The organism is Paenibacillus turicensis, from assembly GCF_050461185.1.
GTDB lineage: Bacteria > Bacillota > Bacilli > Paenibacillales > Paenibacillaceae > Fontibacillus > Fontibacillus turicensis_A.
Genome location: NZ_JBCMOR010000015.1, coordinates 173,014 through 288,356, shown reverse-complemented (window position 1 = coordinate 288,356; position 115,343 = coordinate 173,014). Strand labels below are relative to the sequence as shown.

General features: G+C 39.4%; 97 protein-coding genes, 1 tRNA gene and 3 pseudogenes (2 of these 101 only partly in view). 76 read left to right on the top strand and 25 right to left on the bottom strand.

Going from position 1 to position 115,343, the window contains the following annotated elements; genetic code table 11:
• Positions 1-481: the 3' portion of a DeoR/GlpR family DNA-binding transcription regulator gene (locus tag ABE099_RS18765; protein WP_430032777.1), read on the top strand. Its footprint begins 296 nt before the window's first position; the window shows 481 of its 777 coding nt (coding positions 297-777); the start codon falls outside the window, past its left edge; it ends in the stop codon at positions 479-481.
• A gap of 134 nt (positions 482-615) precedes the next feature.
• Here the strand turns inward: ABE099_RS18765 and ABE099_RS18760 are convergent, their stop codons facing one another.
• From ABE099_RS18760 to gntK, 9 genes are all read right to left on the bottom strand, one after another.
• Positions 616-2,592 (bottom strand): DUF2264 domain-containing protein, encoded by a 1,977-nt coding sequence (locus ABE099_RS18760; protein WP_430032775.1) that lies wholly within the window; start codon positions 2,590-2,592, stop codon positions 616-618.
• Entirely contained in the window at positions 2,585-3,763 is a 1,179-nt protein-coding gene (locus ABE099_RS18755; RefSeq protein WP_430032828.1) for a glycoside hydrolase family 88 protein, read from the bottom strand. The genes ABE099_RS18760 and ABE099_RS18755 overlap by 8 nt, the downstream gene beginning before the upstream one ends.
• Before the next feature lie 183 nt (positions 3,764-3,946).
• Positions 3,947-5,857, bottom strand: coding sequence for a DNA topoisomerase (ATP-hydrolyzing) subunit B (gene gyrB / locus ABE099_RS18750; RefSeq protein ID WP_430032772.1), 1,911 nt, complete (start codon positions 5,855-5,857; stop codon positions 3,947-3,949).
• 50 nt (positions 5,858-5,907) lie between these two features.
• The gene (gene remB, locus ABE099_RS18745) at positions 5,908-6,156 is read right to left on the bottom strand and encodes an extracellular matrix regulator RemB (protein ID WP_210089853.1); all 249 of its coding nucleotides are present in this window, start codon (positions 6,154-6,156) and stop codon (positions 5,908-5,910) included.
• Between the two features lie 15 nt (positions 6,157-6,171).
• Entirely contained in the window at positions 6,172-7,284 is a 1,113-nt protein-coding gene (gene recF, locus ABE099_RS18740; protein ID WP_430032770.1) for a DNA replication/repair protein RecF, read from the bottom strand.
• A 48-nt stretch (positions 7,285-7,332) separates the two neighbouring features.
• On the bottom strand, positions 7,333-7,551 hold the full coding sequence (yaaA, locus tag ABE099_RS18735) for a S4 domain-containing protein YaaA (protein WP_430032767.1): 219 nt from the start codon (positions 7,549-7,551) through the stop codon (positions 7,333-7,335).
• A 17-nt stretch (positions 7,552-7,568) separates the two neighbouring features.
• Complete coding sequence (gene dnaN / locus ABE099_RS18730; protein WP_210089856.1) at positions 7,569-8,708, bottom strand: DNA polymerase III subunit beta; 1,140 nt, start codon at positions 8,706-8,708, stop codon at positions 7,569-7,571.
• A gap of 516 nt (positions 8,709-9,224) precedes the next feature.
• Positions 9,225-10,571, bottom strand: coding sequence for a chromosomal replication initiator protein DnaA (gene dnaA, locus ABE099_RS18725; RefSeq protein WP_210089857.1), 1,347 nt, complete (start codon positions 10,569-10,571; stop codon positions 9,225-9,227).
• A gap of 449 nt (positions 10,572-11,020) precedes the next feature.
• Positions 11,021-12,547: a gluconokinase gene (gene gntK, locus ABE099_RS18720; RefSeq protein ID WP_430032825.1), complete on the bottom strand. Its 1,527-nt coding sequence runs from the start codon at positions 12,545-12,547 to the stop codon at positions 11,021-11,023.
• A gap of 287 nt (positions 12,548-12,834) precedes the next feature.
• Between gntK and rpmH the strand changes: the two genes are divergently transcribed.
• The 12 genes from rpmH (at position 12,835) to ABE099_RS18660 (ending at position 24,768) form a co-directional block, all read left to right on the top strand.
• A complete protein-coding gene (rpmH, locus tag ABE099_RS18715; protein ID WP_019914530.1) occupies positions 12,835-12,969 on the top strand; it encodes a 50S ribosomal protein L34 in 135 nt (44 codons plus the stop codon).
• A gap of 266 nt (positions 12,970-13,235) precedes the next feature.
• On the top strand, positions 13,236-13,577 hold the full coding sequence (rnpA, locus tag ABE099_RS18710) for a ribonuclease P protein component (RefSeq protein WP_210089859.1): 342 nt from the start codon (positions 13,236-13,238) through the stop codon (positions 13,575-13,577).
• Between the two features lie 84 nt (positions 13,578-13,661).
• Entirely contained in the window at positions 13,662-14,546 is an 885-nt protein-coding gene (locus tag ABE099_RS18705) for a YidC/Oxa1 family membrane protein insertase (protein WP_430032762.1), read from the top strand.
• The gene (gene jag, locus ABE099_RS18700; RefSeq protein ID WP_430032823.1) at positions 14,546-15,253 is read left to right on the top strand and encodes an RNA-binding cell elongation regulator Jag/EloR; all 708 of its coding nucleotides are present in this window, start codon (positions 14,546-14,548) and stop codon (positions 15,251-15,253) included. Before ABE099_RS18705 ends, jag begins: the two co-directional genes overlap by 1 nt.
• 363 nt (positions 15,254-15,616) lie before the next feature.
• On the top strand, positions 15,617-16,996 hold the full coding sequence (gene mnmE, locus ABE099_RS18695; protein WP_430032760.1) for a tRNA uridine-5-carboxymethylaminomethyl(34) synthesis GTPase MnmE: 1,380 nt from the start codon (positions 15,617-15,619) through the stop codon (positions 16,994-16,996).
• A 79-nt stretch (positions 16,997-17,075) separates the two neighbouring features.
• Complete coding sequence (mnmG, locus tag ABE099_RS18690) at positions 17,076-18,962, top strand: tRNA uridine-5-carboxymethylaminomethyl(34) synthesis enzyme MnmG (protein WP_430032758.1); 1,887 nt, start codon at positions 17,076-17,078, stop codon at positions 18,960-18,962.
• Positions 18,963-18,977: 15 nt separating this feature from the next.
• Positions 18,978-19,691 carry a 16S rRNA (guanine(527)-N(7))-methyltransferase RsmG gene (rsmG, locus tag ABE099_RS18685; protein WP_430032821.1) on the top strand — a complete coding sequence of 238 codons (714 nt, stop codon included), beginning with the start codon at positions 18,978-18,980 and terminating at the stop codon, positions 19,689-19,691.
• A gap of 439 nt (positions 19,692-20,130) precedes the next feature.
• On the top strand, positions 20,131-20,955 hold the full coding sequence (gene noc / locus ABE099_RS18680) for a nucleoid occlusion protein (RefSeq protein WP_430032756.1): 825 nt from the start codon (positions 20,131-20,133) through the stop codon (positions 20,953-20,955).
• 317 nt (positions 20,956-21,272) lie between these two features.
• Entirely contained in the window at positions 21,273-22,034 is a 762-nt protein-coding gene (locus ABE099_RS18675; protein ID WP_430032754.1) for a ParA family protein, read from the top strand.
• Entirely contained in the window at positions 22,027-22,869 is an 843-nt protein-coding gene (locus ABE099_RS18670) for a ParB/RepB/Spo0J family partition protein (RefSeq protein ID WP_430032752.1), read from the top strand. The genes ABE099_RS18675 and ABE099_RS18670 overlap by 8 nt, the downstream gene beginning before the upstream one ends.
• Positions 22,870-22,996: 127 nt before the next feature.
• The gene (locus tag ABE099_RS18665) at positions 22,997-24,142 is read left to right on the top strand and encodes an aminotransferase class V-fold PLP-dependent enzyme (protein ID WP_430032750.1); all 1,146 of its coding nucleotides are present in this window, start codon (positions 22,997-22,999) and stop codon (positions 24,140-24,142) included.
• 122 nt (positions 24,143-24,264) lie between these two features.
• Positions 24,265-24,768, top strand: coding sequence for a DUF4446 family protein (locus tag ABE099_RS18660; RefSeq protein WP_430032748.1), 504 nt, complete (start codon positions 24,265-24,267; stop codon positions 24,766-24,768).
• Between the two features lie 11 nt (positions 24,769-24,779).
• Here the strand turns inward: ABE099_RS18660 and yyaC are convergent, their stop codons facing one another.
• Positions 24,780-25,379, bottom strand: coding sequence for a spore protease YyaC (gene yyaC / locus ABE099_RS18655; RefSeq protein WP_430032746.1), 600 nt, complete (start codon positions 25,377-25,379; stop codon positions 24,780-24,782).
• 111 nt (positions 25,380-25,490) lie between these two features.
• Between yyaC and ABE099_RS18650 the strand changes: the two genes are divergently transcribed.
• The 4 genes from ABE099_RS18650 to ABE099_RS18635 all read left to right on the top strand — a co-directional run bounded on the left by ABE099_RS18650 (position 25,491) and on the right by ABE099_RS18635 (position 27,182).
• Entirely contained in the window at positions 25,491-25,739 is a 249-nt protein-coding gene (locus tag ABE099_RS18650) for a DUF3343 domain-containing protein (protein WP_430032819.1), read from the top strand.
• A gap of 85 nt (positions 25,740-25,824) precedes the next feature.
• Positions 25,825-26,694, top strand: a complete 870-nt coding sequence (locus ABE099_RS18645) for a mechanosensitive ion channel family protein (protein WP_430032744.1) — start codon at positions 25,825-25,827, stop codon at positions 26,692-26,694.
• Positions 26,695-26,797: 103 nt separating this feature from the next.
• Positions 26,798-27,007 (top strand): DUF951 domain-containing protein, encoded by a 210-nt coding sequence (locus ABE099_RS18640; RefSeq protein WP_430032818.1) that lies wholly within the window; start codon positions 26,798-26,800, stop codon positions 27,005-27,007.
• A gap of 84 nt (positions 27,008-27,091) precedes the next feature.
• Positions 27,092-27,182, top strand: a tRNA-Ser gene (locus tag ABE099_RS18635).
• A gap of 778 nt (positions 27,183-27,960) precedes the next feature.
• On the opposite strand, the gene ABE099_RS18630 is transcribed toward ABE099_RS18635, so the two are convergent.
• The gene (locus ABE099_RS18630; protein WP_430032742.1) at positions 27,961-28,158 is read right to left on the bottom strand and encodes a YjzC family protein; all 198 of its coding nucleotides are present in this window, start codon (positions 28,156-28,158) and stop codon (positions 27,961-27,963) included.
• Positions 28,159-28,510: 352 nt separating this feature from the next.
• Here ABE099_RS18630 and rpsF point away from each other — a divergent pair, with 352 nt between their 5' ends.
• The 23 genes and pseudogenes from rpsF (at position 28,511) to ABE099_RS18515 (ending at position 53,337) form a co-directional block, all read left to right on the top strand.
• The gene (gene rpsF / locus ABE099_RS18625) at positions 28,511-28,795 is read left to right on the top strand and encodes a 30S ribosomal protein S6 (protein ID WP_210089872.1); all 285 of its coding nucleotides are present in this window, start codon (positions 28,511-28,513) and stop codon (positions 28,793-28,795) included.
• 39 nt (positions 28,796-28,834) lie between these two features.
• Positions 28,835-29,311, top strand: coding sequence for a single-stranded DNA-binding protein (ssb, locus tag ABE099_RS18620; RefSeq protein WP_430032740.1), 477 nt, complete (start codon positions 28,835-28,837; stop codon positions 29,309-29,311).
• Between the two features lie 21 nt (positions 29,312-29,332).
• Positions 29,333-29,602, top strand: a complete 270-nt coding sequence (gene rpsR / locus ABE099_RS18615) for a 30S ribosomal protein S18 (RefSeq protein WP_210089874.1) — start codon at positions 29,333-29,335, stop codon at positions 29,600-29,602.
• A gap of 701 nt (positions 29,603-30,303) precedes the next feature.
• Positions 30,304-32,042: pseudogene (locus ABE099_RS18610) on the top strand (ABC transporter substrate-binding protein).
• A 69-nt stretch (positions 32,043-32,111) separates the two neighbouring features.
• Positions 32,112-33,074, top strand: coding sequence for an ABC transporter permease (locus tag ABE099_RS18605; RefSeq protein WP_430032738.1), 963 nt, complete (start codon positions 32,112-32,114; stop codon positions 33,072-33,074).
• Between the two features lie 12 nt (positions 33,075-33,086).
• Entirely contained in the window at positions 33,087-34,010 is a 924-nt protein-coding gene (gene opp4C / locus ABE099_RS18600) for an oligopeptide ABC transporter permease (protein ID WP_430032735.1), read from the top strand.
• A 33-nt stretch (positions 34,011-34,043) separates the two neighbouring features.
• Entirely contained in the window at positions 34,044-35,033 is a 990-nt protein-coding gene (locus ABE099_RS18595) for an ABC transporter ATP-binding protein (RefSeq protein ID WP_430032733.1), read from the top strand.
• Complete coding sequence (locus ABE099_RS18590; protein WP_430032731.1) at positions 35,030-35,995, top strand: ABC transporter ATP-binding protein; 966 nt, start codon at positions 35,030-35,032, stop codon at positions 35,993-35,995. Before ABE099_RS18595 ends, ABE099_RS18590 begins: the two co-directional genes overlap by 4 nt.
• Positions 35,996-36,279: 284 nt before the next feature.
• Positions 36,280-37,398 carry an LCP family protein gene (locus ABE099_RS18585; protein WP_430032729.1) on the top strand — a complete coding sequence of 373 codons (1,119 nt, stop codon included), beginning with the start codon at positions 36,280-36,282 and terminating at the stop codon, positions 37,396-37,398.
• A gap of 103 nt (positions 37,399-37,501) precedes the next feature.
• Positions 37,502-37,927, top strand: coding sequence for a CBS domain-containing protein (locus tag ABE099_RS18580; protein WP_430032727.1), 426 nt, complete (start codon positions 37,502-37,504; stop codon positions 37,925-37,927).
• A gap of 96 nt (positions 37,928-38,023) precedes the next feature.
• Positions 38,024-38,326 carry a MazG-like family protein gene (locus ABE099_RS18575; RefSeq protein WP_210089881.1) on the top strand — a complete coding sequence of 101 codons (303 nt, stop codon included), beginning with the start codon at positions 38,024-38,026 and terminating at the stop codon, positions 38,324-38,326.
• A gap of 5 nt (positions 38,327-38,331) precedes the next feature.
• Complete coding sequence (locus ABE099_RS18570; protein ID WP_210089882.1) at positions 38,332-39,279, top strand: DUF2232 domain-containing protein; 948 nt, start codon at positions 38,332-38,334, stop codon at positions 39,277-39,279.
• A gap of 11 nt (positions 39,280-39,290) precedes the next feature.
• A complete protein-coding gene (locus tag ABE099_RS18565) occupies positions 39,291-41,270 on the top strand; it encodes a DHH family phosphoesterase (RefSeq protein WP_430032724.1) in 1,980 nt (659 codons plus the stop codon).
• Entirely contained in the window at positions 41,267-41,710 is a 444-nt protein-coding gene (rplI, locus tag ABE099_RS18560) for a 50S ribosomal protein L9 (RefSeq protein ID WP_210089884.1), read from the top strand. Before ABE099_RS18565 ends, rplI begins: the two co-directional genes overlap by 4 nt.
• A gap of 1 nt (position 41,711) precedes the next feature.
• Positions 41,712-43,073: a replicative DNA helicase gene (gene dnaB, locus ABE099_RS18555; protein WP_430032722.1), complete on the top strand. Its 1,362-nt coding sequence runs from the start codon at positions 41,712-41,714 to the stop codon at positions 43,071-43,073.
• Between the two features lie 469 nt (positions 43,074-43,542).
• Positions 43,543-44,829 (top strand): adenylosuccinate synthase, encoded by a 1,287-nt coding sequence (locus tag ABE099_RS18550; RefSeq protein WP_430032720.1) that lies wholly within the window; start codon positions 43,543-43,545, stop codon positions 44,827-44,829.
• A 200-nt stretch (positions 44,830-45,029) separates the two neighbouring features.
• Positions 45,030-45,605, top strand: coding sequence for a hypothetical protein (locus ABE099_RS18545; RefSeq protein WP_430032718.1), 576 nt, complete (start codon positions 45,030-45,032; stop codon positions 45,603-45,605).
• A 655-nt stretch (positions 45,606-46,260) separates the two neighbouring features.
• A complete protein-coding gene (locus ABE099_RS18540) occupies positions 46,261-47,718 on the top strand; it encodes a peptidoglycan DD-metalloendopeptidase family protein (protein WP_430032716.1) in 1,458 nt (485 codons plus the stop codon).
• A 136-nt stretch (positions 47,719-47,854) separates the two neighbouring features.
• Positions 47,855-48,565 carry a response regulator YycF gene (yycF, locus tag ABE099_RS18535; RefSeq protein ID WP_210089890.1) on the top strand — a complete coding sequence of 237 codons (711 nt, stop codon included), beginning with the start codon at positions 47,855-47,857 and terminating at the stop codon, positions 48,563-48,565.
• A gap of 2 nt (positions 48,566-48,567) precedes the next feature.
• Complete coding sequence (gene walK / locus ABE099_RS18530; RefSeq protein ID WP_430032714.1) at positions 48,568-50,397, top strand: cell wall metabolism sensor histidine kinase WalK; 1,830 nt, start codon at positions 48,568-48,570, stop codon at positions 50,395-50,397.
• A complete protein-coding gene (locus ABE099_RS18525) occupies positions 50,394-51,692 on the top strand; it encodes a YycH family regulatory protein (protein WP_430032711.1) in 1,299 nt (432 codons plus the stop codon). Before walK ends, ABE099_RS18525 begins: the two co-directional genes overlap by 4 nt.
• Before the next feature lie 80 nt (positions 51,693-51,772).
• Positions 51,773-52,522: a two-component system regulatory protein YycI gene (yycI, locus tag ABE099_RS18520; RefSeq protein ID WP_430032709.1), complete on the top strand. Its 750-nt coding sequence runs from the start codon at positions 51,773-51,775 to the stop codon at positions 52,520-52,522.
• 8 nt (positions 52,523-52,530) lie between these two features.
• Positions 52,531-53,337, top strand: coding sequence for an MBL fold metallo-hydrolase (locus ABE099_RS18515; RefSeq protein ID WP_430032706.1), 807 nt, complete (start codon positions 52,531-52,533; stop codon positions 53,335-53,337).
• Here ABE099_RS18515 and ABE099_RS18510 read toward each other — a convergent pair.
• Positions 53,306-53,515, bottom strand: coding sequence for a hypothetical protein (locus ABE099_RS18510; RefSeq protein ID WP_430032704.1), 210 nt, complete (start codon positions 53,513-53,515; stop codon positions 53,306-53,308). The two genes, ABE099_RS18515 and ABE099_RS18510, sit on opposite strands and share 32 nt — an antisense overlap.
• A gap of 348 nt (positions 53,516-53,863) precedes the next feature.
• Between ABE099_RS18510 and ABE099_RS18505 the strand changes: the two genes are divergently transcribed.
• The 3 genes from ABE099_RS18505 (at position 53,864) to ABE099_RS18495 (ending at position 56,766) form a co-directional block, all read left to right on the top strand.
• Entirely contained in the window at positions 53,864-55,114 is a 1,251-nt protein-coding gene (locus ABE099_RS18505; protein WP_430032816.1) for a S1C family serine protease, read from the top strand.
• Positions 55,115-55,263: 149 nt separating this feature from the next.
• Complete coding sequence (locus ABE099_RS18500) at positions 55,264-55,431, top strand: CxxH/CxxC protein (RefSeq protein ID WP_210089896.1); 168 nt, start codon at positions 55,264-55,266, stop codon at positions 55,429-55,431.
• A gap of 393 nt (positions 55,432-55,824) precedes the next feature.
• On the top strand, positions 55,825-56,766 hold the full coding sequence (locus ABE099_RS18495) for an SMI1/KNR4 family protein (RefSeq protein WP_430032702.1): 942 nt from the start codon (positions 55,825-55,827) through the stop codon (positions 56,764-56,766).
• A 128-nt stretch (positions 56,767-56,894) separates the two neighbouring features.
• Here ABE099_RS18495 and ABE099_RS18490 read toward each other — a convergent pair whose 3' ends face one another.
• On the bottom strand, positions 56,895-58,214 hold the full coding sequence (locus ABE099_RS18490) for an MFS transporter (protein ID WP_430032700.1): 1,320 nt from the start codon (positions 58,212-58,214) through the stop codon (positions 56,895-56,897).
• A gap of 254 nt (positions 58,215-58,468) precedes the next feature.
• On the opposite strand from ABE099_RS18490, the gene rlmH reads away from it, so the two are divergent.
• The 6 genes from rlmH to ABE099_RS18460 all read left to right on the top strand — a co-directional run bounded on the left by rlmH (position 58,469) and on the right by ABE099_RS18460 (position 71,044).
• Positions 58,469-58,948 (top strand): 23S rRNA (pseudouridine(1915)-N(3))-methyltransferase RlmH, encoded by a 480-nt coding sequence (gene rlmH / locus ABE099_RS18485; protein WP_430032698.1) that lies wholly within the window; start codon positions 58,469-58,471, stop codon positions 58,946-58,948.
• A 268-nt stretch (positions 58,949-59,216) separates the two neighbouring features.
• Positions 59,217-60,173, top strand: coding sequence for an AAA family ATPase (locus ABE099_RS18480; protein WP_430032696.1), 957 nt, complete (start codon positions 59,217-59,219; stop codon positions 60,171-60,173).
• Between the two features lie 13 nt (positions 60,174-60,186).
• On the top strand, positions 60,187-62,670 hold the full coding sequence (locus ABE099_RS18475) for a S8 family peptidase (protein ID WP_430032693.1): 2,484 nt from the start codon (positions 60,187-60,189) through the stop codon (positions 62,668-62,670).
• 627 nt (positions 62,671-63,297) lie between these two features.
• Entirely contained in the window at positions 63,298-63,441 is a 144-nt protein-coding gene (locus tag ABE099_RS18470; protein ID WP_430032691.1) for a hypothetical protein, read from the top strand.
• 675 nt (positions 63,442-64,116) lie between these two features.
• On the top strand, positions 64,117-70,245 hold the full coding sequence (locus ABE099_RS18465) for a DUF7601 domain-containing protein (protein ID WP_430032689.1): 6,129 nt from the start codon (positions 64,117-64,119) through the stop codon (positions 70,243-70,245).
• A gap of 19 nt (positions 70,246-70,264) precedes the next feature.
• Positions 70,265-71,044, top strand: a complete 780-nt coding sequence (locus ABE099_RS18460) for a class B sortase (RefSeq protein ID WP_430032687.1) — start codon at positions 70,265-70,267, stop codon at positions 71,042-71,044.
• Between the two features lie 94 nt (positions 71,045-71,138).
• Here the strand turns inward: ABE099_RS18460 and ABE099_RS18455 are convergent, their stop codons facing one another.
• Complete coding sequence (locus ABE099_RS18455) at positions 71,139-72,101, bottom strand: aldo/keto reductase (RefSeq protein ID WP_430032686.1); 963 nt, start codon at positions 72,099-72,101, stop codon at positions 71,139-71,141.
• An 821-nt stretch (positions 72,102-72,922) separates the two neighbouring features.
• Here ABE099_RS18455 and ABE099_RS18450 point away from each other — a divergent pair.
• Positions 72,923-73,582 (top strand): hypothetical protein, encoded by a 660-nt coding sequence (locus ABE099_RS18450; protein WP_430032684.1) that lies wholly within the window; start codon positions 72,923-72,925, stop codon positions 73,580-73,582.
• 59 nt (positions 73,583-73,641) lie between these two features.
• Here ABE099_RS18450 and ABE099_RS18445 read toward each other — a convergent pair whose 3' ends face one another.
• A complete protein-coding gene (locus tag ABE099_RS18445; protein WP_430032682.1) occupies positions 73,642-75,690 on the bottom strand; it encodes a right-handed parallel beta-helix repeat-containing protein in 2,049 nt (682 codons plus the stop codon).
• Between the two features lie 173 nt (positions 75,691-75,863).
• On the opposite strand from ABE099_RS18445, the gene ABE099_RS18440 reads away from it, so the two are divergent.
• Entirely contained in the window at positions 75,864-76,466 is a 603-nt protein-coding gene (locus tag ABE099_RS18440; RefSeq protein WP_430032680.1) for a class I SAM-dependent methyltransferase, read from the top strand.
• Between the two features lie 15 nt (positions 76,467-76,481).
• Here the strand turns inward: ABE099_RS18440 and ABE099_RS18435 are convergent, their stop codons facing one another.
• The 3 genes from ABE099_RS18435 to ABE099_RS18425 all read right to left on the bottom strand — a co-directional run bounded on the left by ABE099_RS18435 (position 76,482) and on the right by ABE099_RS18425 (position 79,079).
• Complete coding sequence (locus ABE099_RS18435; protein WP_430032678.1) at positions 76,482-77,489, bottom strand: serine hydrolase domain-containing protein; 1,008 nt, start codon at positions 77,487-77,489, stop codon at positions 76,482-76,484.
• A 35-nt stretch (positions 77,490-77,524) separates the two neighbouring features.
• Entirely contained in the window at positions 77,525-78,154 is a 630-nt protein-coding gene (locus tag ABE099_RS18430) for a hypothetical protein (protein WP_430032675.1), read from the bottom strand.
• A gap of 169 nt (positions 78,155-78,323) precedes the next feature.
• A complete protein-coding gene (locus tag ABE099_RS18425; RefSeq protein ID WP_430032673.1) occupies positions 78,324-79,079 on the bottom strand; it encodes a class I SAM-dependent methyltransferase in 756 nt (251 codons plus the stop codon).
• A gap of 392 nt (positions 79,080-79,471) precedes the next feature.
• Between ABE099_RS18425 and ABE099_RS18420 the strand changes: the two genes are divergently transcribed.
• The 5 genes from ABE099_RS18420 to ABE099_RS18400 all read left to right on the top strand — a co-directional run bounded on the left by ABE099_RS18420 (position 79,472) and on the right by ABE099_RS18400 (position 85,360).
• Positions 79,472-79,849 (top strand): DUF2834 domain-containing protein, encoded by a 378-nt coding sequence (locus ABE099_RS18420; RefSeq protein ID WP_430032672.1) that lies wholly within the window; start codon positions 79,472-79,474, stop codon positions 79,847-79,849.
• 58 nt (positions 79,850-79,907) lie between these two features.
• The gene (locus ABE099_RS18415) at positions 79,908-81,464 is read left to right on the top strand and encodes a tetratricopeptide repeat protein (RefSeq protein WP_430032670.1); all 1,557 of its coding nucleotides are present in this window, start codon (positions 79,908-79,910) and stop codon (positions 81,462-81,464) included.
• Positions 81,465-81,662: 198 nt separating this feature from the next.
• Positions 81,663-82,751: a 5-methyltetrahydropteroyltriglutamate--homocysteine S-methyltransferase gene (locus ABE099_RS18410; protein ID WP_430032667.1), complete on the top strand. Its 1,089-nt coding sequence runs from the start codon at positions 81,663-81,665 to the stop codon at positions 82,749-82,751.
• Positions 82,752-82,999: 248 nt separating this feature from the next.
• Positions 83,000-84,490: an aldehyde dehydrogenase family protein gene (locus ABE099_RS18405; RefSeq protein ID WP_430032665.1), complete on the top strand. Its 1,491-nt coding sequence runs from the start codon at positions 83,000-83,002 to the stop codon at positions 84,488-84,490.
• Positions 84,491-84,853: 363 nt separating this feature from the next.
• Positions 84,854-85,360, top strand: a complete 507-nt coding sequence (locus tag ABE099_RS18400) for a phosphotransferase-like protein (RefSeq protein WP_430032662.1) — start codon at positions 84,854-84,856, stop codon at positions 85,358-85,360.
• 85 nt (positions 85,361-85,445) lie between these two features.
• Here the strand turns inward: ABE099_RS18400 and ABE099_RS18395 are convergent, their stop codons facing one another.
• Entirely contained in the window at positions 85,446-86,660 is a 1,215-nt protein-coding gene (locus tag ABE099_RS18395; protein ID WP_430032660.1) for an S-layer homology domain-containing protein, read from the bottom strand.
• A 295-nt stretch (positions 86,661-86,955) separates the two neighbouring features.
• Between ABE099_RS18395 and greA the strand changes: the two genes are divergently transcribed.
• Positions 86,956-87,432, top strand: a complete 477-nt coding sequence (gene greA / locus ABE099_RS18390) for a transcription elongation factor GreA (RefSeq protein WP_430032658.1) — start codon at positions 86,956-86,958, stop codon at positions 87,430-87,432.
• 252 nt (positions 87,433-87,684) lie between these two features.
• Positions 87,685-89,424, top strand: a complete 1,740-nt coding sequence (locus ABE099_RS18385) for an ABC-F family ATP-binding cassette domain-containing protein (protein ID WP_430032655.1) — start codon at positions 87,685-87,687, stop codon at positions 89,422-89,424.
• A 50-nt stretch (positions 89,425-89,474) separates the two neighbouring features.
• On the opposite strand, the gene ABE099_RS18380 is transcribed toward ABE099_RS18385, so the two are convergent.
• Positions 89,475-90,464 (bottom strand): hypothetical protein, encoded by a 990-nt coding sequence (locus ABE099_RS18380; protein WP_430032653.1) that lies wholly within the window; start codon positions 90,462-90,464, stop codon positions 89,475-89,477.
• A gap of 500 nt (positions 90,465-90,964) precedes the next feature.
• On the opposite strand from ABE099_RS18380, the gene ABE099_RS18375 reads away from it, so the two are divergent.
• The 11 genes from ABE099_RS18375 (at position 90,965) to ABE099_RS18325 (ending at position 102,073) form a co-directional block, all read left to right on the top strand.
• On the top strand, positions 90,965-91,372 hold the full coding sequence (locus ABE099_RS18375; protein WP_430032651.1) for a GNAT family N-acetyltransferase: 408 nt from the start codon (positions 90,965-90,967) through the stop codon (positions 91,370-91,372).
• A gap of 194 nt (positions 91,373-91,566) precedes the next feature.
• Positions 91,567-93,231 (top strand): AraC family transcriptional regulator, encoded by a 1,665-nt coding sequence (locus tag ABE099_RS18370; protein ID WP_430032649.1) that lies wholly within the window; start codon positions 91,567-91,569, stop codon positions 93,229-93,231.
• Between the two features lie 108 nt (positions 93,232-93,339).
• Positions 93,340-94,317: an ABC transporter substrate-binding protein gene (locus tag ABE099_RS18365; protein ID WP_430032647.1), complete on the top strand. Its 978-nt coding sequence runs from the start codon at positions 93,340-93,342 to the stop codon at positions 94,315-94,317.
• Positions 94,318-95,355 (top strand): NAD(P)/FAD-dependent oxidoreductase, encoded by a 1,038-nt coding sequence (locus ABE099_RS18360; RefSeq protein ID WP_430032645.1) that lies wholly within the window; start codon positions 94,318-94,320, stop codon positions 95,353-95,355.
• Between the two features lie 105 nt (positions 95,356-95,460).
• Positions 95,461-96,459, top strand: a complete 999-nt coding sequence (locus ABE099_RS18355) for a phosphotransferase enzyme family protein (RefSeq protein ID WP_430032643.1) — start codon at positions 95,461-95,463, stop codon at positions 96,457-96,459.
• A 166-nt stretch (positions 96,460-96,625) separates the two neighbouring features.
• Positions 96,626-97,519: an AraC family transcriptional regulator gene (locus ABE099_RS18350; protein WP_430032641.1), complete on the top strand. Its 894-nt coding sequence runs from the start codon at positions 96,626-96,628 to the stop codon at positions 97,517-97,519.
• Between the two features lie 197 nt (positions 97,520-97,716).
• Positions 97,717-98,832, top strand: coding sequence for a DUF4037 domain-containing protein (locus tag ABE099_RS18345; protein ID WP_430032640.1), 1,116 nt, complete (start codon positions 97,717-97,719; stop codon positions 98,830-98,832).
• Between the two features lie 241 nt (positions 98,833-99,073).
• Entirely contained in the window at positions 99,074-99,619 is a 546-nt protein-coding gene (locus ABE099_RS18340) for a 50S ribosomal protein L25 (protein WP_430032638.1), read from the top strand.
• Between the two features lie 143 nt (positions 99,620-99,762).
• Positions 99,763-100,305, top strand: a complete 543-nt coding sequence (locus ABE099_RS18335; RefSeq protein ID WP_430032636.1) for a hypothetical protein — start codon at positions 99,763-99,765, stop codon at positions 100,303-100,305.
• A gap of 19 nt (positions 100,306-100,324) precedes the next feature.
• On the top strand, positions 100,325-100,561 hold the full coding sequence (locus tag ABE099_RS18330; protein ID WP_430032635.1) for a DUF6953 family protein: 237 nt from the start codon (positions 100,325-100,327) through the stop codon (positions 100,559-100,561).
• Positions 100,562-100,624: 63 nt separating this feature from the next.
• A complete protein-coding gene (locus ABE099_RS18325; RefSeq protein ID WP_430032633.1) occupies positions 100,625-102,073 on the top strand; it encodes a DEAD/DEAH box helicase in 1,449 nt (482 codons plus the stop codon).
• Between the two features lie 140 nt (positions 102,074-102,213).
• Here ABE099_RS18325 and ABE099_RS18320 read toward each other — a convergent pair whose 3' ends face one another.
• From ABE099_RS18320 to ABE099_RS18310, 3 genes and pseudogenes are all read right to left on the bottom strand, one after another.
• Positions 102,214-102,711, bottom strand: a complete 498-nt coding sequence (locus ABE099_RS18320) for a DinB family protein (protein ID WP_430032631.1) — start codon at positions 102,709-102,711, stop codon at positions 102,214-102,216.
• A gap of 107 nt (positions 102,712-102,818) precedes the next feature.
• Positions 102,819-103,169 (bottom strand): annotated as a pseudogene (locus ABE099_RS18315) (VOC family protein); the annotation flags it as partial.
• A gap of 66 nt (positions 103,170-103,235) precedes the next feature.
• A pseudogene (locus ABE099_RS18310) lies at positions 103,236-103,577 on the bottom strand (MerR family transcriptional regulator); the annotation flags it as partial.
• Between the two features lie 137 nt (positions 103,578-103,714).
• Between ABE099_RS18310 and ABE099_RS18305 the strand changes: the two are divergent.
• From ABE099_RS18305 to ABE099_RS18285, 5 genes are all read left to right on the top strand, one after another.
• Positions 103,715-104,473 (top strand): SDR family NAD(P)-dependent oxidoreductase, encoded by a 759-nt coding sequence (locus ABE099_RS18305; RefSeq protein WP_430032629.1) that lies wholly within the window; start codon positions 103,715-103,717, stop codon positions 104,471-104,473.
• 50 nt (positions 104,474-104,523) lie between these two features.
• On the top strand, positions 104,524-105,222 hold the full coding sequence (locus tag ABE099_RS18300) for a response regulator transcription factor (RefSeq protein ID WP_430032627.1): 699 nt from the start codon (positions 104,524-104,526) through the stop codon (positions 105,220-105,222).
• A 17-nt stretch (positions 105,223-105,239) separates the two neighbouring features.
• Complete coding sequence (locus tag ABE099_RS18295) at positions 105,240-106,616, top strand: sensor histidine kinase (RefSeq protein WP_430032625.1); 1,377 nt, start codon at positions 105,240-105,242, stop codon at positions 106,614-106,616.
• Positions 106,617-106,714: 98 nt separating this feature from the next.
• Positions 106,715-107,389, top strand: a complete 675-nt coding sequence (locus ABE099_RS18290) for a hypothetical protein (protein ID WP_430032623.1) — start codon at positions 106,715-106,717, stop codon at positions 107,387-107,389.
• A 215-nt stretch (positions 107,390-107,604) separates the two neighbouring features.
• Positions 107,605-108,807, top strand: coding sequence for an amidohydrolase family protein (locus ABE099_RS18285; RefSeq protein WP_430032621.1), 1,203 nt, complete (start codon positions 107,605-107,607; stop codon positions 108,805-108,807).
• A gap of 128 nt (positions 108,808-108,935) precedes the next feature.
• Here ABE099_RS18285 and ABE099_RS18280 read toward each other — a convergent pair whose 3' ends face one another.
• Together ABE099_RS18280 and ABE099_RS18275 are read right to left on the bottom strand one after the other, a co-directional pair.
• On the bottom strand, positions 108,936-110,420 hold the full coding sequence (locus ABE099_RS18280; RefSeq protein WP_430032619.1) for a hypothetical protein: 1,485 nt from the start codon (positions 110,418-110,420) through the stop codon (positions 108,936-108,938).
• Positions 110,421-110,439: 19 nt separating this feature from the next.
• A complete protein-coding gene (locus tag ABE099_RS18275) occupies positions 110,440-110,970 on the bottom strand; it encodes a sigma-70 family RNA polymerase sigma factor (protein ID WP_430032617.1) in 531 nt (176 codons plus the stop codon).
• Positions 110,971-111,155: 185 nt separating this feature from the next.
• Here ABE099_RS18275 and ABE099_RS18270 point away from each other — a divergent pair, with 185 nt between their 5' ends.
• Both ABE099_RS18270 and ABE099_RS18265 read left to right on the top strand, forming a co-directional pair.
• Positions 111,156-113,651, top strand: a complete 2,496-nt coding sequence (locus ABE099_RS18270) for a GH39 family glycosyl hydrolase (RefSeq protein WP_430032615.1) — start codon at positions 111,156-111,158, stop codon at positions 113,649-113,651.
• Between the two features lie 272 nt (positions 113,652-113,923).
• Positions 113,924-115,343 carry the 5' portion of a beta-glucosidase gene (locus ABE099_RS18265; protein WP_430032613.1) on the top strand. It continues 623 nt past the right edge of the window, so 1,420 of the gene's 2,043 nt are visible here — the first part of the coding sequence; the start codon lies at positions 113,924-113,926; its stop codon lies beyond the right edge, outside the window.

The following is a 115,343-nucleotide window of genomic DNA, read 5'->3' as shown; positions in this document are numbered from 1 at the left end:
AGACGGTGGAAGTACAACACTTGAGATTGCCAAGCTATTAGACAATATTGAATTAACCGTAGTCACCAATGATGTTCATATTATAAGCCAATTAGCACAAAAGGATCAAATTCGGCTCGTTGTACCAGGCGGTTCTCGTGTACGTAACATGTTAATCGGTCCTGAAGCGGTGACCTATATTCAGAATCTTAATATTCAAAAAACATTTATATCTGCAACCGCAATTCACCCTGAGCATGGCCTGTCCATATACACTGGAGACCTTATTCCCTATAAACAAGCACTCATAACAACCGCTAGACAAGTATATACCGTTATTGATCATCATAAATTCGGATCTACTGCACTACGAACGTTTGCTGCTTTGGATGAAATTGACCTTATTTTAACCGATGGGGGTTTATCTGCTGTAAATGCTGAACCGTTTATCAAAACAGGAACAAAGCTAGAGATTGGCTTAAATACGAAGCTAAAATCTTAATTTAGCCCTACCAAACCTAAGTTAAAGCCTGAGCAATTAGACCTTATTTATTTTAAATGCTATAGCATCAGGCTTTAACTTTCCCTCTTATTTTTAAATAGAGCCTACACATTCACACTAATCTATAACTCATTCTAAAGCTCAATCGTGTATTGTTCACCTTCATGCGTCTTAATCGTAATATGTTTATCGTTGATGATGACATTTAACTCATTTAATTGCTTGCAGCTGCTCCAAATGTCCTCGCTTTGGCTAAAATTTCGGCTATCTCCAACGATCGCTGAAGCAAACCAGTGTATTCCTGGCTCAAGTGTTGCTGTTAACGTAGGGATTACGGTTCTTGGATGAAGCAAATTCGTATTTGCTTGTGCATGTACAAGTTCAGTAGAGTCGTAACCAAGTAAATTTAATACACCACTACTTCCTGAAGCGCTTGATACAACAAGCATATGGATATCTTCCTCATGCAAATGAGATAACAGTGGCACAGCTAAACACTGTGCGATAGCTCCTTTAATACCTTTATCTCCTTTATTCACTTTAAGCCACTTTTTCCCTTTACCTCCTTCTATGTTTGTTATCTCAAAGGGCTGCTCAATCGGAAAAGCATATCCACCTTCAGCTACATCTAGACTTCGCTCATTTTCAATGCGATGAATGCGAATATGCCAAGGTAAACCCGCGATCACCCATGTCTGTATTTCAACATTACGCCACGGCTGCCATTTTGAAAATAATACATTATCTTTAATCATCGATTGCTCATTTTTTCTTCGCACTCTATAAAGTCGTTCACCTTGCTCAGACAAAGCTAACATCCCATCATAGGCACCTTGCGCTAACCCCCATTCTCCACGTGGAACACTAAAGCCAAATGCAGTAGAATAGACAAATTTTTCGTATTTAGCTGATGTATGAGTATGCTCATTCGTAGCGTGATGCCCACTGTTAAAGGCTACCACATGCCCTGTATCGAGATCTGAACATATTACTAAATGTGGTTGTTGCTGCACAACATAGGGTTGTGATGGGGGTAAAGGTAACTCCTCAGCTTGCCAAAACGGATGGGAAGCGGGTAACGCTGCAATTAAAAAGGTTTTTAATGCCCAATATGGAGAGCCAGGCGAGTTATAATTTTCCGCCATAACTAAATTGGGATAACGATAACCTACAGTTAAAATACCTTGATGATCAAAAATAGGCTGCTGGAACCACCAACGTAAATTACGCAATACAATCCCTTTTACAACACCCCAAGGCAACACCTCTACCTCTGCAAATGCAAGGGCACTCCAAAATGCAGATTGTGAAAAGCGGTAGCTTAAGCTACGGCCATAAGGCAAAGCCTCTCCTTGTGGTGTAAACCAAGCTATGAACTGCTGAGAAAATTCAGCCGCTCGTGCCTTCCATCTCTCAGTTCGTTCTGGATCCTCCTCCCCCATCAGCTTGACGTATAAGAGCGCATAATATTGAATCGCAAACGGAACATAATAATCGCTATGGCCTTCGGGTCCATCACTATACCAGCCGTCACCCAAATAAAAATCGTCTAGCCGCTCCAAATTACGATGTAACTGACTTTGATCATAAGGTAAGCCTCGCTTAGAAAAGCCGATGTTCACTAACACATTAAAAAATAACCAGTTGCAGTCATAACAAGGATGTGAATTAATTTGATTAAGCCAATGATATAAATTTTGTTGCTGCTCCTGTGTTAGAGGCTCCCAGATCGCTTCAGGAATGAGCGCAAGGGCAAAGCCAAACACCGCCATCTCAACAAGCCTCTGATCATAATCGCCCACTTCGCCGAAATATTCCTCATGTCTTGGATTCGTGCCATTAATGATGCCTTGTAAGGTTGTTTCCCATAATGGATGATTGATATCTGCTCCACCTGCAAGGAAAGGAACAAGTCCCCACATCACTCTAGAAAAGCCTTCAATCCCAGCTATGTTGGAGCCATAACCGACACCAGTCACACCTAGCTCTAATCTTGCTTTTCCGGCAGAATAATACGGCTGCAACGGTGTGATTAATTGCGTAACCGCTTTCATGATGTCTTGCTTGTCAACCAAAGGATTATTTTTAAGCTCAGCTAAGTAATTACTCATCTTCCTCCCCCCCGACCGTTTTCTCCCAAAAGATCACTGGATAATCATGATGTAATCGATAAAGTGTCTCCACATAAAAATAATCGCCATATATTAAGGGTACATCGATATTTCGGTTTTCAGGATAATGACTAGTGCCATGAAGTAGAAGGCCTTCCTCCTGAGGTAAATGCCAAGAGCCATAATGAGCATATAACGATTCAGTAATTACAACGCCAGATTGCCAATAACTGAAGGATTCTAAGGGATTCACTAACTGACTTAACAATATTAAGCCACTTGCCGCACAAGAAGCTGCTGACGTATCCTTAAGCCATCTCAAATCTTCAGGTACACGAAAATCGAAGCAAGGGACATGATCCTCTGGCAATTGGGACAAAAAGTAATGTGCAGCTTGCTTCGCTTTATCTAAATAAATTTGCTTACCTGTATGCTGAAAAGCTAACGCCAATCCATAAATTGCCCATGCACTACCTCGTGACCAAGCAGACTCAGGGCCATAACCTTGACCCCCTAAAACCTCTAACTTCTCGCCAGTTTCAGGATCAAATACGACAACATGGTTAACCGAGCCATCGGGACGGATAAAATACTCTACAACCGTATCCATATGAGCCTCAGCAATATGACGATATCTTGGATCATTTGTAACTTCACTTGCCCAGAACAAAAGAGGAACGTTCATACAGCAATCAATAATTGCCCAACCTGCATTTTCATTTCCTTCATACCATGGATTCCATGCCCGAATATAATTTCCTTTTATATTAAAACGTGCTGCCAAATAGTTTGCCGCCTTTAATGCTCTACGTTTGGATTGTAAATCCCCTGTACGCTTATACGAAGCAACACTTGTTAAAATCCACATAAACCCGAGGTCATGATCAAGCTTATCGTAACCATCTAACACTTCATCGAGTACCTTTTCACATTGCTCTGCAATGTCTTGTAATTGATCTCCATCTCCATCACCATCTTCATGATCGGAAAACAGCCACAACATCCCAGGCCAAAACCCCGCTGTCCACCATGAAGGAGCCTCTAAAATATAGGTACCCTCTTGACTTGCATGCGGAAATCTAGCACCGATACGCTTAGCATTTTGGAACGTTTTTTGAAAGGCAAGCTCCCACGCTTTAGGAACCCAATCTAATCTGAGGTCAGTCAATATGATCCCTACCTTTACAAATCATTTAGTAAACGTTTACATTACAATTTTACTCTCTTTGTATAGCTAGTAGCAACGATTAAAAATTTATAGATATAAAAATAGCATGTGTACAAAAAAATACCGCCATCAAAATGGCGGTATTTCTATAGCCTACTCCTTAAGTAGCTTGGTAAATTGATTATATTAAATGTCTAAGTTCTTTACATACTCAGCATGTTCATGAATAAAGTCACGACGTGGCTCAACATTATCGCCCATCAGCGTGTCAAATATCGCATCTGCTTGCATCGCATCTGAAATCGATACCTGTTGCATAGTCCGGCTTTCAGGGTCCATCGTTGTTTCCCATAGCTGACCTGCGTTCATTTCACCAAGACCTTTATAACGCTGAATGTTGAATTTAGCATTTTCACCAAACTCAGCAATAATTTCATCGCGCTCTCTCTCAGAACCTGCGTAACGAATCGTTTTGTTACGTTCGATCTTAAACAAAGGTGGTTGGGCAATGTACACATAACCTGCCTCGATAATTTTACGCATATACCGGAAAAAGAACGTCAGTAATAGTGTACGAATATGCGCACCATCCACATCGGCATCTGTCATTAAGATGACTTTATGATAACGCGCCTTCTCTATATCAAAATCCTCACCAATACCTGTACCAAGTGCAGTAATAATGGCACGAATTTCAGCATTACCTAAAATACGATCAAGGCGAGCCTTCTCAACGTTAAGGATTTTACCACGAAGCGGTAGGATCGCTTGGAAATGACGATCACGTCCTTGCTTCGCTGATCCACCAGCGGAATCACCTTCGACAATATACAGCTCACTAATTGATGCGTCCTTAGACGAGCAGTCTGCTAGCTTCCCTGGCAGAGAGCTAACCTCCAAGGCACTTTTACGTCTTGTAAGTTCACGCGCCTTACGCGCCGCCTCACGCGCTCTGGAGGCCTGCAAGCCCTTTTCTAAAATTTTGCGAGAAACCGCAGGGTTTTCCTCCATAAATTCTTGGAGCTTTTCGGCAAACAAAGATTCAACAATACCACGAACCTCACTATTGCCTAGCTTTGTTTTAGTCTGACCTTCAAATTGTGGTTCAGGAATTTTGACAGAAATAATCGCTGTTAAACCTTCACGCACATCATCACCGGTCAAATTAGAGTCATTATCTTTAATTAGCCCATTTTTGCGAGCGTAATCGTTAATAATACGTGTTAATGCACTCTTGAAGCCAGATTCGTGAGTACCACCCTCATGGGTATTGATATTATTTGCAAAAGAAAAAATATTTTCAGAATAGCTATCGTTGTATTGCAACGCAATCTCAACCTGAATCATTTCACGTTGACCTTCAACATAAATCGGGAATTCATGCATCACTTCACGGTTTTGATTCAAATATTTGACGTATTCAATAATCCCACCTTCATAGTGGAACGAATCGTTAGCGCCTGTGCGTTCGTCTGTAATCGTAATATTAATTCCTTTGTTAAGGAACGCTAGTTCACGAATACGTGTCAACAAAATGCTATAGTCAAACACAGTTGTTTCTGTAAAAATTTCTGGATCGGGATGGAACGTCGTTTTTGTTCCTGTTCCTTCGGTATTACCGATAATTCTTATATCATATTGTGGAACACCACGATTGTATTCTTGTTGATAAATGTGGCCATCACGACGCACCTCAACAACAACCTTTTCTGACAAAGCGTTTACAACAGACACCCCTACGCCATGCAAACCACCAGAAACCTTATATCCACCGCCACCAAATTTACCACCTGCGTGTAATACGGTCATTACGACCTCAAGTGAAGATTTTTTCAGCTTAGGATGCTCACCAACTGGAATTCCCCGTCCATTATCAATGACGGTCACACTGTTATCTTCATGAACGATAACATCAATGGTATCCGCATAACCAGCTAACGCTTCGTCAATACTGTTGTCTACAACTTCCCATACTAGATGATGTAGACCTCTAGCGCTAGTTGAACCAATATACATCCCTGGACGTTTCCGAACAGCTTCAAGGCCTTCCAGTACCTGTATCTGGCTCTCATCATACGATTGTTCGTTCATCGACATGCCTTCACCTACTTCTATAGATTCCATTCCCTCATGATAGATCAGGGAGGTTACACCACAAAAATAATGTTAGCCTTCTTTTTGAGCGTTGCAGAGGAGATCGGAGAGTAATATACCTTGTCCTTCGTCACAACGATAGACTTAGGTGCTTCCTCACCAATGCGTACGACGATCTTTTGTTCTAGCGCTTGGCTAATAAACTGTTTAGAAATCTTCGAGGATTTCTCGATAGACACGTCAAAAATCGCAATCAATTCTGAAGAGAAAATAACCTTTTCCCCACCTAAATGAATGTACATCCTGCTCTCCCGCCCTTATAAGCTTACTTGTCCTTCTTGGACATGAAAAATGATGGCGTCCTTTAGCCGGCTTTGGTTAATACTCTCGATGCCTGTCGCTGTTATGAACGTCTGTACTTTACTTTGAAAGGTCTCAATTAACTGGGTTTGACGGTCTTGATCAAGCTCTGACAAAACATCGTCCAGCAATAAAATTGGATATTCTCCTATTTCCTCGTTGATTAACTCGATTTCTGCAAGCTTAAGAGAAAGTGCTGTAGTACGTTGTTGCCCTTGAGATCCGTATACCTGAGCTTCATTTCCGTTAATATAAAATGACACATCATCACGATGTGGCCCAGATAACGTGAGTCCACGTCTAATCTCCTGATCTTTCATCTGTGATAACTTTATCATAAATTGGCGTAATAAGACAGCTTCATCTTCTTCCTCTGCTTCACCAAACGTAGGAAGATAGGACAACTTCAGCTGTTCTTGCCCACCTGTAATTCCATGATGGATGTGCTCAGCCCATTTTTGCAGCTTCTTTATGAATTGTTTCCTTTTTATAACAATTTTAACACCATGCTCTGCTAATTGTTCATTCCATATTTCAAGCATGGTTGTCATATCAGAAGAAGCACCCCAGGATTGCTTTAGCAGGTTATTTCTTTGAACGAGTATTTTCTGATATTGCTGGAGGTGGTACAGGTAGCTAGGCTGTACTTGTCCAATCTCCATATCCAAAAATCGTCTTCTAACGCCAGGCGAACCTTTTACAATTTCCAGATCCTCAGGTGCAAACATCACTACGTTCAAGCACCCAATAAAGTTGCTTAGCTTTCGCTGCTCCATCCCGTTTATTTTCGCTCTTTTCCCTTGTCCAGATAAACGCAGCTCTAAACCTACATTCCCTAACCTTTTATCTACCTCAGCAGTAATGAGTGCATGGTCTTGTCCAAATGCAATCAGTTCTTTATCTTTGGAGGTTCGGTGTGATTTAGTTAATGCGAGCACAAACAATGCTTCTAGTAGATTTGTTTTTCCTTGCGCATTACGCCCAAGAATCAGGTTTACATTTCCAAAGGCATTCATAGAGAGCTTCTCATAATTACGGTAATGGCTTAAATGCATATTTTTGATATACATGGGTTCACCTTTGCCCCCTTAGCCTGTTGCCACAGTCACTCACAACGGTTACTGCGCTGAAGCAACCTGAAAAGCACCATTGCCTTCTACTTCAACCATATCACCAGCATATAGCTTTCGTCCACGACGGTCCTCATTTTCACCATTTACTTTGACAGCCTGATCCTGTAATAATGCCTTTGCCATCCCACCAGTTGGGACACAGTCTGCAAGCTTAAGAAATTGATCAAGCTTAATATAGGGTGTTGAAATCGTAATTGTTTTCATGTGCATGAGCTTCCTCTCTAGTTACTTGTGCGATAAGGCAAAATTAAATACAAACTTTGGCTATCATCCATCGGCTTAATAATGATTGGGCTCATTGCCCCTGTGAAGCCAATATGAAGCTGCTCGCTTTCTACCACTTTGAGAATATCCAGCATATAACGAGAGTTAAAAGATATTTTTAATGGATCGCCTGAAAATTGAGATACAGCTAGCTGCTCAGTTACTTTACCAAGCTCAGAGGAGCTGGAGGAAATTTCGATACTTCCATCCTCTAACGTTTGAAGGCGAACGATATTTGTTTTTTCTTCTCTTGAAAGTAAATACGCACGGTCAATCGATTCACTTAGCTGTTTTGTATCAAGAACAAGTTCTGTTTTGAACGTAGTTGGAATAATTTTAGAGGTGTCTGGATAGGTACCATCTAAAATTCTGGAATAAAATAATACACGATCAATTTTGAACAATACTTGGTTATCTGCAACAACAATATCAACGACTGTATTTTGATCAGGAATAATTTTGCTTAATTCATTCAGTGTTTTTCCTGAAATAACGATGTTGCTAAAACGCACATCCTCACTTTGCAAGGCAATAGCTCGACTTGCTAAACGATGTCGGTCTGTAGCTACAAATTTAAATTGGCCTTCACTTAGATTCCATAATACCCCTGTCAAAATAGGAGAGGTTTCGTTAGAGGAGATGGAGAAGGTAGTCCCTTTGATCATATTTTTAAGTAGATCTCCTGGCATAGAGATCATTTGATCCTCTTCAATCGCTGGTAAAATTGGGTATTCCTCTGGATCAAGACCTACGATGACAATTTCTGTAGATCCGGAGCGAATTAAAGTTTGGAAGCCTTCTTGAACTTCCATTTCGATTTCTTGAGAAGGAAGCTTTTTAATAATTTCCACAAAAAACTTAGCTGGTAATACTACGCTGCCAGCACGTTCGACTTTAACAATTTGCTTATTGTTATCTTCAACAGGAATAAATGCTTGAATAGATACATCTGTATCACTTGCAGTTAAGGTCATCCCTTGAAAGTTAACGTCTAATTTAATACCAGTCAAAATAGGGATGGTGGTTCTGCTTGAGATTGCTTTGGATACATGTTGAATTGATTCATTAAGCTCATTTTTTAAAATACGGATTTTCATACCTTCCACTCCTAAAAATTTAATTTATAATTCACAATAACTTTTTCGCATATATAAATGATTATCCACATACAATAAATCATAAAAAATGAAGTTTAGTGATCCAACTTCATTATCCACATGTTTATAACTTTAATTTAAAAGTAAAATTGCTCCACTATCTATTTCGGCTAAAAAAGCTCGTATTTTTACAGTAAATAAAACCGGTATTCTCCCCTTATTATTTTCAATACATAAATGCAATATAACCTTATCAATCCTAAATCTTCCCCTAGATTAAAAAAACACATTAAAAACTGGCAGAAATTAAAGAGAGATCTCCTTATTACCGAAGCTACTGCCATTGGGGAATGTGTTGTGGGATGGATCATGGAAATGTTGGCTTTATGATGAAGATAATATCTTTTAAAAGATAGAAGTAGTAGTAGGGGCACTGAATATGTGGATAACAACCAAAAATAGATGAAATGAAGCCTATTCACATGTTGATAGAATGTGCATAGGCTTACACCTTATTCAGGATGAATTTTTAATTTTCTCACTAATCGTATTAATGACTTTATATAAATCTGGATCATCCTTTATCATCTGCGTAATTTTCTCATGAGCATGAATAACGGTAGTATGATCGCGTCCACCAAAGGCATCGCCGATTTTTGGCAATGAAAAGTCAGTTAATTCCCTGGAAATATACATCGCAATTTGTCTTGGGAAAGCAATCGCCTTTGTACGTTTCCTCGCTTTGAAATCCTCCAGCTTGAGATTGTAATACTCGCCAACCTTCTGCTGAATATCCTGAATCGTAATCATTTTAGGACGACTGGATGGGATGATATCCTTTAGTGCCTCGGCGGCCAAATGAGTGGTCACATCCTGATTAATTAAGGAGGAGTAGGCTACAACTCGAATGAGAGCACCCTCTAGCTCACGAATGTTGGAATCAATCTGATTCGCAATGTACATCATGGCTTCATTTGGTATATCTAGGTTCTCAGCCTTCGCTTTTTTACGTAAAATTGCAATTCTTGTCTCTAAATCTGGTGGCTGAATATCTGTAATAAGTCCCCATTCAAAGCGTGATCTAAGCCGTTCCTCAAGGGTTGGAATTTCCTTAGGCGGTCTATCACTCGAAATAATAATTTGCTTACGTTCTTCATGCAACGCATTAAAAGTATGGAAAAATTCCTCTTGTGTTGATTCTTTTCCAGCCAAAAATTGAATATCATCAATAAGAAGAATGTCGATATTACGATATTTGTTACGGAAGCTCTCAGCTCGGTTATCCCGAATAGAATTAATAAATTCATTTGTAAACTTTTCCGAGGAAATATAGACAACCTTGCTGCTTGGACTATGCTCCAAAATATAATGTCCAATGGCATGCATTAAGTGTGTTTTCCCAAGCCCAACTCCACCATATAAAAACAAAGGATTGTAAGCTCTAGCAGGTGCTTCAGCAACAGCTAAAGAAGCGGCATGTGCAAAGCGATTGCCGGAACCAATGACAAACGTATCGAATGTATATTTGGGATTTAGCATATGGGAAACGTTTTCTTCGATTTGGACTGGTGCAGGGGGTTCCTTCTGCATTTGAATCTGCTCAGGTGGTTCAGCTTCCTCTATTACGAAGGATACATTAACTTGTTTGTCCAAATATTCGTAAACTGTAGTTGCAACAAGCTTAGTATAGCGGCTTTCAAGCCATTCTACAGCAAAGGTGGTAGGTGCTGAGATCACGATGGCATGATCGGTGAGCGAAACAATCTTCGTTGCCTTAAACCACGTGTCAAAGCTTGGTTTGCTTAATTTTGTATTAATGATAGATAAAATATGCTGCCATATTTCAGAGGTATGGCTGTCCACAGACTGTCACTCCTTTTAAATCTTCCAATTGTGGCTTGAGCCATGCAGAAAGAGTCGAAAAACATAAATAAATGGGACAGGTATCCCCAATAATAAGTTAAATAGAATTATTATAAACAGGTATAATTGAAAATTGTTCACAATCTTATCCACAGGCTGTGTATAATTATATTTATAGATTAACATATACACAACAAAAGCATTATTATCATAGCAAAATAAACCCCATATTTCAACGTACTCTTAGAAATTATCCACAAATTCAATAACTTGTGTATAATTATCATCAACACCACTACATATTGTTTATAAAATGTTAAAAGTTCGACAGAAAGATTAAAAATGATAAAAAAATATACACAGTTTATTGACGTAATTTACGAGAATACGCCTCAAAAATCTGTGTATAACTTATTTGGCTGTTTTTTATTAAACCTTGTTATGTTTTGTTAGCTGGAAGTAAATTTCCGTTGAAATTGGGAGATCGCTTCATATTCTGGACCTAGTTTGCTGGAAATCGATAAAAATATCGGTAATAGTTGTTTGTAAATTTGGGCTGATTCTGGATTTGGATCATATTGCTGTGATTGTTCGGTAATTAATGTAGCCTCCTGTAAATTTTCAATAAAACCTAAGGCGTATAAACCTAAAATACATGCACCTACACAAGAGCTTTCATGATGAGCAGGAATGGAGACAGGCTGATCAAAAATATCTGCAAGCATTTGGCGCCATAAAGAGGAAGAGGCGAACCCACCTGTTGCCTTAATGATGGCAGGTGTGCCAATTTGTTCTTCAATCGCTAACATGACGGAATATAAATTAAAAATTACGCCTTCCATTGCAGCTCTAAGCATATGTTCCTTATGATGATGTAAGCTAAGCCCAAAAAACGATCCCCGTGCATTGCTGTTCCATAAAGGGGCTCTTTCTCCTGCTAAATAGGGGTGAAAAAGTAAGCCCTCTGACCCTGCAGGTACTTGCGAGCAAATTTGGGAGATCAAATCATAAGGATCAATGCCTAATCTTTTAGCTGTTTCAACCTCCGCGCCAGCTAATTCATCTCTCATCCAGCGAAGAATGTGTCCTCCATTGTTGACAGGGCCACCAATGACATAATGCTTATCGGTTAAGATATAACAAAAGGTCCGCCCTTTTTTATCAAGAACAGGCTGATCAACCACGGTACGAATGGCACCACTTGTCCCGATTGTCACAGCGACTTCACCAGGTGACATGGCATTTAAACCTAAATTAGATAAAACCCCATCATTTGCACCAATGACAAAAATCGTTTCTGGCGTAAGTCCCATTAAATTTGCGTATTGAAGCGCTGCACCTTTTTTATAGTAGGTTGTAGGTACAATCTTGGACAATTTGCTTTCATTAATTTCCGTTGCTGCAAGTGCTGCTGTATCCCATTTTAATTGCTGTAAATTCATGAGTCCTGTGCAGGAGGCGATGGAGTAGTCTACCTCGTAGGATGAAAATAATTTTGCCCAAATGTACTCTTTAATCGAAATAAATTTATAAGCTGTATTAAAAATAGTTGGTCGTTCAGCACGAAGCCACATTAATTTGCTCAGTGGCGCCATAGGATGGATGGGTGTTCCAGTCCGTAAATAAAGCTCATGTCCATTTCTCTCAAGCAACTGCTTCGTATAGGGTTCACTGCGATTATCTGCCCATGTAAGGGCATTCATTAATGGGTTTCCGTTTGAATCAATCGGAATGATACTATGCATCGCTGCACTAAAGGAGACAAATTTAATTTGCGTGGGTGAGCTGACGTGTTCCCGCATGAGCTCAGATGTTGTTGCTAATACAGCCTGAAAAATTTCATCAGGATCTTGCTCAGCGGCTGCTACCTCTGGTGTATATAAAGGATAATGTGCGTGTGCAGAGGACACTATACCTCCATTAATGTTATACAATACCGCTTTAGTGCTTGTTGTGCCAATATCAATGCCGATCATATAAGAAGTGAAATCCACGTTAGTCCTCCTTATGACTTTTTTATATATTATATAGTAATCCACATGTGAATAACTTTTTAAATATTTTTTTGAAAAGGGGAGCTGTGGAAAACTTTTAAAAGTGTTGTTCAGTGTGTATAATGAAGGAAGGGAAGGCTTGATTATAAAAATTACAAAATTTTCGCTCATTGACTTTTAAAAGGGTTCATGGTTAAATGTAAAAAGGCATTTTCTGTGCGTAGTGAAAATGGTGAATATGTAGTTATTCCTGTAAGGGGGTGCAATAAATGAGACCAACTTTCAAACCAAATGTGAGCAAACGTAAAAAGGTTCACGGATTCCGTAAAAGAATGAGCACAAAAAACGGACGTAAGGTTCTCGCTGCTCGTCGTCTAAAAGGCAGAAAAGTACTAAGTGCTTAATGACTGCATAAGGCCACTGTCAGTGGTCTTTTTTTAACATAGATAAGGTTAAATGTTAATCTTACATTGTCGTCGTACATGTTCTTTACTTCACAAGGTGAAGACGTAACGATATTTAAAAATGGTAGGCCTGAACTCTTTAGATGCAGGGTTACCATTTTTGACGTTGCTTAAGACAATTTGAGAAGATATCAAACGGTTAGATACAGACGTGTTCCAGGTAACATTTTAGGATAGTTTGAACCAAAATTAGGGAGTTTGCGCCAGTGCAAAGAAAACTTCGATTAAGAAATCGTGCTGACTTTGGTCGAGTATATCGATCAGGTAAGTCCTTTGCAAATCGTCAATTAGTTGTGTATTGGTCCATAAGACCAGAGATTGAACGATTTAGACTTGGGATTTCGGCAAGTAAAAAAATTGGAAATGCTGTGGTCAGAAATCGAATGCGCCGCTTAATTAAGGAAATTGTACGTTCCCATGAGCCTAAAATTCGTGATCACGTTGACATAATTATAATTGTACGTAATGGAGCCGTTGGGATGAATTATCACGAGTTGGAGAAAAGTGTCCTCCATGTGCTGAAAAAATCCTCGCTTACTAAAGTGTAAAGGCTGTCATAAGCTTTGTTTCTTTGTATGTTTAATTATGGTATCATTTACAATGACGTATAAGGTTAAGAGAGGAGTTTTGAGGTGTCACGAATTAAAAACAATAGAATAAGATGGACTCTCCTCGCACTATCAATAGGTTTAATGACTATGTTAGCAGGTTGTGGAGTGCCAAATGCATCAGTAGCTACAACAACGGAGGATATGGCGAATAGCACGTCATTTTGGACACGTAATGTCGTCTTTTATTTCTCTTATGCACTCGACACATTTGCTGATTGGTTTAATGGTGCATATGGAATAGCGATTTTATTATTAGTGTTGATTGTCAGAACATTAATTTTGCCATTAACTTTGAAGCAGGTCAAGAGTACAAAGGCGATGCAAGCACTTCAGCCTGAGCTACAAAAAATTAAAGAGCAATATAAAGATAATCCACAAATGCAGCAACAAGAAACAATGAAGATTTTCCAAGAAAATAAAGTTAATCCAATGGCGGGTTGCTTTCCTTTATTGATTCAAATGCCAGTGTTTATCGCTTTATATAACTCGATAACACATAACTCAGCGATTAGTGCACATTCATTTTTATGGTTGCAGTTAGGTGAGGCGGACAAGTACTTTATTTTGCCGATCGTCGCTGCGATTACAACGTATATTCAAACTAAAATGATGTCTACGATGAATTCGAATCCAAACGGGATGCAGGGACCAATGCAGTTCATGATGTATGTTTATCCGATTTTGATCTTCGTCATGGCTTATCAGTTCCCAGCAGCATTACCGCTTTACTGGATTTACAGTAATATTTACACGATTGTACAAAACTATCTCATTTATCGTAAAAAGGATCCTGTAGCTGTCGTTGGTGGACAAGCAGCGAGCACATCAGGTTCTAAACGAGGCGGATCAAATTTAAAAGCCGGACATCCTGGTAAGGGTGCTAAGGAGGCCAAAAAGCGCAAATGATGAACAGTATAGTGACGTCGGGAAGAACTATTGAAGAAGCTGTAAGACAAGGATTGGCCATACTCGGGGTTACCGAGGATCAAGTCGATGTAAAAGTGTTAGAGCAGCCGTCAAAGGGATTTCTGGGGCTGATTGGCGTAAAGGCAGCTAAGGTTGAACTTACTTTAACCACTAATGCGCAATCAGAATCACCGCAAAGGACAAAAACCGAAACCAAACAGCTAGAGGTCGGTGATCATCCAAATAATTTGGTAGATCCTTATGAAGCGGCGGCGTCATTTGTTCGTGATGTTGCTCTTAGCATGGGGCTTGAAGTGGAAGTAGAGATTGTCACCAAACGTGACAATACGGTCTTAAATATTTCCGGTAGTGAGCTTGGTTTATTGATTGGGCGTCGCGGACAAACGTTAGACGCTTTGCAATATTTAGTTAATATTATTGCGAATCGTCATTCAGATAGCTTTTTGCGTATTATTTTAGATGCAGAAAACTTCCGTGAACGCAGAAGAAAGACATTAGAACAGTTAGCGATGCGATTAGCTAGCAAGGTGATTCGTTCTGGCAAGGAAATGGTGCTTGAGCCCATGTCTCCACAGGAACGTAAAATCATTCATTCCCGCTTACAGGATCACCCTGAGGTGAAGACGTTTAGTAAAGGTGAGGAACCAAATCGCAGAGTAGTTATTGCGCTAAAGAATAATAAGTAGGCTCTTATAGCCTGAAGAGACGCTCGTGATGGTTTGCCTTAGCAAACGTTACTAGCGTCTTGTTTTTATAAGAGTCGCTACTTCTAAAGTTTATAGTAGACAATTTAAATATTTAGCTCTATATAAATCATTACTTGACAACGTCAGGAGGATAGAGGCTACGATACAGAGAGTTCTTACGATTGTTGTTAAAACCAAATTCCTTTTATTGAATTAAGTATATTGGTGGAATTTGATTTTAAGAGACAATCTTCAGAATCTCTCTCTCCCTCCGCTACTGTGGGTTGGTTGTCAAGATATGATTTCTAGATTGAGCTGAACATTTAAATGGATTGAAAATATTAGAGTAGAGGTGAAGATAAAATGTTAAGTGACACAATTGCTGCAATCGCGACAGCAGTAGGGGAGAGTGGAATTGCAGTTATTCGTGTTAGTGGTCCGGAAGCGATAGCTGAGGTTGATCTGTTATTTAAATCTAAAACAAAGCTAAAGGATGCAGAGAGTCATACCGTTCATTATGGATATATTGCTCATCCTGAGACTGGAGAGAAGCTAGAAGAGGTACTGGTGTCCATTTTCCGCGCGCCTAGATCTTTTACAACAGAAGATGTGGTAGAGATCAGCACCCATGGTGGGATCATTTCTGTAAAGAGGGTAATGGATTTATTGTTAAGTGGCCCTTCGATACGGATTGCAGAGCCAGGGGAATTTACGAAGCGTGCCTTTTTAAATGGCCGTATTGACTTGTCTCAAGCAGAAGCGGTGATCGATCTAATTCGCTCAAAGTCTGACCATGCATTTTCCCTTGCATTAAAGCAGGTCGAAGGTGTGTTGTCTCACCAAATTAAAGAGTTACGTCATAAAGTAATTGAAACGTTAGCTCATATTGAAGTAAATATCGATTATCCTGAGCATGACGTTGAGGATATGACCTTTAATTATATAAAGCAACAATGTCACGATGTATGTATTGGTATCGATCGATTGCTGACCCATGCGGAGCAAGGCAGAATTTTACGTGAGGGCATTACAACAGCGATTGTAGGCAGACCAAACGTCGGAAAATCCTCACTCCTTAATAGTCTCGCTCATGAAAATAAAGCGATTGTAACGGACATTCCGGGTACAACAAGAGACGTTATTGAGGAATTTGTAACAATTCAGAACATTCCACTTAAGCTGTTAGATACTGCTGGAATTAGAGAAACGATGGATATCGTTGAACAAATTGGTGTGGAGCGCTCCAAGGCAGCAGTGAATGAAGCCGATCTTATTTTACTTGTGTTAAATAGTGCTGAACCTTTGCATGAGGATGAAATTCAGTTGATGGAGCAACTAAAGGATCGCCAAGTGCTGGTACTGCTTAATAAGGTTGATTTACCACGTCAGCTTGAAATGGATATGGTTACTAGGTACTTTAAGCAGGAATCTATAGTAGAATTATCGGTGGTGACACACCATGGTTTAGATCATTTAGAAGACGCTATTGCGAAATTATTTTTTGGTGGTAAGCTTGAATCTGGTGATTTAACGTATGTAAGTAATGTAAGACATATTGCATTGCTGAAAAAGGCGAAGCAATCGCTAATCGATGCTTATGAGGCGGCGGATACAGGTATTCCAATCGATATTTTGCAAATTGATGTAAGACTTGCATGGGAACAGCTTGGTGAGGTCATCGGAGATGCTGCCCCAGATGCTCTTATAGATCAGATTTTCTCTCAATTTTGTCTAGGAAAATAAGTTGGGAAAATAGTTAAAATATAAGCAATAATTTAGTTGTATAATTAATTTAAAATTTAAATATTAGGAGGTTGAGTAAATGGGATACCTAGCAGGAAGCTATGACGTGATCGTTGTAGGCGCTGGACATGCGGGGAGTGAAGCTGCTTTGGCTGCTGCTCGTATGGGCTGTAATACGCTAATGGTCACGATCAATTTAGATATGATTGCCTTTATGCCATGTAATCCTTCTATCGGAGGACCGGCTAAAGGGCATGTAGTGCGGGAAATCGATGCGCTTGGAGGAGAAATGGGGCGCAATATCGATAAAACCTATATTCAGATGCGAATGCTGAACACAGGTAAGGGACCAGCGGTTCATGCATTACGTGCCCAAGCAGATAAATTTCTGTATCAACATACGATGAAGGAAACGATGGAGAAGGAGCCCAATCTAACACTTCAACAGGGGATGGTAGAGCGCCTTCTCGTTGAGGGAGATCAATGTGTTGGTGTTGTTACGATGACAGGGGCAGAATATCGTGCAAAAGCCGTCGTATTGACTACAGGTACGTATTTGCGGGGGAAAGTGATTATGGGTGAGCTAACTTATGAGAGTGGCCCAAATAATCAACAGCCTTCTGTGCAATTATCTCATCATTTGAAGGAGTTAGGCTTTGAGCTAGTACGCTTTAAAACGGGAACACCACCACGTGTTCATAAGGATACGATTGATTTTTCACAGACTGAGATTCAGCCTGGTGATGAAAAGGTGAAATTTTTCTCTTATGAAACTAGAGATTCAGATAATGAACAGTTACCTTGTTGGTTAACCTATACTTCAGAGTCAACGCATCAAGTTATTAATGAAAACTTACATCGTGCACCGATGTTTACGGGAATTATAGAGGGGACTGGTCCCCGTTATTGCCCATCTATTGAAGATAAAATTGTAAGATTTGCAGATAAACCTAAGCACCAAATTTTCCTAGAGCCTGAGGGTAAAAATACTTCTGAATATTATGTACAAGGTTTATCAACAAGTATGCCTGAGGATGTACAATTAAAAATGCTACGTTCCATTCCTGGCTTGCAAAATGTAAAAATGATGCGTAATGGCTATGCAATTGAATATGATGCGATGGTTCCAACACAGCTATGGCCAACATTGGAGACGAAACGTCTTCCGGGCTTATTTACGGCTGGGCAAATTAACGGTACAAGTGGGTATGAGGAAGCAGCAGGACAAGGGATCATGGCCGGTATTAATGCGGCTCGTAAAGTGTTAGGGAAGGAACCGGTTATTTTAGATCGTTCCCAGGGATATATTGGCGTATTAATTGATGACCTTGTTACAAAAGGAACCAATGAGCCTTATCGTCTATTAACATCACGTGCAGAATATCGTTTGCTTCTTCGTCATGATAATGCAGATATGCGTTTAACACCGATTGGGTATGAAATTGGCCTGATTAAAGAGGATCGTTACCAACGCTTTATAAATAAAAAAGAGATGGTCGAACAGGAAATCGAACGCTTGCGTAAAACTTCTGTATCGCCATCAGATATTAATCCTTTGCTTGAAGAGATTGGATCATCTAAGATTCAGGATGGAAGTCATTTAATTTCTATTTTGCGTAGACCAGAGGTAAGTTTTGAGAATATTCATAGTTATTTCCCTTCTGAGTTAGAATTAGATGAATTCATGATGGAACAGGTTGAAATTCAAGTTAAATATGCTGGATATATAGAAAAACAACTAATTCATGTGAATAAGCTTCAAAAAATGGAAAAGAAGAAGATTCCAGACTCTATTCAATACGAAGATGTACATGGTCTGGCGATTGAGGCGAAGCAAAAACTAATGAAGATTCGTCCGATTTCTATCGGCCAAGCTTCTCGTATTTCAGGGGTTACACCAGCTGATATTTCAATTTTGCTTGTATATCTTGAGCACTATAACCGTGTTACTGCGGCAGGAGGGTAAACAGCTTTGGATCAAATTAAGGATAATTTTCAAGCATTATGCTTAGCTCGTAATATTGAATTATCAGAGAAACAGCTGGAGCAATATGAGTTATACTTTAAGGAATTAGTATCATGGAATGAAAAGATGAACTTAACGGGAATTACTGAACGAAGTGAAGTATATTTAAAGCATTTTTTTGATTCACTCACTTTATCTCAATATGTAGATTTTACCAAAGTGGGGAGCATAGCAGATATTGGATCAGGGGCAGGATTTCCTGGTATTCCATTAAAAATTTGTTTTCCGCATCTTAAACTTATGATTGTCGATTCCTTAAATAAGCGGATTCAGTTTCTTCAGCATGTTGTAGATACATTAGGGCTACAGGATGTTCAACTTATTCATGGTAGAGCAGAGGATGTGGCTCGTCAAGCCGGACTTCGTGATTCCTTTGATTTAGTTACGGCAAGAGCAGTAGCGAGATTGGCAGTACTCAATGAGTTTTGTTTACCTTTTGTAAAAACAGGTGGGATTTTTGCAGCGATGAAGGGGACTGATCTTAAAGAGGAAGTGAAGGAAGCTACACGTAGCTTCAAGGAGCTAAATGGAAAAATGAAGGCTTCTTATCATTTCCAGCTTCCTCAAGAAAATGCTGATCGGCATATTATTATAATAGAAAAAGTAGGGGATACACCTAAAAAGTATCCACGAAAAGCAGGTACACCATTAAAGTCACCAATAGTGTAGTAATATTTTTCCTTCCAGTATTGTTTCACGTGAAACAATAACTGGGAGGTTTTTTAATTCCTGTTTCGTACATAGAATAGTTTACTAAATTTCTATCTAATCTCATACCTGTTATAAAAGAAATGGGACCTTAACAGCGGTTGAAGCCACTCTCTGCACTGTAGCCTCTTCTTGCATAACTTTGTCAAGCGCTGATTACTATGTTGAGCCACTATTATTTAAATAAAAACCTTTTAAATATTCAATCCATTTTCATAATGTAAAAGATAGGATTATAGTCAGAAAAGTGGTAGAATAAATTATAGTAGAATCAATTTTCAGTAGAGTGCTAGTTTAGCCATATGTTAATTGATTCAGTTTGAAATGACATTTTCTGTTTGGCTGGATAGCCCATAAGGAATTCCTTATGTCACTATGAAACTAGGTGGTAATCTACGGAATGAAAGAACAATTTTCTAAATTGTTTGGTTTAACCGAACGAAGCAGTGGAGACGAAGTGAAACAAATTTCCGTTGAAGAGGTTGTCAGCAGCCCATATCAACCGCGGACTATTTTTGATGAAGAAAAAATTGATGAGTTATGCCAAACGATTAAAACGTTAGGTGTAATCCAGCCAATCGTTGTGCGTCAACGTAATGGAAAGTATGAAATTATTGCTGGCGAAAGACGTTGGCGAGCAGTTAAAAAACTAGGGAATGAGACAATTCCTGCTATTGTTAAAGATTTTAACGATTCTCAAGCAGCTTCAATTGCATTAATTGAAAATCTCCAGCGTGAAGGTTTAACATCAATTGAAGAGGCAGTAGCATATCAGAATCTGATTGACTTACATCAGCTTACGCAAGAAAGTCTTGCTCAGCGATTAGGTAAAAGTCAATCTACGATTGCAAATAAGATTCGCTTGCTTCAACTTCCTGATGTAGTGAAAACTGCGTTAATGGAACGTAAAATTACAGAACGTCATGCTAGAGCGTTATTATCTTTAGATACCGAAGAATTACAGTTGAAGGTTTTAAACGAAATTATTGCTAAAGACTTAAATGTTAAACAAAGTGAAGCAAGAATCGCTTTTTATAAACAATTGTCTCAAAACAAGAAGAAAACGAAACGGATTTCTTTTACTAAGGATGTTCGTTTAGCATTAAATACGATCAGACAATCGATAGATATGGTATCAGATTCAGGACTGGAAATTAAAACGGCAGAAAGTGATCATGAGGATCACTATGAAATCGTAATTAAAATTCCAAAAAATAAGTCATAACTTTTTTTAATTTTAAGCGTTAATTATATGTAATGACGATTTTCATTAATGAATATTTTCATTTATATGTGCAGAGCAGTAGAAGCATAGCTGTTTATCATCAGGCGCTTGTTTAATGAGTGACATATGCCATCCCCATAGCGAGCGTGATTGATGATATTACGCTTGTGTCTTTTTGTAGCGACAGCTTAAGAGGATGGGAGAAGCCCTCTTTGTTTGACAACTTGATTATAAGAACTACAAAAAGATTTCTAACGAAGGTAGATACAGTTATTATTTTATGATTGTGTTACCGGAATTATATTGAGGTGAAAAGTTTGTCTAAGATTATTGCGATTGCAAATCAAAAGGGAGGCGTCGGTAAAACGACAACTTCTGTAAATTTAGGAGCTGGGTTGGCATCAATAGGTAAACGTGTTTTACTGATTGATATTGACCCGCAAGGGAATACAACAAGTGGGGTTGGCGTTAATAAGGCAGATGTTGAAAATTGTATTTATGATGTTTTAATTAATGAAGTTGATCCTAGGGAAGCGATTGTACCCACGATGGTTGATGGTCTATCCATCATTCCTGCAACAATTCAACTAGCAGGTGCAGAAATTGAGCTTGTCCCAACGATTTCAAGAGAGGTACGCTTAAAAAGGGCAATTTCACAGGTGAAAAGTCAATTTGATTATGTCATTATTGATTGTCCTCCATCGTTAGGCATATTAACCATTAACTCATTAACTGCTGCTGATTCAGTCCTTATTCCTATTCAGTGTGAATATTATGCGTTGGAGGGACTAAGTCAGTTATTGAATACTGTACGCCTAGTCCAGAAGCATTTAAATACCTCCTTGCAAATTGAAGGGGTTCTATTAACGATGTTTGATGCACGGACAAACCTTGGTATTCAAGTTATTGAAGAGGTTAAGAAGTACTTCCAACAAAAGGTATATAAAACAGTTATTCCTCGTAATGTAAGATTGAGCGAAGCGCCTTCACATGGACAATCCATTATTACGTATGATCCAAAATCTAAAGGTGCTGAAGTTTATTTAGAGTTGGCAAAGGAAGTGGTTTCCTATGAATAAACGTTTAGGTAAGGGATTAGATGCATTAATTCCCTCACTTTCTGTGAAAGAAGATGACAAGGTAATTGAAATACCTTTGAATCAATTGCGTGCCAACCCATATCAACCACGTAAATCTTTTGAAGAAGATGCTATTCGAGAATTGGCTGAGTCGATTCGTGAGCATGGGGTAGTACAACCAATTATTGTTCGAAGTGTATTGAAGGGTTACGAAATTATTGCAGGTGAACGAAGATTCCGTGCATCACAATATTGTGGCAATACAACAATACCTGCAGTAGTTCGCACATACTCAGATCAGCAAGTGATGGAAATTGCACTAATTGAAAATTTACAACGTGAAAATTTAAATGCAATGGAAATTGCGGTTGCATACCAAGGATTAATGGATCAATTTAAATTAACTCAAGAAGAGTTATCTTTAAAGGTTGGGAAGTCAAGATCTCATATTGCTAATTTTTTGCGTCTATTGTCTTTACCTGAAGAGGTGAAGGATAATGTTTCACGTGGAACACTATCAATGGGACATGCACGTGCATTAGCTGGTTTAAAGGATACTGAGATTATTAAAGATTTAGCAACACAATGTATAGACCACGAATGGAGTGTTCGCCAGTTAGAGGATGCCGTTCAACAGTTAGATCGTAGTAAAAAGCAGAAGGCAAAGATTCAAAATAAAAAACGTGATCCATATATTGATGAAGTAGAGGAATATTTGAGAGAGCGTTATAAAACAACTGTTAAGATTAAACCAAATAAAGATAAAGGTAAAATTGAAATTGCCTATTATAACCAACAAGATTTACAAAGATTATTAGATCTATTGAACGGATAAGTTTATTATAATGACATAGCTATCTTGGTTATAGTATTTTTTTCCAAGTGGTTATGTCATTCTTATCTTGGAAACAAGTGACATTATTTGGAGGTGAAACTTCCTGAATAAGCAATCCGTTATATATTTGGATCATGCTGCAACCTCTTGGCCAAAACCTCCGACTGTAATTCAAGCAATTACTGCAGCAATGGAGGCACCAATTACAAGTTCGGGAAGAGGTAGCCATAGTATGGCATTAAGTGCTGGTAGAATACTGCTGGAAACAAGAATGAAAATAGCGAAATTATTTCATGTAAAAAATGAAAACCAAATTGTATTTACAGCAAATACTACAGAAGCACTAAATTTGGCCATTAAAGGATTTTTAAAGTCAGGTGACCATGTTGTTACTACGATGTTGGAGCATAATTCAGTACGGAGACCACTAGAGTTTTTGCAGCGAACACAAGGGGTTATGGTGGACTATGTTGAGGTGGATGAAGAGGGACATCTAGATTTGGAGAAGGTTAATGAGGCCTTTAAACCAAATACTAAGATGTTAATTTGTTGCCACAGTTCTAATCTGCTAGGAAATATTTTACCGATAGGTGATTTGGCACAGATTGCACACCAACATGGTGCAGTAATTGCAGTAGATGCTGCTCAAACAGCCGGAATTTATCCTATTGATGTACAGCAGTTAGGGATTGATTTGCTTGCTTTTCCTGGTCATAAAGGATTGTTGGGTCCACAAGGTACAGGGGGATTATATATTGCACCACATATCGAGCTGCAGCCTCTCATTCATGGGGGCACAGGGAGTCAATCTGAGGAACGTGAGCAACCAAAGGTGTTGCCTGATCGATATGAAGCAGGAACAATCAATACAGCTGGAATTGCCGGACTAAAGGCAGGTATAGAGTTTGTTTTAAGTTATGGAGTAGGCAATTTATATGAACATGAATGGAAATTAACACAGTTAATTATGGAGAAATTAAAAGAAATACCTAATATTTCCTTATTAGGTCCCCAATTAGGAAAGCCAAGGACAGGCATTGTTTCTTTTAATCTATTAAATAAGGATGCGTCAGAGGTTGCTTTTCAATTAGATCGATTTCATCAGATTGCAGTGAGAGCGGGTTATCATTGTACCCCATTAGCGCATCAATCTGCACACACTGCTCGTAAAGGTGCTGTACGTGTTAGTGTAGGTTATAATACTACAGAAGATGATATTTCTAGACTTGTTCAGGCTGTCAAATGCATTGAAGCAGGGGAACAATCTTACTAAAGAGTCTCATAAAAGAATTGTATATAATAGTTGTATAAAATAGTGATAGTGATATAAAAAAGTTGTATAAAATGTCGTGTGAGCAGCATAACCACCTTAATGCTAGAGGAGAAGAAGTTGGAATGTCAGATTTGAATCAATTAATTTCAGAGCAGTTGTTTGTGATACTTGGTGGTTTAGTTGTTGTTGTGTTTTTAATGTTGATATGGAATTTTGTACAGGGTCATAAGCTTCGAAAATTGCGTAGAAAATATGAGGCGATGATGCAAGGTACAGGCATTGAAAACTTAGAGGATTTACTTGTGGATTTAAAGGTACATCAGGATAAGATTGAAGATCGACAGGAAGAGCAAGGTAATCAGCTTCGTTCTATATTTAATTGGATTCCTAAACAGCATACTAAGGTTGGGATAAAGCGTTACAATGCATACGGTGAACGTGGAAATGACTTGAGTTTTTCGATTGCGTTGTTAAGTGAAGAACAGGATGGTTTTGTTATTACTGGTTTATATAATCGTGATGGTAGTTATGTATATGCCAAAGCAATATCTAACGGTGAATCAAGTCATACGTTGTCACCAGAAGAGAAGGAAGCTATTACTTTGGCACAAACTAGTGGGAAATAATCGCATTTGTTCTACAATGCAGATTTACGTAAATTGTAATTCCATTGCTTCATTGCTGAATGGAGGCTAGCTGCGATAATTTCGGAAAGTGTCATAACGAGGCTAAGCCTTGTATTTTGCAAAACAAAATATTCCATGAAACCGCCGACATTGACGATACCTGTAAGATGGATATCGCCAACCGGCGGTAATTGTTTATTTACGCCTGCTCCAGGTTTAAGTGGACCTTTAACGACTTGGATCGAGCCGACACTGCTGCTTTGTCCAAGGCAAGCATCAATACCGATAATAAAAGGATTGGTGAATTTTTGTTCAATTTCATTTATTGTTTCACCCAAATTTACGGCATGGACGGGGTGTTCAAGCGTACCGTATAAATGGAAAAAAGAGCTATTATATTTTGCCAATGAGGTGCCAACTAATGGTCCAAGACAATCTCCAGTGGAGCGGTCTGTTCCAATACAAACGACAACCACCTGTTGTCCAGGTGTAACTTGTGATAGATGGAGTAGTAGTCGATGTGCAACAATAGAATGAACGTCTGGTTCAGTGTGTGGAACTTTTAAGCAACTTAATTCAGATGGATTATTTCTAGGGAATATTGGTGACAATGTGATCACTCCTCTTCTTTGGACAATTGTTTATGGATTATTAGTATATGGAAAAAATATGAATTATATACTGTGACTAAAGGAGTGGGACTTGTGGAAGAGTGGTTAGTCATGGCATTTGACTCTACACAACAGGCGCTCAGGGCTGAAATGCTACTAGAGTTTGCAGAGATTGAAATAGATTTATGTCCAACACCAAAGGAAATAACTGCTGCATGTGCATTATCAATTCGTTTCCCAACTCAGTATTTAAGTAAGGTAAGGCAAATTATTGAGGAGCAGGAAGTAGAGATTCGGGGGATTTTTATAAAGCAGGCTATAGATACAGATAATACAGATAATATGTATGCTGAACTATAAACGATGTTCAAATAGATTTATGATGGAATTATGATGGAATTTAAAACAATACACCTTAATGTGGATGTGGAGTGAGGAGGGGAGTATGTATAAGCTACTTAGTAGTGGGGCAGACGGGGTAGACCCTTTAATTGAAGTTACGAAATGGTCCGATACCTTATTTAAATCTTTTACGAATACAGAAATGTGGGAGAAGATCATATTTTCAGGCTTTCGTATTATTTTAATTTTTATTTTGACACGAATCTTGATTCGTATTATTTATAAAGTAATCGATCGTTCTTTAAGACGTAGAGATAAAAGTCGGTTGAAAATGAATCCAAGGCGGTTTATCACTGTAGGTAAATTGCTGAAAAACGTAACCTCGATCGTAAGTAATCTTATTATGGTTATGCTCATTTTTGGCGAATTTGGGTTTGATGTCAGACCACTTTTGGCGGGGGCAAGTGTGCTTGGTTTAGCGATTGGTTTTGGTGCACAAAGCTTAGTGAAAGATGTAATGACTGGCTTTTTTATCATTTTAGAGGATCAATTTGCAGTCGGTGATGTTATTCAGACAGGTACCTTAAGAGGAACGGTGGAAATGATTGGATTGCGATCTACACGACTTGTAAGCTCAACAGGGGAAGTTCATATCATTCCTAACGGAATATTTACGAATGTAACCAATTATTCTGTGGGTAATTCGGTAGCGATTATTGATGTTCCCTTTAGTGCCGATAAAGAACTTGAAGAAAGCACAGCGCTGCTGAAGAAAGCTATGGACAGGCTAGCGGAGGAAAATGAATATATTACTGAGATGCCAACAGTATTGGGAATTCAGACGTTAAGCACAACCGAATTTATGCTACGTATTATGTGCAAGTGCCCAGTGGGTGCGAAATCAGAGATGGAGCGATTAATTCATAAATATGTAAAGCAAGCGTTAGAGCAGCAAGCAGAGTTTAGCATTTAAAGTCGAGCGTTTAGGAATATAAAAAATTATGCTGTTAGGTTCAGGCTTGAATATTAATCTAAAATTTGAGTTTAATTTGGACGCGGATTGGTGGGGGATTACAGTGGAACGTAAACAGTTTCAATTAGGTGATATTGTACAAATGAAAAAAAACCATCCTTGTGGTAGTAATGAAATGGAGATCATTCGGATGGGAATGGATATTAGAATTAAATGTGTAGGCTGTAAACATAGTGTCCTTGTACCAAGGGCAAAGTTTGAAAAAAATATGCGTAAAGTATTGCGTTCGGCTTCACCAGAAAATGATGCTTAGAGAATAAATGAAGTCGTTAAATTATTGCATTGAAATATTGGAGATGATATAATTTTAGTTACGTGTTTAACTAAATAATTAGCTGGAGAAGTACCCAAGAGGCTGAAGGGACCGCACTCGAAATGCGGCAGGTCGGGCAACCGGCGCATGGGTTCAAATCCCATCTTCTCCGCCAGCATGAGGTCGTTAATTTAACAGATTAACGGCTTCTTTCTTTTTAGCTTTGCCAAGAGCTTTGCCAAGAAGGAAAAGTCTTAATTTTCTAACTTAAAATTTTGATGCAGAGTAGCCACATATATAATAGAAGAAACTCGTTTTAACTTTGGTAAAAAGCACTACATTTATGCCCAAATATAATATGTTAGAAGCTGAATGAGCAATTAATGTCATTATAATATTATGTGATTATTTATCATGTTACATGAGACTTGTTATAAAGTAAAAATAAAGCTTAGCTTATTTAAAAAATAAATGAGAAAAAGGACCTTTTTTAAGGGTCCTTTTTCTTCAACGTAAAAGATTATCTTTTACGATTTATAAGTAAGTGTGCACTCCAGGGAGACACACTCCACTTGTACGAGACGACGGAACTGATTTGGATGATAACACTGATTTGAAACATCTGATATTCAACACGTCTTAAAGGAAGAGGGGTCTTCTTTTTCGAAACGCAAGTAGTTGTTGACCATTTGCATGGGCGAAAGCTACTTACGATTTAACGTGCTTCATTTTCTTTAGCTTCGAAATTTGAGTGAATAACAATCCTGATCTTGATGGCGTTTCGCTACGTTGTCCAACGGAACCACACCTCTCTTGTCCGTCGTCTCTAAAGGTATTATGCTACAGGCTCATGCCTTTTATGCATGAAAAAAATAATAAAATTAATTTAACTTAAATAATAAAATTCAACTCTAATGTAGAGGGAAGGTAGGCACAAGGCACACTTAGGGATATTAATGAACACGTGCTTTCTCCGCCTTTTTCCACTTTCGATCTTTATTGCTTGTTTCCGGGAACTTGTCACCACGTTCTAATTTTATCCGTTTCGGATTTTGAATTTCAGTATGGAAGCTTCTTGCTTCGCCCACTTCCGTATATATACCTGGGTTAGGAGCCTTGTCACCTGGTTCAAATTCTGTTTGTTCGCCCATATAAATCCCCTTTCTTGTCATTGTTAATTTGTAAAACATTAATTAGTGTTTCTATTGTGAAGAAGCTTCATGTACGATTATTTTTAACTCTAAAGCAAGATACTGTTAATGAATGTTTAAAGAAATTATGATTGGGTATATTTAACGAATTTATGATGAAGCTTGAAGTCAATACTTTAAAGCACATTGGCTTATAGAAATATGTCATAATCAATTTTATTGGAAGAGAACATTAGCTTGCATTAACTAATAAGATTTGATATATTTATATAGTTCGAGTGTTTATAAACTCTCGATCCTTGCTCCCAGGCTTTACAGATTGGGGGCCATAGTCCATAAGGAGGTGAAAATTATGCGCAAATATGAATTGATGTACATTATTCGTCCAGAGCTAGAGCAAGAAGCTCTTCAAGCTGTAGTCGATAAGTTCCAAGGCATCATCCAAAACGGCGGTGAAATCACTAAACATGATGTTATGGGTAAGCGCCGACTTGCGTATGAGATTAACAAGATCCGTGATGGAGTTTATGTATTGGTAAACTTCACAGCAACACCTGATGTTGTTGCAGAGCTTGAGCGGATTCTTAAGATTTCCGATGAGGTTATCCGTTATCTCATTACAAGAGACGAAGCCTAAGTTTAGGTGATTAACACGTAACCGAAGGAGGGGAATACCTTGTTGAACCGTGTCATTCTTATTGGACGTCTCACTCGTGATCCTGAGTTGCGTTATACACCTTCTGGTGTTGCAGTAACTCAATTCACTATCGCAGTGGACAGACCGTTCACATCGCAAGGTGGAGAACGTGAAGCTGATTTTATTCCTGTCGTGACATGGAGACAGTTGGCTGAGACTTGTGCAAACTATTTGCGTAAGGGTCGTTTGACTGCAGTGGAAGGACGTATTCAAGTACGGAATTACGAAAATAACGAAGGCAAACGTGTATACGTAACCGAAGTCATTGCCGATAATGTCCGTTTCTTGGAATCCAGCCGTGAAAGCGGTGGAGCTGGCAACGGACCAAGAGAAGAACAAAGCTTTGGTGGTGGCAACACAAACCGTAGCAATAATAACTTCTCAAAGGGCAATCAAGATCCATTCTCTGACGACGGTAAGCCGATTGATATATCGGATGATGATTTGCCATTTTAAATATGGAAAGGACTGAATCGAATGAGCTTTAAACCAAGAGAAGGCGGAGACGATAAAAGACCGGCTCGCCGTGGCGGACGTAATAAACGTCGTAAAGTTTGTTACTTCACAGTAAACAAAATTACTCACATTGACTATAAAGACACTGAGCTTTTGAAGAAATTCATTAGCGAGCGTGGTAAAATTTTACCTCGTCGTGTTACTGGTACAAGTGCGAAGTATCAACGCCTTTTGACAATTGCAATCAAACGCTCTCGTCAAATCGCATTGCTACCGTACACTACTGAATAATAAGTATCAAAAAGCTGACTAAGCAGGGTAACCTGTGAAGTCAGCTTTTTTTATGTTTATGTTAGGCCTTTTGATATTGCTAGAATGCCGATACAAAGTATCCAACAAGCAGTAGGAAATAGACTATTTTACGGCTTAAAATAAAGAAAGCGCTTTTGCTATGAATAAAAAAAACATCAAATATACATTACACTCAAATTACAATTCATGTGATATATAAAATATATGTTAAAAAATATATCATGCATATATCAAAAAGTACTTGGAATATTGATGGATATGGGGTATATTATTAAATAATTCAGAATCACACCTATGAATACTTGAAAGTCAAGGTATTTTATTTTTTTAAATTAATTTGACCCTTGGTTATTTATACGAAATTGTGAATAAAACAATCATTTTGTTGCATCTACAAATTTATATAAATTGATAGTAGTCCGATAGTAGTCAAGGAGCAACTAATTTTATTTATTTTTACACTTTATGTAATATGTATGAAAACTTAATATGTTTTGTAAATTACAAGTAGAGATGGTTCAAAGTTAGCGTCATAATTATGTAATATATTATTTATTTATAATATATATTTCTGCTAAACAAAGAAGTAAAAAGCTTTGGAGGGGGTCTAACCTAATTTAGCAGTCAAAGTAACACAGGATTAGGTCTTGAGAGAACATTAAAAATGAGGAGGATTATGAATGAAGAAAAAAGGTACAGCATTACTAGCTCTAGTACTCATGATGTCAATGGTATTAGCTGCATGTGGTGGTAAAGCAGAGACAAAACCAGAAGCAGGAAACCCAAGTAATACGAGTACAAATGCAGAAAAGGGAAATGCGGGAAATGAAAGTGAAGCTGAATCAGGACTTATTAAAGCTAGTGATCCAACCAAAGTTCCACCTGCTGCTCAGCAACGTAAAGATACTTTAATCATTGCAACTGTTGACCCTAAAGGTATTTTTAACCCAATGTATCAACAAACTGCATATGACTTTTTCATTAATTATACCTTATTTGACACTTTCTTAGAGGTGAAAACAGACGGTACTTATACTGAAAGTCTTGCTTCTAAAGTTGACGTATCTGAAGATGGTTTGAAGTATACATTCCATTTGAAACCAGATGTTAAATTTACAGATGGTACACCAATGACAGTGAAAGACTATGTGTTTACGTTAAAAATGTACCTAGATAAGAGCTATGATGGCGATTCTGATCCACTTAGCTATAACATTGTTGGTGCTAAGGAATATAACGAAGGTAAAGCAACTGAAGTTTCCGGTCTTAAAGTAATTGATGATCATACAGTAGAGGTTACTGTAAGTGAAGCGACAGCATTAACTTATGCAGAGCTTGGAACTGTTCCAATTTTACCTGAGAGTTATTATGGTAAAGCATACAAACAAGGCAACTTAGATGGAGTTAAAGCTCTTAACTCTAAACCACTCGGTATATGCTTAAAGCATATAAACCTGGTCAAGAAGTAGACCTTGAAGCAAATGCTTCTTATTTCAGAGGCGCACCTAAAATTAAAAATGTAATTTTCAAGACAGGTACTGATACTACTCATTTAACTAATATGACAAGTGGCGCTACTGATCTTAACGCCGATATCGCTGTTACAGAAGATAATGTAGAAACATTAAAAGCTTTAGGTTTTGCAAACATCAACCTATTGCCAAACAACGGTTATGGTTATATCGCATTTAACCATAAGCTAGATAAGTTTAAAGATGTAAAAGTACGTCAAGCTTTAACTTATGGTCTTAACCGTGCTGAGATCGTTGAAGCAATCTATGGCCCGTATGCTCGTGTAATTAACGTTCCTCAATCGAATGTATCATGGGCTTACACTGAAGAAGGTATTGAAACTTACGACTTCAACATGGAAAAAGCAAAACAATTGCTAGATGAAGCAGGTTGGAAGGTTGGTTCTGACGGTATCCGTGAAAAAGACGGAAAGAAATTCTCAATTAACTTCTCTGCAACTGCAGATAACCCAGTTGTTGATGCATTACTTCCAGTTATGACGCAAAACTATCAAGAGCTTGGAATTAAGCTTGAGAAAGAAACACTTGATTTCAACGCAATTAGCGATAAGCAAAATACTGGTGACTTCGAGATGTTCTTTGCAGCATGGGGGTTAACACCAGATCCAGATACAACTGTATTTATGACAGGTGGTCCACAAAATAGAATTGGTTACTCTAATGAAAAAGTAGATGAGTTAACTAAAAAAGGTAAATATGAGCGTGACGTTGAAAAACGTAAAGAAATTTATAAAGAATTGTATCAAGAGATAAATAAAGATGTTCCAACTATTCTTATGTACCAAAGAAGCAACATGGTAACATATAGTGCTCGCGTTGATGGCTTTGATATTTCTCCATACAAAGATTACCCATATAGTTTGTTCCAAGCACAATTGCAACAATAAACAAGTGAGGGTGTGCCCAGTTGATTTAGGCTGGGTACACCCGTATTTTGAGCCAGGAGGAAATTTATAATGAAGCAGTATATTATTCGACGGCTGCTGCAAATGATTCCAACAATGATAGGGATATCTATCGTTGTATTTGCAATTTCTGCGATGGTACCAGGAGATTATATTACCGCCAAACAAAACCCAAACATGACTCAGGAAAAAATTGATCATTTGCGTAGTGTATATGGACTTGATCAGCCTGAATATTTACGTTACTTTACTTGGGCAGGTAATATGATTACAGGGAATATGGGGGATTCTTTTCAGCATCAGAAGCCAGTTACAGAGGTCATTTCATCTTATGTATGGAACTCATTTGTTATCGCCTTTGCGAGCTTAGTATTAAGTTGGATGATTGCGATTGTGACCGGTGTTTTCTCAGCCAAGTTTCAGTATTCATTATTTGATCGAATAATCACGATGATTGTCTTTATATGTATGTCCTTACCATCCTTTTTTATAGGACTCTTATTAGTTAAAGTATTTGCACTTAACCTTGGCATTTTACCAGTGAGTGGGATGACCACTGCCGGCTCTACAGCGACAGGACTAGATTATGTCCTAGATGTCGCGAAGCATAGCGTACTTCCTGTTACGGTGTTAACGATGATTAGTACAGGTAGCTTAACCCGCTATTTCCGTACAAGTATGTTAGAAGTAATCAGACAGGATTATATCCGAACTGCGAGGGCAAAAGGTTTAAAAGAACGTACCGTTATTTTCAAGCATGCATTGCGTAATGCTATGATTCCAGCTATTACTTTGCTTGGCTTTGAGCTTCCTGCTTTATTTGGCGGCGCAATGATTTTAGAGCAAATTTTTGTATGGCCGGGGATTGGTCACATCTATCTAGGTTCCATTAATATGCGTGACTATCCGTTTATGTTAGGTTTTACAGTATTTCTCGCTGGATTAACATTAATAGGCAATCTGATCTCGGATGTATTGTATGGTATCGCTGATCCGAGAATACGCTTGAAGTAGGGGGAGATTATTTTGTCCGCAGAAGTAGCCTCTGTGAATAAGAAAGCAACGACCAAGCCATTAGCACCTGATTCTATATGGAAAATGTCATTAAGACGTTTTGCTAAAAATCGGTTAGCAGTGGGTGGCTTTATTATAATTGTATTTATGTTTTTACTATGTTTTATTGGACCGCTGTTATCGCCATATAACCTGTATGATGTGACCGTAAAGGACAAAAATTTAGCTCCTTCTATGGAGCATTGGTTAGGGACTGATAAGTTAGGCCGTGACATTTTGTTACGTGTTATGTTAGCTGGTCGGATATCTTTATTAGTAGGTTTAGTAGCTACTGTAATTACCGTGGTAATAGGTTCAACTTTGGGAGCATTAGCTGGCTTTTATCGTAAATGGGTTGATGCAGTTATTATGCGTATTTGTGATATCTTTATGGCATTGCCATCATTACCTATTTTAATTATTTTAGGTGCGGTGTTGTCTGACTTGAAGGTTCCGTCTGATTATCGAATTTATTACCTTATGGTAATTATCGGTGTGCTCAGCTGGACTAGTTTAGCGCGTTTAGTACGTGGTCAGATCCTAACGTTACGTGAGCAGGAATTTATGCAAGCCACAGAAGCACTAGGTTTAAAGGATAGACGCAAAATTTTCCGACATTTATTGCCAAACACAATTCCAATTATTATTGTGTCAGCGACATTGTCTGTTGCTAGTGCGATTTTGTTTGAATCCGCAATGAGCTTCTTGGGGATTGGTGTTGTTCCTCCAACGCCTTCATGGGGTAATATGATTTCCGCAGCCAACAATTTAGTGGATTTTAACAAACGACCATGGCTTTGGATTCCACCAGGTATGTGTATTTTGTTAACGACAGTGTCCATTAACTTTATTGGTGACGGACTACGTGATGCGTTAGATCCGAAGATGAAGAGGTAATAACAAGGATCGGATGGATAAGGAGAGTTTAAGATGGCTAAAGATCTGGTAGAATTCCGAAATTTACAAACTCATTTCCATACCTCAGCAGGAGTTGTTAAGGCTGTAGATGATGTGAGCTTTAAAATACGTGAAGGTGAAACTCTTTGTGTCGTAGGAGAATCTGGCTGTGGTAAAAGTGTTACCGCCATGTCATTGATGCAGTTAATTGAAACTCCTCCAGGCAAAATTGCAGGGGGCGAGATTTTATTTGAAGGTAAGGATTTATTGAAAATGAGCAAAAGGGAAATGTCGAGCATTCGTGGGAACGAAATTTCGATGATATTCCAAGAGCCAATGTCTTCTTTAAACCCTGTCCTGACCATTGGTCAACAAATTGTGGAGCCAATCTTGCTCCATACGTTATTGGATCGTAAGGCAGCAAAGAAAAAGGCAATCGAACTCATTAATCTCGTAGGTATTCCTCGTGCTGAAAGTATTTTTGACAGCTATCCACATGAGCTTAGTGGTGGAATGCGTCAACGGATTATGATTGCCATTGCGCTAAGTTGCGATCCTAAATTATTAATTGCAGATGAGCCTACGACCGCACTCGATGTAACGATTCAAGCGCAGATTCTTGATCTTATGCGTGATATTAAGAAAAAATTAAATACATCCATTATGTTGATTACACATGATTTAGGTGTAGTAGCAGAAATGGCGGATTACGTAGTTGTTATGTACGCAGGTAAGGTAATTGAAGAGGGTCCTGTACATGAAATTTTTAAAAACCCACAACATCCTTATACACAAGGGTTATTAAAGGCAAGACCTGTAATGGGTCAAAGACAGGAAAGACTATATTCGATTCCAGGGCAAGTGCCAAACCCAATCGAGCTTGGTGTTAATTGTCATTTCCATGATCGATGTGTTTCTTGTATGGATGTGTGTACAGTGAAACAGCCTTCCCTTCGGGCCTATGAAGTACCAGAACATAAAGTATCCTGTTGGTTATATGAGGAAGAGAGGGAAGCACAGTGACACAACCTTTAATACAGGTAGAAAACCTCAAGAAGTATTTCCCAGTAACTGGTGGTGTTTTTCAACGTACAGTTGCTCATGTGAAGGCAGTAGATGATGTGTCCTTTAATATTCATAAGGGTGAAGCTTTTGGCTTAGTTGGCGAGTCTGGTTGTGGCAAAAGTACAATTGGGCGTACCATTTTACGATTACATGAGAAAACTTCTGGTAATGTGTTATATCAAGGTAAAGATATTTATGCGTTACCTAAAGAAGAAATGCGTAGATTGCGTCCTAAGCTACAAATTGTATTTCAGGACCCATTTAGCTCCCTAAACCCTCGGATTAAGGTGGGCCATGCGATTGGCGAGGCTTTATATGATCATGGGATTAAAGATCCTAAAGAAGTGAAGCGTCGTGTGTTAGAAACGCTGGAGATATGTGGACTCGCAAGTTATCATTATGATCGTTACCCACATGAGTTTTCTGGGGGACAACGTCAACGGATTGGTATCGCTCGTGCACTGATTCTAAATCCTGACTTTGTCGTTGCTGATGAGCCAGTTTCTGCATTGGATGTATCCATTCAAGCTCAAATTATTAACTTGTTAAGTGATCTAAGACGTGATAAGCAATTAACTTACTTATTCATCTCACACGATCTTGGTGTTGTTGAGCATTTATGTGATACTGTAGGTGTAATGTACCTCGGTTCTATGGTTGAAATGGCTAGCAAGGATGAGTTATTTGCAAACCCATTACATCCATATACAAAAGCATTGATGTCTGCAATTCCAATTCCTGACCCTACAGCTACAAGAGAACGGATTGTATTGCAAGGCGATATTCCAAGCCCTGTGAATCCACCGTCTGGATGCAAGTTCCATACAAGATGTCCACTAGCGACAGATATTTGTAAACAACAGGTTCCGGAATATCGTGATGTGGGTAATAATCACTTTGTTGCATGTCATTTAGTATAATAATATATTAGGTTGGACACATTTGTGATTTTGCAGTTTGCTATTATTAGCCGTTCTTATCGTTTTTTAGCGATAGGGACGGTTTTTGTAAATTATATGCTATTGTTGTATTCAAAATCCTCAATGTGGTATAGTCGAAAAGGTAGAACTTCGAAATTAGGATCAATAGGTTCGTTACCTTTTTGTAAATTTTATTGATCCTATAGCGATTACAATAACAGTAATTGTAATTCATACTTTTTTTGATGCTATCATTCACTTATATTTCCAGATGGAGGAAAACAATGTTAGAACGGAAAAGTCGTAAAAATAGTAAACCAGCAAAGAAAAAAAAGAATAAGGTCAAAATTGCTAGTATCTCCTTAATTATTATCATCTTAATTGGGGCAGGAGCATATATATATCGTAAGGAAATGGCTGTACTTGCATTTGATTTATTTTTATCGGGTCAAGTTGAAGAGACACTAGAGAAGTCATATGCTCCAATTGAAGGTGATGAGCCTAAGCCTGTAGTGGAAGCTAATCAAGAGATCAAACCTTTTAGTGTATTGTTGCTAGGTGTTGACCAACGTGAAAATGAGCCGGCACGCTCAGATACGATGATTTATTCGATTATACGTCCTATTGATTCTAAAGTATTATTGTTATCAATTCCACGTGATACGTATACCGAAATCGTTGGAAGAGATAAAGAAGATAAAATTAATCATGCCTATGCCTTTGGTGGAGAAAAAATGGCGATAGATACGGTTGAGAATTTTTTAGGTCATGATGTTGGTTATTATGCAGCGATTAATTTTGAGGGATTGCGCGAGGTAGTAGATGCACTTGGTGGTGTAGAGCTTCCAATCACTAAGGATATCGTTAATAAAGAGAAGGCTCATGAAAAGTTTACAATTAAAGCAAATAAGCCACTATATGATGGACAGGAAGCGCTAAATTTTGTTCGTTATCGTGAAGATGGCGCAGATAATCGTACAAAACGACATTCAGTATTTTTAAATGCAATGGTAGACAGAATGCTCAAATTAGATCAGGTTGGGAAAATTCCAGAGTTAATTAGCATGTTAGGCAACAACTTTAAGACAGATATGACACCAAGCTTTATTATTGAATTATCGAAGCAAGTATTGTTAAATCAACGACCTGAGATTAATGGATTCACAATTGCAGCAGAGGGTAAAAGAATGCATGGGATTTATTATGATATCGTTAAAGAGGATGACCTAAATTACGCAAAACAATTAATAGAAAATTGGTCAAATCCAAATACTAAAGCAACAGAACTCCTTAATCCTTTAGACAGAGATAAGCATGAGAAAAATGATGAGACTGAGTTGGGGAATAAAACTAAAAGTCAAAAAAGTCAAAAAAGTAGCACAACTTCAAAAACAAAGTCTTAATAGACCTTATTAGATATATTTATTAATTCCTCGGCAGTCCGGTTTCGGCTGCCGATTTGTTGCCTATGGCAAATCATAGATAATTTTAGGAGGATTTGTTTGTATGAATATTGCATTTTTTTTACTTCCTAAGCATGATGTTGTAGCTGTAACCTTAGATTCTACATTGAGACAAACCTTAGAGCGTATGGAGTTCCATCGTTATACTGCCATCCCGATTATAGGAGATGATGGTGTGTATGTAGGCACTGTGACCGAAGGCGACTTGTTATGGTACATGAAAAATTCAGAGGGCAAGGTAAACTTTGATACAGCTTCAAAATACTTATTAAAGGACGTTCCACTAAAGGTGCACAATAAGTCTGTTCGAATTGATGCTGATATGGAAGATTTAATTTCGCTAGCTAAGGTACAAAACTTCGTGCCTGTTGTAGATGATATGGGGCGTTTTATCGGGATTGTACGTCGTAGTCAAATTATTGAGTATTGTGAAAAGTTTGTTACTGTGGCTCCTTCTAATAAAAAATAGGACGATATGTTGCCATTTTGTGCAATCGGTTTCCTGTTTTATTTTGTGTTATAATCAAAAATAAAGCACTTTTAAGAAGGGTGGAAGCTGTCTACCATGCATAAAGAAATGGATGTGGCTAAACGCGCCAAGGTGATTGAATGGCTTAAAACAGAAGTAATTGATCACGTATCTCGTTTGTTTAAAGGTTTATGGGAAGGCAGCACAACGCGAGTAAGCGATAGTTTAGCGAGCTTAATTGTTAGTAGTTATATTCTTGGTCGCAGACTAGGCATATCTTATCGTGATTTGGATGATACCGTTCTGGAGAAGCTAAAAAAACATAAGCAGGAAGGTCACCAGTTAGAAGACTGGTATCAGGATATTTCTACTTTGGAAGAACATATGCGTAAGAGGTGAATAATTTGAAGTCACGTTTTTCATCGGTGGCATGGAGTTTTGTATATTTGTTATTGTTGTTATCTTTGCCCACTACGCTAAATGTAGTTACCATTTTCTTTATTACGGTTCCTGCATTGATTATGTATACTACACTATCAAAGGCAAAATTTATTAGCTTTGTGATTGGTGTATGGATTATTGCAGGTGTGGTGAGTACGTTAATCTACAATCATTTACACATCGGGCTGTTTGTTATTTTGCAAGCGATCTTTTTTATTATCCCTGCTTTAGTGATGGGACATCTGTACAAGACTAGAGTTTCTGCAATAAAAGTCATTTTAGGTGGAACCGTTTCGATATTATTAGCAAGCTTGGGTATATTAGTCATTGGCGCATCATTTTTTAATTTTAATTTAGCAACTAACATTCAAGAGATAATAAGCATAGCGATGGCTAATGTTAAAAATGTAGCGGACTCTCCAATTGCGGGTAGCGCTTTGTTAGCAGAGGATCTGCCTGAACAGTTGTCTGCGTATGCGATGCATATGCTTCCGTTTACATTAATTATTTGCTCGTTCCTCATTGCTGCTGTTGCTCATACCGTGAGTAGACCAACTCTAAGCAGTATGGGTGTAATCGTACCCAAATTACCTAAGTTACGCGAATGGAAATTACCGCGTTCCCTCGTATTTTATTATTTAATTAGTGTAATTGTTACGATCGTCGTTGGACCTGAGCATAATCTTGGCTTTGTAAGCATGATTTTTGATAACCTCATTCCATTGCTTCGGTTCTTGTTCATTCTTCAGGCAGCAAGCTTTATATTTTTCTTGTCTCATTTCAAAAGGTGGGATCCTGCACTAGCAGTCGTATTGCTTGTTGTCATGTTATTCGTTCCACTTGGATGGTTAATAGGGGTTCTAGATGTCGCCTTACCACTACGTGAATCCATTACTAGATCAAGACGATAGGGTGAGAATGCATGTCTAATTTATTACAAAAACGTTGGCATGGGTACCATTCGGTATGGGTATTTTTGCTGCAGCTTCTACTTGTTATCGTCGTTTCTTACTACAATTGGATAATCGGCTTAGTTTTACTGTGTCTGGTGCTAATTCTTAACTATGGCTTAATTCAAGCTGAGCGCCGTTTTAATAAAGAGCTGACGATGTATGTTACCAACTTAACGTATCGTGTGAAGCGTGTTGAGGGTGAAGCATTACAGCACTTACCCTTTGGCATTGTTTTATATAGCACTGAGCATACGGTGGAATGGCATAATCATTTTGTCTGCGCCATGTATGATAAGGAAACATTAATCGGTGAGTCTTTGTCCGAGTTATTTCCCTCTATAACGTTATCCTCTAAGGATAAAAAAAATGAGGAAGCAAAATCACCTATTGAAGTGACATTAAATGGTCGTTACTACGAGCTAGTTATGAATGAAGTAGAACGTTTAATTTATATTCATGATGTAACAGAGCTTGCAATTATGCGTGAGCAATATGAGGGGGGCAAAGCTGCCCTAGGTATTGTCATGCTGGATAACTTAGATGAAGCAACCCAAGGGATGGATGATCAACAACGTACAGCAATTATTGCTAGAGTTACAACGGTGTTAACGGATTGGGCGAAGCAAAATAACGTTTATCTAAGAAGGTTATCCTCTGAGCGTTCCTTAATGATTTTAAACCAACGTACACTTGCTTTGTTAGAACAAACTAGGTTTGTTATTTTGGATGAGGTCAGAGAAATGACCGCTGATTTAAAGGTACCTATGACTTTAAGTATTGGGCTTGCTACAGGCGTTGATAGCTATAGTGAGCTAGGGGAGCTAGCAGGCTCCAGCTTAGATATGGCATTAGGCCGAGGTGGGGATCAGGCGGCTGTGAAAGTGGGGCAACGCTTATCCTTTTATGGCGGCAAAACAAATGCCATTGAGAAGCGTACACGTGTAAGGGCTAGAGTCATCGCTCATGCTTTGCGTGATTTGATGCAAGAAAGTGACCGCGTCATTATTATGGGGCATCGTATTCCTGATTTGGATGCGATTGGTGCTTCTATTGGTGTGCTTAAGGCGGCAGATATGTTTAAGGTAGAGGCACATGTCGTGCTTGATGGGCCAAATCCGAGTATAGAGCGGTTATTGGAACGGATCGAGAAGGACGAGGCACTTGCAAAAAGGTTTATCACGCCTGAGCAAGCATTAAGCATGATGACGGAGCATACATTGCTGGTGTTAGTGGATAACCACAAGGCTTCAATAACTATGGAGCCTAAGCTAGTTGAAAGAGCACGCCGTGTTGTGGTGGTGGATCATCATCGACGTGGTGAAGAGTTTGTCAACGATGCCGTGCTTGTTTATTTAGAGCCGTATGCCTCCTCCGCTTCTGAGCTTGTGACAGAGCTCCTGCAATATATCCATGAGAAAGTCGTATTAAGTCCACTAGAGGCTACTACGTTACTTGCGGGGATTACGGTGGATACGAAGCATTTTGCACTACACACTGGCTCTAGAACGTTTGAAGCCGCTGCATTTTTAAGACGAATTGGTGCAGATACGGTGATGGTTCAACGGTTATTAAAAGAAGATTTACAAGAATATATTGCGAAAGCAGATATTATTAAGCATGCTCGTATTATTCATGGGCATATTGCACTTGCAGTTACAGAGAGCAATACTAAAATTCCACAATTGTTAATAGCTCAAGCTGCGGATACTTTGCTGAATATGACAAATATTTTGGCTTCCTTTGTGATCAGTGAACGCCCAGATGGCTTAATAGGGATTAGCGCACGTTCTTTAGGCAGTATGAACGTACAGGTTGTCATGGAGCGACTAGGCGGAGGTGGGCATTTGACCAATGCTGCGGTACAATTAGAAGGAACCCAAGCTGAAGCGGAGAAAAAACTGCTTGAGGTACTGGATGAAATAGATCAGGAAGAGGGGTTATTTGAATGAAAGTAATATTTTTGAAGGATGTTAAAGGACAAGGTAAAAAAGGTGAAGTTAAAAACGTATCTGAAGGTTACGCACAAAATTTCCTAATTCCACGTGGGTTAGTTTCTGTGGCAACTGAAGGGAACATGAAGACGTTAGATAATCAGACTGCGGCTGAGGAGCGTCGTAAGGCGCAAGAGAAGGCAGATGCGGAGGCTCTTGGTAAAAAGCTTGAAGAAACGACAGTAAACCTAAAAGCGAAGGCTGGTGAGGGTGGACGTTTGTTTGGGGCAATTACAAGTAAGCAAGTAGCTGAAGCTCTTCAAAAAACAGGTGTAAAAATCGATAAGCGGAAAATTGAGCTCTCAGAGCCAATTCGTACCCTTGGTGTAACTAAGGTAACAGTGAAGTTACATCCGGAAGTGAAGGCAACGTTATCGGTACAAGTAACGGAGGAATAACATGAGCGGAGATCCCTTTTTCGATCGGGTCCCACCACAGAATCTTGAGGCTGAACAAGCAGTGCTTGGGGCGATATTGCTTCACTCTGAGGCACTGATCACCGCGATGGAGCGTGTCCGTACTGAAGATTTTTATGACAAGCCCCATCAGATGATTTATGATGCTATGGTTCAGCTTGGTGAGGAGGGCCAACCGATTGACCTTGTTACGTTGACCTCACGCCTTCAAGATAAGGGTGAGCTAGACGATATTGGCGGGGTCAGCTATTTGGCAAAATTGGCACATGCGGTTCCTACCGCAGCCAATGTGGATTATTATGCGCAGATTATTGAAGAGAAATCGATGCTGCGCCGTTTGATTCGTACAGCAACACAAATTGTAAGTGATGGGTATACTGGTGGCGAAGATGTCTCAGGTATGCTGAGTGATGCAGAGCGTCGTATTTTAGAAATATCGAATCGCCGTTCTGGCAGTGGTTTTGTCGCTGTACGTGATGTGTTGATGGAAGTGTTCGACCGTGTGGAGATGTTGCATCAGAATCGTGGCAATACAACAGGTATTCCATCGGGTTTTGTTGATTTGGATAAAATGACAGCTGGCTTTCAGCGGAATGATCTTATTATTGTTGCTGCTCGTCCTTCTGTAGGGAAGACGGCATTTGCACTAAATATTGCGCAAAATGTAGCAGTACGTGCGAAGGAAACGGTAGCAATCTTTAGTCTGGAAATGTCCGCACCACAGCTTGTACAGCGGATGATTTGTGCAGAGGCAAATCTTGATGCAAGCATTATGCGTACAGGGGACTTTAAAACGGACGATGATTGGTCCAAGCTCACGATGGGTATTGCTGCTTTATCTGAGGCTGAAATATATATTGATGATACGCCAGGTGTAACAGTGGCGGACATTCGTGCGAAATGCCGACGCTTGAAAAAGGAAAAGGGGCTAGGCATGATCCTGATTGACTATTTGCAGTTGATCCATGGGCGTGGCAAGGCTGGCGAGAACCGTCAACAGGAGGTATCTGAAATTTCCCGTACATTAAAGCAAATTGCCAGGGAGCTTGAAGTGCCTGTAATCGCCTTGTCCCAGTTAAGTCGGGGTGTAGAGCAGCGTCAGGACAAGCGTCCGATGATGTCTGACCTTCGGGAATCTGGTTCCATTGAGCAGGATGCTGATATCGTTGCATTTTTGTATCGTGATGATTACTACAATCAGGAAACTGAGAAGAAAAATATTATTGAAATTATTATTGCCAAGCAACGGAATGGGCCCGTGGGCACCGTCGAGCTTGTGTTTTTGAAAAACTATAATAAGTTTGCGAACTATGAGCGAGCACATCAAGATGCATTTGCGGGTTGACCTTAGGGTCAATCCGTTTTTAATTGTTTCCGAACATTTTGTTTAAAAGCTGTATAATTGTTCGGATTTGGATTTGACTTTAAAAATATAGACTGGTAAACTTAAATTGCTGTTTTCTTTAAACATTAAAAAGCTTAAATAAAATTAGTGGATTTTACTTTGCAGGTGGAAGCTACGTTCCAGAGGGTGGCTTCAACCGCTGTTAAAGTCCCATACTTTAAAGGCGGCCGCTTTCGCTTTTCCACCATCCCTCTGTCTCTTCGCTAATGTTAGCAGATGGAACCACTAATTTTGAGATTAAACAATTAAAGAAAAATCGAACCGAAGTATAGAACAAAGAAAAAGAAGATAAATAAATTTCGTGATTTTAGAGCTTAAAAATTAGAAATTTTAAACACGTTAATAACTTTGCATTTATATATAATGCTTACAAATTATGATGCAACAGCATCCAAGCGGGGGTATTCATATGTCAACGGTAGTCGTTGTGGGAACACAATGGGGAGACGAAGGTAAAGGCAAAATTACCGATTATTTAGCTGAAAGTGCAGAAGTAGTAGCACGTTATCAAGGTGGAAATAACGCTGGACACACTATTTTAATTGATGGGAAAAAATATAAGCTAAGCTTAATTCCTTCTGGTGTATTTTATGAAGATAAAAAATGTGTTATCGGGAATGGGATGGTTATTAACCCAGTTGCCCTAATGGAAGAAATTAATTACATTCATGAAAATGGATTCTCAACAAAAAATCTAGTCATTAGCGATCGTGCACATGTCATTATGCCATACCACATCACTCTTGACGTGTTAGAGGAAGATCGCAAGGGACCTAACAAGATTGGGACAACTCGTAAAGGGATTGGTCCTGCTTATATGGATAAAGCAGCACGTAATGGTATTCGTATTGCTGACTTATTGGATGCAGAAGAATTTGAAACTAAGCTTCGCCATTTGGTGAAGGAGAAAAACCATATTATTGAGCAAGTATATGGGTCTGAGCCATTAGACGTTGAGGAAATCTTGACGAAGTATTTAGAATATGCTGAATTTATCCGTCCATATGTGGCTGATACTTCTGTTGTCCTAAATGATGCAATTGATAATAATCAAAAGGTGTTATTTGAAGGCGCACAAGGCGTAATGTTGGATATCGACCAAGGTACTTATCCGTTCGTAACATCCTCCAATCCGTCTGCGGGTGGGGTATGTATCGGTTCTGGCGTAGGTCCTTCCAAGATTCAACAGGTCATTGGTGTTGCGAAGGCATATACAACGCGTGTTGGTGATGGGCCGTTCCCAACTGAACTTTTTGATGAAGTAGGCGATACGATTCGTGAAACAGGTCATGAGTATGGTACTGTAACTGGTCGTCCACGTCGTGTAGGTTGGTTTGATAGTGTGGTTGTTCGTCATGCTCGTCGTGTGAGTGGGTTAACTGGTCTTTCCTTGAACTCACTTGATGTATTAACAGGACTAGAAACGGTTAAAATTTGCACAGGCTACAAATATCGCGGCGAAGTTATTACACACTATCCTGCAAGCTTGAAAATGCTTGCTGAATGTGAAGCGGTGTATGAAGAAATGCCAGGCTGGTCCGAGGATATCACTGGTGCAAAAACATTAGAGGATCTACCTGAAACAACTCGTAATTATGTAACTAGAGTATCTGAGCTGACAGGTATTCCAATTGCGATTTTCTCTGTAGGTCGGAACCGTAATCAGACAAACCAAGTGTTACCTATCTATTTGTAAAATTCACTAGGCTATCATGAACTGATAAGCACGCATGATTGAAAGTGAAATAACGAGCTAATGAAGTAATTATTATACAAGGCTGTCCTTTTCATAGTGAAAAGGACAGTTTTTTAGTTTAAGTAAGTTTTCTTTCCTTGTTTTCCGTCCATACTGATAAAAATGAATTGAACTGCATCAGGATAGGAGGAAACGTAGAGATGAAATGGCTAGGCTGGTTAGGGCGCTTAATCATCACGATTGTTGTGGTGTGTCTTTTAACGGTTGTGACGACAGGTTATGTCGTTAACTATTATATTGAGCAAATGCTAAGTCGCTATCATATTTCAATGACTGATGGTGGGCCAAGCGTTACGGATATTATGAAAGGATTAGTTGGTGTGCAGTCATCAACATCATCGCCTGAGGAATCCAGTAGCACTGGGAAGGATCAAGCGCAAGATAAGGAATTAAATAAAAATAATCTTCCGCCCGCAACTGGTGGCGCCAACGCCGGTAATGGTGATGCTAGTGGAAATGACAAATTAAATCAGAAGGAAAATGTCGTTGTTACGCCCGATGATTTAATTGCTAAAAAAGAAGGCATAGAAGCTAAGGATAAAGAAGCTATTTTTACGATTTTAATGTCTAAGCTTCCTCAAGAGGAAATGCAAAAACTGACAGAGTACATGGAGGGTGGGCTAACCGAAACTGAAGTATTAGCGATTGAGCAAATGTTATCAAAATACTTAGATAAAATGGAGTACGCGAAGGTGATGGAGGTTTTGAAAAAGTAGTTTTTACGTAAAATTTATGGCTCAACACAGAAATCGGTTCTTGACAATCTATGAAGTAAGAGGCTAGGTAGCAGGGAGTGGCTTCAACCGCTGTTAAGGCCCCATTTTCTTTATAATATGTGTTGAATGGATGAAATTGTTTCCTCTCCCTGCTACTTCGCTTTGTTAGCTTTTTGTCAAAAACCGATTTTAAGATTGAGATAAATTTATTATTGTAAATATTGTAAGTAAAATTCAAAATACTAAAAAACCCTTAATTTTTAAGGGTTTTTTGGCATGTTTACCTATAGTTGAAATGTAGGGCTTGGTTATGTTAAAGTAAACATTGGCGACAAAAGGTTAAAATTTTGACACTATTTCATTACAAAATATGAGAATTATCTACAAATTGAGATATTAATAAGGCTCAATCTTGAAATCTGTACTTGACCGCTAACTTAAACTAGCGAAGGGGTAGAGGGATGGTGGAGAAGTGAACACGTCCGCCTTTACATACTGTTTTTCATCGATAAATATATCATTCAAGAAAATCAGGCTGTAACAGTGGTCGAAGTCACCCTTTGCACCGTAGCTGCTTTCCTGCCTTAATCAAGAATTAAATTTAGGAAAACAAGAGAGAATAAAAGCTCAATGGATAGCGATAAAGGAGATTGATATGAAAGGATTCATGGCTTGGGTACAATTTAGTAAAGCACGAATGATTACAATGTGTGTCATTGCAGCAATGTTAATAACAGGTTCAGGTATACTTACGTATAGCTTATATCGAAGCAGTCATACCGTTTCTTATTTCGTTGTACAAATTGGTGGTAAGGAAATTGGAACACTTGATAATGAGCAGCAGCTTCAGGATTTGATGGAGCGTAAGAAGGCACAGTTCAAAACTAAGTATCCTAATGCCAATATTCAGATTAAAGATGTCGGCATTACAATGACTGCTGCGAAGGCATTTAAGGCGGTTACAAATGCAGAGGAAACATTACAGAAGCTAGATCAGCAATTAGAGGTAGAGTCTACTGGGGTTAAGCTGATTGTGGATGGGAAGGTGTTAGGCATCTTACCAACTGAAGCAGATGTATCCAAAGTACTGGAGCAACTAAAAGATCAATATACGCCGGAGACGATAGCGATTGAAGCTTTATCCGCTAAAACAACAAAAACAGGTGGAGCTAAGGCAGACGCTGATAGCAAAAAAGCGACAAAGGCTAGCTCTGAGGTTAAGGTTGAATCAGTTGAATTTGGTGAAAAAATAGATCAAAGTAAGGCTGTAGTTTCACCAGACAAAATTGTAGATGCGAACACGATGCTGGCGCAAATTCAGCAGGGCATGGAAGCAGTGATCCAATATGAGGTCAGAGAAGGCGACACCATCTCGTCTATTGCTAAACGTTTTAGCATTAGTCAGAAGGATATTTTCAAAAGTAACCCTGATGTAAAAGAGCGTAGCATGCAAATTGGTACGATTCTTAATATAAAAGCGACGAAGGCACCACTTACAGTCAGAACAGTGGAGAAGTTATCTGAGGAAATTATTACAGCACCTCAGGTGATTACACGCAAAAGCGAGAACATGAAGGCAGGTACATCCAAGGTTATCGATGAGGGCAGCACAGGGTTAAAGGTGATGCATTATCGGATTACTAAGGATAACGGTGAAGTTGTTGGTGAAGAATGGCTAGGTCAAAATGTAATCACGCCGTCCAAACCAAAAATTGTTGTGCAGGGCACTAAAATTATGGGACAAGGTACAGGTGATTTTGCTTGGCCAGTCTCAGGCGCTTCAATTACGAGCAGTTATGGTAAACGCTGGGGTAGAATGCACCAAGGTACTGATATTGTTTCTTCTAACAGAACAATTATGGCAGCAGATGAAGGCATTATATCGTTTGCAGGTACAAAGTCAGGTTATGGCAATGTAATTATCATTAACCATCAGAACGGGTATGAAACACTTTATGGCCATTTAAGTAAAATTGATGTAAAGGAAGGCCAAGTTGTAGAGAAGGGTGGCGCAATTGGCGTCATGGGAAATACCGGTCGCTCTACAGGTACGCATCTTCACTTTGAAATTCATAACAATGGTACCGTAGAAAACCCAATGAAATATTTGTAGACTTAACAGGACATTTTTGTTGTCAGCGATGACAGCTAAAATGTTCTTTTTTTAGGAGAGAAGGAGTTAGTATGTTAAGATAAGAAATAGAGAATATAGAATAACAAAAGCCTGAAGGCTGGGGTGAACATTGAATATGCAGGGTAAAATTTTAGTTGTGGACGATGAGCGTCCAATTGCAGATATTTTGAAATTTAATCTTGAAAAGGAAGGTTATGAGGTTATCGTTGCCTTTGATGGAATAGAGGCGGTAGAGCTTGCCTTTTCGCAGCAGCCTGATTTGATTTTGCTAGATTTAATGCTGCCTGGCAAGGATGGCATGGATGTATGTCGTGAGGTTCGAACCAGATTACAGACCCCAATTATTATGCTCACTGCAAAGGATAGTGAAATTGATAAGGTGTTAGGGCTGGAATTCGGAGCTGATGACTATGTTACGAAGCCGTTTAGTACCCGCGAGCTACTTGCACGTGTGAAGGCACAAATGCGCCGCCAGCAAAAGCCACCACAGGAAGAAGGCGAAAAGCATCAGGGACTAAGCCTATTTGATTTATTTATTGATACAGATATGTATACAGCATATAAAAATGGCGAGCCACTTGATTTGACGCATCGTGAGTTTGAGCTTGTGCATTACTTGGTGAAAAACTCAGGTAAGGTCATGACGCGTGAGCATTTGCTGCAAGCCGTATGGGGTTTTGAATACTTCGGAGATGTTCGTACCGTGGATGTTACGATTCGTCGTTTACGTGAAAAAATTGAAGATGATCCAAGCAAGCCGGAGTATATTTTAACACGTCGAGGATTGGGGTATGTGATGCGAAGCGCCAAGGCAGGTGGCATTTGAGAATGAGGTTGCCATCCTTCTTCCGTACAATTCAAGCGAAGTTGATTCTTGTATACGTATTGTTAATTTTGATCGCGATGCAACTGATCGGGGTTTATTTTGTCAGCGCGATGAAAACTTCGTTAACAAGCAATTTTACGAAAGAGCTACAGGAACGTGCAGAGCTATTATCTGTACTGGCAGGCCAAAATTTGAATGCCTCAGGGGAATCCGGCGAGGAATCGCTTGAAAACCTACGCGTGCTCGTAAACAACCTATTCAACATTAATGGTGCAGAAATTCAAGTGCTGGATGCCAGCGGGAAAGTATTAACGACCTCCAAGCCCTCTCATGCCGATTATGTAGGAACAAAAAATACACAAACGGTTGTGAGTCGCGCGTTACAAGGGATTCGAGATAATGAAGAATATATTATAGACGAGGATAATGTACGTAAAAAGGTCGTTGCGAAACCGGTTGTATCTGGCGGTAAAATTACAGGAGCAATATATATCGCAGCTTCTATGTCACAGCTGTACGATACGATGGATCAAATTAATAATATTTTTATTTCTGGTATTTTGCTAGCATTAGGCTTAACCGCGGTCTTGGGCGTTATTTTGGCGCACACAATTACTTCGCCGATCAAAGAGCTAACCAGACGTGCAACAGCTGTAGCAGAAGGGCAGTTCCATCAGAATATGCCTGTATTGGGGAACGATGAAATTGGACAACTCAGCAAAGCCTTTAACTACATGACAAGCCGACTCCGTAATGCCTTAGCACAAAACGAGGAAGAGAAGGAAAAGCTAGCTTCGATTTTAACGAATATGAGTGATGGTGTCATTGCAACGGATGAGATGCATCATGTCATTTTGATGAACCTTCGTGCTAGAGAAATTTTGCAGGTGAATGAATCTACTGTGGAAGGGTTGGAAATTACGGAATTGCTTCAATTGTCCGAGGAGGACAAGCAAGTGCTTAACCAAGGCACCATGTACTCTACGTTACTGCAGAACAATAGCTTTGGCGAGGATCACTTTGTAATTCGTGTTACCTTTACACCCATCCATCGGCGTGAATTTGGGATCGTGGGCTTAATTGCTGTATTACAGGATGTCACAGAGCAAGAGAAGCTAGAAGCATCAAGACGTGAATTTGTAGCAAATGTATCACATGAGCTTCGTACACCACTAACGACGATTAAGAGTTATACCGAGGCGTTGGAGGATGGTGCGTTAAATGATCCTGAGTTAGGTCCAAGGTTTACTTCTGTCATTCAAAATCAGACGGAACGGATGATTCGGATGGTTACGGATTTATTACATCTATCTAGACTTGACTCTAAGGAAGCATTATTGCGTAAAAAACCTACTCTCGTGGCGGAAATGATGGAGGAGGTCGTCGATCGGTTTTCCTTCCAGATGCAGGAGAAGGGGATTTATCCAGAAATTATAATCGGTGAAGGTGTGGAAATTGCTCAGCTCGATCGAGATGGTATTGACCAAGTATTAGACAATTTGATCTCCAATGCGATGAAATATACGGGGGAAAATGGACGAATTGTGCTAGAGGCGTATCATACAGAGGAGGGGAGCCTTGCAATTTCTGTTCAAGATAATGGGATCGGTATTCCTAAAAAGGATTTGGATAAAATATTTGAGCGTTTTTACCGTGTGGATAAAGCTCGCTCTCGAAATATGGGAGGCACAGGGCTTGGCTTATCGATTGCCCGGGAAATCGTCAAAGCACATGGAGGTCAAATTGCATTGCAATCTGAGCTTGAGGTAGGAACAAAGGTGACGGTTTTTTTACCCCAAGATCCCCGACAGGAAGAGGGGGGGAGTAAATGATGAAGGAAAGTATGAAGTCATGGTTCCTAACCTTCCTTATTCTGTGTAGCTTACTGCAAAGCTATTTCTTAATTTATCGTTTGCCTGGAGTTGACTCGATTGTTCGCTCTGAAAATAATTATATTCAAACAGTAAACATTGGAAGTCAATTAAACGTTGAAAGTATGCTGTATCCAAGCGAGCTAGTTATTCATTTAGGACAAAATAAGCATAGTGTGCTTTACCCTGAATCTACCTTTTACAATTTAATTTATTCGCGCTTACAAGGGAGACAGTTTGATGGATTTCAACGATATAACCTTGCCAATACCAAATGGGATGAGATTCGTAAGCAAAATCAAGGAATAGAGCTAGAATTTGAGAATGGCATCCCTGTTACCCTATTAAGTAGAGTGATGCAAGTATACCCTGATACATTGTTTGAGGGGGAAAGTGTGGATCGGGTATTAATTTATAATACCGAAAATGACGACCGAGTGAAGGCGTTCTTTTTCAGCTCCCAAGGGAATGTAGTATATGAGGCAACGAAGGTAGATTTCACTGTTCAAGACATTGCGCAAATGATTGATTTTGGTCGGGAGTGGGTTCCCTACAAAATGAAGGATAACTATTATATTCCCCAGAAATCGATTGATATGGTGCAAACAGGATTAAATATCGGCTTGTATTCCACAGATCAGATGCAGCGGAGCTTATTTTTTGATCCTAGTTTAACAAGGTATGTCCGGGAGAAGGATGGCTCTGAGATTTATACAGACAGTAAACGGAGCTTACAAGTAAAGCAGGATCGTAATTGGATCAATTATACGGATCCTGCGGCGCCAGCAGCAAGTCAAAATACACCTAGCCGCAATGTGCTGTCTGCGATCGATTTTGTTAATCAGCATGGGGGTTGGAGTGGGAAATATCGCTTAGCGCAAATCGTAGGTTCTTTAGAGGATAAGCATCGGATTGTGTTTGAACAGTATCACGGTTCAGGGCAATATGGAGCCTTCCCTGTCCTAGATCTCGCCTCATTCCATTATGGAGTGATTACACTTGAAATGAGACAAGGCACAATTACAGGTTATGAGCGTTCCCTTATTTACTTAGAGGAAGAAGTATGGGAGAAAAAAATCGTAGCTTTACCTGGTGGCGAAAATTTGGAGAAGAAGCTTGCTGTCTTAGCTAATGAAGCTGACATTAAGGCATTATATCCAGCATATTTGCCTTCGTTAACGAAGCAAGGACTACTGCTCCAGCCTGTATGGGTGGCTAAATTAAGTAATGGCGCAGTACGCACGATCAATGAGTAGGAAACTTTTATGGGCTCAGATGTCCAAGGTAGGACGCTATGATAGAAGGTCATATCATCCATTTAGTGAGGGGGTTAGTTATGGATTGGGGTCGCGCTAAAAATGTGTTAATTTACGCCTTCTTGTTATTAAATCTTGTGTTAGGATACCAGTTATGGAATGATATTCGTGAACAAGCGGACTCCAATCTGGACTATACCTCACTCGAGCCTGGAATCCAAAAGGTAATGGAGAATAAAGGGATTCGTGTACTCGTAAAGATTCCTTCTGATACCCCTCTGTTAGGTAAAATTGCATATCGATTCGTAAAAGGCGATCAGTCAGGAAAAGTGATTGAATTACCCCAGCCGATAGATAGTAAGCTTATTTTTTCTGCTCGTGATCTTACAAATGCGCTTAAAAATGTGTTACCTGAAATTCAAAATTTTAGATATGATGAAGCAGATAGTAGAGAAGGTGTGTTTGTATTGCATCCACTTGTGGATGAAGACTTTCCGCTATTTAATGTTGAGCTTGTGTTATATTATAGTAATCAGAAAATTATATCTTATCGTATGGAGGAAATTGAGATTAGCAGTTTAGCTGAGGAGAAGGAGCAACGCGTTTTATCCGCCTCTAAGGCTTTAGGCAACCTCATCGAAAATTTCCTTCCAGATGGCTCGGTCATTACACAAATTGAGCTTGGTTATTATGGACAAGTATTTGATTCAGATGCCCATCTTCCTGCCACACCTGCTTGGCGGTTTAAGCTAGAAAATGGTAAAGAGTATTATGTTCAAGGGATTACAGGAGATGTAATTAGCCCTAATTCAAAGGATTTAAAGGAGTAATGAAGCACATGGGACTTAAATTTACAGTATTGTCTAGTGGATCTACGGGGAATGCCACCATTGTTAGTGATGGACAGGTTACATTGATGATTGATGCAGGACTTAGTGCTCGTCGCATTGATGAGCTTCTGGGGGAACGGGAAGTTGACGGTCATCAGCTTGCAGGTATCCTGGTCACGCATGAGCATTCAGACCACATTAAAGGTTTAGGGGCAGTTGCACGTAAATTTAATTTGCCAATTTATGCGAATCAAGGCACGTGGGGAGCGATGGAAAAATCGCTAGGTAAAATTCCTGAAGAAAATAAGCACATATTTGCTTCTGGGGATGCAAAGGATTTTGGCTCATTACGTGTACAATCTTTTGAAATTTCTCACGATGCAGCAGAGCCTGTAGGGTATTGCTTTGATGATGGAACGCATAAACTAAGTGTATGCACTGACTTGGGTTATGCTAGCGATAAGGTAAAAGCAGCGATTGCAGATTCTGATGTCCTTGTGCTTGAAGCTAACCATGACATTGAGATGTTGCGTATGGGACGATATCCATGGAACATTAAACGCCGTATATTAGGCGACATGGGTCATTTGTCTAATGAAGCTACGGGGGAGCTGATGAGTGAACTTTTAAATGGGCGCTTGAAGAGAACCTATTTAGCTCATTTGAGTCGTGAACATAATATACCTGATTTAGCGAAGCTATCTGTACGCGGCTCGATGGAGGATCGTGGTTGTTTTTATCGAGATAGTGAATTTAAGCTGTGTGATACTTATTTTGATCGGCCTACACCTTGGGATATTGTGGGGGCAATATAAATTGATCGAGTTCGCGTTGCTTTTCGCTGATTTCTTCACGAGTCAGTATTCCTTTATCCACTAATAATTGTGTAAGTGTACTTAGTAATAGTAGCTGGTGGTATGCATCTTCCTTTAAATCCGCCAGCTTAGCTAATACATTAACCTCATTCATTGCAGAAGACGAGTGTACATCCATCTAATATCTCTCCTTTTAAAAACCATAATTTCCCTTGTAAAAAACAGTTCGAAAATGACCTTTTTATGGTAAAATGAATCTACTATTCTATTCTTTACTTGTCTAGTATAGTCTGATTTTGCTTGAAACATTCCTAATTTTTCATATTGACTATAAATTTATGTGTATCTTTATGTTTTAGATTGATGTTACAGAAAAAAAGTTAATTTTGGTGAGCAACTAATGCTTGGGATGTAACGTTAAAGTAATAAAGACGATATAGAGATTAGAGAACAAAAATTAGAGAGCAATACTTGGTGTGGAGATGGTCACAGGTGAGAAGGACTTGTGATGGAGGGAGAGATAAAAATGGGACTGTTTGATGATGATTTTTATTCTACAAAGGTAACAAAGCAACATAAGGATGACCCGAATAAGGGAAAAAAGTGGTCACGAGGAAATCGAGGAAGAAAAAGTTCTAAGTTTCAGGTATCTTTAATTACGGCTATTCTTAGCGTAATGGCTACTGTTTTGATTTTTAGCGTTTTTCCACGTCTCCAGCCCTCTCCATTGGCTTCAGGATGGTCCCTTTTTGGTGGAGGAAGCACAGACCCATTTGAACGAATTAGTCAGACTGCGGCACAGGTAAGCCCAGCAGTTGTAAGTATATTAAATCATAATGGTCTAACAGATGAGGGCGAAAAGGTTGCGCTTGGTTCAGGTGTTATTTTCAAAAAGGAAAATGGCAAGGCGTATATTATGACCAATAATCATGTTATTTCTTCTGCTGACCAATTAGAGGTTGTATTGAGCAATGGTAAGTCTAAACAAGCAAAAGTTGTAGGTCAAGACCAGATCAGCGATATTGCTGTCCTTTCTATTGAGGATAGTGGCGTTAAATCTGTAATTAAGATAGGCGACTCTAACAAGGTGAAGTTAGGGGAAACTGTGATTGCGATTGGCAATCCGCTTGGGTTAGGAGGCACGTTAACCTCTGGGCTTGTGAGCTATACAGATCGGATGATCCCAGTATCACTAAATCAGGATGGTATCTATGATTGGGAGCAAGAGATGATCCAGACGAATGCAGCCATTAATGAGGGGAATAGCGGTGGGGCACTTGTTGATTTAAATGGAACGTTAATTGGCATTAATACAATGAAAATTTCAGATACAGGGGTTGAAGGATTAGGTTTTGCGATTCCTGTTAATGAGGCGATGGAAGTTGTTAATGATCTAATGACACATGGTAAAGTGGTACGTCCATACCTTGGTGTGTATACACTTGATCTTGATAATCCTTACTCCGATCTTACCAGCGATCAGCGTAAGGAGCTTAAGTTACCTAACGATGTCAAGGATGGGGCACTAGTGCTAGAAGCGCATGGACCTGCCAAAAAAGCGGGACTACAGCTTAATGATGTTATTGTTGCTCTTGACGATACTCCAATCCATTCGACACGAGAATTACGTAAATATTTGTTTGATCATAAGCAAGTTGGTGATATTATGGAGGTAAGCTACTATCGTAATGGTGAGAAGCTTAAAACGAAAGTAGACTTAACGGATAAGCCTTCAGATACTGAAATTGAAGAGGGCTTAGAGGATGGGCAGCAGTAAGGAAATGTTAGAACCGTATAAGAGTGATTAATAGTGATTAAGAGTGATCATACTTTATATGGCTACTAGGACTAAGCTAGCTGCGATATCAACGACCTGTTATTAGATCATGTGAAACTGCTGAAGATGGAAAGGAATGCTGGTAGGTTATGATTATCGTATGTAAGGATCATGTAGAATTAGCACTGGATATGTTCGTGGATGAATATGAGGAAGCACCTGATGTAGTGGACCTGAAGGAAACGAAGTTCGCTAGCTGGGATCCTCCAGTTACTTGTCAGGAATGCGATAAGAAAGCGGAGTTTCTAGTCGTTTAAAATAGGATGGGGCTTAACAGCTAAGTATTTAAATCGTAAAGGCTTAGTTAAGTTAGTTAGGATGAGAAAACGGATTAATGCTGTGGGGGTGACCCCGCTGTAGTTAGTCCGTTTTTTTGTTTTTGTATTATTGAAATAAAATGAAAATAACGCTATAAAAGTTGCCTTATACAATTGTTTCTTATAAGTAAAACGAGGTGAATAGGATATGACAGTATCCCTGGTAGAGATGGGGATAATATTTTATTCATGTGTTAGCTTTGATACAATAGAGAATAGAAAAATGCAGCATAGAAGAGTAGTTAAATAGATTTATAAATAGGCATAAGGATAAATAGACAGATAAGTAAATTAATAAATAAGGTTCGACTATAGCTTAGGAGGCGCATAAATATGGACAAGACCTTAAAAGACCGCATTACAAAGTGGCATGAGGCTGATGAGCATGAGGAAATTATTGATGAGCTTGAAGGCTTAGACCGATCCTTATGGGACTATGAATTGATTGGAATTTTGGGGCGAGCATACAACAATGTTGGAAGATATGAAGAGGCAATTTCCTTGTTTATGAAAATTGCGGCAGAGGGAGAAAAGGATCCGCTGTGGCATTTTCGTATAGGGTATGCCTACTTTTATTCCTCTCAGTTCCAAAATGCGATTACCGCCTTTAATAGAGTGCTAGAAAGCAATCCAGAGGATGAGGATGCCAAGGAATTTCTCAAATTGAGTAAAATTTCTGTTGATCGAGCAAAGCATAACGAGAATATTCGAAAATTAGCGATTGAGCGAAGAGCTGCTGAGTATAGGCAACCTCTATTTGCGGGTATGGATTTATCTCAATTCTGGGACGATAGTGAGTACGCTTTAGATGCTTATGTGTTAGCACCTCCTACAGAGGAATTAATTAAAAGTGTAGAGGAAGAGCTAGGATATAAGCTACCCGCCTCGTATGTAGAGTTAATGAAGAAGCATAACGGTGGTGTTCCGTTAAACACTTGTTTTCCAACCGAACTTTCATCATATTGGGCAGAGGATCATATTGCGATTACAGGGATTATGGGAATTGGACGAGAAAAGATGTATTCACTTTGTGGTGACTTAGGAAGTCAATTTATGATCGATCATTGGGGATATCCTGATATTGGTGTTGTGATCTGTGATTGCCCTTCGGCTGGACATGATGTGGTGATGTTAGATTACCGTCATTGTGGAAAAGATGGAGAACCAGAGGTGATTCATGTGGATCAGGAATCAAATTACGAAATTACTTTTCTAGCACCTGATTTCGAGTCGTTTATTCGGGGACTAGTGAGTGAGGATGAGTTTGAGTATTGAGGGAGATTAGGAGTAATACTTTAATACAGTGAATAAAAAGAAGGACAAGTCAAAGGAAGGACAAGCTTAAGGGCTTGTCCTTCAATGAGTATGGAATGAGTATAGCGGTGCGACAGTTTAAGAATGTTCTAATTGTCTGAATTGTTAGCTGTGGTAGGGTCAGGTAGAGCTTTTTCCTCAAATGCCTGACGACCAAACAGTCCAACTATAAAAGCCACAGATGTCAAAATCGCTGCTAGAAGATACAAGTTCACAATGCCAAATTGTTCAGCTAGCCATGCCATGACAAGGAGCGAAATACAGAATGTCAGGTGTAATAGGGATGCTTGCGCAGACATTACCTTTGGTAACATGAGCTTGCCCACACTGCGTTGAATCAGGGTGCGTCGGTTAATTACGGATAATTCTGTGAACGGTCCCGTTAGCAAGATAAGTACAAGTGCGATGTAAGGCTGTGTATTCAAGGCATAAAGTACCGTAAGTATGCTATAACCAGCCATACCGATAAGCATGGCTCCGAGGTAACGATTACCGATTAAGCGTGTTGCTGAAAGTACTAATAGTCCACCTCCTAACGTTCCTGCAAAGTAGGAGGCATTAATGAAGCCCCACCATTCTTCGCCTTGTCCAAGCGCTACCTGAACAAAGGCAAGTGTGAATGCACCAACCCATACCGAGCCGCCTAGCATGTCAATGATGTCCATGAATGTTAAAATTCGCAGACGGGGAGTTCGCCAAATCATTTTCCAGCCCTCTGTCAGGGTATGCCATTTTGAATCAGGTGTAGATTCAGGTATAGATGTAGGTATAGATGTAGACGTAGGCTCTGTTTCTTCCGTCTTTGGTGCGATCAAGGCTGGGATCGCTGATGGTTCCTTGATGCCAAACGAAAATACAGCCGCTAGTCCGTAGATGATAGCAGTTAGCAGTAGTGTTGAACTAGGCCCTATAAAAGCGATGACTAGACCACTTAATCCCCAGCCTGCAAACTGTACAACCTGATCGCTGACGCTGATAAGGCTATTTGCCTTGAGTAGTCCTTGCTCCTGAGTGATGAGTCGTGGTACAAGGGCATTCCGAGAAGGAGTAGTCCAGCCATCGAGGAAGGACATGAAGAAAACAAGGCCAAAAACGATCATAAGCGAAGCATTGGCTCCGTTCAGTTGTATGTAAAGAGATAAAAGCACAAATAAAATAAATTGCCCACTTTGTGAGATTAGCAAAAGTGAAGATAGCTTGTAGCGATGGATAAGCAATGGTGCAATAAAGCCACTTACCATCTGAGCAAAGCTGCGCATTAACGGCATTAGGGCTGCAGATACAAGCGAATTTGTCTGGTCTAGAACGAGTACCGTCAACGCCATAATATATAATACATCGGCGGCATTTGCCGCTGTCTGGGTTGTCCATAGGAAATAGAAGGGACGGGTTAAAATCCGTGATTTCATAACGTGCTGGTCTCCGTTTCTAAATAAGTGTTAATTAATGATAAAATGGATCAAATTAGGATAAGAATAGCGGAAGCTGTTAGGTTTGATAAGAGAGATGATGAATTAAGATATTCTAAATTACAAGAAATAAGACTTTAAAAAAATATAGTATGAGGAAAACTAAAATTAATAGTGAAAAAGTTCATTGCATACAGGTCAAGGTATACTTGAAATGGATTATGTAGTGTTACATATAGAATCGGAGGAGCAATATGTTTATTCAAATCATTGGCGTCGGCAAACTGAAGGAGAAATATCTCGTGCAAGGGATTGCGGAGTATGCCAAGCGGTTAACGCCGTACCTCAAATTTCAAATGATTGAGGTTGCGGATGAGAAGGCGCCCGACACGCTAAGCGAAGCGGAGGTCGAGCAGGTGAAGGAGCACGAGGGCGAACGCATCCTCGCGCATATTAAGGGCGAAGCGCATGTGATTGCGCTCGCGATTGACGGCAAGCTTTACAGCTCGGAAGAGCTTGCCGATGAGATCGACAGGCTTGGCACCTATGGGACAAGCCATGTCGTGTTTGTGATCGGCGGCAGCCATGGGCTCGCCGATCAGGTGCTTGCACGCGCCCAAAGGCGGATGAGCTTTGGGCGCATGACGTTGCCGCACCAGCTGATGCGGCTGGTGCTGGTGGAGCAGATTTATCGCGCTGTGAAGATAAATCGGGGGGAACCGTATCATAAGTGATAGTAAAGGAAATAAGACGTGAAATTGTATTAAGCAGTCCATAAATCGAACAAATAAATCAGTAGTGAGATGGAAAAGGGATTAGTGTATATTTAACGAATGTAGTTATGACATTATTTAATAATAGATATTCTATAGTGAGCTTAATTCTAGGGATAATTCAAATATGAAAACAGGTCTTTTTTATTATAGATTTTTTATTTTATAAGTATATTTTCCCAAAAGGGAATAATTAGGATATAATTAAATTAGAAAAGGGTGAGACTTTATGGCTACAGCTGATCAAATAAAGCTACTTATCCAGTCACATTTTGACCAAGATGATGAGCGTTTCAAGACAATTGTATTACAGGTAGCAGCTTACGAAGCCCAAAAAGGGCACAAAGCATTTGCTCGAGACATTCGAGATATTGTTGATAAATCTAAAAAGGCTAATTCTTCTAAGATTATTCCTTTCAACAAAGATTTAAGTGACATGATATTGTCCGATGTAGTTGACAGCAGACTTACGGATTTGGTTGTAGCTGACGAAATTAGAAATCGAATAGAACGTATAATTAAGGAGCGTATTAATCGAGAAAAGTTAAAAAAGCATGGCTTAACTAACAGACGTAAATTACTGATAGCAGGTCCACCAGGGACCGGTAAAACTCTAACTGCATCGGTGTTAGCTGGGGAACTTAATTTACCATTTTGTACTATAATGGTTGATAAATTAATTACTAAGTTTATGGGAGAAACAAGTGTAAAACTTCGCCAAATATTCGATACGATTAGAGAAATACAAGGTGTATATCTTTTTGATGAGTTTGATGCTATTGGAACTGAAAGAAGTATGGATAACGATGTTGGCGAAATGAGAAGAGTTCTTAATTCTTTCCTTCAATTTATTGAGCAAGATAATTCGTCCAGTTTAATTATAGCTGCTACAAATAACCCAAAGATGCTGGATCAGGCCTTATTTCGAAGGTTTGATGATGTATTACATTATAAGCTGCCTGATGATGGACAAATATTACGACTTATAATGAATAGATTAGCAGAGTTTTCCTCCGAGAAGCTAGATTTAAACAGAGTTGTAAGTGAAGCAATAACACTTAGTCAGGCTGAGATATCTAAAGCCTGTGATGATTCCATAAAGGAAACAATTTTAAGCGATAAATCTTTTGTAGAAACAGAGCACTTGGTACAAATGCTTCAAGAAAGAAAAGATGCATATACATGAGGTGAATAAGTGAATGAGCGGTAATAGCCGAGTAAACTTTTTCTTAAATGATAGGGCGTCATCGTATCCGTATACTTCCAAAAATCAAGGTGGCGGTAACTCTAAAATAGTACCAATAGAAGATCGAAAAATTCATAGTTTAAGAATATCAAAACAACTTGAGAGTGCTTGGAATGAAGCGCAACTACTAAAAGATAAGAGAACTGCTGTATCATTACCGACAAAAAACGGTGTATATCTCGAATTTTATAGTGCTCCAGAATATGAACTTGCCACAAAAAGTCTAGAAAATCGTAGATCAGGTATAAGGTTAATGAATGTGAGATTGGAGAAGGAGGGAGATAAACCTGTAAGAAAGGCTACGGTGTTTATTCCTAAAGGAAAAGAGCACTATTTTTTGAAAAGGATCGAGGAATATTCTGATGACAAAAAACTCACAAAAGGCGGAAATCCTAAACACGAAAATTTAATTGCAAATATAGGGAATATTCGTTTAGCTGTCCTTGAATCGTTCTGGTCAGCTACCGATACAATGTGGATACCACAAGAAGACCCTAAATGGTGTGAGGTTTGGTTAAACAGTGATGATGTTGAAATTGAAAAGGAGTTTAGAATTCTTTCAGCAAGTCTAAATATACCTTTGCAGGATGAGACATTACACTTTCCTGAACGAACAGTTGTATTGGCTTTCACCAATAGGTCACAACTTGAAGAATTAATAGCATCAAGTCCTCATATTGCCGAAATAAGAAGAGCAGCAGAACTAACGAGCTTCTTTGTTGATTTAGAGAACAAAGAACAAACGGATTGGGCAAGAGAGTTGCTAGACAGGGTCACTGTAGATGAGAGTTCACTTGTCAGTGTATGTATTCTTGATACAGGTGTTACCAATGATCATATGTTATTAAAACCACTACTTAATGATGAGGATTGCTATAGTTATAATACTGAATGGGGAACATCGGATGATACAGGGCATGGGACGGCTATGTCTGGGCTGGTGGCATATGGTGATCTACAAGCTCTCTTGGAGGGAAAACAAGGTGTTGATCTAGTACATAAACTAGAATCAATCAAAATACTACCACCCAACGGAGAGAACGATCCCCAATTGTATGGAGCAATAACAACTCAGTCAATAAGTCGAGCAATAATCAATAACCCGGAAAGAAAAAGAATCATTTGCATGGCTATTACTGCACCCAAATATACTAAAGGTGACGGAAGTCCGTCATCTTGGTCTGCGGCTATAGATGAACTGACTGCTGGTGTTTTAGATGATCAAAGGAAATTATTCGTAGTTTCCGCGGGAAACTTGGTTGATTCAGATGATTGGAAGCAGTATCCTACTAGTAATAAGCTGCGTCCAGTACAAAATCCCGCTCAATCATGGAATGCTTTAACGGTAGGGGCATATACAGAGAAAGTGTTACTTGATAAGGGTAAATATATGACTCATAAGACTGTTGCACCAACTGGAGGTTTATCTCCATATAGCTCTACCTCGTATACTTGGGACAACAAATGGCCAATAAAACCAGAGATCGTTCTCGAAGGTGGAAATCTCTTGAAGGAGGAGTATGGGTGTTTTCAAAGCGAGGAACTCTCAATCCTTACCACGTTCCACAAACCATTGAACAGGCAGTTCGATACAATTTGGGCTACTAGTGCGGCAACAGGATCTGCTTCATGGATGGCAGGACAAATACAAGCTCAGTATCCTAATGCTTGGCCAGAGACAATTCGAGCGTTATTAGTGCATTCAGCTGAATGGACTGAAACAATGAAAGAACAGTTTTTAGGTGGAACAAAGAAAGGCGATATAAAAGAGTTATTAAGGATATGTGGTTATGGCGTTCCGGATTTGGAACGAGCGTTGTGGTGTGCGAAAAATAGTGTGAATATGGTCATTCAATCCGAATTGCAGCCTTATACTAAGATTGATAATAGGTATGTGACAAAGGATATGCACATTCACGAGATTCCATGGCCGAAGGATATTCTTTTAAAGTTGGGGGAAACAGAAGTTTCAATGAGAGTCACCCTATCTTATTTTATTGAACCAGGTCCAGGTGAAGTAGGATGGAAAGATAGATACAGGTATGCTTCTTGTGCGTTAAGATTTGACGTAAATGGTTTAGACTCAAGAGATGCTTTTCTAAGAAGGGTTAATGCCGCAGTTGAGTCCGAAGATGATAGTTTAGAGGGGGTTGGCGGGGCCAATTGGTTAATTGGTCCTCATACTAGGCACTTGGGGTCAATTCATTCTGACGTCTGGAGCGGGACTGCTGCAGAATTAGCCTCTAGTAATTTAATAGGTATCTATCCAGCAGTAGGTTGGTGGAGAGAAAGGAATTGGTTAGGACGTTGGGATAAAAAGATCAGGTACTCATTAATAGTGTCGCTACAAACACCTGATCAAAATATCGATTTGTATACGCCTATCTCAACGCAAATAGAACTTATGAATAGAACTGAAATTATAAATAAAATCTAATTCATGTTTAGTTATTGCCAATCAATATCCAAAGAGGTAAGTAAATGGAGATTCCTAAAAAAATGCAATCCTCCGATATGATTTATTAATAAATCAGGCATTAGCAATTGCCGACAAAGAATGGTTCGAAAAACTGGTTAAAAAGAAAAATGAACTTGCCGCTTTAGAAAAGAGGTGCGCCGTGACTTTGGTTTTATGATTAGTTTATGTAGGTAAGCCTTTGGTTTTGCACCCGGTTAAACTTACAATGGGGAATAAACACAGATGCCCTGTTGAAACAGTCTTAGACACTAAGAGAGAAAGTTTAAACGTTAGGATTCACGGATATCGACGTTTATGCAGTAATCTAATTGCTTAGCAGACGCTAAAGCAACTTAAAAACTTCAACTACTTAGATACCTTATAGCACTTGAGAACACATAATTGTGTTTCTGAGTGCTTTTTTTCGTTTTTAATAGAAGTTTTGTACTGTACCACAACATGTTCCTTTGTTTTTGGCAGGTAATTAAATTTTATACGAGAGGTCGGTCATCACGTCAATGGTACCGTATCATAAATAAGAGCAAGTTTTTGTATTGGCATAATATCTTCATTGTGTGTGAAAGGAAAGAGCTGCATGACAAAGAAATGGATCATCCCTGTGTAATCTTACTTGAAGAACAAGCACCCAATGGTATAGACATTGTGCAATTTGTGAAAATCCAAGCAGCGGAATCGGGTCGTCTGGGGGAAGGAAATCCGAAAGTCCCGCTTGATGTTGATTTTGGATAACCCTGGAGTCTGAGAGGATCGGGAGAAATCAGTTTCTATGCAGTTCAGTTTCTGGATAACGTAATTACAAATAAAATAAACGCATTCTAAAAAATGGTCTTGTAACTGAGGGCCATTTTTTTATTCACCAAATGAAATAATGCCACGCTTTTATAATCCCTATTTTTTTGTCTGTTTTTATAAAAAACTTGTAGCTCTTTAATACTTTTTTAATGATTCGTTGTGCTTGTAAAAAGGATGAACCGTCTGGTGAATAGACAAGTTTAAGGAATTTAAATTTCAGCCCCCTTGCTTTAGATCGGATTATCTGATCTGTCTATGAGGTTTTGCACAGAATTTCGCGCTTTATTGTCGAGTATTGTCTATTTTTTGTATAGATCCTTCTAATATGATAGAAGGGAACGCTTTGTAAATTGGACATATTTCCCGCTACAGTATGTACGTGGCGATGGTGGCCGAAGGAAAGGGGGAAAAAATAATAACGCAAGGTCAACGGCCTGCATACCCTGGCATTCATCCGTTTGTACGAACTCTTTAAGATTTCGATGATGGAAAGGATCGCTGGACCTAGGCAAAATAGCATATGTTTTTTTGCATGAGCCGTTATATCGGGCAGATGATCTTGCTGTCACCAAAATATGTTTTAGAGATTTAGAGGATGGGGAGGTTTCGGTATTGAAACAAAAACGTAGTATAGGTAAACCGTTGCTGTCTTTATTTATGGCAATTTTGTTTGTCTTGCAGACAGTGACGTTCTCTGCTGGTGCATATGCGCAGAGTGCGCCAAATGATTCCGGAACGGAAGCAGTCAGTGAATCTACTGGTACATATGCAGAGAGTGCGCCAAATGATTCGGGAACGGAAGCAAACAGTGAATCTGCTGGCGCAGATGAGGAGAGCGCACCAAATGACTCTGGAATGGAAGCAGACAGTGAATCCGCTGGCGCAAATGAGGAGAGTGCACCAACTGATTCCGAAACGGAAGCAGTCAGTGAATCTGATTCGCCGAGCTTGGAAGAATCGCTGTCAGCACCTGAGGAGAAGAATGATAAAGCGCCCAAAAATTTCACTCTGATGGCGGCAGGCCCGACGGACAAAACAGCGGTGTTTATGGAAGCGAATGCAATCTTTCCGCTAAAGGTGACGCAGGGAACTGACATTGCCCCAGGCGGAACTATTCAGGGCCGGCAGGCATTTACTCTCATATCAGAAGGTCTCAAGGTACCAGTAAATGGTGATGACCCAAATCCAACCAATGCAGATCCAAGCAAATACATCCAAAAGGGTGACTGGATTGAGCTGAAGAGAGAAGACTATTTCAAGGAAGTAGTACTGCCTCCAGTTACCAAAAACTTGATGGCAACAACTGACTATGGTTTGAAACAACTTGGCACCGCCTATTTTACTCAGAATAGCATCAAAATTGTATTTAATGGCGATGATACGTTTTTCAATGGCATTGGAGTAAACGTTACCTTTAGCTTTGATACCACTGCCAATTCGGATTTGACTGGCATAGAATATGGCGATACAAAGCCTATCTCGATTTTCGGGGGAGAATATCAGCTAAAGAACCCAGATGTTACAGCGAAATACAATCTCACGTTGACCTCACCGGGAATGAGAAGTAGTTCCTGGGCTTATCGTATAATTAATCCCGATTTCTTTGTAGCGGGAGCGATTACTTGGCAGTCTACTGTATCTGCCTTCGATCAATTTGATAATAAAATTAAACTACCTTTGGATGGGAAGACATTTTATACGAACCCTGCTTCCTATAATATGGATTCCCCTTCATCTACGTATCGAGTCAGTGGTATCTATATGCCAGGTTCATTCAAAGTAAATGATGAGCTGGTAGAACCAACCATTGATGCCAATGGCGCTCTAAGCTATGTCTTCCCGAAGGGAACGGGTATAGATCCGAAGGTCGAATATAAAACCTGGATTCCAAAGGGAGGCTACTATTACGAGTATCGGAGTCCTGCGGGCGATCCTGGTCGTGCTGTGAACATGAACGGCAAAGTGGAGCTGAAGGATGGCAATGTTGTACTTGGGAATAGAAATCTGGAAATTGTTTTTGCTCCCGACTGGATTCAAGCCAGCGCCTCGTATGACAATTCTAATGAAACAATCATATGGAAAATCACTGTTAACCAGTATAACAAAAAAGGGTTAAAGGACTTTACCATCACAAATGTATTACCTGCTGGGCTCGACTTCTCATCAGCTGAATGGCAGACGTGGGAGGATGGTGTTGCATCTGAGTTACAACCGATTACACCGGATGCCAACAGCATTTATTCATTTGGGAATATTAACGGTAGAGTGGAACTGGTAATTAAGAGCAAGGTAACAAGTGGTTCTAACTTTAGAATTGACCCGCGTGCCAACTGGAATTTGGATACACCGGACGGTATTCAGAACAATGATGCGACAACTGGTTTAAGACCTGTCTCAGTAACTGACGAGGCAATCGTGACGATCGGTGCGCATACTTTTACAAAAAGTGGATCTGTTTCGATGGAGGATTATAACCTCGGTGCCATCACATGGACTGTTAATCTAGCGCCACAGTATGCCCTGCCAGATGCGGTGGTATATGACGTGCTGGTGCATGGCGGAGATTTGAACGTCTTGGATAATGCAGTAGATACAACCGGCGAGGTTAGCCCAGAAACGATTGCAAAAATCAAAGCCAATGTTAATACTTCTCAGCTGTGGAAGCAGTATCATTTGGGAACCTTGAAGAGCGTAACCAATGCAACCAGCTTAACCATGAAAGCCATTCCTTTGACGGTGGACGGAGAAGTGGTGGCAGATTTAATCAAGGTGACGGGATACACCGACCAAGCTTCATCCTTCAGCTTCCGTGCACTTGAGACCAACCCAGATATCCTCTTTAGACAGGATACGAACACAGAGAAAGCACGTTGGAATCGGGCTTTGCTATTTGACGGCGGAGCTATAAAAAAAGCGGAAAACTACGCCAATCTTCATTTGCGTATGCTGAACAAGGATATGCTTACGGCATCCTATCCTATTAAGAGGGATGGGAAGGCTGACACATGGTATACCCCGAACAATGTTAACCGTTATATCGGTTATGATGGTTCATCAAGCTTTGACGAATACACCTTGGCTGGTTATGACCGGACAACCAAGACGGTCACCTTCAGACTAAGCGTTAATATGCCGGGCTACAATACGGTTGAAATGGCGAAAAGCGGTGGAAGCCGGGTCATAACCGATGTGAAGCTGGTAGATACCTTGCCAGAGGGATGGGAGTTCATTCCGTTTTCCGCGGAGAAGGATTTTGAGCTTTGGAAAGGTTATTCGGATAATGGCAGCGGCACTGGATATGGGTTTCGAAACAACGCTGTTTCAATCATCGAGCCAAACGACCCTGCTCATGTCGTAAACTTCTCCCATAGTGGCAGCGAAGGCACCTTCACCTTCTCTAAATTGGAAGGCCCTTATGTCATCTTGGTAAAGGCAAGACCTTCGAATGAAGCTTTGGCGAAGTATTTGGACGAATACACGACCAATGGCACAGACAAACAGGAGCTGTATAACAAAGCCGACCTTCATATGACATGGGGGGGAGTAGAGAAGGTTCTTACTGAACAGCGTAAAATTATCGTGCCCATTCAGACCTTGGCCAAGTTGGTAACAAAGCCAGTTCCAGGGGTACTTGAATGGACGGTGAACTATACCCCTCCATTTAACATGAAGCAAGATGTTTATTTGCAGGATACTTTAGGTGCAGGGATGAATCTGCGTTATGAAGGAAACGGAAAGCTTGTGCTGACAGCGCCGAGTATGGCGGTCTATCCTGCAAAACTGACTGCCAGCGGTACTCTGGAACATGAGGGTGCAGCACTGGACTTAAGCGACCCGAATGCTGAAGTGCAGGTAGAAGTTGCACCAGGCACAGAAGGCACCACAGTTCTAAAATTCAAAATGAAAGACCCTAATAAGTTTTATCAGTTTGTGTATCAGACAGAAGTTGATCCGTCTAAAGTGAAAGCTGGGGACAAAATGGGCAATGAGGTGAAGCTGGAGGGCGATGACAATCTGAAATCTGTCAGTGCCAGAAGCGAAAGTACGCTGGACAGTACAGACGTGGCCGGCAGTTCAAGTACCAATGCTTTGCTGCCCCTGAAAAAGGTAGATCCCGATGGAAATCCGCTGAAAGACGTAGAGTTTACACTCTATAAGAAGAGCGACGGAACTCAAATCGCCCAAGGAACTACCGATAGCGGAGGAAAACTTAATCTGCTTTTCCCAGACCCAGGCTATTATGAGCTGAAGGAAACTTACATTGACACAAATACTTGGTTGCCAACGACAAGAGTTTATCAAGTATATGTGGGGAATACGCCTGGGAAGCCCATCTGGGTAGATGGCGTGAAAGTAACCTTTGATAGTCCGCTGATCGTGCCTACGCCGACCCAAGGCAAGTTGACTATTTCTAATAAGGTGGAAGGCAACGGAAGTAATTTGAACAAAGAGTTTGAGTACACCGTGACCTTCGTTGGCGATGGCAAGGACGGAGAGTACACCTTTAAGAAGTCAGATAATACGTTTGGTACGATTAAGAACGGAGACAAGATTACCCTCAAGAACGGACAAACTGCGACGTTGCAGGCATTGCCTGCGGGTATGGATTATAAAGTAACGGAAGGCGATTATACGACCGTTGACGGTTATACGACTGAGCCTGGGACGAGAGAGCTGTCAGGCAAAATCATAAACAAAGGCGATCACAAAGCAGATTTTGTCAACAAACGATACGTTTATAATCTGAACGTGAGCAATACGGTCATGGGTAATGGCGGTGACAAAACGAAGGAATTCGAGTACACCGTCAACTTTGAGGATACAGGCAAGGATGGAAGCTATGCGTATACGAAGTCGGATGACAAGACAAGTACACCAGGCACGATCAAGTCTGGCGAATCCTTCACCCTCAAGAGTGGAGAAACACTGAAAATTGTGGGACTGCCGAACAATCTGAAATACACGGTTACCCAGAAAAACTACACGGCGGATGAGTACGTGACTACTCCTCAGGAACAGAACCATACTGGAGTTATGAAAGGCACTGATGAAGATGCCCCGTTTACGAATACGCGAGTCTTGAAGGGCGGACTGCTCATCAGTAACGCGGTTAAAGGTAATGGCGGTGACAAAACGAAGGTATTCAATTACATCGTTGCCTTCACAGGAGAGGGAGCCGATGAATCCTATGACTATGTAAAGTCGGACGGCACCAAGGGTAAAATTAAGAGCGGAGATACCTTCGAGCTTACTGATAGCCAGACGATCGTTATGCAAGGACTTCCAACGTATCTCGAGTACAAGGTGACTCAAGATGATTATTCGGAAGACGGCTATGTGACAGATCCTGAACTTTTCGTTCACATGGGTTCCATTCCAGCGAAAAGCGCGGCTGAAGCACACTTTGTCAATACCCGTCAGCTTCCAGTTCTGGAAGGCGTGCTGCGTGACAACAACACAGGAGAAATCATCCCGAACGCGGAAATCATCGTAACGAACAAGAAGACCAACGAGCAGCAAACGATTTGGACGAACGAAAATGGTGAATATTCGGTTCTGGCCGCAGCGGATACGAACTATACGATCACATATACGAAGTTGTATCACGTTGGTGGGAAGGATGTCCCTGTCAAGTTCACCCAAAAAGGAAATGTGAACAACGGCGTGACGAACGAGACCGTTCCAGCGGACATTACGGCGGTAGGGATCGTTTTGTTCAAGCAGTTGAATGGAACGAAAGAGCTATTCAATAATGTCTTTACCAGCAAGATGTCTATCTATTTGAAAGACAAGGACGGCAACTATATTCAGGAGAACGGTCATCCTAAGGCGTTTCCGATGGCTTCGAACGGAGCCTTCTCCGTGGAAGGGCTAAGCGAGCAGCAGTATACCATGGAAGTTCGCTACCAAGCTGAGACCGGTGAGGAACTGCTCTTAAACGTGACGAAACTGAACGTGAATGCTAACGGAGAACTAAATATTTCTGAAGCATTGGTCGACCCTTACGGTACTGTATATGATGAAACGACAGGAAATGCAACCACTGGCAAAAAAATTGAAGGAGCCAAAGTTACATTGTATTATGCGGATACGCAGCGCAATAGAGATAAAGGCCGCACTCCAAATACGAAAGTAACGCTTCCTCCGGTTCCGAATTTTGCGCCGCATGACAACAAGAGTCCTGAGCAGGATAGCGACGCTAATGGATTCTATGCATACATGGTGTTTCCTGAAGCCGATTATTATTTGATCGTAACGAAGGATGGATACGAGACGCACAGAAGTGATACGATTTTTGTTGACTTCGACATTGTGAAATATGATGTGCCGATGAAGCCGTTAAACAGCGGCGGTGCACCAGGCCCTGTTAACCCTGGACCAGGACCAGTGAATCCAGGCCCTGTTAACCCTGAACCAGGACCAGTGAATCCAGGTTCTGTCAACCCTGGACCAGAGCCAGTAAATCCAGGCCCTGTCAGCCCTGTTCCTGACCAGCCTGGCAACGTCAACAATGGGACTAACAACATCGACGATGTGGCTGATAAGGCTGGTAACGGAATTGGTAATGTCGGTGACTTAGCCGATAAGGGTGTGGGCAATGGAAATAACGATTTGGACGATGCTCCGCAAACCGGAGACAACAGTGCATCACCATTCTTTTATATGATGTTGGCACTGATGTCCTTGGCGACGATCGGGTTCTGTCTAATCGGCAACAAGAAGAAAAAGCACATCCAATGATCGGAAAGGCGGTAAGAAAATGAGCAAAACTAAAAAGATTCTTATCGCCATTTCCTCCCTTGTATTGGTATTTTCCCTCGTTAATATAGCAAGAACTTTTCTAGGGGATTATGCCGAGAAACAGAAAATCGAACAATTGACTAAGGTTTGGGAGGAAGGGTCAGGCAAAGGCGGAGGGGATGCATTCCCCTCCCTTTTGTTCAATAAGGCGAATGAACAGGTCATGCTTTCTGAATTTCGAGCACTTTACGAGAGGAACCCGGACATCGTCGGCTGGCTGAAGATGGATGGGACCCGAATTGAGTACCCAGTCATGCAGAATCCAGAGGATGCGGAGTACTATCTCAATCATGATTTCGATAAAAAGGAGAATAAAGGCGGACTCCCTTTTTTGGATGAGCATAGCCGGGTTAACGATTCGGACATTTTGCTGATTCATGGACACCATATGAAAAGCGGCTGGATGTTTAAAGATCTAATGAAGTACAAGAACGAAAGCTTCTATAAAGAGCATGCTACGTTCCAGTTCAGTACATTTTACGAAAAGGAAGAGTATGAAATTGTTGCCGTTATTCTGTCACAAGTTTATCGCAAATCGGACGACGTTTTTAAATACTACCAGATTGACAATGTAAATACGCCTGCCGAGTTCGATTCATATGTTCAGAACATCAAAAAACTCGCTCTTTATGACACGGGCGTAAATGCCCAATATGGCGACAAGCTAGTTGTACTGTCTACCTGCGAGTACTCGACCGAAAACGGCCGATTAGCGGTGGTTGCTCGAAAGCGTTCATGACGATGTTGAAATATAGAGTGAAGCTGGTTTATATCGCGTTCTCCTTGTGAGGACGCGATTTTTTTAGGTTAATTTGATCTAGTTAGCTTGGGTTTTAATAGGTTGCTTCATTTAATCTTTTAATCTGCTCCTGAGTAAGTGTTACATCGAGTGCCTGTAGGTTCTCCTGAAGCTGTTCCGTTGAGCTTACTGCTACTAACGGTAGGGCAACCGGGGAGTTACTTAGCATCCAAGCGAGGACGATTTGATTATGTGTTGCGCCCGTTTCTTTGGAGATTTCTTGTAAAACGGAAATTCTTGCCTCAGCGTCTAGGCCAGTGTATTGCACAGGAATTGGACGATCCTGACGGTTGTATGCACCGTTCAACAGAGGTGAATAGGCAAGTAAAGATATGTCCTCATGGGTCTCGATATATTTGAGTAGTTCCTCCGAAACACTGATCTGTACATCGAAGTCGGCGCCTGGTCTAGGGCGTAGATAGGTATATCTCTGCTGAATACATTGATAGGCAGCAAAACCGTGTGATTGACTAATACTTCTTGCTTTTTCAAGCCGCCAAGCGTAATGATTACTGCATCCGATGGCCCTTACTTTGCCGGATTGTACTAATTGATTGAAGGCTTCGAGCGTTTCCTCCAAAGGGACATCCATATCGTCGATATGGGCGTAATACAAATCAATATAGTCGGTTTGCAGTCGTTTGAGGCTTTCATCCACCGCTTTATGAATGGCTTTTTTGGATAACCCTTCTTTAGAAGAAAAGCCACCACCAGGAATAGTTGGGTTCGCTCCAACTTTGGTTGCTAGAAATATGTTATTCCGGTTTCCTTTTTCCTTCATCCATTCTCCCAGCAAGGTTTCGCTTTGTCCACCTACTCCAGCTCCATTCCAAAAGGCATAGTTGTTGGAAGTATCCAGAAAGTTACCTCCTGCCTCTACATATTGATCCAGTAGTCGATACGATAAGCTTTTATCGGTTTTTGTACCGAAGTTTAGACAACCGAGACATAGAGCACTCACCTGAGGTCCTGATTTTCCTAAAGATAGCTGCCTCATTTTATTCATCTCCTATTCCTGTGTAATTTCTTCCTTTACTAAAGAAAAGCAGTTTAAGATTAACTTATAATAGTACTATAGTTAATAATTGCAATTGCAACTTGGACAAGAGTTTAAAGGAGTGGTATATATCAGTCAAGATTTTTCTTGGATAATATAGATAAAAGTAGTGTTATAACTAAATATTACAAAAATAGAGTTTAATCATGAAAAAGAAGGATATAGTGCGAGAAATGTAGGTTACAGTAATGTTGCATTAGCCCTTGGCTTGACTTTATACTTAACTAATAATCCAAAATGTGGAGATAAATGAAAGGAGCCTATAAGTCAATGAGATTACAGGCGAAATCATTAAAAATAAAACTTCTCTTAATCGTGATATCGATTTTTTGTTCAATAATAGTTCCCATACTAATTCTACAATTATTTTATATTTTGTTTGCCGAGTTTTATACTAAGGGATTCTTAACTGGGATGGGTCATTTTCTTGTATGTGGAATAATGATAATTTTGAATATTGTTGGTAGCCAAATATTAATACAAAGGCAATATACTAGAGTAAAGGAGAATATAATAAGAAATATTTTTATAATTATTACTGTTAGTATCATTTTACAGGTAGGGCTAAGTATTATGATTGAGAATCCATTCAAAGATCCTCCTTTACCAACCTTCACATAACAGAGCATTCCTACTTCGTCGCTATGCTGAACCGTATAACAAGTAGCAGTAAAGTTTAAGCGGACGGAAAAATTTCCGAAGAAATGTGCTATTATAAAGGCTCAATAACTGCTCAAAGTACGGTTTAAGGAGATGAATTTATGAAGAAAAGGATAGCTTGTTTACACGCTCACTATTCAAATATACAGTATATTGAAAATGCCCTTTCCTCTGATGAGTTGGAATTGATTCATTTTGTCGATCCTGGTTTGATGAGTCGAATCTCATCAGATAAAAATTTCGATGAAGTACAAGCTCAAAATAAAGTGATCGAACAAATAGAGTGGATGTCACAAGCGAACGTTGAGGCTATTCTTATCACGTGTACTAATTATATTGCTCTTCTTGATGAAAACCGACTTAATACTACGATTCCTATTATAAAAATTGATGAGCCTTTCTTTGATTCGATCTGTAATATTACAGAACCACAAATTGTTTTATTTACTAATCCTGCAACTGTTGAGGGGACGATGAGAAGGCTTAATGAATTTGCCACAATACATGGCAAGCCCATTCCTGATATTGAGGTACGTGTTGTGGAGGATGCATTTGAACTCATCATGCAAGGTAAAAACGAGCAATACGTTGAACAATTATCAAAGTATATAAAGGGAGTTTTTGCCTCAGATAAAAATAAGAAAATTTCTGTTGCTCAATTATCTATGGTGGAGACAGCCGTTAAAGTTGAGCGAGAGTTAAATGTGAAAATCGGAAATCCATTGGATTCTCTCATACTAAATTTCGAGGACTTGTTATAAAAAAAGATCCAATCACCTAAAATGACTGGATCTTCAATAACCAATTAATTTTTAATAAACTAAATTTCAAAATCAATTTTGCCATTTTCGGTTAATTCAAATGGACCAGGTGTGACATCTGCATCAGGTCTCTTTGTTTCGAAAAAGTCGGAGTCAAAACGGTATGGAGTCCCGTCAGGCTTCTCATAATTCATATCGGCGTGATACGTTTTTCCAAGCAGATCAGTGGTTATCAGCATTGGAGAGGATCCTTGAAGCAATTCAGGTGCATTGATTTGAATTTTTACCTTGCCTTGCGCAAGATTAATCTCAACTTTTATGCCTTTTTGCGTATAAACCTTCGCATTGGGTTCATGACTACTTGGAGTTGCATGGTTGAGGTATAAATTCCCACCCATAGCCACTGGAAGAACTGCATTCCCGATAAAGAAATCCTTCGCAGCATCGCCAAGCTGTATAAGCTCTTCTTTGGTGTATTCCCACAATTGTTTATCTTTTGTATTAGGATGCTTATTATAGCTGCCAAGTCCCACAGCATGCAGATAACAAATAGAATTGTCCGGAACACCATCCATGACAGTTTTCCCGTCGGCATCCACTTCATCTCTTGGTTTTAGTGGAAGATGTTCAAAAAAGGTGATTGGAATCGGGTCGTTATTCGCAGCATTATCCCGATCCTTATCCCCATCATGATCACCCAAGAAGATATTGTTGTAGTATCTGTCATCGCCTCCCGAGATATTGGAGTAACCAGCCATTGCTGTCTCATGAGGGAAGTGATACGGCGTAATACGGGTTAGCTCAGAACAAACTATAAATCTGCCTGCAAACAAATTATGAGCAAATGCCCCACCTTGTGCCATATTCCTAAAGTTCATAGGAGAGAGGAACAGATTATGATCGACCATATATGGGCCATGGCACACCTCAACGAAGAAGTCTTCAGACTGGTTGTCGAAAAATACATTTCGGCTGATGCGCGTGCCTTGTGCTTGCCAGTCAAGCCAAATTGCACGATAACAGCTATAAATTATATTTTCACTAATTTGAGTATCTAAGGAAGCATGCAGTTTAATTCCTGCCACTTCAGCACCATGTCTAAGCTTTTTGTGGTGAATATTATAAATACGGTTCTGATAAATACGGCTAAAGGCTGCTCCCATATGACCTACAATCCCTGCCTGTTCACAATCATGAATTACATTACCTCTAACGATGTGACTGCCGACGGTTTCCTTATGCCAGCCCGAGCGTAAGGCTCGTAAAATAACCTCCTGCTCACGTTGAGTCCCACCTTTACTATGCTTCCCCGAAGATTTAGTGTGTCCTGTACCAATTTCGGTACCTAGGCTGATCCCCACACATTTGGATTCACTAATTATATTGTTTTCAATAATCCAACCCTTGCTCCAGTGAGGTCCAATTAAACCTTCCTGATAGTCAGTAGGTGGCGCCCACCTAGGAGCAGCTTGAGTAAGTGTAAAGCCACTTACAGTGATATAGTTAAGTCCTGGCTTCTCAGGCCAAAAACAATAAGGACGGACACTAATTTCTACATTTTCCTTACGAGGATCCCTTCCACCAAAATTAGCCCAAATTTTTGTTGTCGTAGAACCAACCTCGGCATACCATTTTAACAGTGAATCTTTGGGATATTTGGCTTCAGGCCAAACTTCTGGCTTGTGAACGCTTTCAACACTATCACTTTCATATAATGATTTTCCATCCAAATATACATCACCAAGATGAATTGGAAAGGGCCCATCAAACACCCAATCTCCGCTTAGCTCTACTTCAAAGGGATTACGGACAGAAAACATAGAATTGAGTACTTCTGTGCTCCAAACATTGTCACCTTCAGAGTTCCAGTTGGTAATTCGTTCAGCTCCTGTGATGACTACTTCTCCGTCTCCTGCGGATCGATATATGATTCTATGCTCTACTGTTCCTCCATTAGCTGGGTTAACCCATTCCCTGTATACTCCGGCATGAACAATAACCGTGTCACCAGCCATGGCCTGAGCCGCAGCGCGTGATATTGTACGAAGAGGCCTCTCAGCTGTTCCCTTTTGCTGATCATTCCCATGTATGGATACATGATATTCCATAAAAACGCTCCTTCTTCCCACCTTTAAAAAAATCTTAACAATTCCTTAAATGCTGAAGGCAGGCTTGTTTTGAAATTATTGTTATATTAAGTTATTATACTAGAAAATATATACAAGCAGAATGATGATTATATATTAATAGGAAAAAATAAAGATTGATTGGAGAGATGAACATGGGAAATACGGATAAGTTTGAAATGATTGCGAACACATACGACACGCCAGAAAGAATCCATATTGCCAACGTTACATCAGATGCAATACGTGAATATATAGTTGATACTAAAAGTAAGGATGCTATTGATTTTGGGTGTGGTACTGGCCTTGTCGGTATGAACTTGATAAAGGATTTTCATTCCATGCTTTTTCTGGATACTTCACAAAATATGATTGATCAAATTAAGCAAAAGATTACTAATTTAAAAGTTCAAAATGCAAATACAATTTGCTTTGATTTTGAACAGGATGTTTTATCGGATTTACGTGCCGACTATATTTTTATGGCTCAGGTTTTGCTTCATATCGATAATTATGAATCTGTTTTATCAAGATTATTTGATGTTCTTAATGAAGGGGGACATTTGATTATTGTAGATTTTGATAAAAATGAAAATATCGTTTCAGATATTGTCCATAACGGATTTCATCAAGATGAGTTATCCGCTTTGATGAAGAAAATTGGATATAACAATATTAAGTCCAAAACTTTTTATACTGGAAGTAAAATATTTATGGGACAAGATGCATCCATGTTTGTCCTTGATGCTCAAAAGTAAATTGCCGTTACAGACTTAATGATAGTTCAAAGTACACGATAAAACTTTGTCTCCAAATGCTTGAATATCCTTCAAGTAGTTGTACCCTGGTGGATTTGAACCTACTTGATTATACATTCTAACGGCGACTAGCTTATGCTCAGGAATAACTAAACAGGCACAGCCAGTCATTCCTAGTATTTGGTAGGAACCAGTTGGGATTGTGTTTCCTATTTGAGAAATAGCTCTAGGCTTGTCATGAATCCACCAAGCGAAGCCATTTCTAGGCAATGTATCATCAAGAAGTGCTGGACTTTGAATAGTGGTAGCTTGTTCTATGATCTCTTGTGGAACAATCTGTTGCCCATTATAGAGTCCACGGTTCAGGTGAAGGTAACCCCAAAAAGCCAATTCCCGAGCACTTACAAAAAGATCGGCTTCCCCACCTTGGTCGTCAGCGTACTCCTCATTCAGCCATATCAAATTTTCATCTCTATTTTTGCACCAACCTGTCTCAACGAAATTACATGGTTTGAAAACATATTGTTGCATCACTTCTGAAAGGGGCGCTTCAAATAACTCCCGTATTAATCTGATAAGCATATTAATTCCTATATTGTTATAATTCCAACTCATTCCTGGTAGGAAAAGTTTTTCATAATCATTTTTAAGCCCATGTGTATGTGTTAATAAATGTCTTATTTTAACCCCTTTTACTGCATCTAAGTTTAGATCATCTAAGTAATCTGAAATATAATCATCAATGCTTGAAAGCTTCTTTTGGTATAATGCCAAGCTGATAGCAAAACCAAGGTATGATTTTCTTACTGAAGCCACATTAAATCGGGTTGATGGTGTGACTGAGTGTATCTTTGAATTATTCTTATATGAGCCAAAGTAGTTTTCATGAACAATACTGTCTTCATGAATGATGAATGTAGCAGCTGCGGAAGAGGAGATTTGGTCTTTTATTGTATTTACATGATCAGTAAGCGGTATATATTTATCGTTGTCGGTATTTACTCTTTGCTTTTGTACGAGCATAATCTCGTGTCACCTCTGTATATTTTTTTAGATGCCTATGGAATTTTAGAGATTAGCCCTGTTGTAGTATTTAATACCTGTGATCGAACATCATTTTTAGCGATGAAAACCTCTTCTCCATTTTTGTCGAAGCAATATGCAATTGGGATTGAAACGCCAGTATCGCCGTAGGAGCCATCTGAGTGACTTGTACCGATAATCATCGTATTATATGTGATTGCAATTTTCCGAGCTTCATCGATCCACTCTTGAAATTGTTCTTCACTAAACATCCCTACTCCAATCGGATGTATCACTAAGTCTATGTTTATTTCTCCTTTGCTCTTAATTCCTTGAACAATTAATTCATCACAAAGTATGTGACCAATGGTAAGTCCTTCAACTTCGATAAAGGATGTGGGGCTATATTTAATTCTATCCAGTATAACCGTCCCTGAACGATCAATAATAATGGCTCTATCCTTGGGTCTATCGTTCATTCTTCGATATCCACCGATGAGGATACTATTAAATCGTTTTGCTAAAACGCATGCTGCTTCAACATTTTCATTCAAGTATCCCTCTGGAAAAATCGCTATATCTGCAGAGTTATTATTCTTTAATAACTCATTCTCAAGATGACTAAGATTTTGTTCTAATTGGGGTTGAATAATAAGAATCTTCATTTCGTTCCTCCAATCGTATTCAGTAGAATAGTAGTGGACTACAAAAGGGACTGTATTTAATAAGATTGGCGACTGTAACCCCTAGGGCCATCTCAAAAGGATGGCCTTAAAATTTTCAGACGGCTATGCTTTCAAAGTAATAGATCAAGGCAGTACTTCGGCCTGATATTCAGGCCTTATGACATTTGATAATCAAAGTAGCTGGTATAATTTTAGCCTTTGCAGCAGAGTACCACTTACTTGAGTTACTTGTATCATTGTCATCAACTTTGGAATCTTCAATTACCTTGTCAATAACAAATCCAGCATTTATAAGCTCGTTAATAAAGGTGCTTACCTTGCGATTGTGCATAACTATCTGTGTGCCCCTCCAAGAATCATGTTTTTCAAAACCTTCATTTACATAAGGACGACTAAACCTTAGTTGTTCATCCACGTACTCAACAACACTGTGTACAGGATGCTCCCAGCTAAAGACCAAAGTACCACCTAACTTTAGGCTTCTATAAATATTGCTTAACGTCCTTTTTAAATCTACGGTCCACCCGAGTACATATATTGAAACAGCTATATCAAAGTAGCTATCGGGAAGACCCGGTATATCCTCCATTGGCGATTCAATAAAGGTGACAGGAGTACTTAGGCTTGAAACAACTTCTTTTGATGTATTTATTTGTGAGCTGGATAAATCTACACCCCATAACTCCCGTGCTCCTCGTTTAGCGAGATATTCTAAGGTATGCCCGCTACCACAACCCACTTCTAAAATAACTCTATCTTCGATTTGTCCAAGTAGATTTAATTCTTCCTCCGTTGGCGCATATTCACCATAGCTAAGATTGTCAAACGAGCCTTCAAAAAATTGATCAGCAACTTTATCCCAGCCACTTTTGTTGATTTGTATCATTTCTTTTTGTTCTAGCACTCGCAGTCACCTCATTAATATTTTGTTTTATAATGTTTGGAGATTAATGGTAATGAATAATAATAATTGTACTGATAGATGGGAAAAGAAGGCAAATACCAAAAACAAGAGTTCGTATTTTGACTTAATAAAGAGATAGTAGATGCGGAATGCTTTCAAAGTGTTTTCAAATATAAGCATGTTCTATAATCTCATTATCTCTTTAATATTCGTAATTTTAGGGTAAAATAGTATGCCAAGCCAGTTCCATTAAAAAGGAGCTTGAGTAGGTACTGAAATTTATTTCGTAAAGGTTCTGCTGAGGAGTAGATCGTAGATGGTATAATGGAACGACTGAAAATGGTTCTTAAAATGATAAAATCATGACGAGGGTTTTCCCGTTTCAGATAATCGTGCATAATGGACTAAAGATAGAGAAAACAGATCTTTGCGAGCTGAATAACGGAGGGGTATTAATGAAATACTTTTACGGAATACTATCTTTTTTTGGAGTTATCTTGCCCTATTCGCAATTTATCCCTTGGGTCATGCACAACGGACTTAATTTTCCTCTCCTATTTGAAGCCATAACCAGAACGCGTATCGGAGCTTTTGCATGGATGGATGTTTTAGTTACCGCGATCGTGCTGGTAGGATTTATTGTGGTAGAGGGCACTAGAAAGAGAATGAAATATTTATGGATGCCTATTGTAGGTACATTACTGGTAGGTCCTTCACTGGGTTTTCCTTTGTTTTTGTTCCTTCGACAATTACACTTAGAGAAGAAATGAAACAAGGCTCCAATATAGCATTTTTTCTTATAACTTTTAGAGAGCAGGAAAAGTCTTAATGACAAATAACAATAAACAACGTTACCGCTTTAGTGAAGCGCCGATATGGAATATTCAGCGGAAGTATTATGAAGAACTAGGAACAAAAGCTTGGAACAACGATCAAGTTCCCCAATATATAACGAGTAATCCGATGATCGCAGCAACCTATGCTGAAATGATATTTGGGTTTCTTCAAGATCGGGCGGATAAGGGGCATACATTGGAACCTGTTACGATTGTTGAGCTTGGCGCAGGAGCGGGACGTTTCGCATTCCATGTAATAAGTGAGTTGTGCCAATTAAGAGATTATGCTGGGATTTCATTACCTTCGTTCCGCTATGTTATGACGGATTTGGTAATAAATAATGTTTTAGCTTGGAGAGATCATCCTGTCTTTCAACCTTTTATTGACGAAGGGGTACTCGACTTTGCACAATTCGATGCGGTTAATGATACAGTTCTGAATCTTGTTGTAGCAGGTACAACGATTAGTGAGGGAGATTTAAAGCAGCCCTTAATCATTATTGCCAACTACTTTTTTGATAGCATTCCCCAAGAGTTGCTTTATGTAGGTGAGGGTCAAATTTATGAAGCAGATGTTTTTGTTGAATATCCTGAAAATCATACCTCACTTAAACCCTCACAATTATTAGACCAAATATCTCTGAGTTATGAGCATAGACGGACACCTCAATATGAACAAGAAACGTTTCCATATCGTGATGTTATAGCAATTTATCAGGAGCAATTAGAAGATTCGCACATTTTGTTTCCTGTCGCTGGACTCACTTGTTTGGAACGTTTAAATCGGTTATCTCAGTCAGGATTTTTATTAATCACTGCAGATAAGGGAGATCATCTGCTTGATAATTGGAAATTCTCAGAACCACCAGAGTTGATCCTGCACGGAAGCTTCTCTTTAACAGCCAACTATCATGCGTTTAATTATGTATTCGAACAAAGGGGAGGAATATCGTTATTCCCGCCACATCATTATAAAAATATTAATGTCGGCTGTATTGTCAGTGTGGATACACCTTTGGAATATTCCAATACAAGATTAGCTTATCGCAGGTCTGTTTCACGCTTTGGTCCTGATGAATTTTTCAGCTTAAAGATGGGTGTAGATCGCAACTTAGATAACATGGGGCTACAAGCAATCTTAAGCTTTTGGAGATTGGGCGAGTACGATGCAGAATTTTTTATTCAAAGTACGAAGCGAATTTCTAGTTTGTTGCAGGATGCAAGCGATGAAGAAAAGCAAGATATTTTGACAGGTATACAGCTTATGTGGTCATCGAACTTCGTCATGGAGCAACGCTATGATTTGGCGTTAGATGCTGGATTAATATTGTTTGAATTAGAAATGTACGAGGAGTCCAAGCGGTTTTTGGAAATTTCAGTACAGCAAGACCAGGATGAGATCGTATCGACTGTGTTTTATTGTCTAGCTATTTGTTGTTTCGAGTTAGAACTAGAGGGAGATGCGGTAGGATACTTACGAAAATTAATAGAGCTTGAGCCAGAACATGAAGAGGCGCTGGCACTGCTAAGCAATTTTGAGTTGAATTAGTTACCTTAATCCGTGACCACATCAGGTTGCGGATTTTTTGCTTTATATTGTTTGGCTATTGTTCTTTAGCTATTGCTAAAAACTATGACTAGCCATGCTTTTTTCATATAACGTGAACTGTCCTTGATCATGCTATACTCAGTAGAACAAAATTCAGTACTTTAAATAAATAGATTAAAATTCGAAGGGGAAATAGCTATGAAACCATTCCGTAATGATCATGTAGGTAGTTTTCTACGTCCTGCAAGCTTAAGTCAGGCGCGCGAACAATATAAATCAGGCAACATCACATATGAACAATTAAAAGCTGTGGAAGATAAAGAGATTATCCGCATTGTTGAAAAGCAAAAGGAAAATGGTGTACCTGCTATTACTGACGGTGAATTCCGTAGAAGCTGGTGGCATTTTGATTTCCTAGGTGGCTTGGATGGGGTAGAGCTGTATGAGGAAATTGATGGACCTAAGTTCCATAATATGCAGACGCGTAAAGGTGGAATTCGAGTTGTGGGCAAAATAGACTTCTCTACGCATCCCTTTGTTGAGCATTTTCAATTTTTGAAAAAGCATGCAGGTGATGCAGTAGCGAAACAGACGATCCCAAGTCCAAATATGTTAGTGTATCGACTGGAGCCTAACGCCAACATTTATCAGGATCGAGAGCAATTTCTTCAAGATACGATTGTCGCGTATCAAAAAGCAATCCAAGCGTTCTATGATGCGGGATGTCGCTATCTGCAATTAGATGATACAGCATGGGCAGACCTATTCTCAGAAGCAGGTCACGATAAGCTACGTGCTAAAGGGTTTGAACCGGCGGAAGAGTTAAAAACGATGCAACGGATGATTAATGAAACCTTGGCTAACAAGCCAGCAGATTTAGTAGTAACTATGCATATTTGCCGTGGCAACTACAAATCTAACTACTTCTCTACAGGTGGTTATGATTACGCTTCTGAGGTCATATTTGGCGGCTTAGACGTAGATGGGTTATTTTTAGAATTTGATGATGAGCGTTCAGGTGGTTTTGAGCCATTAAAATATGTGAACCGCAAGGATTTGAAAATCGTGCTTGGGTTAATCACTTCTAAATCAGGTCAGTTAGAGGATAAAGAGCAGATTAAAGCTCGAATTGCTGAAGCGGCAACCTATGTCCCACTTGATCAGCTGTGCTTAAGTCCACAATGTGGCTTTTCGTCTACAGAAGAAGGTAACATTTTAACAGAAGAAGAACAATGGCGTAAGCTTCGTTTTGTTAAGGAAATTGCAGAAGAGGTCTGGAAATGGTAGATATTAGTAAGGCTCAAAATTAAAATTAGTGGCTGCTAAATTCGGAGGTAAGCGGCTACGGTGCAGAGGGTAGTTTCGACCGCTGTTACAGCCTGCTTTTCTCGAATTCATATTTTTATCAGATGAAAAGCAGGCTGTAAAGGCGGACGCGTTCGCTTCTACACTATCCCTCTACCCCTTCGCTGATTTGCTTCCTTGGCAACCACTAATTTCGAGATTGAGCCTTTAATAACGGAGGGGATTAGAAAATGGCGATTCAAGCAGATAAAGACACAATTATAGTTGAAGCCCTTATAAACGGTCAAAATGTAAAATCCCTTTCACAGTTAGCAAAGGAGAATCCGACAAGCCCAGCAGAAATCGTAGGTTATTTCCCTGTTACTACAAAAGAACAAGCGGTGGAAGCGATTGAAGCGGCGGCAGGGGCTTTTAAAACATGGAAGCACACCTCCATCGACGAACGTATTCATTTGATGCGTAGGGCGATAGAGAAGATAAAGGCAGCTGAGAATGAAATTGTTCAGTTGTTATCCAGAGAGCACGGTAAGCCTGTCTATGATGCACATGGTGAAATTTTTGTATCATTAATGTGGATGGAGTTTGCTTGTAATGAAGCCAAAGCAGCGCTACAAGAAGAGATGCAAGAGCATGACCATGGTAAAACGATTCTTTCTTATGATCCAATTGGGGTAGTGGCTGCGATTAGTCCATGGAACTATCCGATTGCTTTATCCACGATTAAAATCGCTCCTGCCTTACTTGCTGGTAACACGATTGTGCTCAAACCAAGTCCATACGCGCCATTAGCGGCGACGAAGGTGGCTGAGATTATTGCAAGTGAGTTCCCGCCTGGCGTGATTAACGTCGTACATGGTGATGCGGATGTGGGTGTTGAACTGACCAGTAATCCACTTGTAACTAAAATTGCTTTTACAGGTGGAACTGAAACCGCTAAGCATATTATAAAAGCTGCTTCGGACACGATTAAGGATATGACGCTAGAGCTTGGTGGTAACGATGCGGCGATTTTCTTGGATAGCTTTGATGTTAATGATGAGCGAGCAATGCGACGGATTGTCGTTTCTAATTTCTTAACAACAGGTCAAATTTGTATGATCGCCAAACGTGTATATGTTCATCGTTCTATTTATGATGCTTTTGTAGAAAAATATATCGAGGCTGCAGATCGTTGGATCCGAATTGGTGACCCATTTGATCCAAATACAACGGTAGGTCCACTCAATAACCTGAAGCAAAAAAATTACGTCCAGGGTTTGATTGATGATGCGCAAAAGCGTGGGGCTAAGGTGATGCCTCTGGGCCAAATTCTTAATCAGAAGCTATTTGAACAAGGTTACTATCTACAGCCAACACTTGTGTTGGATTGCGATTATCATGATCCGATCGTAGTGGAGGAGCAGTTTGGTCCAACGGTTCCAATTTTGCCTTTTGACGATGTAGAGCAGGTAATTGAGCTACACAATGAAAGTAAATATGGTTTAACGAGCTCTGTATGGGGCAAAGAAGAAGATGCCATCATAGTTGCCCGTCAACTTGAAGCTGGAACAACCATGATTAATACCGCTGCTGTGCAAGGGCTTGATGTCCGTTTCCCATTTGGTGGCTTTAAGCAATCTGGGATTGGCCGTGAATACGGCGTGGAGGGTATTCGCACTTATACAGAAAGTCATGTTATCAACGCTCCTAAGATGCTGGACCTTCCTTATATACCAGAATAAATCTTATCGGATTTAGAGTTATAGATCGTATAGGAAATATATTGAATTTATTTATGCTGAATGCTAATCTAAATCATAGAGATGCAAACAAAGGAGCATATACCTTATCATGTGGATGACTCTATAGTGATTAATAATATAAAGTATGCCTGTAAATAGTGAAAACACACTATTGTATTAGGCATGCTTTTCTTTAATCTCACAGGGTATGCAGGGCAAGGTGTATCATAAACCTATGCTACGGATGCCTGAGTGTATCCGCTTATTTTTTTGCGTGGGAGACCGCATCTCTATTGATTACTACCTGTTTTCCTTTAATACCTACTGGACGTTAATCTTTATCTAAAAAAGAGGAGTGTTAGTATGGAAAAGGGTAAGATCGTATTTTTAAACGGTGTAACGAGTGCTGGCAAAACATCTATCGTAGATGCAATTCAATTGAGGTCTGAGCAATTTTTTTATGTTGTTGCCAATGATCTGTTTGAGAATACAATTGGTGATCACTATCTTCGTGAAAATTATTGGAAATATTTAAGTGAGGCCATCATTATGATGTATCATACAGCGAAATTATTTTCTGATCACGGCAAAAATGTACTTATTGATGGCATTTTAGTAGAAAGACCTGAGTTAATGCCCCATTATGAAAAGGTTAAGGACATATTTGCTGGTTATCCTCTTTATATGGTTGAGGTGTATTGTCCTTTAGATATTTGTCGTCAACGGAATATTGAACGTGGAGATCGAAGCGAGGATCAATCTGAGGAGCAATATAAAATAATGGAAAAAGATATACAGTATAACTGCACAGTCAATACTCATCTGAATTCTTCAGAGCAATGTGCAGATTTAATTTTAGAGAGTTTATAGGGTAGCTCCCTGTTTCCCAACAGTTAAGCACGATCTAACTGTTGGGAAACAGGTTTTATAAGTTTTAATTTATGCATTATGGTAACTAGTGGTACATATTCTGAATCTTTACTTGCCCAGTCCCCTCGGCAACAATGTTGTAAGATCCATTTTTAAAATCTAGTGTTGATCGGGTCCAAAATCGAACCTTATTGCCCTTTGTAATAAGCAATTTAGGGCTATTAGGTATCGTTATAAAGCCTTTAGCTTTGGCAAACTCTAAATCTAAGCGTCTGAAGCTTAAGAAGCCATTATCTAACCCTCCACTAAAAGTAATTAAATCTGTTTTTTCTATATTGGATACAAATGATACGTCAGCAAATGTTAAATAATAGTTTCCATCTGGCGTGTTAGGTTCCACAAAAAGTTGACTATACAATCCCTCTGCCTTCCCGTTCTGAATCTTTACAACGATATACCGATGAAGGTTTAACACACCTGTACGGTTGGATAGCTTTATATCACCCTTCGATAATTCACTTACCTTAATCGAGCTAATAGCATAAAAATAATCACTAATTGTCGTTAAATTTGTACCCGTTGTGCCTACCTCTCTCATCTCACTGAGATCGCTATATTGCTTGGCATCAGTACCCTCTACATCCATGTAACGTAGCAAAATGGCAGAGACTTCTGCACGTGATGTAGAATTAGCTGGCTTCAAGGTTCCATCCTGAAAACCGCCTACGATGCCTGTACCACGAACAAGTGCAAGATACGGAACTTGCTCAGCACGAATCGTGCCGTAATTGACTTCAGGTGTAGGTAGCAAAGTGTTTTTTGTATCTTGAAAAGCATCCTGAAAACTGCTGTCAGACTTCATCAGTCCGTTCGCAATCCACTTCATCATCTCATAACGTGTCAGTTCCACATTAGGCTTGAAGCCGTCAGCATAGTCGCTAGTGATAATAAACCCTTGACCAACCAACTGACTAACTGCGGGCTCAGACCAATGTCCTTCCAGATCGGAAAAGGGATGCTCTTCCAGCTCTTGTGACTTCACCAGCCCTGTTACCCGAGCGAGAATTGCGGCATATTCACCACGAGTGATCTTGTCATTGGGGCGGAAGGTTCCATCCTGATAACCCGCAATTAGTTTTTTCTCATATGCTTTAACAATGGTCGCTTGAGCCCAGTGACCTTTAATATCCTTGAACTGTGTCAACGTGTTATCCGTCAAATCGGATGTTGCATGTACCACCCTCGTCCACTGCATCGATCCTGATCCAACAGGTAGCAATATACCGACAATTGTAGCCATTGTTAACAATCCCATCCTAAAAAAGTTCCTGCTATTCTTCTTTTGTTGAGCCGCTTTTTGAACTTTCAATCCTTCTCACGCTCCTATGTATGTTAAAATGGGGACTATTCGATATTTTATCATGAAAACCTAGCATTTTGATAGGAATTTCTATGCCTTCTCAGAGTCTGAGATGGACTCCCCAGTCAATCAACTTTTAGGTGGACTTCAGGTGTTAATTATTAAATAATTCGATTATTGACCCGAAAAAGGGTACACTTAATATAGAAGTAATTTCAGTGGGGTGAGCAAAGGCATGGCAGAAGAAGTAGTATTAACGCAGGATGGTTTTGACAAGTTACAGGCGGAGCTCGATGACCTCAAATATGTGAAACGCAAGGAGCTGGCTGCGCGCATTAAGCTAGCGATCAGCTACGGCGATTTGAAGGAGAATAGCGAATACCATTCAGCTAAGGATGATCAGGCTTTTATGGAGACGCGGATTATCATCTTGGAGAAGATGTTGAACAGCGCCCGAATTGCAGATGCGGCGCATACGGATTCAAGTACGATTCAGGTTGGCTCTAATGTTGTACTAAAGGATATCGAATTTGGTGACACACTGGATTATCAAGTTGTTGGACCTGCGGAAGCGGATGTGGCCAATGGCAAAATCTCTTACGAAAGCCCGCTTGGTAAAGTCCTGATGGGTAAAGCGGTCGGGGATATGATTAATGTAGATGCACCTATGGGCATAATTCGGTATGAGTTATTGGAGATTAAGGGGCTGTAAGAAGGCGATAAAAGTCTTCGGTTTCATTGTAAAAAAGGCGGTGCGTGTGCCTGAATGGCGACGTAACCGTCTTTTTATAGTTCAAAAAGAATGGATGTTTAAGTGAAGTTGAAGTTATGTGACGGTAACTGCTACCAATAGATTGAACTTCATGGTAAACAGTGTTACTCTAAAAAACGATATACCTCGAATCTATGCTTCACTATTCATGTAATAATCGCCACCATTTTAGTTAGGAAGAAAGGTAACACGATGATAAAAGTTAGTAATTTATCCTTCTCATTTCCGCAAAAGGAACTGTATAACAATATTTCATTTACGCTTGAAGAGGCACAGCATTGCGCTTTTATAGGAACAAGTGGTAGTGGCAAAAGTACGCTGATCGAGATCCTAATCGATCCTGAAAGACATTTGTTTGATGGTAAGCTAGAGATCGATCCCAATTGCCGAATTGGGTATGTGAGTCAGTTTTCCCAAGTAGATAAAACAAAAGAAATCACGGTTTATGAATATATGCGACAAGATTTTATTAAAATACAGAACGAAATCACGTCCATTTGTACCGAAATGGAAACCTCATCAGATATGGATGCATTACTGGAAAAGTATCAATCCGCTTTAGATGCATTGGATTTAATGGGTGGCGATGATTTTGAAAGCAATATTAATAAGCAACTAAATCTAGCCAACCTGATGAAGCTAAAGGATCTTAGCGTATCTGAAGTGAGTGGCGGAGAATTTAAGCTGATTCAAGTCATAAAGGAAATGCTGACTAATCCAGACTTAATCATTATGGACGAACCTGATGTATTTCTAGATTTTGAAAACCTTAATGCGCTTAAAAAGCTTATAAATTCCCATAAGGGCATGTTACTCGTGGTTACACATAACCGATATTTACTGAATCATTGCTTTAACAAAATTTTACATCTTGAAAATACAGAACTCCAAGAGTTTGATGGACGATATATCGATTATAACTTCTCATTACTCCAGTCTAAAATTGATTTGCAAGAGCTATCAGTTGCTGATGCTGAGGAGATTGAGAGAAACGAGAACCTTGTCAATAATCTTAGAGCGATCGCAAGTAATGATGCTGACGCAGCTAGAGGCAGAGCGTTAAAAGCTAGAGTTAAATTTACAGAAAGATTGGAGGCGCGGAGAATTAAGGCGCCATTTGTGGAGATTAAACAGCCTGACATAAGCTTTGGTATGGATAATCAGATCAAAGACGCAGTCGTTATAAAGGTTAACAATTATTCTGTTGCTTTTGATGAATTGCTTTTAGACAATGTGAGCTTTGAAATAAAATCAACAGATAAAGTAGCGATTATTGGTCCAAACGGAACTGGAAAAACGACATTACTACGAGAAATCTTTAAAAATAATCATGCTTCGATTGAAATCAATGCGGAGGCTAAAGTAGCCTACTTATCTCAGGTTCAAGGTGAAATGCTAAACGGTGCTAATACGATATTAGAAGAATTTATCGATGCAGGGTTCGAAACTTATGATGAAGCTAGATCGTATCTTTCAAGCTATGGTTTTGAAGGAGAGATTGTTGATCAAAAAATCGAGTCTTTATCAGGTGGAGAAAAGAATCTACTTCAATTAGCTAAAATTTCCTCTACTCAAGCTAACGTATTGCTGCTCGATGAGCCAACAAGCCATTTAGACACCTATTCACAGCTTGCACTAGAGAGAGCGATTGAGGACTATAAAGGTGCAATTCTCATGATTTCACACGATTTCTATTCTGTTGTAAATGGCATGGATTATGTTTTAATCATTGAGGACAAGTCGATCACCAAAATGAGTATGCAGACATTTAGAGAGATGATCTATGCTAGTCATTTTGATCAACACTATTTAGAAATGGAACAAAAGAAAAAAGCAGTTGAAATGAAAATAGAGTTGGCGTTAAAGGAGACTAATTTTGAACTGGCAAAAGTATGGGTAGATGAGCTAGAGGAGCTAATTAAGCTACTTTAATAGGTGAGTATAGAAGAACTCTAGAATAATCCAAGAGTTCTTCTGTCTTGCTACCTGTAGTCAGCCAAGCCTAGGTAGTGAAGTGATAATACATACTCATAACCATGTGATGCTACCAAAGCGATGTTGTTTATAATTGTATCCTTGTTATTTACACTTAGATTAGCAAAGGCAACCTTAGCGTCATGAAAGCTTTCCAATCGAGTTTTTCCATTTTGAAGCGCTTCATAATATTTGTAAGCAAAAAAATATGCGCTGTTACGTTCTTCCATAAGTTTTTTGTTCAAAGCGACAAGCTTGTATTCGTTGTCTCCAGATTTTCCTTCTGATTTTTGAACGTCAGTCCAAGCATAATTCTCAGCGTTTCCATTCGTCCCAAGCATTACGGATGCTATAGGGTTGATCAGCTTTCCGTCTGTAAGCCCATCGTGTATTAAGCCCTTTCCCTTTAGAGCATCTTTTCCTGGAGCCATGTTCCAAAAGAAGGTTGTGTAGTAATTTGCATTCAAGCCTATAATACTTTTACGATCAAGGAACGATACCTTATTTTGTGTAGCTTTGTCGCTATCCCCGTCACTCCCAACCACTAAATCCATCAATCCAGCCTTATTTTCACTGGTAAGTTTCATTGCTAGGTCCTTATAATATACACGGAGATCGGTGTTTTTGAAGAGATTAAATTCTGGCTCCTCCTTTAGTCGCTTCAGGAATAATGCAATATCGTTAATGCCAGCTCCATTTTCGTGAAACATAGTTGGAACAGAAAGAACAACAGTGGGTATTGATTTGCCCTTAGCTTGCTGATGATACTTTTCATACTTGGATATGTACGCAGAAATTTCTCCTTTAGTCAGCGGTAGACGTGAGACAGGCCAATCAGGAATGATATTGATCGGGAGCCCTTGCTGAATGATGCCGTGGACAGAAACATCCTTTAGATATTTGCTGTCATTCTTAAAGCTGGAGTAGAAAAAGTCAGTTGTGAACTTTTCATTTGTATTCGTTCCAACGCCATCCCATCTTTCATTACCTACGATCATTTTTAGTTTCTGAGTGTAGGTGAAGGCCGGAACGTCATTGACTATACCGAAAATTTGAACTCCAGCAACATTGCCCCCTATTTTTTTCTGTTTGGCTTTTAGAACATCGTATAATTCAGTAGCTGTTTTGTAGTTTGCGGAATCTAATAATACATTGTTTGTCTGTGTAAACTTATTGGTGTACAGTTAATAGCTTTCATGTCTTCGCTTGTTACCTTTTTGCTGTTGTAAATAAAGTAATAGGCCGGACGACTGTTAATGGATGCCTTGTCCTCCGAAGCTACACTGCTTGCTTTAGCCAAGTTGCCTAAGGGAAGCAGAGTAGCTAGAAAAATACATAATGTTGAAATACAAAAAAACCTTTTCACTCAAGCTATACCTCCTCATTTATATTCTAGCTTATTCTTTCACAGCTCTCTATTTCCGTCAATTGGTTACCCAAAATAAAATGGTTTGTTATAATACAGCTAAGTTTAGTTTCATATAAGGGAGGAATACCGTTGAAAATTGACTTCGCAACTGACTTAGACTTCGAATACATACGAAACCAAGATCGGCATCTTTCTGAAAGCTTAATCCTATCTAAAATTAAGGGGAATGAAATCTATATTATTCGAGATCAAGATGATCAAAATATAGGTTGGATGAGGTACGGTTACTTTTGGGATAACACTCCATTCATGAATTTAATCTGGCTAGATGAGCCCTATCGGAACAAGGGCATAGGAAAACAAGTTGTCCTTTTTTGGGAAGAACAAATGAAAGAAAAGGGTTTTAATTTAATCATGACCTCTACTCAGGCTGATGAACAGTCGCAGCATTTTTATAGAAAACTAGGTTATAAAGATGCAGGCTCCTTAATCCTTGATTCGCAACCACTGGAAATATTTTTTACAAAACAGTTATAAAGTGTGTCCAAAAAAAATATTAAAATTAAAATAAATCAAACCAACGCCTTAGTTTGCTGATTATTAAAAAATCAGTAGACAGGGCGTTTTTTGTTCGTTAAGTTGAAAGAGTAGTAAGCATGATTAGACAAATTGACTTTCAACGCTTGTGCAGAATGAAGAGAAAAAACTATATAACATAAAGGAGTGCATTCATGCTTGACTCTTATCCTAACTGGCTGGCCCATTGCTTAGAAATCAAAGATTTAGAAAAAGTGCTAGCTGAACGATCCAACATGCACCTACATCATGCTTCTCTCATTTTAGTGACTGATGGGCAAAGCACGTTATCTATAAATGGGCATGAGGAGAACATTATATTTGGTCAATTAATTGCACTAGAAAGTGGCTCTGTCATTCAATTTTCCAAACCAACACATCTGGATTTTTCTGCCTATCTAATCACTTTCAATATGTACAACATATATGATACAAACTTAAAAGTAGCTAGCAATTGGAGTGTAAATACGGCAACTGGTTATCACATTCGAAGCGTGTCTGATACGGTGGTAGCACATATTCGATTATCATTTAACGAAGCAATAGCGCCTCTAAATATAACGATAAAGCAGTTTATTTTATATAGTTTATTAAAGCAATTACAACAAGAAATACCACAAGAGCAGACAGATGAAGCTACACTTGAGCAAAGAATTGAACATACTGTTACGTATATAACACAAAATTATAATACCATGATTACAAGGGACCAACTAGCAGCTATCGCTGGATATAGTCCATCTTATTACTCAAGGAAATTTACCGAGTTATATCGTAAAACACCAATAGAGTATTTGATTGCTTATCGAATTTTGCGTGCACAGGAAAAGCTACTTGTTACAGATGACTTATCTAAAAATGTAGCGAAGAAAGTAGGTTTTGATGATGCCCAATATTTTACTCGTCAGTTTAAGGGAGCTGTGGGTGTTCCGCCAAAGCATTTTAAAAAATCTATTGCATCGTGTCAAATTTGCTTTCTTTCGTCCGCACATGCAGAAGTCGCAATTGCATTAGGTGTGATTCCCCATACTGTTATCGCTACAAGCTCCTTAACGCCAAGTTATCAAAGAGAGCTATTTCTTAAAAATGGTGTAAAAATACTAGAAATGCCTCAGTATGTCGTTCAGCAAGACATCATTTTACAGCAACAGCCTGATTTAATTATCGGAGCACATTTAACGGAAGAGACGAAGCAACATTTTCAAACCATAGCACCTGTTATAACGAGATTACCGGATGAGCTAAATGAGCTTATAGCTTACTTTGGGAAATTATTTAATAAACAAAGTGAAGCTCAACAAATGATGAAGAGACTAACTACAGAGGTTAATACCTTAAGGGATAAAATCCATAAACAGATCAATAACAACAATAAGATTTCTAACAGTACAAATGATGTTACTGCGGAAATCACCGTTCTTTATCTCCGCGTAGAACAGTTAGGCTATCGTTATGTTGGTGAAGCCTCCACTGACTCGGCTGTTCTTCTGTATAAGGAGCTTGGCTTAAACATGCCTCATTACTTTCGCTCAAATGAGAAAAGCTTTAATGAGTGTTCTTTACAACAATTAGAGGACGCAAATCCTACTTATTTAATTATCGAAAAACGGATTATGGATTACTACAGTGCAGATCTCAGTCTATCTATGCTACAGCAAAGTGAGCAATGGGGTAACCTAGATGCGGTAAGAAATAACAAAGTAATTTATGTTGATACTGGTTTATGGATTAATAATTGCAGTGTATTTGGTAAAAGGGAAATTATGAAGCAGATTGAAGAGGCTATATTGAACAATGGCTTACCAGCGATGACACAATAATCCACTTTTTAGGACACTTTCAGCTATAGTAGGTTTCCTCATTATTCATTATAATTTGATAGTGATAATCATTATCAAAGAAAAGAGGGTTATATTTTAATGAATAATATGAAAAAGCCTATGTTGTATATAGTTTTGATGCTGGTAGTTTTAGCTTTAGGTGCCTGCTCAACCTCAAATCAAGGAAATGATGGGGAAGTCAAGGTGCAAACAGATAAAGGTGAATCCACAACACGTGTGGTTAAGGATGCCTATGGTGATGTAACCATTCCTACTCACCCCCAAAATATGCTTATCCTTAATTCTAATTATGCTGAAAATCTGATCGAAATTGGCGTAATACCGAATATGGTAACCCTTGTGGCAGAAGTTGAACCAGAGTATCGTCCCAAATTGTTTAACGATAACAATGTTAAAATGATTCCAGTAATACAATATGAAGAAAATATTGAAGTTATTCTGGAAGCAGCACCTGACTTAATTATTGCAGATAATGGAGCCATTGATGCTAAGCGATATGAGGCATTAAGTAAAGTTGCACCTACGGTTGCGGTGGATGCTGGTGGTGCAATCGATGAATTTGTTCCTGTACTTGGCAAGCTCTTTAATAAAGTAAAGGAGGCAGAAGCTGCTCTCCAGAGGTTTAGAACTAAAATTGAAGATACAAAACAAAAGCTACACAATGCAATTGGTGATGAAAAAATTCTAGTATTACGTGTAGAGCAAAATCAATACCGCGTGTTAGGCACTGAAAAAGGAAGTCCTGGTAGTGATATTTTATACCATCAGCTTGGCTTAAATATACCAACGAAGCTAAAGGATAATAAGGATTGGTTCACTCCTATTTCTTTAGAGGTCTTACCTGGGCTTGACGCAGATCATATATTTGTTGAAAAACGCCAAATGCAAAACTACAATAGCGACCAATCTATGAAGGATTTAGAAAACTATCCGTTGTGGAAATCGATGGCTGCGGTGAAAAAAGGCAATGTTTACCCACTAAAAACGGCTGATTTTGTCGTTGGTGAAGGTTTGATAGGTACTCCATTATTCCTCGATTATTTAGTAGAAAAGTTGGTGCGCTAAATGACACAATATACAGATATTTTTGATCTCACTATTATTGGTGGTGGTCCTGCCGGAATGTATGCTGCTTTTTATAGCGGTATGCGTGAAATGAAAACGAAAATTATTGAAGCAAAACATGAATTGGGTGGCTTTATGCGTACATATCCCGAAAAGCTAGTCTGGGATGTTGGTGGTATTGAACCTGTTCGTTGTGAAGATATTATCCATTCATTAATAGAGCAAGCTAAAACATTTGACCCAGAGATCGTATTTGGACAAGAAATAGTGGGGATGGAGAAGCATGAGGACGGTATCTTCATCTTAACCTCCAGCACAGGGGAGAAGCATTACACGAAAACAATTATTATCGCGACGGGTCGCGGAATTACCAAAATTCAGAAATTAAACGTTGAAGGTGCAGATCGTTACGAACTAAATAATCTCCATTATACGGTGACAAGCTTAAATAAGTTTAAGGATAAAAGAGTACTTATCTCGGGTGGCGGTGATTCAGCAGTTGATTGGGCAATAGAAATGGCTCCCATTGCAAAGGAAGTGTATGTCGTTCATAGACGGGATGACTTTAGTGCTTTTGAATCGTCTGTCACACGTATGAAATCTGTAGCGACTACCTATGTACCTTATACTGTAACCTCTCTACATGGGAATGGAAATAAGGTCGAGCGGATTACTTTACAGCATGTGAATTCAGACGAAACCGTCAGCATTGACGTGGATGAGGTGCTTGTGAACCATGGCTTCGAGCGAAACTTTGGTGGGGCTATATTGGAGTGGGGACTAGCTTGTGAAGAATATGGTGTGTCTGTTACACCACAAATGTGTACGAGTATGCCCGGTATATTTGGTGCAGGTGATATTATTACACATGAAGGAAAAGTAAGACTGATCGCTGGCGCTTTTAATGATGCTGTCCTAGCAGTAAATAGTGCTAAACTATATATTGACCCTACCGAATCTAAAATGGCAGGTGTCTCTTCTCATAATGATCGCTTTGCGAATAAAAATGAAGAACTTCGAAGAAAAAGAATAAGATAGAAAATAAACCGAAATTCCTCTATATGTATACTGTGTTATTCTAAAGGTGGAAATAGCTAGTTTAATAAATAGCAAAATTCATCATATGGATAGGGGGATTCAATAATGCGTACATCAATTGATGAGTTAGTTCATTATTATTTTAATGATCCAAGTTATGAAATAGAATCAGTTCCATTTGGACTGACTAACCTCACGAAAATTGTAAAAATCAATAACAATAAGTATGTAGCACGTGTGTATAATCGACATACTAAAAGTATTCAAAGTATTGAGCTAGAATCAAAAATAACGTCATTTTTAAATAATAAAAATCTTTTATTACAAGTTCCTATATTTCTCCCTACGCTCAGTGGGGATGAATACATACAATTATCAGATGGGGCATTAGGTGCGATTGTTTCTTTTCTCGAAGGGGATGTACCTGAATTGTCAGAAGAGCAGCAAGCTGAGGAATTTGGTAGGGTTGTTGGAGAAATCTCCTCTGCGTTGGGAGACTATCCAAAGGAGTTACTTGAATATAAAGGAAAGTCTTTTACACATATTTATGATCTTCATCCACTTGCCCATCGTGATGCTATAACTTCTTTTATTGAACAAGCACCTTTTCACATTGCTGAAGCACATCTAAACTTTTATCAAGCAATGCTTTCATCTGTGGAGGAGTCCATTGATCTGTTAAAGGAATTACCTAGACAGTTGGTTCACCATGACTTGTTAATATTTAATTTATTGTGTCAAGATAACAAAATTTGTGGTGTATTAGATTTTGATTTTGTTTCAATAGATATTAGCTTTATTGAGTTTGCTATTTGCCTTAATCACATTTTGCAGATGTCAAATGGCTCTTTGGAAATGACTGAGGCATTTATTAAGGGGTATGCAATGTTTCGTAAAGGCTCATTGCAAGAATTTAGGTATATTAAGCTTATGACGCAAATTTATCATATTGCCGTTCTCCATATTTATATAGGCCAACATTATTCAGGTATAAATATTGAACAAAACTTCAACTACATTCTAAATCAATTCCACACAAGAATGAATTGGTTAAATGAACATGATACATCTATCCAAAAGCTACTAGAAGCTTACTTACTTTAATAAAATGGACTTAAGTCACAGGTTCGACAAAACCATATATACTTCGGTGTAGTCATCCCATAGGCATTCTATTCTTCTTTCTTATAGCTTGCATTTCCTGATTGTGATCTGCAAGGCTTTATCTAAGCAGGTATGATTAACTGTTATCAGGGGGGAGGGAAACGGTATGACTTGGGTTGAAAGAATGAGTAAAGCGCTGGACTATATTGAGGAAAATCTCCTTACGAATATTGACATGGCTCAAGTTGCAAAAATTGCTTGCTGTACTAGCTATAATTTTCAGAGGATCTTTTCGATCGTAGCAGATATTTCATTGTCTGAGTATATTCGGCGCAGGAAGATGACGCTTGCCGCATTTGAGTTGCAGAATAGTAACATTAAGGTTGTTGACCTTGCTCTAAAGTACGGCTATGACTCTCCAGAGGCGTTTTCACGTGCCTTTAACAATATTCATGGGGCAACACCGTCATCTGCGCGTAATCATGGCGTTATTCTTACAGCCTATCCCCGAATCTCTTTCCTACTAACCGTTAGGGGAGTTGTTCCAATGAACTACCGAATTGAGAGCAAGGAAGCATTTCATGTATATGGAATTGAGGGTATATTCACGACAGACCAAGGTGAAAATTTCATTTCCGTACCTCGTTTTTGGCAGGAGGCTAGGGATGATGGCAGGCTCGAAAAACTAACCAACTCAACAAATATGCTTCAAGAAGTATCAAATAATTTGTGTTTGGTTAACGCCATTTGCGATTACCGTCAGGTTGAAGGTGATAATAAGTTTCCTTACATGCTGTTTGCCCTTAAAACAAATAAAAGCCAACCAGAGGGATATAAAGAAGAGATGGTTCCAGCCGCAACGTGGGCGATTTTTAAAACTGAAAATCATACAATCGCAGGGACAAGTGCTGCGCTTCAGAATGTCATTAAGCGAGTATATACCGAGTGGTTACCTACTGCTGATTATGAAAAAGTGGATGGGTATGAATTAGAGATGTATTACAGTAGTGGTAGCGCATGCTGGAGTGAATTGTGGATTAGAGTAAGACCTAAGAAATAACAAAAAAAGCCTAGATCAACATCTGGCTTAGTAAGTAATTATAGAAGTTCCAAGGAGTCTCAAATTTATCAAAGACCTCAATCTAAATGATAACAAAACACAAAAGAATAGTCTAGTAATTTTTGAGCCAAATGTTAACATTAGGGTACCGGTAATCACAATGTGGGTGTGCACGCTACGGAAGATGGAGCCTATGTATGAAGGGTTTAGAGTTAAGCGAAGCGTTTTATTGGGAAATTGTAAGGCCAATCATAGCTGAGCAGTTTCCTCAACTTTTAGAAAAACATGCCGCTGGTTTAATTGGGTATGGCTCAGATGTATTAGGTTATGATGATGAGTTATCAAGAGATCATGAATGGGGCGCAAGATGCTACATCTGGTTGCTGGACTCTGATTATGATATGTACGCTGCAAGCCTTTATCAAGCATTGAATGAAAAAATCCCAACGGTATATAAGGGATATCCTGCCCGCTTTTCGGTAGATGAGTCCCATGAGGTGCTTATCCCCTATAATGGAAAAGACAACCTACACCATGTTGCAATTACTAGTGTATCTCGTCACATGGAGCTCCAATTAGGACTGCATACTCCACAGCCTTCCAAATATGAATGGTTAGTTATTCCAGAGCAAAAATTGATGGAGTGGACTAGAGGAAAGATTTTCACAGATCCTGTTGGAGAAATAACAGCTGTCAGAAAGACTTTAACGTATCTTCCTGATGATGTATGGCGCTATAAATTAAAATACGCATGGAGTTCGTTTCGTCAACTCTATGTGGCAGGGATCTCGGCAATTAGAGGAGACACTTTATCGGGTAGACTATGTTTGAATAAAATGGTAGATAAAGTGGTTCAACTGATTTTCCTTTATAATAAAAGGGTTCGTCCTGCCACTTACAAATGGATATCGAGAGAACTGTCTCAGATTAGCCCTCAAGTCAATAAGTTGATAGAGCAGCTTGAAGCCATATTGATGGAGCCTTCTTTGACAAAGGCGGTTGAACAAATCGAAGACGTGTTGATGATTTTAGTAAAACAACATAATGACATGAAGCTCACAGAATATATTGAACCTGAACCAGCCCTCTCTTACGCAAGGGGTTTACAAGGATATTCATATGTAAATATTGAAGATGCTTTATTTGCTTCGTTACCAAAAGAACTTCAAGAACTCGAAATACCTGGTGCGTTAGATCAATTTATTACGAGTGAGCATATATTAGTCTGGGCAGATCATTATTCAAAGTTCAAGCCAATATATAGCATAAAGTCAGAAGTAAAACGCAGTGGAATCGGAGATATGATCGTTTAGCCACAAGTTCGACAAAACCATATATATATGTTACGGTGTAAGCATCCCATAGGCATTCTATTCTTTTTCGAATAGAGTGCCTTCGTGCATATTATGGGGATTACCATTAAATGTATTTCAAATTTATAATAGCAAGATGGAGGTGGTGATGCTATGTTTCTTTCTTTAGCCCCGGCTGGGGATCGTTGGATGATGAATAAAGACCTGAAAATATCATTTAATAAAAAGGAGCGAACATAGTATGGCTACTATTTTTCAATCGGAGACTCGCACTCCACTAAACACTTCTGGACTTAAAAATTTACGTAAATCTGGACGACTTCCAGGTATTGTATTTGGTAAAAACACTGAAAATGAAATGGTGCATATTCCAAGCATCGAATTTCAAAAATGGTTAAACCAAGGTGCATCTGGTTTTATCGAGCTGAAGTTTGAAGGGAAAGAATCTTTAACTGTATTGTTGGAGGATTTGCAAAGAGATCCAGTAACAAGAGATTTAATTCATGTTGATTTCCAACAGGTGCAGAGCAACGAGATTTTGCGTACCAAAATTCCAGTTAAGTTTAATGGAACACCCGTTGGCACGAAGAGTGGTGGAGTAGTTCAGGTTCAATTAGCTTTGATCGAAGTGGAAGCATTACCACGTCATTTGCCTGAAACTATTGAATTTGATATTAGTGGCATGGAAATTGGAGAAACATTGCATGTCAGTGATGCCCAATTCTCACCAGACGTGACGGTGATTTCAGATGGAAATGAATCTTTGCTTTCTGTAGTAAAACCTTAAGTGTTCCATTAACTAAGAAGATACTTCCGAAACCATTATGTGGTGCTGGAAGTATCTTTTTTTGTTTATATAGGGTATATACTATTTGTGAGAATCATTTGTAAATATGGCTTCATCATTCGCAGTAAATAGGAGGAGAAATGATGTTTTTGTATCATTATTTTGATCAGTCCATAGGTCCCTTTGTTAATCTATCTGACTTACCCATCGAGGAAGCAAAGTCTGTACTTGATACAATTAAAACAACTAGACCTAACTCCCAAAGTGCGTTAAGACATGACAAGTATGTGGATTATCGGCGTAATTGCGAAAATATGATACGGAAAACGTTTATACAAAAGGGTGGCATTGTGAATCGAATATCCCCACATTATATGGTGGTTGAGCATAGTCCTTGGCTCAGTACATGGTATGAAAATAGTACATTTCTTAAAATTCCAATTCAAGAATTTGATCTAAAGACGATTTCATTTACGTATGGCGACTCCATGCCCACCTTTAGCCCAAATGTTAACGATGGGAAGGAATATCGGCGTCAACTGTATACATATGATGAAATTTTAATAATAATTGAAAAATACGGATTGCCTCAGAATTGGAATGATGATGGGAAATTTGGTCCTGAGCGTTATATCGAAGCCCATATATGGGTTGACGAGACGATTAATAAATATCGGTTAAAATAAATAGAAAGGGGTAAAATTTATGGAAGTAACTGCACAGCAGGTAGCTGAATGGATGGTTGAGGAAATTAGATTTAAAGGGAATTTGTCTCAGACGGATGCAATTGAATATGTAAAAACTAATTTTGGAGAACAATTTGTATTTATCAACGAAAATGGAAATGCATCGTTGTCCAAAGAGGTAAAGAAGGCGTTCCGTAAGCTGCATGGCGGCAGGATAGCTTGGGATAGAGATAGCTTTATGTGGGCATGGACATGAGACGTTATATTCTAATATAAGAACACAAAAATTTGTTGTTACTTAAATAAAAGGGGTTTACTTATGAGTGAGCAAAGCTTCAAAGATTATAATTTAGGCGAGGGAATTACCCGTGCCTTAGACAACTTAGGATTTCAACAACCAACAGAAGTTCAACATAAGGTGATCCCTTTTGCGCTTGAGGGAAAGGATATGACGGTGAAGTCCCATACAGGTAGCGGGAAAACTGCGGCTTATGGTATTCCAATCTGCGAAATGGTGGAGTGGGAAGAGAACCGTCCACAGGCACTGATTCTAACGCCAACTCGTGAGCTTGCTGATCAAGTTACGCAGGATATTATGAATATCGGCAGATATAAGCGAATTAAGGCAACTGCTGTGTATGGCAAGCAGCCTTTTAGCAGACAGAAGGTACAATTGCAGCATAGAAATCACGTAATTGTAGGTACACCAGGGCGGTTAATTGACCATATTGAGAAGCAAACGATTGATTTGGAGCAGATCAAGTTTCTTGTCATTGATGAAGCGGATGAGATGCTTAATATGGGTTTCATCGAGCATGTAGAGAAGATTATCCGTGAGTTGCCTCTGGATCGAATGACGATGCTGTTTTCTGCGACGTTACCGAAGGACGTGGAGAAGTTATGTCATAAATATATGAATGATCCATTAGACATTGAAGTTGAGACTGAAGCAAAAACGACGAGTCAAATCGATCATTCCATGTATTTAGTTAAGGATGAGCACAAGCTTAATCTGCTTCGAGATGTCACCCTCGTTGAGAATCCCGATAGCTGCATTATTTTTTGCCGCACACAAATTAGGGTTGAAGTGGTTTTTGAAGAATTAAATAAGCATGGATATCCCTGTGGTAAAATTCATGGGGGGATGGAGCAGGACGATCGAACAGCGGTAATGAATGACTTTAAGCGCGGACAATTTCGCTATCTGATCGCGACAGATGTCGCTGCAAGAGGGATTGATATCGAGAACATCAGCCATGTCATCAACTATGATTTTCCGCAAGAGACGGAGAGCTATGTCCACAGAACCGGTCGAACAGGCAGAGCAGGGCAATCAGGTAGAGCAATTTCTTTTGCTACACCACGTGAAGACAAATTTGTTGCCAATGTTGAGCGCTATATCGGGTTCGAGATTCCAAGAAGAAACACGCCTTCCAAAGAAGCGATTACACGTGCGACTCCTGCCTTTGAAGCGAAGATAAGGGGCCAACGTGCGGTTAAGAAGGATCGTAACTCTCGTATGAATCAAGATGTTCTAAAGCTGTATTTTAACGGGGGAAAGAAAAAGAAAATTAGAGCGGTAGACTTTGTAGGTACGATTGCTAAGCTGGATGGGATTTCTGCCGATGATATAGGGATTATCACGATAGAGGATAACGCCTCATACGTCGACATTCTTAATGGCAAAGGACACTTCGTTCTTGAAAAGATGAAGGATACTACTGTCAAAGGTAAGCTGCTGAAAGTACATGTGGCAAATCGGAAATAAAATTAGACAGATTTAGCCTGCCTCTAATGAGAGTTAAAATAAACAGCGACAAAGGCCTAAATTAAAAGAGCCTCTATCCACGTTCAATCTGTGGTCTAGAGGCTTTCCTATTTTATCGCTGTAATTGATAGTTGTGGATGTTAAGCAGGATAGCCGCCACCTGGGGGTGGCCAAGCACCTTGCAGACGACGAAGTAACACAATTTCCCCTAGGTGATAGGAGTTATGAGAAGCGATATTGCGCAATAGTCCTCCTTTAGTTTCGTTAGGGAAATTGATAAGTGGCTCATCAAGCTGGGCAGTTTGGGCAATAGAAACTGCTTTCTCTACACCTTTTAGTAGGTATTCAATCGCAGCCTGTAGCTGTGCCTCATCCGCGGGGGCAGCCTCTTCAGGCCAACTTTCCTGTACGTTTGCTGGTGCTTGAGGTTTGCCACCTTCAATATGCGTCAGCATGAAATCCTGCCAATAGCTCATATGCTTCACCAATTGATAAATGGTGTAGGGCACTCCTTCTACAGTTTTCCCCGCTAGCTCCACTGTAATATCAAGCAAAGCTCTGGCAATCGGAATATGTCCACGTTCTCCAACTAAAGATTTTACAATAGCTTGGCTAAAGGCAAGGTTAGATTGAGACATGAGTAAGCTCCTCCTATTTAATATAAAAAGTTATATTCATTTTCACTAATAGATTTTATAAAATCTAATTTCGCAAAATTTAATATACTGCTATGAACATATATTTGTCAACTAAGAGGGCTTACTATACTCATTAGGGCATGTACATTATGATCTGGGTCATAGAAAAACGCCATCCATGTTGCGGTTTGATCTACTTCAGAAATTTTGTGCGGCTTACCGAGAAATTGCACATTACGATTAATTAAGGTTTCATAAGCAGCATCAATATTATCTACATTAAAATAAAATACTGAACTCGGATGATCAAATTTCGGGTCTTCGGCGATATTTAGTAATATTTGAACGCCATTACAATCAAAAAATGCCATGTTTGGAATCTCAAATAACAGCTTCAAACCTAGAGTTTCCTGATAAAAGCGAGTAGCAACCTCCATATCTTTAACACGAATGGAAACTTGTCCTATACCTTTAATTTCAAATTTTGAATTCATTGGTAACACTCCTTTTGGGTTTAGTGTGTAACTTCTATAAGCTGCTACCTTACGCTCTAGCATCTCATCTACATCCATTAGCGTTTGTAGTTGCTCTTTAATGGTCTGTTTATGCTCTTCTAGCAGGTTTAATCGTGCTGAGGTTGTATGATCGCCTTCTAAAAACAGTTCTGTATATTTCTTTATTTTCGAGAGAGGCATTTGTGTTTCTTTTAATTTGATTACAAATTGCAGCCATTGAATATGTGAATCTGTATAACACCGATTTCCTTTTTCATCACGATCAGGATAAATAATTTTTTCCTTCTCATAATAACGTAAAGTATGTGCGCTTATTCCTAATAAATGTGCGACTTCACTAATGGTATGCATGAAAGGAGCCTCCGCATTTATATTGTACTCTTGACTTAGAGTGTACTCTAATCAGTATAATCAACTCATTATTTATTCTCAAATAGGGGATACGGGGAAACACCCAAATTATTCAATCAAACTCAGGAGGTTTATATATGAAATATACAGTGATTACAGGAGCAAGTTCAGGAATTGGACTCGAAGCAGCGCTTGCATTTGCAGGTCGTGGAAAAAACTTGATTTTAGCCGCTCGTCGACATGAGGAATTAGAGAAGTTAAAATCTAAGGTGAGAGACATTAATCCTTCACTGGATGTTGTCATTAAAGCAGTAGATCTATCTATAAGTGCAAATGTCCATCAATTTTATGATAGCTTACGCAGCTATGACATAGAGACATGGATTAACAACGCCGGTTTTGGCAACTTTGCTTCTGTTGGAGAGCAAAAGTTAACCAAAATCGAGACGATGCTTCACTTGAATATTGAAGCGCTAACTATTTTATCTTCGCGTTATGTACGGGACTATGCACAGGTGGAAGGCACACAGCTGATCAATGTTTCTTCCGTTGGTGGCTACAACATTGTTGCAGATGCAGTGACCTATTGTGCAACGAAGTTTTATGTCAGTGCCTTTACAGAAGGCTTAGCACAAGAATTGAGAGAGAGTGGGGCAGCGATGCAAGCCAAAGTGTTGGCGCCTGCGGCAACTGAAACTGAGTTTGCAAATCGTTCTATGGATATCGATAACTTTGAATATGCTGTGTCAGTTCCCAAATTCCACACTGCGCAGCAAATGGCTGGTTTCTTACTGAATTTGTATGATAGTGCGAAGGTGGTAGGCATCGTGAATGCTGCGACCTATGAGTTTGAGCTTAAGGAACCAAGCTTTAATTATGTATCAAAAAACAAGTGACAGAATATAACCTGTTAGGAATGGATTGCTTAGGATGAGGAGTGGGCTAAGTGAAAAAAATTCTAGTCATTGATGATGAAGAAGCACTTAGAGACTTAATTGAACTTGTATTAAGAAGAGAAAATTTTCAGGTACAAACGGTAGAGGACGGCAAGACAGCATTACAAGTGCTGAACACGTTTCAGCCTGATTTGGTGATATTGGATTTAATGCTACCCGATTACTCTGGTTATGATCTGTGCAAGGAAATTGTGAAGAGACAAGCGGTTCCAGTTATTATGGTATCGGCAAAAAATGAAATCATAGATAAAGTATTGGGACTTGAGCTTGGGGCAGAGGATTATATAACTAAACCTTTTGACAATAGGGAACTCATTGCCAGAATCAAAGTTGTACTTCGCAGGTATGAGAACAACGATTCAAAAGCGAATGAGGAAGAAACCATCATTCACCATGAAGAACTCGTATTTAACTTTGACACAAGAATAGTTCAAAAAAATGGAAGCACAGTTTCGCTCACAGCCAAAGAATTTAAAATATTGGAAACGTTATTGAGAAGGCCAACGAAGGTGTTTACAAGAGATGAACTATTGGAGATGGTATGGGGATATGATTATTTAGGGGACAGCCGTACTGTAGATATGACGATTATGAGGTTAAGGAAGAAGCTGGAGGATGACGCGGAAAGCCCAAAATACGTTAAAACGGTGTACGGCTTTGGCTACCAGCTTGGGGGTGACTCCGTCTGAAATATTCAGTCCGACTGTTGTTAAATTATTTGTTTTTTTCGTTGTTATCCTTTGCTATTATTATCATCCTAGCTAATAAAGCGATTGATTATTTCAGCTTCGTAACGATAGAGAAGCAAATGGTGCAGAAGGCAGATTTATCTGAATTGTCATTTAGAGAGATCCTGGCGAAGAATAACGAGACATCCTCAGAGGATCAAGACGATGTAATATCTAAAAGTGCGCTGGAAAGGTTAAAGACGACAGGCAAGGAAGTTCGAATTTATGATCGTAACAAGAAGCTACTCGGATTAGCGGAAGATGGAATTATTATAAACGGGGGTCAACCTCAAATTTTCGAGCGCAACATTGAAAAAGCACTAGAGGGCAAATATTCTTATACAGTCTCTGATCAACACATGCTATATTTCGCTATACCGATTCAAGATAAGTATTATCAGAACGCTTATGTATTCGAGTTTGTAGAGGATATTTCTTATTTTTATGAGATTATGGATCAAATTAGGAATATCTTATTCATTGGGGCAGGTGGGTTTTTGGTGCTGATCACGCTCTCCAGTTTATTTATTGCCCGAAATACGACAAAACCGATCAAATACTTGCTTGGTGCTACAAAGTCGTTCTCTAAACAGCAGTTTCACGAGGTGAAATTGAACCGGAAAGATGAATTAGGTATGCTTGCCTCAGGTTTAAACCAGATGGGGATTCAATTAAATAACTATATCCAGTATCAGAAGCAGTTTGTCTCCAATGTATCTCACGAATTAAAAACACCACTTGCAGCGATCCACGGGTTTTCTCAATATTTATATGAAGGTGAAAATGCGGATGAAAATTTGCAAAAGATTTATTCGCATCTAGTCAACGAATCAGATCGCCTTAACCAGCTTATTAATGAATTGTTGATGTTAGCTCAGTTCGATAAAGTAGGCACTGGTGAAATGGGATCAGAAAAAACTGATCTTTCTAAATTAATAAATCAAGTGGCAGTGGATAGGAAGCCAAATGCTGAAACGAAGGGAATTGAACTGATCGTTAAGCCAAGTGAAGCCATTTATGTTTATGTAAATGAGCTATTACTGTCACATGCGATTGCGAACATTTTAGACAATGCGATCAAGTACTCTAATTCCAATACGAAAATCACGATGGAGACGTTTGTCAGTCAGCATAAAGCGGTCATCCAAATTAGCGATCAAGGGATTGGGATACGAGAGGATGAGATCGTACATGTTCAGGAGAGGTTCTATAGAGCAAGTAATGTAAATTCTGCTAAAGGATCAGGTCTTGGTTTATCCATATGTAAAGAAATTGCTGAGAAATTTCATGGGCATCTGAAGATTGAAAGTAAAGTAAATGAAGGCACAATCGTATCCATCCTTCTTCCGCTGTAGGAGTTACAAGAATGATACAAGTTTGTTATTACACTAATAAATTGTTTTCTTATACTATCCTCAACAGATGAAATTACTTTATTGTGGAGGGGAAAATAATGAAAAATGTTAAAAAGGCTACATCGTTAATATTAATGTCTATTTTACTTGGGGTATTGGTTGTCGGTTGTGGAGCAAATGCAAATAAGGCTACTTCACCAGCACCAGAAGTTGATCCAGCACCAAGTCAGTCAACAAATAAAGAAAAGGAAACCTCTGGTTCTGAGGCAATTAAGGAAGGAACGATTGAAAAAGAGGGCAATGTGATTTTAAAGGAGCTTGCATTTGTATATAAAGATCAGACCATCGCCATCTCTGACATTGTGAATGATGAGCAGCTCGAAGGTATCTTGGGAAAAGCGGTGGATAAAAAGTCTCACACCTATACGGCAGACGATGGTCTTAATATGGACCCATTGATTGGCTTTACCGAGAAAACGTATACTTTTTCTGGACTTGAGATTAAAACAATAAATCGGGCTAAGACAGAAGATTTCCATATTTTTAATATTAAAATTACGAGTCCCGACTATCCTACAGCCAGAAATATTAAAGTTGGTGATAGTTTAAACACGTTAAAGCAAGCTTATCCTGAAGGCAAGCTCCTTGGAGACGGGGCGCCTGATGAAGAAGACGATTATCGTTACGAACCTGCAAATTATGTGGATGTAATGACATTCCATATTAAAGATGGAAAAATTGAAAGTATTCTCATTAATACACTTTTAGATTGAGCATATTCAGGTACCCATACTCTGGACACTTAGAAACAAGTGTTTAGTGTAGGGTGCCTTTTTTTCTTTATCTTATCAGAATAATTACAACACAAAATCCTATAAATTTAGCCCCACAAATGGTCTTGTTTTGCAAAACACTCACTTACAAATTCCATAAATATGGAATATAGTTTTTGTAGTGATCGAAAACGTTTACTAAGGAGTGGCGTAGTATGGGTAAAATGAAATGCGTGTGGGGATTGATTGCATTTCTGTTAGTTAGCTTAACTGTAGTACTGGTGCTTCTATTAGAGAACGGAACACTTTATGGCCCTGATCACAGTAAGGAGGTTATGGCGACAAAGGCCAATCAGGTTGGGGAAGGTCAGTCCCTAGAAAAGGGAAAGTCGTCTAACGACACATCTAACGGAAGTAACGCTCAGACGAAATCATCTGGTGGGATAAAAGAACTTCAAGAGCTAGTCACACTCTATAAGGAAATGCCAGTCGCAGACGCACATAATCATAATGCAGCCGGGAGCAGATATCAATATATGGAGGGAATATGGGAGGGGAGTGGCATAGATCGGGTGGTGCTTTTTGGTGCAGTGTCAGAGAGTGCCGCGGTGGGGACCGATGAGATTGCATGGGAAGCCTATCAAGAAAACCCAGAACGTTATATTCCCTTCTTTACAGGGATAAATTTGCAGGATAAGTCGGAGCTAGCAAAGGTAAAGGAAAACCTAGAGAAAGGTTACTTTGGAATAGGTGAAATTGCCGCCGCCACTACTTACTCCGAAGGACTAAAGGGTGCAATTTGGAAAACGACTGACCCGATGGATGGGATTCTCCCGCAAATGTATGAGTTGTGTGCACAGTATAAAGTGCCTCTATTATTGCATATTGATCCACCTAATGGAGGGGTCATTGATAAGCTGGAAGAGGCTGCGACCGCATATCCAAACACGACATTTATTTTTGCCCATGCTAACGCGTATAACTCACCTGAAAATGTAGAAGCTTTACTTGAAAAACATCCTAATATTTATATGGATTTTTTTGCAGGCTTTACAGCCTTTAATCCTGAAAGTGGGAATAAACTTGAAGATTATGTCCCTCTTATGAAAAAGTACCCTGAGCGTGTTCTCCTTAGCACAGACTCTGGATATGGCTTGAAAAATGAAGCTGAAGCATTACATGCGATGTACCTCATGATTGATTTACTTGGAGATACACCAGAGACACGAATGATTGCTTACGGCAATTTGGACGCCCTAATTTCGGCTCAGCCAGCCACAGAGACACAGTTAGCGGCAATTGCCAAGCTCAACGAAAATGAAAAAGAGGGAGCAACACATAAGCTAGAAGGGCTAAGTAAGCTAGAGGCAGGTAAAATATTGGCGAAGGGGAACAAAGTTAGAATTAAGATGAAATAGAACAGTATAGATAGGGTTAATTGCAAAGGCAACATAGAAACTCCCATCAAGGTAATGGTAGATGTTTTGTTTCATCTACTGTCTACTATGATGGGAGCATATCAAATTAGTATTTTGTTGTGGTTCGGTTATTCATTCTTGTTAGTTAATAGCAGCTGAACAGTTTGAGATTCCATGATTGGGTGATAATACCGCTCGATGTTAACCGTCAAGGGTTGCGGATAATCTAGCGCTTCTTTTCCAAAGTTGAAAGCCCTGTATTCTTCTATATCACCATTTGTTGATTTTTTTGAATTAGTTATGGCAACTCCACTACCCTTTTCAATCGTATTAGTTAATAGTTTATGTTTCTTACCCTCCGCATCTGTATAGCTAAACTCATGGGATATTGAAATAGGTTCTACCGCATATACATCTTCAAGCTTGTGATGCAACAATATCTCACCCTCTGCTGCAGGCGTATCAGGTTCAACGATTTTTAAATGCTCATCAGGAGCTTCAACGAGTTTGTTTTGCTTCAAGTCAATGGAAACCTTCATTTTATTCTTAGGCACAGCAGCAATACCAGCTACTTTTAACGAAATATACATGGAGTTCAACTTATCCAAATTGTTATCATTATATATAAGTGTGACCTTATTTGTTTCTTTAAACATTCTATTCGTAGTGTAAAAGCTATCAAGGTAATTCAATTCTTTTCGCTTAGTTCCTTTTTCGCCAATAAGTGTAGGCTTTAGCAATTTAAATATTTGTTTAGTATTGCTGGAATCATATTCTAAATCTAAATACGTGTTTAAAGGTGTAAACTGAATTTTTCCAATCTTGATTTTTTGTCCATCTACAACCAAGCTGTCCTTAGGATAATAAATTCGTTCCTGATCTTCAAGCTGATTTGGCTTGATTGGAACGGTGAACATAAAATGATTTTTGTAGCCATCTTTAAAATCATATTGACTAAAGCGAATGGTAGCTACATCAGTATTTGACGGATCTGCAATGATATTTGCGACGTATACATAATATTCTGTATCACCAGGCCTAATCTGATGTCCCTCAGCGTTAGTGGTACTAAGATGTATAACCCCAGTTGTAGTTTCTTTAACATCTGAAAATGTGATAGATTCAACATGAGGTGAGATTGCATAATCCAAATTGTTTTGAGCAGTAAATAGGAAATACAACCTACGCCCATCACTCGCTGAACCAATAACATCTACTTTTAACCCCTTATATTCTACAGTTCGTTGGATTGGGGTTATGAGCTTTTTATATATAGCAGTGTTGAGACCAAATTCAGTTTCAACATGTGTCTGAAAACGTTCTAAATCTACTTCTTTATCTGACGGAGTTGTATGCACAACGGTATATTTAATTTTGTTATCAGGTACTTTGGTTGGTGTATTGGGGGGGAGAATTGTAAAAAGTAAAATTACCGTGACCGCCGTCGCCACTGCCCCTATACTATAAGTCATCCAGCGTCTTTTCATTTCTCGTCGTTTTCCTTCCCTAATTCCGTTTCGGATTGTATTGGATAAAATTATGTCTGAAATCTGATCCTTTCCTTGCACATCATTCACGTCTTGGTTTAGTATACGCTGTACTTTGTCTGTCATCTTGCTAACCTCCTATCTTCTACAAATACTTGCGTAGCTGTCTTAACCCTTCACGTAACCAGCTTTTGATTGTTCCTTCAGGTTTATGTAGCACTTTTGCAATTTGCGCAGTGGTCATGTCCTGATAATATTTCAGCATAACAACGTGGCGATGCTTATGTTTTAAGTGATCAAAGGCACGTTCCAAATCAATCTGATCGTTTCGTTTCATTTCATGTACAGGCTCATCGTGAATCGTATCTGTAGGGAAAACCCGTTTTTTACGTCTTAGTTCGTCCACACAACAATTGACTGTGATTCTAATTAGCCATGGGGTAAAGGCTTGTTCATTTTTAAGATTTTTACGTTTCATCCATGCTCGGCACGCTACCTCCTGCACAACTTCAAGCGCATCCGCTTCATTGCGCATATAGCTATAGGCGATAGAGTACAATTTATGTTGCTCAGTAGATAACCGTTTGAAAAATAAGTCCTCATCCATTATACAAACCGTTGGATCATTATCAGAATGTATTGAGGGCTGCGAATTTTCCTCTTCTGTATTTGACACCGTCACCGCCCCCTTCTCTTGTTTAGTATAGGTGTGCGGTTATCTCTATTTCCCCTATATGTAATCCCCTAATACTAAGACGGAGTAGTGCATAAAAACGATGAATCTTTTTTATGCATGGTAAATGCTTGTCTATGATAACTCTATCTCTGTTGGTTATAATGAGTGAATAAGGGGGTGCTGATTTGAACCACACGTTAACTCATATTCCTTATTTTCCGGGTTGTCCAGCGTATTTTAGCTTTAATGAAAGTTATGCAGAGCAATTTCATCAACATACTGGGCTAGAGATCATTTGGGTGACACAGGGCAAGTTGAAGGCAACTTTATCCATGATTTCATCGCAGGATGCACAAGATTATAATTTACAGAGTAATGATCTTTTGCTTATTAATCATCTGGAGCCCCATCGTATTATACCGCTAGCGTCTGACACACAGTTTATTCAAGTACATTTGGATAGCGTATTTATAGCAAAGTTTTTCCCCGACCTTTACAATTTATATTTTGATGTTCGTTCTTTTCGGAACAGTATAGATAATCAGAGTAGCTATGATATCATTCGTATTTTAGTAAGCCAGCTTTTTCATATATATCGAACACAGGAGTTAGTACACAACGAGTTTTTTACCCTTGTTCGCTACTTAACTTCACATTTTACTCCGTCTACCTTGCTAAAAGAAGGGGACCCTTCTACACAGAATAACAACATTGTCCGCCAAATCTTAAATTCGGTGGAGCTTGATTTCAAAGGGAAACTTACGTTAAATGAGATTGCCCAAGCGCAGCATTACAATTCCTCTTATTTGTCAGATATTTTTAGAAGAAATATAGGCATTTCCTTTAAGACTTATTTACAACAAATACGTATTCGCTATTCTTTATATTTATTGCAAACCCAACATATTTCGATTGTGGACATTGCTTTATCCTCTGGATTTAGTGATGAGAAGAGCTATTATAAGGCGATCAGACAGCAATTTGGCGTAACCCCACTCCAGCTTAGAAAGCAATGGAAGGAGCTTATTACGATACAAGCAAATTCCTCTAACACCTCTCCAAGTAGTATTGTAGGTACGATTAACGAGGATTTCCTTACAAGATATGCTGCAAAAACGATTGCTACCGAGATGTTGGATGAGAATACGTTACGAATTACCATAGACAAGGATGTGGATTCTGAAGGTACTCAGTTACACGCCATTTGGAATAAAATGATGAACATCGGCTCAGCCAATACATTATTGAATCAAAATATGCGAGATCAGATTACGGAAATGAAGGAAGACATCCCAATAGAATACATCCGCTTTGAGGGCATCTTTAATCAGGAAATGGACGTGCTTCAGAAGGATAAAAAGGGATTCAAATTTAATTGGAAGTTTGTTAATCAAGCCCTTGATTACCTTCTCGAAATTGAGGTTAAGCCGTTTGTTTGCTTGAGTTATATGCCACTGCCTTTCGCTAGCAAGAGTACAAGCTTCTTCAACTATCAGGGGAATACTTCGCCTCCTAAGGAAATGGGGCAATGGTTATCGTTAGTTCAATCCTTTCTCACAAATTGTATTAACCGCTATGGATTAGAACAAGTTTCAACCTGGTATTTTCAAATTTGGACGGAGTTCCCCGTTAACGATATTCATTGGAGCGGAACTTTGGAGCAATATTTTGAGTTGTATAAACAAACCGCCCTATTGATCAAAAATATCTCGCCTATTATTAAGGTGGGGCCTGCGGCTGAGAACTTCCATACCCAAGATCAGCCCTCGGAGCGATTATTAAAATTTTGCCAGTCTTATGGGGTACCCATCGATTTTTATTGCTGTAATATTTATCATAATCGGATCGACTTTTTGAAATGGGGGGAGCAATCCTCAACCAATCCAGTTGACCTTCAATCGATTCCATTTCAATATGAGTCCAAAAATCATACAAAGCAAAGGCTAATGAAGACATATCATATGCTAAGAAGGTATTATGGGGAAGAAATTCAGTTTATGGTGACTCGCTGGAATTTAAGTTGGGATGTGACCAATCCGCTTCATGACACCGCTTTTATGGCTACCTTTATTATCGATAATATGCTAGATGACGCTATAGAAAAGGCTAGTGCAATTGGCTTTTTATCTGCTTCGGATATTTTGTATGAATGGGATATGGAAAATAAGCCCTTTTATGGAGGGACAGGGCTAATGAATACAGATGGGATCAAGAAGTCTGCTTATTATGCTTTTGTTTTCTTATCCAAGCTTGGGGAGACCGTCATTGCAAAGGGGAAGCATTACATCATAACGAGAAAAGGGGATAACATTCAGATTTTATTGTATAACCCTACCTATCTTAACCAACTGTATGAGAGAGGTGAACAGGAGGATCGGCAAATTTACAATCTCTTTGAGGAAACTAGCGATATTAGTGTCGATCTGCAATTAAACAACCTATATGGAACCTATAAATGTAAGCAATACAGCTTAAATCGGGATCATGGATCTGCGTATGACGAGTGGGTTCGAATGGGCGAGTATGTAGATTTAAATGAAGAGGAGACCGACTATCTTAAGCATATTTCAAGACCTAATTTGCAGATTAAACAGATGACCTTACAGGGGGAATTTCAAATCTCCGTCCATATCCCTGTTCATGGGATTGAGTGTTTAACGCTAAAAAAGCTTTATAACTAATGGCTCTAAATAAAAATTAGTGGTTGACAACCACTAATTAAACTAAAATTTCTAGCTAAGAAAATACCGCTTTTAAAGGGTGTTTTTCTTAGCTTTTTTTAAGTGTTGGCTTAAATTTTATGTTGTATGCGCTTTCTTCTGCAACTTCCACCTAAGAAACAGGAAGGAATAGGGGCGGAAATAAGATTACACTAAAAGCAATCTAGCAAGTGATTAGATTGACCTTAATAAAAATAAGAAGCTTTTAACTTTAGAACGGGAGGAAGATCAACGTGAAAGTAAATAAGAAATTCCGTTTAGCCTACACAACTAAAGCAGAGGAACTTGTAGGGCAGATGAGCTTAGAAGAAAAAGTTTATTTAATGAGTGGTAGAGTCTCAATGGAAGAGATGCTAGACGACTTTAAAGTTAGACATTATAATTGGCGGCCTTATCCAGCAGGTGGCAACGAAAGACTGGGTGTCCCTGAATTGAAATTTGTAGATGGACCTCGTGGGGTAGTATCGGGTAATAGTACCTGCTTTCCTGTCGCCATGGCAAGAGGGGCATCATTTGAGCCTGAATTAGAGGAGAGAATAGGACACGTCATTGGTAAGGAGGTACGTGCACAAGGCGGGAACTTCTTTGGTGGTGTGTGTATTAATCTACCGTATAACCCAGGTTGGGGTCGAAGTCAAGAGGTATATGGAGAAGAGTCGTTCCATCTCGGAAAAATGGGTGTTGCGCTAGTTCAAGGGGTACAGAGCGAAAATGTGGTTGCTTGTGTGAAGCATTATGCTTTTAATAGCATGGAATGGGCACGTTTTCAGGTTAGTGTGTTAGCAGATAAACGTACAGAACGTGAAGTGTTTTTGCCTCACTTTAAGGATTGTATTGATGCTGGCGCAGGGAGTGTCATGAGTGCTTATAACTTGTATCAAGGTACACATTGTGGTCATCATGATTATTTGCTGAACGAGGTACTCAAGGAGGAATGGGATTTTGACGGCTTTGTCGTTAGTGATTTCGCATGGGGTGTGAAGGATACCGTAGAGGCAGTCAATGGCGGGATGGACGTAGAAATGTGTCATACGAAGTTTTTTGGTGACAAGCTAGTTGAAGCCGTTAGAAACGGGCAGGTGAGTGAAGAGAAAATTGATCGTGCTGCTTTGCGCATTGTACGTACGTTACTTGCCTTCGAGGATGGAAATCAAAATGCAGTCTATAGTAAAAACCTCATTGCTTGCCCTGAGCATATCGCATTGGCATTAGAAGCAGCAGAAAAATCAATGACATTGATAAAAAATGAAGGAAATGTTCTGCCATTTTCTAAGACAGCGACGAAGCGAATTGCGGTCATTGGGGAGTTAGGCAATATCGGTAACATTGGTGACCATGGCTCAAGTCGTGTCTTTCCTCCTTATGTGGTCACGGCGCTTGAAGGCTTGCAGAAGCTATTGCCTAATGCAGAGGTGATATTTGATAACGGTGAGGATGTCATGCAAGCTAAGCAGTTAGCGCAGTCAGTGGATGCGGTTGTGTTTGTAGTTGGCTATGATCACGATGATGAAGGAGAATCTGTTACAAATGAGGATGCTGATCTAAAAGCAGGTGGCGATCGCAAAAGTCTTGGCTTACATGCCAAGGATGTTGCACTCATTCAAGCAGTAGGCCCAATGAATAAGCAGTCTGCTGTTGTATTAATTGGTGGAA

Excerpts from the sequence above, each read along its gene's own strand:
- ABE099_RS18760 (WP_430032775.1), bottom strand. The coding sequence starts at position 2,592 with ATGAGTAATTACTTAGCTGAGCTTAAAAATAATCCTTTGGTTGACAAG.
- gyrB (WP_430032772.1), bottom strand. The coding sequence starts at position 5,857 with ATGTCGATGAACGAACAATCGTATGATGAGAGCCAGATACAGGTACTG.
- remB (WP_210089853.1), bottom strand. The coding sequence starts at position 6,156 with ATGTACATTCATTTAGGTGGGGAAAAGGTTATTTTCTCTTCAGAATTG.
- recF (WP_430032770.1), bottom strand. The coding sequence starts at position 7,284 with ATGTATATCAAAAATATGCATTTAAGCCATTACCGTAATTATGAGAAG.
- yaaA (WP_430032767.1), bottom strand. The coding sequence starts at position 7,551 with ATGAAAACAATTACGATTTCAACACCCTATATTAAGCTTGATCAATTT.
- dnaN (WP_210089856.1), bottom strand. The coding sequence starts at position 8,708 with ATGAAAATCCGTATTTTAAAAAATGAGCTTAATGAATCAATTCAACAT.
- gntK (WP_430032825.1), bottom strand. The coding sequence starts at position 12,547 with ATGATCGGCATTGATATTGGCACAACAAGCACTAAAGCGGTATTGTAT.
- rpmH (WP_019914530.1), top strand. The coding sequence starts at position 12,835 with ATGAGACCAACTTTCAAACCAAATGTGAGCAAACGTAAAAAGGTTCAC.
- jag (WP_430032823.1), top strand. The coding sequence starts at position 14,546 with ATGAACAGTATAGTGACGTCGGGAAGAACTATTGAAGAAGCTGTAAGA.
- mnmE (WP_430032760.1), top strand. The coding sequence starts at position 15,617 with ATGTTAAGTGACACAATTGCTGCAATCGCGACAGCAGTAGGGGAGAGT.
- mnmG (WP_430032758.1), top strand. The coding sequence starts at position 17,076 with ATGGGATACCTAGCAGGAAGCTATGACGTGATCGTTGTAGGCGCTGGA.
- noc (WP_430032756.1), top strand. The coding sequence starts at position 20,131 with ATGAAAGAACAATTTTCTAAATTGTTTGGTTTAACCGAACGAAGCAGT.
- ABE099_RS18670 (WP_430032752.1), top strand. The coding sequence starts at position 22,027 with ATGAATAAACGTTTAGGTAAGGGATTAGATGCATTAATTCCCTCACTT.
- ABE099_RS18660 (WP_430032748.1), top strand. The coding sequence starts at position 24,265 with ATGTCAGATTTGAATCAATTAATTTCAGAGCAGTTGTTTGTGATACTT.
- ABE099_RS18650 (WP_430032819.1), top strand. The coding sequence starts at position 25,491 with ATGGCATTTGACTCTACACAACAGGCGCTCAGGGCTGAAATGCTACTA.
- ABE099_RS18645 (WP_430032744.1), top strand. The coding sequence starts at position 25,825 with ATGTATAAGCTACTTAGTAGTGGGGCAGACGGGGTAGACCCTTTAATT.
- ABE099_RS18630 (WP_430032742.1), bottom strand. The coding sequence starts at position 28,158 with ATGGGCGAACAAACAGAATTTGAACCAGGTGACAAGGCTCCTAACCCA.
- rpsF (WP_210089872.1), top strand. The coding sequence starts at position 28,511 with ATGCGCAAATATGAATTGATGTACATTATTCGTCCAGAGCTAGAGCAA.
- rpsR (WP_210089874.1), top strand. The coding sequence starts at position 29,333 with ATGAGCTTTAAACCAAGAGAAGGCGGAGACGATAAAAGACCGGCTCGC.
- ABE099_RS18605 (WP_430032738.1), top strand. The coding sequence starts at position 32,112 with ATGAAGCAGTATATTATTCGACGGCTGCTGCAAATGATTCCAACAATG.
- ABE099_RS18595 (WP_430032733.1), top strand. The coding sequence starts at position 34,044 with ATGGCTAAAGATCTGGTAGAATTCCGAAATTTACAAACTCATTTCCAT.
- ABE099_RS18585 (WP_430032729.1), top strand. The coding sequence starts at position 36,280 with ATGTTAGAACGGAAAAGTCGTAAAAATAGTAAACCAGCAAAGAAAAAA.
- ABE099_RS18580 (WP_430032727.1), top strand. The coding sequence starts at position 37,502 with ATGAATATTGCATTTTTTTTACTTCCTAAGCATGATGTTGTAGCTGTA.
- ABE099_RS18575 (WP_210089881.1), top strand. The coding sequence starts at position 38,024 with ATGCATAAAGAAATGGATGTGGCTAAACGCGCCAAGGTGATTGAATGG.
- ABE099_RS18565 (WP_430032724.1), top strand. The coding sequence starts at position 39,291 with ATGTCTAATTTATTACAAAAACGTTGGCATGGGTACCATTCGGTATGG.
- rplI (WP_210089884.1), top strand. The coding sequence starts at position 41,267 with ATGAAAGTAATATTTTTGAAGGATGTTAAAGGACAAGGTAAAAAAGGT.
- dnaB (WP_430032722.1), top strand. The coding sequence starts at position 41,712 with ATGAGCGGAGATCCCTTTTTCGATCGGGTCCCACCACAGAATCTTGAG.
- ABE099_RS18550 (WP_430032720.1), top strand. The coding sequence starts at position 43,543 with ATGTCAACGGTAGTCGTTGTGGGAACACAATGGGGAGACGAAGGTAAA.
- ABE099_RS18545 (WP_430032718.1), top strand. The coding sequence starts at position 45,030 with ATGAAATGGCTAGGCTGGTTAGGGCGCTTAATCATCACGATTGTTGTG.
- ABE099_RS18540 (WP_430032716.1), top strand. The coding sequence starts at position 46,261 with ATGAAAGGATTCATGGCTTGGGTACAATTTAGTAAAGCACGAATGATT.
- yycF (WP_210089890.1), top strand. The coding sequence starts at position 47,855 with ATGCAGGGTAAAATTTTAGTTGTGGACGATGAGCGTCCAATTGCAGAT.
- walK (WP_430032714.1), top strand. The coding sequence starts at position 48,568 with ATGAGGTTGCCATCCTTCTTCCGTACAATTCAAGCGAAGTTGATTCTT.
- ABE099_RS18525 (WP_430032711.1), top strand. The coding sequence starts at position 50,394 with ATGATGAAGGAAAGTATGAAGTCATGGTTCCTAACCTTCCTTATTCTG.
- yycI (WP_430032709.1), top strand. The coding sequence starts at position 51,773 with ATGGATTGGGGTCGCGCTAAAAATGTGTTAATTTACGCCTTCTTGTTA.
- ABE099_RS18515 (WP_430032706.1), top strand. The coding sequence starts at position 52,531 with ATGGGACTTAAATTTACAGTATTGTCTAGTGGATCTACGGGGAATGCC.
- ABE099_RS18510 (WP_430032704.1), bottom strand. The coding sequence starts at position 53,515 with ATGGATGTACACTCGTCTTCTGCAATGAATGAGGTTAATGTATTAGCT.
- ABE099_RS18505 (WP_430032816.1), top strand. The coding sequence starts at position 53,864 with ATGGGACTGTTTGATGATGATTTTTATTCTACAAAGGTAACAAAGCAA.
- ABE099_RS18500 (WP_210089896.1), top strand. The coding sequence starts at position 55,264 with ATGATTATCGTATGTAAGGATCATGTAGAATTAGCACTGGATATGTTC.
- ABE099_RS18495 (WP_430032702.1), top strand. The coding sequence starts at position 55,825 with ATGGACAAGACCTTAAAAGACCGCATTACAAAGTGGCATGAGGCTGAT.
- ABE099_RS18490 (WP_430032700.1), bottom strand. The coding sequence starts at position 58,214 with ATGAAATCACGGATTTTAACCCGTCCCTTCTATTTCCTATGGACAACC.
- rlmH (WP_430032698.1), top strand. The coding sequence starts at position 58,469 with ATGTTTATTCAAATCATTGGCGTCGGCAAACTGAAGGAGAAATATCTC.
- ABE099_RS18480 (WP_430032696.1), top strand. The coding sequence starts at position 59,217 with ATGGCTACAGCTGATCAAATAAAGCTACTTATCCAGTCACATTTTGAC.
- ABE099_RS18475 (WP_430032693.1), top strand. The coding sequence starts at position 60,187 with ATGAGCGGTAATAGCCGAGTAAACTTTTTCTTAAATGATAGGGCGTCA.
- ABE099_RS18470 (WP_430032691.1), top strand. The coding sequence starts at position 63,298 with ATGGATCATCCCTGTGTAATCTTACTTGAAGAACAAGCACCCAATGGT.
- ABE099_RS18460 (WP_430032687.1), top strand. The coding sequence starts at position 70,265 with ATGAGCAAAACTAAAAAGATTCTTATCGCCATTTCCTCCCTTGTATTG.
- ABE099_RS18455 (WP_430032686.1), bottom strand. The coding sequence starts at position 72,101 with ATGAGGCAGCTATCTTTAGGAAAATCAGGACCTCAGGTGAGTGCTCTA.
- ABE099_RS18450 (WP_430032684.1), top strand. The coding sequence starts at position 72,923 with ATGAAGAAAAGGATAGCTTGTTTACACGCTCACTATTCAAATATACAG.
- ABE099_RS18445 (WP_430032682.1), bottom strand. The coding sequence starts at position 75,690 with ATGGAATATCATGTATCCATACATGGGAATGATCAGCAAAAGGGAACA.
- ABE099_RS18440 (WP_430032680.1), top strand. The coding sequence starts at position 75,864 with ATGGGAAATACGGATAAGTTTGAAATGATTGCGAACACATACGACACG.
- ABE099_RS18435 (WP_430032678.1), bottom strand. The coding sequence starts at position 77,489 with ATGCTCGTACAAAAGCAAAGAGTAAATACCGACAACGATAAATATATA.
- ABE099_RS18430 (WP_430032675.1), bottom strand. The coding sequence starts at position 78,154 with ATGAAGATTCTTATTATTCAACCCCAATTAGAACAAAATCTTAGTCAT.
- ABE099_RS18415 (WP_430032670.1), top strand. The coding sequence starts at position 79,908 with ATGACAAATAACAATAAACAACGTTACCGCTTTAGTGAAGCGCCGATA.
- ABE099_RS18410 (WP_430032667.1), top strand. The coding sequence starts at position 81,663 with ATGAAACCATTCCGTAATGATCATGTAGGTAGTTTTCTACGTCCTGCA.
- ABE099_RS18405 (WP_430032665.1), top strand. The coding sequence starts at position 83,000 with ATGGCGATTCAAGCAGATAAAGACACAATTATAGTTGAAGCCCTTATA.
- ABE099_RS18400 (WP_430032662.1), top strand. The coding sequence starts at position 84,854 with ATGGAAAAGGGTAAGATCGTATTTTTAAACGGTGTAACGAGTGCTGGC.
- ABE099_RS18395 (WP_430032660.1), bottom strand. The coding sequence starts at position 86,660 with ATGGCTACAATTGTCGGTATATTGCTACCTGTTGGATCAGGATCGATG.
- greA (WP_430032658.1), top strand. The coding sequence starts at position 86,956 with ATGGCAGAAGAAGTAGTATTAACGCAGGATGGTTTTGACAAGTTACAG.
- ABE099_RS18385 (WP_430032655.1), top strand. The coding sequence starts at position 87,685 with ATGATAAAAGTTAGTAATTTATCCTTCTCATTTCCGCAAAAGGAACTG.
- ABE099_RS18380 (WP_430032653.1), bottom strand. The coding sequence starts at position 90,464 with ATGATCGTAGGTAATGAAAGATGGGATGGCGTTGGAACGAATACAAAT.
- ABE099_RS18370 (WP_430032649.1), top strand. The coding sequence starts at position 91,567 with ATGCTTGACTCTTATCCTAACTGGCTGGCCCATTGCTTAGAAATCAAA.
- ABE099_RS18365 (WP_430032647.1), top strand. The coding sequence starts at position 93,340 with ATGAAAAAGCCTATGTTGTATATAGTTTTGATGCTGGTAGTTTTAGCT.
- ABE099_RS18360 (WP_430032645.1), top strand. The coding sequence starts at position 94,318 with ATGACACAATATACAGATATTTTTGATCTCACTATTATTGGTGGTGGT.
- ABE099_RS18355 (WP_430032643.1), top strand. The coding sequence starts at position 95,461 with ATGCGTACATCAATTGATGAGTTAGTTCATTATTATTTTAATGATCCA.
- ABE099_RS18350 (WP_430032641.1), top strand. The coding sequence starts at position 96,626 with ATGACTTGGGTTGAAAGAATGAGTAAAGCGCTGGACTATATTGAGGAA.
- ABE099_RS18345 (WP_430032640.1), top strand. The coding sequence starts at position 97,717 with ATGAAGGGTTTAGAGTTAAGCGAAGCGTTTTATTGGGAAATTGTAAGG.
- ABE099_RS18340 (WP_430032638.1), top strand. The coding sequence starts at position 99,074 with ATGGCTACTATTTTTCAATCGGAGACTCGCACTCCACTAAACACTTCT.
- ABE099_RS18335 (WP_430032636.1), top strand. The coding sequence starts at position 99,763 with ATGTTTTTGTATCATTATTTTGATCAGTCCATAGGTCCCTTTGTTAAT.
- ABE099_RS18330 (WP_430032635.1), top strand. The coding sequence starts at position 100,325 with ATGGAAGTAACTGCACAGCAGGTAGCTGAATGGATGGTTGAGGAAATT.
- ABE099_RS18325 (WP_430032633.1), top strand. The coding sequence starts at position 100,625 with ATGAGTGAGCAAAGCTTCAAAGATTATAATTTAGGCGAGGGAATTACC.
- ABE099_RS18320 (WP_430032631.1), bottom strand. The coding sequence starts at position 102,711 with ATGTCTCAATCTAACCTTGCCTTTAGCCAAGCTATTGTAAAATCTTTA.
- ABE099_RS18305 (WP_430032629.1), top strand. The coding sequence starts at position 103,715 with ATGAAATATACAGTGATTACAGGAGCAAGTTCAGGAATTGGACTCGAA.
- ABE099_RS18290 (WP_430032623.1), top strand. The coding sequence starts at position 106,715 with ATGAAAAATGTTAAAAAGGCTACATCGTTAATATTAATGTCTATTTTA.
- ABE099_RS18285 (WP_430032621.1), top strand. The coding sequence starts at position 107,605 with ATGGGTAAAATGAAATGCGTGTGGGGATTGATTGCATTTCTGTTAGTT.
- ABE099_RS18280 (WP_430032619.1), bottom strand. The coding sequence starts at position 110,420 with ATGACAGACAAAGTACAGCGTATACTAAACCAAGACGTGAATGATGTG.